The organism is Mycobacterium xenopi, assembly GCF_009936235.1.
In the GTDB taxonomy this organism is placed as follows: Bacteria; Actinomycetota; Actinomycetes; order Mycobacteriales; family Mycobacteriaceae; genus Mycobacterium; species Mycobacterium xenopi.
On the sequence record NZ_AP022314.1, the window covers coordinates 1,774,352 to 1,889,694 of the forward strand.

At 65.7% G+C, this 115,343-nt stretch carries 90 protein-coding genes, 5 tRNA genes and 2 pseudogenes (2 of these 97 running past the window's edge); 67 read left to right on the forward strand and 30 right to left on the reverse strand.

Annotated elements, in window-relative coordinates:
• Positions 1-317: the beginning of a cytochrome P450 gene (locus MYXE_RS08360; RefSeq protein ID WP_085195509.1), read on the reverse strand. It extends 922 nt beyond the left edge of the window; only the first 317 of its 1,239 coding nucleotides appear in the window; it begins with the start codon at positions 315-317; its stop codon lies beyond the left edge, outside the window.
• A 147-nt stretch (positions 318-464) separates the two neighbouring features.
• Here MYXE_RS08360 and MYXE_RS08365 point away from each other — a divergent pair, with 147 nt between their 5' ends.
• The 5 genes from MYXE_RS08365 to MYXE_RS08385 are packed head-to-tail and all read left to right on the forward strand — an operon-like array spanning position 465 to position 4,575.
• Positions 465-1,580: an aromatic ring-hydroxylating oxygenase subunit alpha gene (locus MYXE_RS08365; RefSeq protein WP_172468620.1), complete on the forward strand. Its 1,116-nt coding sequence runs from the start codon at positions 465-467 to the stop codon at positions 1,578-1,580.
• Positions 1,580-3,166, forward strand: coding sequence for an AMP-binding protein (locus tag MYXE_RS08370; protein WP_085195510.1), 1,587 nt, complete (start codon positions 1,580-1,582; stop codon positions 3,164-3,166). The genes MYXE_RS08365 and MYXE_RS08370 overlap by 1 nt, the downstream gene beginning before the upstream one ends.
• A gap of 22 nt (positions 3,167-3,188) precedes the next feature.
• On the forward strand, positions 3,189-3,617 hold the full coding sequence (locus MYXE_RS08375) for a nuclear transport factor 2 family protein (RefSeq protein ID WP_003920974.1): 429 nt from the start codon (positions 3,189-3,191) through the stop codon (positions 3,615-3,617).
• Positions 3,617-4,153, forward strand: coding sequence for an FAS1-like dehydratase domain-containing protein (locus MYXE_RS08380; RefSeq protein ID WP_003920975.1), 537 nt, complete (start codon positions 3,617-3,619; stop codon positions 4,151-4,153). The genes MYXE_RS08375 and MYXE_RS08380 overlap by 1 nt, the downstream gene beginning before the upstream one ends.
• Complete coding sequence (locus MYXE_RS08385) at positions 4,150-4,575, forward strand: MaoC/PaaZ C-terminal domain-containing protein (protein ID WP_003920976.1); 426 nt, start codon at positions 4,150-4,152, stop codon at positions 4,573-4,575. Before MYXE_RS08380 ends, MYXE_RS08385 begins: the two co-directional genes overlap by 4 nt.
• A 15-nt stretch (positions 4,576-4,590) precedes the next feature.
• Here the strand turns inward: MYXE_RS08385 and MYXE_RS08390 are convergent, their stop codons facing one another.
• Positions 4,591-6,060, reverse strand: a complete 1,470-nt coding sequence (locus MYXE_RS08390; RefSeq protein ID WP_003920977.1) for an aldehyde dehydrogenase — start codon at positions 6,058-6,060, stop codon at positions 4,591-4,593.
• A gap of 130 nt (positions 6,061-6,190) precedes the next feature.
• Between MYXE_RS08390 and MYXE_RS08395 the strand changes: the two genes are divergently transcribed.
• Entirely contained in the window at positions 6,191-7,306 is a 1,116-nt protein-coding gene (locus MYXE_RS08395) for a lipocalin-like domain-containing protein (protein WP_415624479.1), read from the forward strand.
• Here the strand turns inward: MYXE_RS08395 and MYXE_RS08400 are convergent.
• A complete protein-coding gene (locus tag MYXE_RS08400; protein WP_003920979.1) occupies positions 7,303-8,439 on the reverse strand; it encodes an aromatic ring-hydroxylating oxygenase subunit alpha in 1,137 nt (378 codons plus the stop codon). The two genes, MYXE_RS08395 and MYXE_RS08400, sit on opposite strands and share 4 nt — an antisense overlap.
• A gap of 40 nt (positions 8,440-8,479) precedes the next feature.
• On the opposite strand from MYXE_RS08400, the gene MYXE_RS08405 reads away from it, so the two are divergent.
• Both MYXE_RS08405 and MYXE_RS08410 read left to right on the forward strand, forming a co-directional pair.
• The gene (locus tag MYXE_RS08405; RefSeq protein WP_003920980.1) at positions 8,480-9,349 is read left to right on the forward strand and encodes a MerR family transcriptional regulator; all 870 of its coding nucleotides are present in this window, start codon (positions 8,480-8,482) and stop codon (positions 9,347-9,349) included.
• Positions 9,350-9,405: 56 nt separating this feature from the next.
• Positions 9,406-10,698 carry an amidohydrolase family protein gene (locus MYXE_RS08410; RefSeq protein ID WP_085195512.1) on the forward strand — a complete coding sequence of 431 codons (1,293 nt, stop codon included), beginning with the start codon at positions 9,406-9,408 and terminating at the stop codon, positions 10,696-10,698.
• An 803-nt stretch (positions 10,699-11,501) separates the two neighbouring features.
• Here the strand turns inward: MYXE_RS08410 and MYXE_RS25450 are convergent.
• Positions 11,502-12,320 (reverse strand): annotated as a pseudogene (locus tag MYXE_RS25450) (serine/threonine-protein kinase); the annotation flags it as partial.
• Positions 12,321-12,493: 173 nt separating this feature from the next.
• On the opposite strand from MYXE_RS25450, the gene MYXE_RS08420 reads away from it, so the two are divergent.
• The 4 genes from MYXE_RS08420 (at position 12,494) to MYXE_RS08435 (ending at position 24,807) form a co-directional block, all read left to right on the forward strand.
• Entirely contained in the window at positions 12,494-13,207 is a 714-nt protein-coding gene (locus tag MYXE_RS08420) for a glycoside hydrolase domain-containing protein (RefSeq protein WP_003920983.1), read from the forward strand.
• 538 nt (positions 13,208-13,745) lie between these two features.
• On the forward strand, positions 13,746-22,970 hold the full coding sequence (locus MYXE_RS08425) for a type I polyketide synthase (protein ID WP_085195514.1): 9,225 nt from the start codon (positions 13,746-13,748) through the stop codon (positions 22,968-22,970).
• Positions 22,971-22,998: 28 nt separating this feature from the next.
• Positions 22,999-23,391 carry a holo-ACP synthase AcpS gene (gene acpS / locus MYXE_RS08430; protein WP_085195515.1) on the forward strand — a complete coding sequence of 131 codons (393 nt, stop codon included), beginning with the start codon at positions 22,999-23,001 and terminating at the stop codon, positions 23,389-23,391.
• A 78-nt stretch (positions 23,392-23,469) separates the two neighbouring features.
• A complete protein-coding gene (locus MYXE_RS08435; protein WP_085195516.1) occupies positions 23,470-24,807 on the forward strand; it encodes a dipeptidase in 1,338 nt (445 codons plus the stop codon).
• A 58-nt stretch (positions 24,808-24,865) separates the two neighbouring features.
• Here the strand turns inward: MYXE_RS08435 and bcp are convergent, their stop codons facing one another.
• Entirely contained in the window at positions 24,866-25,339 is a 474-nt protein-coding gene (gene bcp, locus MYXE_RS08440) for a thioredoxin-dependent thiol peroxidase (RefSeq protein ID WP_085195517.1), read from the reverse strand.
• Positions 25,340-25,461: 122 nt separating this feature from the next.
• Between bcp and MYXE_RS08445 the strand changes: the two genes are divergently transcribed.
• Positions 25,462-25,689: a DUF3618 domain-containing protein gene (locus tag MYXE_RS08445; protein WP_003920988.1), complete on the forward strand. Its 228-nt coding sequence runs from the start codon at positions 25,462-25,464 to the stop codon at positions 25,687-25,689.
• A gap of 44 nt (positions 25,690-25,733) precedes the next feature.
• Here the strand turns inward: MYXE_RS08445 and MYXE_RS08450 are convergent.
• A tRNA-Lys gene (locus MYXE_RS08450) sits at positions 25,734-25,809 on the reverse strand.
• 228 nt (positions 25,810-26,037) lie between these two features.
• On the opposite strand from MYXE_RS08450, the gene MYXE_RS08455 reads away from it, so the two are divergent.
• Positions 26,038-27,177, forward strand: a complete 1,140-nt coding sequence (locus MYXE_RS08455) for a L,D-transpeptidase (RefSeq protein ID WP_415624480.1) — start codon at positions 26,038-26,040, stop codon at positions 27,175-27,177.
• Positions 27,178-27,193: 16 nt separating this feature from the next.
• Here the strand turns inward: MYXE_RS08455 and MYXE_RS08460 are convergent.
• Positions 27,194-27,266, reverse strand: a tRNA-His gene (locus MYXE_RS08460).
• A 47-nt stretch (positions 27,267-27,313) separates the two neighbouring features.
• Positions 27,314-27,961 (reverse strand): oligoribonuclease, encoded by a 648-nt coding sequence (gene orn, locus MYXE_RS08465; protein ID WP_085195531.1) that lies wholly within the window; start codon positions 27,959-27,961, stop codon positions 27,314-27,316.
• 109 nt (positions 27,962-28,070) lie between these two features.
• On the opposite strand from orn, the gene MYXE_RS08470 reads away from it, so the two are divergent.
• Positions 28,071-29,663 carry a helicase HerA-like domain-containing protein gene (locus tag MYXE_RS08470; protein WP_085195519.1) on the forward strand — a complete coding sequence of 531 codons (1,593 nt, stop codon included), beginning with the start codon at positions 28,071-28,073 and terminating at the stop codon, positions 29,661-29,663.
• A gap of 2 nt (positions 29,664-29,665) precedes the next feature.
• Here MYXE_RS08470 and cmrA read toward each other — a convergent pair whose 3' ends face one another.
• Complete coding sequence (gene cmrA / locus MYXE_RS08475; RefSeq protein WP_085195520.1) at positions 29,666-30,469, reverse strand: mycolate reductase; 804 nt, start codon at positions 30,467-30,469, stop codon at positions 29,666-29,668.
• Positions 30,470-30,528: 59 nt separating this feature from the next.
• Between cmrA and MYXE_RS08480 the strand changes: the two genes are divergently transcribed.
• Entirely contained in the window at positions 30,529-31,845 is a 1,317-nt protein-coding gene (locus MYXE_RS08480) for an MFS transporter (protein ID WP_085195521.1), read from the forward strand.
• A 9-nt stretch (positions 31,846-31,854) separates the two neighbouring features.
• Here the strand turns inward: MYXE_RS08480 and MYXE_RS08485 are convergent, their stop codons facing one another.
• Positions 31,855-32,604: an MmpS family transport accessory protein gene (locus MYXE_RS08485; protein WP_039890219.1), complete on the reverse strand. Its 750-nt coding sequence runs from the start codon at positions 32,602-32,604 to the stop codon at positions 31,855-31,857.
• A gap of 83 nt (positions 32,605-32,687) precedes the next feature.
• Positions 32,688-33,329, reverse strand: a complete 642-nt coding sequence (locus tag MYXE_RS08490; RefSeq protein ID WP_003920995.1) for an SACE_7040 family transcriptional regulator — start codon at positions 33,327-33,329, stop codon at positions 32,688-32,690.
• Between the two features lie 85 nt (positions 33,330-33,414).
• Here MYXE_RS08490 and MYXE_RS08495 point away from each other — a divergent pair, with 85 nt between their 5' ends.
• Genes MYXE_RS08495 through MYXE_RS08530 form a run of 8 tightly spaced genes read left to right on the forward strand, consistent with a single transcriptional unit; the run spans position 33,415 to position 42,782 of the window.
• Positions 33,415-34,989, forward strand: coding sequence for a carboxyl transferase domain-containing protein (locus tag MYXE_RS08495; protein WP_085195522.1), 1,575 nt, complete (start codon positions 33,415-33,417; stop codon positions 34,987-34,989).
• Between the two features lie 5 nt (positions 34,990-34,994).
• Positions 34,995-36,974, forward strand: coding sequence for an acetyl/propionyl/methylcrotonyl-CoA carboxylase subunit alpha (locus MYXE_RS08500; RefSeq protein ID WP_085195533.1), 1,980 nt, complete (start codon positions 34,995-34,997; stop codon positions 36,972-36,974).
• A 7-nt stretch (positions 36,975-36,981) separates the two neighbouring features.
• Positions 36,982-38,142 (forward strand): acyl-CoA dehydrogenase family protein, encoded by a 1,161-nt coding sequence (locus tag MYXE_RS08505; RefSeq protein ID WP_003920998.1) that lies wholly within the window; start codon positions 36,982-36,984, stop codon positions 38,140-38,142.
• Positions 38,040-38,624, forward strand: coding sequence for a MaoC family dehydratase (locus MYXE_RS08510; RefSeq protein ID WP_415624481.1), 585 nt, complete (start codon positions 38,040-38,042; stop codon positions 38,622-38,624). The genes MYXE_RS08505 and MYXE_RS08510 overlap by 103 nt, the downstream gene beginning before the upstream one ends.
• Positions 38,624-39,442: an HpcH/HpaI aldolase/citrate lyase family protein gene (locus MYXE_RS08515; RefSeq protein ID WP_085195523.1), complete on the forward strand. Its 819-nt coding sequence runs from the start codon at positions 38,624-38,626 to the stop codon at positions 39,440-39,442. The genes MYXE_RS08510 and MYXE_RS08515 overlap by 1 nt, the downstream gene beginning before the upstream one ends.
• Before the next feature lie 51 nt (positions 39,443-39,493).
• Positions 39,494-40,585 carry a pyruvate dehydrogenase (acetyl-transferring) E1 component subunit alpha gene (pdhA, locus tag MYXE_RS08520; RefSeq protein WP_085195524.1) on the forward strand — a complete coding sequence of 364 codons (1,092 nt, stop codon included), beginning with the start codon at positions 39,494-39,496 and terminating at the stop codon, positions 40,583-40,585.
• The gene (bkdB, locus tag MYXE_RS08525) at positions 40,585-41,610 is read left to right on the forward strand and encodes a 3-methyl-2-oxobutanoate dehydrogenase subunit beta (protein WP_003921002.1); all 1,026 of its coding nucleotides are present in this window, start codon (positions 40,585-40,587) and stop codon (positions 41,608-41,610) included. The genes pdhA and bkdB overlap by 1 nt, the downstream gene beginning before the upstream one ends.
• Positions 41,607-42,782, forward strand: a complete 1,176-nt coding sequence (locus MYXE_RS08530; protein ID WP_085195525.1) for a dihydrolipoamide acetyltransferase family protein — start codon at positions 41,607-41,609, stop codon at positions 42,780-42,782. Before bkdB ends, MYXE_RS08530 begins: the two co-directional genes overlap by 4 nt.
• Positions 42,783-42,874: 92 nt before the next feature.
• On the opposite strand, the gene MYXE_RS08535 is transcribed toward MYXE_RS08530, so the two are convergent.
• Together MYXE_RS08535 and MYXE_RS08540 are read right to left on the reverse strand one after the other, a co-directional pair.
• Positions 42,875-43,633, reverse strand: a complete 759-nt coding sequence (locus MYXE_RS08535; protein WP_003921004.1) for an enoyl-CoA hydratase — start codon at positions 43,631-43,633, stop codon at positions 42,875-42,877.
• Between the two features lie 170 nt (positions 43,634-43,803).
• A tRNA-Arg gene (locus MYXE_RS08540) sits at positions 43,804-43,877 on the reverse strand.
• Between the two features lie 185 nt (positions 43,878-44,062).
• Between MYXE_RS08540 and lipQ the strand changes: the two genes are divergently transcribed.
• The 12 genes and pseudogenes from lipQ (at position 44,063) to MYXE_RS08600 (ending at position 63,975) form a co-directional block, all read left to right on the forward strand.
• Positions 44,063-45,322 (forward strand): esterase LipQ, encoded by a 1,260-nt coding sequence (gene lipQ / locus MYXE_RS08545; RefSeq protein WP_039890170.1) that lies wholly within the window; start codon positions 44,063-44,065, stop codon positions 45,320-45,322.
• A gap of 68 nt (positions 45,323-45,390) precedes the next feature.
• Positions 45,391-46,662: pseudogene (locus MYXE_RS08550) on the forward strand (IS3 family transposase).
• 52 nt (positions 46,663-46,714) lie between these two features.
• Positions 46,715-47,710 (forward strand): ERCC4 domain-containing protein, encoded by a 996-nt coding sequence (locus tag MYXE_RS08555; RefSeq protein WP_085193081.1) that lies wholly within the window; start codon positions 46,715-46,717, stop codon positions 47,708-47,710.
• Positions 47,711-47,999: 289 nt separating this feature from the next.
• The gene (locus MYXE_RS08560; RefSeq protein ID WP_085193596.1) at positions 48,000-49,475 is read left to right on the forward strand and encodes a WS/DGAT/MGAT family O-acyltransferase; all 1,476 of its coding nucleotides are present in this window, start codon (positions 48,000-48,002) and stop codon (positions 49,473-49,475) included.
• The gene (locus MYXE_RS08565; RefSeq protein ID WP_085193570.1) at positions 49,472-51,118 is read left to right on the forward strand and encodes an HAD-IB family hydrolase/lysophospholipid acyltransferase family protein; all 1,647 of its coding nucleotides are present in this window, start codon (positions 49,472-49,474) and stop codon (positions 51,116-51,118) included. Before MYXE_RS08560 ends, MYXE_RS08565 begins: the two co-directional genes overlap by 4 nt.
• Positions 51,115-53,472 (forward strand): glycerol-3-phosphate 1-O-acyltransferase, encoded by a 2,358-nt coding sequence (locus MYXE_RS08570; protein WP_085193568.1) that lies wholly within the window; start codon positions 51,115-51,117, stop codon positions 53,470-53,472. Before MYXE_RS08565 ends, MYXE_RS08570 begins: the two co-directional genes overlap by 4 nt.
• Positions 53,473-53,504: 32 nt before the next feature.
• The gene (locus MYXE_RS08575) at positions 53,505-55,517 is read left to right on the forward strand and encodes a cytochrome c oxidase assembly protein (RefSeq protein WP_085193566.1); all 2,013 of its coding nucleotides are present in this window, start codon (positions 53,505-53,507) and stop codon (positions 55,515-55,517) included.
• A gap of 241 nt (positions 55,518-55,758) precedes the next feature.
• Positions 55,759-56,214, forward strand: coding sequence for a single-stranded DNA-binding protein (gene ssb, locus MYXE_RS08580; protein ID WP_085193564.1), 456 nt, complete (start codon positions 55,759-55,761; stop codon positions 56,212-56,214).
• A gap of 118 nt (positions 56,215-56,332) precedes the next feature.
• Entirely contained in the window at positions 56,333-58,009 is a 1,677-nt protein-coding gene (ettA, locus tag MYXE_RS08585; RefSeq protein WP_085193562.1) for an energy-dependent translational throttle protein EttA, read from the forward strand.
• A 49-nt stretch (positions 58,010-58,058) separates the two neighbouring features.
• Complete coding sequence (locus MYXE_RS08590; RefSeq protein WP_085193560.1) at positions 58,059-62,915, forward strand: NAD-glutamate dehydrogenase; 4,857 nt, start codon at positions 58,059-58,061, stop codon at positions 62,913-62,915.
• Positions 62,912-63,325: an acyl-CoA thioesterase gene (locus tag MYXE_RS08595; protein ID WP_003921013.1), complete on the forward strand. Its 414-nt coding sequence runs from the start codon at positions 62,912-62,914 to the stop codon at positions 63,323-63,325. The genes MYXE_RS08590 and MYXE_RS08595 overlap by 4 nt, the downstream gene beginning before the upstream one ends.
• Positions 63,313-63,975: a hypothetical protein gene (locus MYXE_RS08600; protein ID WP_085193558.1), complete on the forward strand. Its 663-nt coding sequence runs from the start codon at positions 63,313-63,315 to the stop codon at positions 63,973-63,975. Before MYXE_RS08595 ends, MYXE_RS08600 begins: the two co-directional genes overlap by 13 nt.
• A gap of 466 nt (positions 63,976-64,441) precedes the next feature.
• Here the strand turns inward: MYXE_RS08600 and MYXE_RS08605 are convergent, their stop codons facing one another.
• The 8 genes from MYXE_RS08605 to MYXE_RS08640 all read right to left on the reverse strand — a co-directional run bounded on the left by MYXE_RS08605 (position 64,442) and on the right by MYXE_RS08640 (position 71,131).
• Positions 64,442-64,918 carry an LppA family lipoprotein gene (locus MYXE_RS08605; protein ID WP_085193556.1) on the reverse strand — a complete coding sequence of 159 codons (477 nt, stop codon included), beginning with the start codon at positions 64,916-64,918 and terminating at the stop codon, positions 64,442-64,444.
• Between the two features lie 89 nt (positions 64,919-65,007).
• Positions 65,008-67,008: a putative alpha/beta hydrolase gene (locus MYXE_RS08610; protein WP_085193554.1), complete on the reverse strand. Its 2,001-nt coding sequence runs from the start codon at positions 67,006-67,008 to the stop codon at positions 65,008-65,010.
• Entirely contained in the window at positions 66,990-67,304 is a 315-nt protein-coding gene (locus tag MYXE_RS08615; RefSeq protein WP_085193552.1) for a DUF2563 family protein, read from the reverse strand. Before MYXE_RS08615 ends, MYXE_RS08610 begins: the two co-directional genes overlap by 19 nt.
• A 129-nt stretch (positions 67,305-67,433) precedes the next feature.
• Complete coding sequence (locus MYXE_RS08620) at positions 67,434-67,886, reverse strand: TIGR03618 family F420-dependent PPOX class oxidoreductase (protein ID WP_039890171.1); 453 nt, start codon at positions 67,884-67,886, stop codon at positions 67,434-67,436.
• Positions 67,887-67,919: 33 nt separating this feature from the next.
• Positions 67,920-68,369, reverse strand: a complete 450-nt coding sequence (locus MYXE_RS08625; protein WP_112650287.1) for a nitroreductase family deazaflavin-dependent oxidoreductase — start codon at positions 68,367-68,369, stop codon at positions 67,920-67,922.
• 12 nt (positions 68,370-68,381) lie between these two features.
• On the reverse strand, positions 68,382-69,065 hold the full coding sequence (locus tag MYXE_RS08630; RefSeq protein WP_003921020.1) for a class I SAM-dependent methyltransferase: 684 nt from the start codon (positions 69,063-69,065) through the stop codon (positions 68,382-68,384).
• 105 nt (positions 69,066-69,170) lie between these two features.
• Complete coding sequence (locus tag MYXE_RS08635; RefSeq protein ID WP_085193550.1) at positions 69,171-70,745, reverse strand: glycoside hydrolase family 13 protein; 1,575 nt, start codon at positions 70,743-70,745, stop codon at positions 69,171-69,173.
• On the reverse strand, positions 70,745-71,131 hold the full coding sequence (locus MYXE_RS08640; protein ID WP_161552161.1) for a globin: 387 nt from the start codon (positions 71,129-71,131) through the stop codon (positions 70,745-70,747). The genes MYXE_RS08635 and MYXE_RS08640 overlap by 1 nt, the downstream gene beginning before the upstream one ends.
• Positions 71,132-71,298: 167 nt before the next feature.
• On the opposite strand from MYXE_RS08640, the gene MYXE_RS08645 reads away from it, so the two are divergent.
• The 3 genes from MYXE_RS08645 (at position 71,299) to MYXE_RS08655 (ending at position 72,707) form a co-directional block, all read left to right on the forward strand.
• Positions 71,299-71,946, forward strand: a complete 648-nt coding sequence (locus tag MYXE_RS08645; protein WP_003921023.1) for an HNH endonuclease — start codon at positions 71,299-71,301, stop codon at positions 71,944-71,946.
• 82 nt (positions 71,947-72,028) lie between these two features.
• Positions 72,029-72,253: an aa3-type cytochrome oxidase subunit CtaJ gene (gene ctaJ / locus MYXE_RS08650; protein WP_039890227.1), complete on the forward strand. Its 225-nt coding sequence runs from the start codon at positions 72,029-72,031 to the stop codon at positions 72,251-72,253.
• On the forward strand, positions 72,240-72,707 hold the full coding sequence (locus MYXE_RS08655) for a DUF5130 domain-containing protein (RefSeq protein WP_085193548.1): 468 nt from the start codon (positions 72,240-72,242) through the stop codon (positions 72,705-72,707). The genes ctaJ and MYXE_RS08655 overlap by 14 nt, the downstream gene beginning before the upstream one ends.
• Before the next feature lie 35 nt (positions 72,708-72,742).
• Here the strand turns inward: MYXE_RS08655 and pepN are convergent, their stop codons facing one another.
• Positions 72,743-75,325 (reverse strand): aminopeptidase N, encoded by a 2,583-nt coding sequence (pepN, locus tag MYXE_RS08660; protein ID WP_085193546.1) that lies wholly within the window; start codon positions 75,323-75,325, stop codon positions 72,743-72,745.
• Positions 75,326-75,412: 87 nt separating this feature from the next.
• On the opposite strand from pepN, the gene MYXE_RS08665 reads away from it, so the two are divergent.
• The 3 genes from MYXE_RS08665 to MYXE_RS08675 are packed head-to-tail and all read left to right on the forward strand — an operon-like array spanning position 75,413 to position 77,356.
• Positions 75,413-76,024 carry an Rv2466c family mycothiol-dependent reductase gene (locus MYXE_RS08665; RefSeq protein WP_003921027.1) on the forward strand — a complete coding sequence of 204 codons (612 nt, stop codon included), beginning with the start codon at positions 75,413-75,415 and terminating at the stop codon, positions 76,022-76,024.
• Between the two features lie 31 nt (positions 76,025-76,055).
• On the forward strand, positions 76,056-76,547 hold the full coding sequence (locus tag MYXE_RS08670; protein WP_003921028.1) for a ribose-5-phosphate isomerase: 492 nt from the start codon (positions 76,056-76,058) through the stop codon (positions 76,545-76,547).
• Between the two features lie 2 nt (positions 76,548-76,549).
• Positions 76,550-77,356, forward strand: a complete 807-nt coding sequence (locus tag MYXE_RS08675) for an Fpg/Nei family DNA glycosylase (RefSeq protein ID WP_085193545.1) — start codon at positions 76,550-76,552, stop codon at positions 77,354-77,356.
• A 461-nt stretch (positions 77,357-77,817) separates the two neighbouring features.
• On the opposite strand, the gene MYXE_RS08680 is transcribed toward MYXE_RS08675, so the two are convergent.
• Positions 77,818-79,002: a serine hydrolase domain-containing protein gene (locus MYXE_RS08680; RefSeq protein WP_003921030.1), complete on the reverse strand. Its 1,185-nt coding sequence runs from the start codon at positions 79,000-79,002 to the stop codon at positions 77,818-77,820.
• Positions 79,003-79,053: 51 nt separating this feature from the next.
• Positions 79,054-79,124 (reverse strand) — tRNA-Gly (locus tag MYXE_RS08685).
• Between the two features lie 125 nt (positions 79,125-79,249).
• Between MYXE_RS08685 and MYXE_RS08690 the strand changes: the two genes are divergently transcribed.
• The 4 genes from MYXE_RS08690 to clpP2 all read left to right on the forward strand — a co-directional run bounded on the left by MYXE_RS08690 (position 79,250) and on the right by clpP2 (position 82,117).
• Positions 79,250-79,326 (forward strand) — tRNA-Pro (locus MYXE_RS08690).
• Positions 79,327-79,370: 44 nt separating this feature from the next.
• Complete coding sequence (gene tig, locus MYXE_RS08695) at positions 79,371-80,771, forward strand: trigger factor (protein WP_085193541.1); 1,401 nt, start codon at positions 79,371-79,373, stop codon at positions 80,769-80,771.
• A gap of 129 nt (positions 80,772-80,900) precedes the next feature.
• Complete coding sequence (locus tag MYXE_RS08700) at positions 80,901-81,485, forward strand: ATP-dependent Clp protease proteolytic subunit (RefSeq protein ID WP_003921032.1); 585 nt, start codon at positions 80,901-80,903, stop codon at positions 81,483-81,485.
• Positions 81,482-82,117, forward strand: a complete 636-nt coding sequence (clpP2, locus tag MYXE_RS08705; RefSeq protein WP_003921033.1) for an ATP-dependent CLP protease proteolytic subunit ClpP2 — start codon at positions 81,482-81,484, stop codon at positions 82,115-82,117. Before MYXE_RS08700 ends, clpP2 begins: the two co-directional genes overlap by 4 nt.
• Positions 82,118-82,165: 48 nt before the next feature.
• On the opposite strand, the gene mmuM is transcribed toward clpP2, so the two are convergent.
• Positions 82,166-83,047 carry a homocysteine S-methyltransferase gene (mmuM, locus tag MYXE_RS08710; RefSeq protein WP_172468626.1) on the reverse strand — a complete coding sequence of 294 codons (882 nt, stop codon included), beginning with the start codon at positions 83,045-83,047 and terminating at the stop codon, positions 82,166-82,168.
• Positions 83,048-83,308: 261 nt separating this feature from the next.
• Between mmuM and clpX the strand changes: the two genes are divergently transcribed.
• The 18 genes from clpX to proB all read left to right on the forward strand — a co-directional run bounded on the left by clpX (position 83,309) and on the right by proB (position 106,889).
• Complete coding sequence (gene clpX, locus MYXE_RS08715; protein WP_003921035.1) at positions 83,309-84,592, forward strand: ATP-dependent Clp protease ATP-binding subunit ClpX; 1,284 nt, start codon at positions 83,309-83,311, stop codon at positions 84,590-84,592.
• Positions 84,593-84,873: 281 nt separating this feature from the next.
• Positions 84,874-86,826, forward strand: coding sequence for a 2-oxoacid:acceptor oxidoreductase subunit alpha (locus tag MYXE_RS08720; RefSeq protein WP_003921036.1), 1,953 nt, complete (start codon positions 84,874-84,876; stop codon positions 86,824-86,826).
• The gene (locus tag MYXE_RS08725) at positions 86,823-87,914 is read left to right on the forward strand and encodes a 2-oxoacid:ferredoxin oxidoreductase subunit beta (protein ID WP_003921037.1); all 1,092 of its coding nucleotides are present in this window, start codon (positions 86,823-86,825) and stop codon (positions 87,912-87,914) included. Before MYXE_RS08720 ends, MYXE_RS08725 begins: the two co-directional genes overlap by 4 nt.
• A 70-nt stretch (positions 87,915-87,984) precedes the next feature.
• Positions 87,985-88,548, forward strand: a complete 564-nt coding sequence (gene mobA, locus MYXE_RS08730; protein WP_232061822.1) for a molybdenum cofactor guanylyltransferase — start codon at positions 87,985-87,987, stop codon at positions 88,546-88,548.
• A gap of 1,156 nt (positions 88,549-89,704) precedes the next feature.
• The gene (locus tag MYXE_RS08735) at positions 89,705-90,280 is read left to right on the forward strand and encodes a transglycosylase family protein (protein WP_003921039.1); all 576 of its coding nucleotides are present in this window, start codon (positions 89,705-89,707) and stop codon (positions 90,278-90,280) included.
• A gap of 236 nt (positions 90,281-90,516) precedes the next feature.
• Positions 90,517-92,514, forward strand: coding sequence for a S9 family peptidase (locus tag MYXE_RS08740; protein ID WP_003921040.1), 1,998 nt, complete (start codon positions 90,517-90,519; stop codon positions 92,512-92,514).
• A complete protein-coding gene (locus tag MYXE_RS08745) occupies positions 92,511-93,764 on the forward strand; it encodes a saccharopine dehydrogenase family protein (RefSeq protein ID WP_003921041.1) in 1,254 nt (417 codons plus the stop codon). The genes MYXE_RS08740 and MYXE_RS08745 overlap by 4 nt, the downstream gene beginning before the upstream one ends.
• Positions 93,765-93,862: 98 nt before the next feature.
• Positions 93,863-94,453, forward strand: a complete 591-nt coding sequence (locus MYXE_RS08750) for a DUF937 domain-containing protein (RefSeq protein WP_003921042.1) — start codon at positions 93,863-93,865, stop codon at positions 94,451-94,453.
• A gap of 173 nt (positions 94,454-94,626) precedes the next feature.
• A complete protein-coding gene (locus MYXE_RS08755) occupies positions 94,627-95,229 on the forward strand; it encodes a LysM peptidoglycan-binding domain-containing protein (RefSeq protein WP_003921043.1) in 603 nt (200 codons plus the stop codon).
• Positions 95,230-95,332: 103 nt separating this feature from the next.
• Positions 95,333-97,996 (forward strand): valine--tRNA ligase, encoded by a 2,664-nt coding sequence (locus tag MYXE_RS08760; protein ID WP_003921044.1) that lies wholly within the window; start codon positions 95,333-95,335, stop codon positions 97,994-97,996.
• Positions 97,993-99,408, forward strand: a complete 1,416-nt coding sequence (gene folC, locus MYXE_RS08765) for a bifunctional tetrahydrofolate synthase/dihydrofolate synthase (protein ID WP_003921045.1) — start codon at positions 97,993-97,995, stop codon at positions 99,406-99,408. Before MYXE_RS08760 ends, folC begins: the two co-directional genes overlap by 4 nt.
• Positions 99,405-99,812, forward strand: a complete 408-nt coding sequence (locus MYXE_RS08770) for a DUF4233 domain-containing protein (protein WP_003921046.1) — start codon at positions 99,405-99,407, stop codon at positions 99,810-99,812. Before folC ends, MYXE_RS08770 begins: the two co-directional genes overlap by 4 nt.
• A 249-nt stretch (positions 99,813-100,061) precedes the next feature.
• Complete coding sequence (gene ndk / locus MYXE_RS08775) at positions 100,062-100,460, forward strand: nucleoside-diphosphate kinase (RefSeq protein WP_039890229.1); 399 nt, start codon at positions 100,062-100,064, stop codon at positions 100,458-100,460.
• Positions 100,461-100,746: 286 nt separating this feature from the next.
• Complete coding sequence (gene rne / locus MYXE_RS08780) at positions 100,747-103,551, forward strand: ribonuclease E (RefSeq protein ID WP_085193537.1); 2,805 nt, start codon at positions 100,747-100,749, stop codon at positions 103,549-103,551.
• 134 nt (positions 103,552-103,685) lie between these two features.
• Positions 103,686-103,997 carry a 50S ribosomal protein L21 gene (gene rplU / locus MYXE_RS08785; protein WP_003921049.1) on the forward strand — a complete coding sequence of 104 codons (312 nt, stop codon included), beginning with the start codon at positions 103,686-103,688 and terminating at the stop codon, positions 103,995-103,997.
• 14 nt (positions 103,998-104,011) lie between these two features.
• Positions 104,012-104,278, forward strand: coding sequence for a 50S ribosomal protein L27 (gene rpmA, locus MYXE_RS08790; RefSeq protein ID WP_003921050.1), 267 nt, complete (start codon positions 104,012-104,014; stop codon positions 104,276-104,278).
• A gap of 65 nt (positions 104,279-104,343) precedes the next feature.
• Positions 104,344-105,786, forward strand: coding sequence for a GTPase ObgE (gene obgE, locus MYXE_RS08795; protein ID WP_085193535.1), 1,443 nt, complete (start codon positions 104,344-104,346; stop codon positions 105,784-105,786).
• Positions 105,783-106,889 carry a glutamate 5-kinase gene (gene proB, locus MYXE_RS08800; RefSeq protein WP_085193533.1) on the forward strand — a complete coding sequence of 369 codons (1,107 nt, stop codon included), beginning with the start codon at positions 105,783-105,785 and terminating at the stop codon, positions 106,887-106,889. Before obgE ends, proB begins: the two co-directional genes overlap by 4 nt.
• Positions 106,890-106,942: 53 nt before the next feature.
• Here the strand turns inward: proB and MYXE_RS08805 are convergent, their stop codons facing one another.
• Entirely contained in the window at positions 106,943-107,806 is an 864-nt protein-coding gene (locus tag MYXE_RS08805) for an NAD-dependent protein deacetylase (RefSeq protein WP_003921053.1), read from the reverse strand.
• 107 nt (positions 107,807-107,913) lie between these two features.
• Positions 107,914-108,453 (reverse strand): cysteine hydrolase family protein, encoded by a 540-nt coding sequence (locus MYXE_RS08810; RefSeq protein WP_085193531.1) that lies wholly within the window; start codon positions 108,451-108,453, stop codon positions 107,914-107,916.
• 58 nt (positions 108,454-108,511) lie between these two features.
• On the opposite strand from MYXE_RS08810, the gene MYXE_RS08815 reads away from it, so the two are divergent.
• Complete coding sequence (locus tag MYXE_RS08815; RefSeq protein ID WP_003921055.1) at positions 108,512-110,563, forward strand: NAD(+) synthase; 2,052 nt, start codon at positions 108,512-108,514, stop codon at positions 110,561-110,563.
• 76 nt (positions 110,564-110,639) lie between these two features.
• Here MYXE_RS08815 and MYXE_RS08820 read toward each other — a convergent pair whose 3' ends face one another.
• The 3 genes from MYXE_RS08820 to MYXE_RS08830 are packed head-to-tail and all read right to left on the reverse strand — an operon-like array spanning position 110,640 to position 113,376.
• Entirely contained in the window at positions 110,640-111,467 is an 828-nt protein-coding gene (locus tag MYXE_RS08820) for an enoyl-CoA hydratase/isomerase family protein (RefSeq protein WP_003921056.1), read from the reverse strand.
• A gap of 14 nt (positions 111,468-111,481) precedes the next feature.
• On the reverse strand, positions 111,482-112,333 hold the full coding sequence (locus tag MYXE_RS08825; RefSeq protein WP_085193529.1) for a ribokinase: 852 nt from the start codon (positions 112,331-112,333) through the stop codon (positions 111,482-111,484).
• Positions 112,330-113,376, reverse strand: a complete 1,047-nt coding sequence (locus MYXE_RS08830; protein WP_232061764.1) for a DinB family protein — start codon at positions 113,374-113,376, stop codon at positions 112,330-112,332. The genes MYXE_RS08825 and MYXE_RS08830 overlap by 4 nt, the downstream gene beginning before the upstream one ends.
• 411 nt (positions 113,377-113,787) lie before the next feature.
• Here MYXE_RS08830 and MYXE_RS08835 point away from each other — a divergent pair, with 411 nt between their 5' ends.
• The gene (locus MYXE_RS08835; RefSeq protein WP_003921060.1) at positions 113,788-115,035 is read left to right on the forward strand and encodes a glutamate-5-semialdehyde dehydrogenase; all 1,248 of its coding nucleotides are present in this window, start codon (positions 113,788-113,790) and stop codon (positions 115,033-115,035) included.
• An 11-nt stretch (positions 115,036-115,046) separates the two neighbouring features.
• A protein-coding gene (locus MYXE_RS08840) for an AAA family ATPase (protein WP_003921061.1) crosses the window boundary here: on the forward strand, positions 115,047-115,343 show its start. Its footprint extends 579 nt past the window's final position; 297 of the gene's 876 nt are visible here — the first part of the coding sequence; its start codon is at positions 115,047-115,049; the stop codon falls past the right edge of the window.

Sequence of the window (115,343 nt, forward strand, 5' to 3'; positions counted from 1 at the left end):
CTCGAGATGAGTTTGCGCCGCCTGTTCAACTCGGGCGGATCCATGTCGATGATCGTCGGGTAGGACAGGAACGAGTCGATGGGCTGGATTAGGGGGCCGTCCACTGCGGTGAACGAGTCGGGGTCACGGTGAAGACGCACGGCGTGCCGATGCTTGGTGGTTATCCAGAAATCACGCTGGACACCGGTCTTGGCGACGCCGGGGGTGCGGTCGTGGCGAAACAGCGGCCTGGTGCGCCGCAGCTCGGCGAACAAACCGTCGGGAAAACCGTTGCGCCACAAGTCTAAATCGGAAAGATCCACTGCCGCGGTCGTCATAAGCAACCTCGATTCGCCGGGAGCGGGGCGGGGCCCTCGCAGACCCCACCGTACCGCCATGCGTTGACGTTCAATGCCTAAAATAGTAAAAATACAGGCGAGCGAAGCGTGATCCTGCCGCTCGGCCGCGTGGGAAACGGAGAGATAGTGACTCATACGGTTTCAGACCCCGCCACGGATCCGTCGGAACGCGAGTTCGGGCCGAGCGGCATCGCGCTGTCGAAGTACCGATTCCCGACGGGGTGGTTCATCGTCGCGTTCGCCTCGGACCTAGGAGCCGGGGACGTCAAGCGGGTGCACTACTTCGGCGAGGAATTGGTGCTGTTCCGCACCGAATCCGGCCGGGTGCACGTGCTCGACGCCTACTGTCAGCACCTCGGCGCGCACCTTGGGGTCGGCGGCACGGTCGAGGGCGAAAATATCGTCTGTCCCTGGCACGGGTGGCGCTGGCGCGGCGACGGCACCAACGCGCTGATCCCGTACAGCAAGATCGGCTGCAAACAAAATGTTCGCATCCGCACCTATCCCAGCGTGGAATGGTATGGCTTCATCCTGGTCTGGCACGAGCGCCATGGTCGGTTGCCCTACTGGCAACCGCCCGTCCTACCGGAGCTGGAGACCGGGGAGTACTACCCGCTGCACCCACACAGCCGGATGCTCAACCGGGTCAAGGTGCACGCCCAGATGATCATCGAAAACGCTGCCGACCCCTACCATGTCCAGTACGTACACAAGGCCGCCAACCCGGCCACCACTGCGTCTTTCGAAGTCTCCGGTTATCACCTGCACGCCACGGTCAACGCGAACTTCGGCGGGGGCCGCGAACGCACCTGGTTGACCCCGAACGGACCGGTCGACGCCAAGATCATCTACGACAACTACTCACTTGGGCTGGGCATCGTCCGGTTCCCCAGCGAGCTGGTCGCCACCATCCAGGTCACCGGGCAAACACCGGTCGACGAGGACTACACCGACTACTTCTACACCCAGGCGTCTGTTCGCGAACCGGGCGACACCGGCGACGTGCCCACCGGACGGGCCGCGCGGTTTTTGGCGCTGCAACAAGAGGTCGTCAAACAGGACTTCTTCACCTGGGAAAACATGAAGTACCTGGAGAAGCCAAACCTTGCGCCCGAGGAAGCCCGCGACTACGCCGCCCTTCGCCGCTGGGCCCACCGCTTCTACCCGGGAGAAGACCCGTCGCCCAACGATTTCGGATACACGCCCGACGGCGAGCCTGACCCAGCGGCCGCGCAAGCCTGATGCGCGGTGTCGGTCCGGCTGATTTCGGGGTAGACCGGTTCAGCGTTCCGGCGGTACTCGATCGTCGCGCCCAGCAGTATCCGGACCGGGTGATGATGTCCATCGCCGGAACGCCGGTGACCTTCGAGCAGATGCGACAGCGGTCTCGCGCGGCCGCGAGCGTCCTGGTGGAGCTGGGCGTTGGCCGGGGCGACGGCGTCGCTTTGTATACCGCGACGTGCCCGGAATGGGTCTACTTCTGGCTGGGCGCGGCGCGAATCGGCGCGGTGACCGCTGCGGTGAACGCCGCGCACAAGGGTGATTTTCTACTGCACGCCCTGCGGCTGTCGCGGGCGAAGGTGGTCATCACCGATCCCGAGCGCCGGCCACGCCTAGACGATGTGGCCGCGCAGCTGGATACCGTGAATCACGTTATGGTGCAAGGAAACTCGCTAGACAGCCTGCTGAGCCGCGGCACTGCCCGCCCGGTCATCGACAATCCGGCAGATGTCGGGGAAGTCGGGTCGCTGTTTTTCACATCCGGTACCACTGGTCCATCGAAAGCGGTTGCCACCACGTGGCATTACCTCTTCACCGTGGCCGCGAGCGTGGCCGCCGCGTGGGAGTTCGCGCCCGGTGAGGTGCTGTGGACCGCGATGCCCCTGTTTCACCTCAGCGCGGCGCCGTCGGTGCTGGCGCCCATGCTGGTCGGCGCGACGACCGTGCTGGCAGCGGCTTTTCATCCCAGCGAGGTGTGGGACGAGATACGTGCTTGCGGCGCAGTCGGATTCGCCGGTGCCGGCGCAATGGTGTCGATGCTGTGGAATCAGCCAGCCGATCCCCGTGATGCGCAGCTGCCGCTGCGCTTCATCTCAGCGGCGCCCATCGACGCCGCAATCTACCGCGATATCGAAAAGCGCTACCGCTGCCGAATCGTCACCATGTACGGCCTGACCGAGGCTTTTCCCCTCACCGTCAAAGGTGTTGCCGAGGAAGGGGTACCAGGAACGTCGGGCCGACCCAATCCGAGTTTCGAGGTCCGCATCGTCGACACCGACGGGAATCCGCTGCCGGCAGGAAAGGCTGGCGAAATCGCCTGCCGCGCCAGGTATCCGCATGTGATGAGCGAAGGCTATGTGGCGCCCGACGCAGACCAGCCAGGCCTGCGCATCCAGCGGCATCCGCCGTGGTTTCGAACCGGGGACCTCGGTGTGCTCGACGGGAACGGCAATCTGACTTGGCTTGACCGGCTCAAAGACTCGCTGCGCAGGCGCGGCGAGAATATCTCCTCGGTCGAGGTAGAGGGCATCGTCATGCGCCACCCGGCTGTGGTCGAGGCGGCGGTAGTCGGTGTACCAAGCGAATTGGGCGAGGACGATATCCTGCTGTTCGTCACGGTGCGCCCCGAGGTCACACTGGATCACGCCGAGCTGCTCGACTTCTGCGCTGAGCGGATGCCGTACTTCTGTGTACCGCGATATGTCGAGATCGTGAACGATCTGCCAAAAACTGTCATCGGCCGGGTGCGCAAGGATATTCTTCGCGCCCGGGGTGTCGGCCCGCGGGCATGGGACCGAGAAAGCCACGGATATATCGTCAGTCGTTGACCAGGGACTAAAGAGAGCCACTATGACCATGACCTACCAGCAGGAATACCTGCTCAAGGCCGCGACCGGGCGTGCCGCGATCCTGGATCTCACCGCCAGGCACAACCGGTTTTACTCCGAGGGGGACCGCGACCGCTGGATCGCGACGTTTCGCCACTCCGGTGCCACCTTCACCCGCGACGGTGAAGTTTTCACCGATCTGCGCGCAGCATTCGACGGTGACGGTAAACAGCGGTTGGTCACCGTCGACCACGAGATCAGCGTCGACGGTGTCGACGCGACCCAGTACTGCGTTGCCCTGCTTTTCAGCATCGACAGGGCGGGCGTCACCACGCTGCGGGCCACGGGCCTGTACCGCGACCAACTTATCTACGAGCGCGGCGGCTGGTATTTCACATCGCGTGAGTTGCATTGGGATTCAGCGCCGAGCCGGCACCCGCTCATGATGTGATGGACATCGGCGACAAACTGGCCTTCGGCAGCTATGAGGATGCGCTGCGAATGGTCGGGGTGGCCACCGAACCGCGAACCGCGGGCACGGCGGTCAGCGCGGCGCGCATCCAGATGTTCGCCGCGCTGATTCGCGACGGCAATCCGTCATACTGGGACGCCGGATTTGCCACCGAGACATGGGGCGGCCTGCTGGCACCGCCGGCGCTGCTGATGGGATGGCTGATACCGCCACCGTGGCTGCCGACCGGTGAACCGCGGCGGGCGTCGATCGCACTGCGGGTGCCGCTGCCCGGCACGACATTCATCAACGCGGCCAACGACGCCGAGTTCCCGTTGCCGATCGTGGAAGGGGACCGGCTCACCGTCATCGAGCAGGTCGTGTCGGTGTCACCGGAAAAGCGGACCCGCCTGGGCGTGGGCCACTTCGTCGAGACGCTCGAGACCTACACCCGCCAGGACGGGGCCGTAGTAGCAACGAATCGAAATACCTTGTTCCGCTTCACTCCTGAATCGGTCAGGAGGAGCGGCGCATGACGGTGGATTGGCAAAAGCTCAGCGTCCCTGTCGAGCTGCCGCAGCAAGTCGACCAGATCGACTACCAACGGGTAGTGATGAATGCGGGAGCGACGTGGGACTATTTCCCCGGCCACTTCGACCCCGGCTACGCCCAAAGTCAAGGGCATCCAACCATCTTCGTCAACACCATGCACCTCGCGGGCTTCGCCGACCGCATCGCGACCAACTGGGCCGGGCCCCACAGCCGGGTAGTGCGCCGGAACATGACGCTGGCCGGCTCCATCTACGCCGGCGACACCATGGTGGGGCGAGGACACGCGGTCGCCAAGCGTTGCGACACCTCGGTCGACCCGCCGCGCTATCTCGTCGACCTGCGGATCGAGGTGACCAACCAGCGCGGCGAGCTGTGCTGCCCGGTCGAACTCACCCTGCAGCTGTAGGGTGACTGCTCGCCCTCAACCATCGAGCGGCGGCAGCGCACCGTTGCTGACCACCGCCTGCAGCTCGACATACTCGCTTAGCCCCTCCGGGCCGAACTCGCGGCCGATGCCGGACTGCTTGAAACCGCCGAACGGTATCCCGATGTCGAGCATGTACATGTTGATGCCGTACGTGCCGGTGCGCACGCCCGCGGCGATCTCGAGGCCATGGGCGACATCGGCGGTCCACACCGATCCCGCCAGCCCGTAGTCGCTGTCGTTGGCGATGCGGATCGCGTCCTGCTCGTCGCGGTAGGTCAACACTGTCAGGACCGGTCCGAAGATCTCCTCGCGCGCGATGCGCATGTCGTTGCCGGCGTCGGTGAACAGGGTCGGGCGCACATACCACCCGCGGTCACTCGGCGGATCGTCGCCGCCGAGCACCATGCGGGCACCTTCGGCCACCCCGCAGCGGATATAGTCCTGCACCCGACGTTGTTGACGTTGGGCTACCAGGGGTCCGACATCGGTTGCTTCGTCAGCGGGATCGCCGACGCGCAGGCCCGCCATCATGTCGGCGAGCGCGTCGACGACCTCGTCGTGACGGCGTTCGCTGACCAGGATGCGCGTCTGCGCCACACACGCCTGCCCGTTGTTCATCAGGCTGGCCGTCTTCAGCCCGGCGACGGTCTTGTCGATGTCGGCGTCGTCGAGAATGATCGCCGCCGACTTGCCACCCAGTTCCAGGCTCACCCGCTTGAGCTGCTCGCCGCAGATCGCGGCGATACGACGCCCGGTGGCGCTGGACCCGGTGAACGCGATCTTGTCCACACCGGGATGGCGCACCAGGCATTCCCCGACGTCGCGGCCCCCGGGCACGATCGACACCACGCCCTCCGGTAGGTCGACCTCCTCCAGCATTTCTGCCAACCACAATGCGTCCAACGGTGTTTCGGGTGCCGGTTTGACGACCACCGTGCAACCGGCGATCAGCGCCGGGATCAGTTTCGGCATGATCAGGAACTGCGGCACATTCCACGGCACGATCGCACCCACCACGCCGGCCGGCGCCTTGCGCAGGTGTACCTCACCGAGCACGCCCGGCCGCCGCTCCTCCCAGCGAAACTCGCGGCCGGTGGCCAGGGCCAGCTGCATCATGTGGGCCGCGCCGGCTGCCTGGCCCATGCGGGAGAAACTGCGCGGAGACCCCATTTCCGCGGTGATCAGGTCGGCCATCTCGTCAATGTGGCCGGCATAGATCGTGGCCAGTTTCTCGACTTTTTCCATACGCTCGCGTGGCTTTAGTCGGGGCCAGGGGCCGTCGTCGAAGGCCCGTCGCGCGGCGGTGACCGCAGCATCGACGTCCTCGGGGCCGGCCTCCGGGCACTCGCCGACCGGCTGTTCGGAATGCGGCGAGATCACCGTGAGCCGGCGGCCTGTGGCGGGTTTTCGCCAGCGTCCTCCGATGAACAGTTCGTCATACCAACGGTGGCCGGGATCGGTCATCGGCACCACCTCGAAAAGGGATTCGGCTAACAGTGCTAATATAGTAAAAAAGCGAGGCGATGTGAGCGAGCAACTACGGGTGGACATTGAGTGGTGCCGCTATCCCTTTCAGCTGGTGCCCGACGACGATATGCTGCGGTTCCCTGCCGCGGAAGGCCAACACCCAGATCACGAGTCGGACACCTGGTTTATCGCTGGTGAGCTGAACGGCACGTCCGGTCGCTCTTTCGCGTTCTTGACCATTTTCAACAAGAATCGCCCCGGCGGGTCGGTGGTGGCCGACTTCTACACGATGGCGCTATTTGATTGCGACACAGGGACATACGGCACGTACACGGACTACGACATGCCCCCGGCCAACCTTAAGCGGTCAGGTCCGCGCAAGTTGGCCGCGGCCACAGGACATCTCGACCTCAGCTACAACGGTGGGGTCGGGACAGCGGTGTGGACGACCTGCCGCGGCAGTGACGGTCAACTGCTGCCCTACACCTACCGGGTGAACTTGGTCGGCGTCGACCAAGCGGGTCAGCTGATGCAGCTCGAGCTCGATGTGACACCAACACGTGCACCAGTGCCCGTCGGTGCATCGCGATACCACGGCAAGATCGCTTGCTTCGGTCAGCCCGACACTTATTCCTATTTCCAGACCAGGATGGCGATGACGGGGACGTTGCGCTGGGGCGAGCTGCGCGAGCAAGTCAGCGGCGACGCCGGACATGTGGATCGACAGTGGTTTCCCAAATACGCCGGTGGCGGTGGCACCGGGGGAGACCCGCGGGCGCGGTCACACGAGTGGCGCACCATCAACCTGGACAACGGTATCGATCTGACCATCTGGCGGCAGTTTGACCGTACGAACAGCAATGCGCTGCAACCGTTCTCCGGTGTCACGGTCAGCTATCCAGACTCGCCCCCGGACTGCTTCGAGGATGTCGAGGTCAACGTCGACACCTATGTGCGATGGCCGGATTCGGTTCGCCCACTGATCCCGCCGCTGTCGGCGGTCCGCTACATGCCCGATCGGCACCGGCTTAGCTGCGCCGCACTGCAATTAGAACTCACCGGGGAGCCGTTGGTGGCCGCCCCGGCTCATTCGCTGCCGATCGAATATATGGAGGGTCCGTACCACTATCAAGGAACCCTGCGCGGAGAAGCGGTGGGCGGGTTCGGGTTCTACGAACGCTCGCTGGCGCTGTACCGCGAGTGGGAGCTCGATGAGGTGCGGGCACTCGACCAACGAAGCTAACCGGCGATGGCGTCGTCCCAGCTGCGGTGGCGGTGCTGCAGCCCGGGCTCGTTGCGGCCAAACAACAAGTGGTCGTGGGCGCCTGACTCCAGGTTGGCTTGCAGCTTCGCGGCCAGCCGGTAGTCCTCGTCACGCACCGTGGCATGGGCATAGTCGAAGACGGCTCGGGCACCGGCGGCCACCGATTCGTCGGACAGATCCAACGGCGTCGAGTTTTGATGCACGGTAATGGATCTGCCCGGCTTGTCGCCTGGGTAGATCCGAAACAGCTCGCCGTTGGCGATGGTCACCGACAGCACGATGTTCGGGAACAGCGCGTAGATCACCACCATGTTGTGGAACGGGTCCCACTGGTCTTCGGGAATGTTCTCCAACTCCAGGATCGAGTTGAGCGGGAAGATCAGCCGGTGATGAGCGCCGTATTCGTCGAAGACCGTGCAGTTGCTCCTAGCGATTTTGGCGAACGTCTCTCGGTGCACGGTGGCGAAATGGTAATTCTCCGAAAAGGTGTCGACCGCCAGTTTCCAGTTGATGGGAAAGTCGAGCACTTTCTCACCCAGCGGGGACCACCGTCCGATACCCCAGGAGTCGAGTTCGTCCGCCAGCGACCCCAGGTGCGCGGCGACATCCAACGTCGCACCCGAATCCAATGCGATCCAGAGGAACCCGGCGAACTCGGCGGCCGGCAGCTCGGTCAGGCCGTCTGACTTCACGGCGACCCCTGGGAAGCCTTCACGGCCGGGAACGCCGACCAGCCGCCCGGTGTTGTCGTACGTCCACGCGTGGTAAGGGCAGCTGAAGCGTTTTGCGGTGCCGCATCCACTCACCACCTGCGACTGGCGGTGCAGACAGACGTTGTTGAACGCCTTGACTGTTCCACCCGACGTCCTGGTCAGCAGGATCGACCGACCCATCACGGTCTTGGTGCAGTAGCTGCCGGGCTCCGGCAGCTCCGAGACGTAGCCGACCAGCTGGGGGCTGGCCATCAGCATTGCCCTCTCGCGTTCGTGTCGCTCAACCGAGGTGTAGTCCCGGGCGTCGACAGTCTGCTCGGTGGGCGCCAGGTCGGTCGTCTTGTCACGCGCGAGCTTTAGTGCCCGGCGCGTCAGGTCGATAAGCTGATCGCGGTCCATGTCCCCAGTACAGACCTTGCCACGGTTGTAGGGTCAAGTTGTGGCTGAGCAGTTGCTGATCGGCGACGTCACGGCCCTGACCGGAATCGCGCCGGGCCGCATCCGCCACTACGAGAAGATCGGGCTGTTGCGGGCCGATCACCTGTCCAACGGTTACCGGGTCTTCGACGTCGAGCAGGTGCTCGACTTGCTGCGCATCGACTTGCTGCGCAGCTTGGGCGTGAGCATCAAGGACATCCAGCGATTGGCCCACCAGACCGCTCTGGCCGACGTCCTCGAGGAGCACCGTGCTTCGCTAGTGGCCCAGCGCGACCGGTTGGACCGACTGATCGCTGCCATCGACGCCGCCACCGACATCGCCGACGCCGACGTCAACGAGTGCATCCTGCAGCGGCTTGCGACCTCGCATCGGCACAGCATCGGTGTCATCGGCCGGCTCAGCGCCCCGTTGTCTCCGGCGACCGCAGCGATGTACGCCGACCTATTCGACAAGTGGCAGCTGCCGGTTCCCGCGCTGTTCGGGCAGATGGTGTTGCCGCCGGCGGCCAGCACGCTGCTGGAGGAGCTCGCCGAGACGCCGGGGCGCGACGTGCTGTTCGCCCGGCTGCGCCAACTCGCTCGCGACGTCGTCGCGCTCGGCGAAAACAACGCCGCCGCAACCGAGCTCGCCCAGGCCTGGATCGAGCAGCAACTGGCCGACCCGCTGCCCGACGACGTGGTCGCTGTGCTGCGCGGCGTCCAACCGTTGCTTGAGCACGACCCCGTGATCGTCCAGGGTTTCCGCACCTGGGCCGCGTCGATCACCCCGGCGGCAGCCCGTTTCATCGACGAGATGGCCCGGGAGACCGCGCGCCGCGAGCTGGAGACCGTCAGCGTCATCGTCTTGCCACCGGCACCCGTCGAGCCTTGACGCTAACTTTATAATCTTTACAGAGACAGTGCAGCGGACTGAAGAAGGTGCAACCGATGGATATCAACGACCTGGTTCTGGTCAGTGTTGACGACCACGTCGTAGAACCACCCGATGTTTTCGAAGGCCGGCTCCCGGCGAAATACGTCGAGTTCGCCCCGAAGTTCGTCACCAACCCCGACGGCACCAACGTCTGGCAGTACAACGGCGAGACCATCAGCAACGTCGCGCTGAACGCCGTCGCCGGGCGCCCCAAGGAAGAGTACGGAATCGAGCCCACGTCGTTCTCCCAGTTGCGGCCGGGCACCTACGACCACAACGAACGCGTCAAGGACATGAGCGCCAACGGTGTGCTCGGATCGTTGTGCTTCCCGTCGTTCCCTCAGTTCTGCGGCCAGTTGTTTGCTCGTACCAAAGACAAGGATGTCGCGCTGGCGATGGTACGGGCCTACAACGACTGGCACATCGACGAATGGTGTGGCAGTCATCCCGGCCGGTTCATTCCGTGTGCCCTTCCCGCGATCTGGGATCCGGAGGTCATGGCGGCCGAGATCCGGCGGGTCGCCAAAAAGGGTTGTCATGCCATCACTTTCAGCGAGAACCCGTCCAAATTGGGCTGGCCGTCGATCCACTCCGATCACTGGGACCCGGTGTGGCGGGTGTGCAGCGAGGAAGCGGTGGTCGTGTGCATGCACATCGGTTCGTCGTCGCAGCTGAGTATCACGTCGCCCGACGCGCCGATGGACGTGTTGATCACTTTGCAGCCGATGAACATCGTGCAGGCGGCGGCCGACCTGGTGTGGTCACCGATGCTGCGCAAATTCCCGGACCTCAAAGTGGCGCTGTCCGAAGGCGGGATCGGCTGGATTCCTTACTTTCTGGAGCGGATCGACTACAACTACGACCGCCACCACGCCTGGACCGGCCAGGACTTCGGCGACAAGCTGCCCAGCGAGGTATTCAACGAGCACGTCATCACGTGCTTCATCGACGACAAATTCGGGATGGCCAGCCGCGGGGCGCTCGACATCGACATGGTCACTTGGGAATGCGACTACCCGCACTCCGACTCGAACTGGCCGCAGTCACCCGAGGTGTTCGCGCAGTCGATCGATGGGGCCAGCGACGAGGAGATCGACAAGATCACCCACCGCAATGCCATGCGGCACTTCCACTATGACCCCTTCCCGCTGTTGGGCGGCAAAGAGAACTGCACGGTCGGCGCGCTGCGCAAGTCGGTGGAGGGCCACGATGTCACGATCCGATCGCAACGCCGCGAGGGTGACCAGCGCACCGGCATGACCGCCGCCGCCGATTTGCAGAAGATGGCCTCGGCGGCCGCCGAATAGCGTTCACGCCAGCCGCGACGCCCTAGGGTCCGAACTGCCGCCGGTCATCCACCGGCGGGCTCCCAGGCGAACCCCCCAGGGGTTCCCACACAACTGACGGGTGCACCCGAATTCGAAATGGTGGTCGCGCCCGTCTGCTGGGGGCTGCAGGGCATGCCGACGGCTGGCTGGCTGTCGATGCCGGCGGCGGGGGCCGGCGACGGCGATGAGGGCATGGTCGTCGTCGGCCTCGTTGTCGCAGACGGGGTTCTCATGGTCGCTATTGGCGACGGAGTGGTGGTCGTCGGCGCAGGTGTGCCGCTGATCGGCAGTCCGGTGATCGCGGGCAGAGTGGCGGGGGCACTGGGCACTGCGATGGTGGTCACCGGCATCGGGGGTGGGGGCGCGATGCTGGTGGCTGAGCGCGGTGTTTCGACATCGGCCGGCGCGGGGTGGAAGTCAGAGCGCGAGCGCAGCGCCACGACGACGAGGAAGCCGATCAGCACGACCGCGACGGCGAGGACGACCGACGCGGCTCGCGGCGCCAGACGCCTCCCGGACGTCACTGGTCTGTCATCAGTGATCGCACTCGAGATCGCGGGCTCCGGAGACGTCACGGCATCGCCGATCTCGGCGTTGGGCTGGGGACCATGGTCGCCTGCCAGATCCACCGGAGCTGATACAGGTGGTGCGATCGCCCCTTCCCGAGCATCTGGCAGCTCGGCCAGGCCCCGTGTGTGGGCGGCCACGGTGTCGGTTTCAGGATCACCGGGGGCGGCAGGTGGCTCGGATCGGCTGAGCACTGGTTTGCTGTGGGCGGCCTTAACTGCGTTGGCGAAGTCTCGACAACGTGGGAACCTGTCGCCGGGCTCCTTGGCAAGTGCGCGAGAGATGGGCCCGTCGAAGGGCGCCAGTTGTGGCCGCACATCACCTGGCAGCGGCGGTGATTCGCTGAGATGCTTGCTAATCACCACGGCGGGGTTGCCGTGCACGAACGGTGGCGAGCCGGTCAGAAGATGAAAAGCAGTGCACGCCAAGGCATATTGGTCAGCCCGGCCGTCGACCAATCTGTCCATCAGCTGTTCCGGCGCGGCATAACTTACATTGCCTACGGTCAAGTTTGTCGTTGTCACACCGTTGACATCGTCGAGGTGGGCAATACCCAAGTCGGCCAGTACGATTCGTCGTTCGTCGGATTCAGGCTGGGTGATGAAAACATTGCCCGGCTTCACCCGCCGGTGCACTAGCCCATGGTCGTGAGCGTAGTCGAGGGCATCAGCGATCCGGGCGACAATCTCGACCACCACGTGCGGCGGCATGCCCTCCGGATAGCTGTCGCGTACCAGCTGAGCCGCGGTGGCGCCGTCGATGTAGTCCACCGAAAGCCATAGCCGTTCGTCGTACTCGCCCCGGTCGTGCAGGCCGACGATGTGGGGGTGCCACAGCGCCGCCGCCAGGTCGGACTCTTGGATGAACCGCGCGCGATACTCGGGGTCGGCCGAGACCTCCGCCGACAGAATCCTCAGCGCGTGACGGCGCGGCAACCTCGGATGCTCGGCCAGATATACCTCACCGGCTGGCCCGCTACCCAGCAGCCGAACAATTTTGAACCCGGCAGCTGTCGCACCATCGGCCAGCGGCATGGGGAGGATCGTAGCGAGCCGGGTGTGAAGTCAAAGTTCCGGTGCGCGCAACGAACTGGGAACCCATGCGTTCACCGTGGCTCGGCGCGACCGCCCGCTGCTGAGGTAATTGATCCATCTGGGGCCAGTGGCGTTGCTGTGACAGCTGATGCATTTGTCGTACGCTGTGACACGTGTCGATTTCCCGGCGTGACGTGCTCAAACTCGCGGCGGCGACGCCCGCGTTAGCGGGCCTGGGCGCGGTGCTGACCCCGGCGCCGGCGACCGCCAGCCCGCTGGGAATTTTGTTGGACTATGCGGCCGGAGTCATCCCAGCCAGCGAGATCAAAGCCGTCGGCGCGGCAGGTGCGATCCGGTATGTGTCCGATCGCAGGCCCGGCGGCGCATGGATGCTCGGCAAGCCCATTCAGCTCGACGAGGCGCGCGACCTGTACCGCAACGGGCTAAAGATCGTTTCCTGTTACCAATACGGCAAGCAAGAGACCGCTGACTGGCTGGGCGGGCAGAACGCCGGGATTTTGCACGCCAAGCGCGGCTGGCAGCTGCACCAAGCCGCCGGTGGCCCGATCGGGGCGCCGATCTATGCCTCGATCGATGACGATCCGTCCTATGAGCAGTACAAACAGCAGGTAGCGCCGTATCTGCGGGGCTGGGAGTCGGTGCTGGGCCATCAGCGGGTCGGCGTCTACGCCAACTCCAAGACAATCGACTGGGCACTACAGGATGGCTTGGGCTCCTACTTTTGGCAGCACAATTGGGGCTCCCCCAAGGGGTTCACCCATCCCGCGGCTCACCTACACCAGGTCGAGATCGACAAGCGCACCGTCGGCGGCGTCGGCGTCGACATCAACCACATCCTTAAGCCGCAGTTCGGCCAGTGGGATTAACGCGGGGCGATACGTGCTCGGGAACCGGGCGCCGCACCTGACTGACGAGTAGGGTTCCAGCAAACTTCTGGCGCGATGTCAATAGGCACGATTTACGACGACGCCCTGCGGCCGCGCCGGCGGATCCGATCCGCTGCACGCCGGACAACCAAAATTTTTAACATAACGATTGCGTAACAATACTGCCTTGATCTGCGCTGTTGTGGCTACTCGACCGTAACCACCTGCATCCAGGACGTTTGTCTCGCCGGCCTGCGACGCCCAAGTGGCGGGGTGTTACCCACGACACCGTTACCCATGCGTAGAACTCACTAGTAACCGCTCAGCACACAAAATCAGCACAGCCCCTTATGACACTCTTATTGCAACCGATGGAGTCGTCGCGACCCTCGCAGCCGACGAGCGGTCCGCCGATGACGCATCGGCCGGCCGGGATTCGGCTGGGTTCGACGGGGAATGACGACACGCTGGCCGGGCAGCGCAGGTCCTACGCCGGCGACGCGATACATACGGGACGCCACAGGGAGACAGATACACGGTGACGATCTACGAGCACGACAGGGTGTCCGCCGACCACGACGGCAACATTCCGGAGGTCGTCCGCGGCGCCCACGCTCTGGTTGATCGCCTCACCGCGGGAGAGCCGTATGCGGTCGCGTTCGGCGGGCAGGGCAGCGCCTGGTTGGAGACGCTGGAAGAGCTGGTCTCTACCGCCGGGATCGAATCCGAATTGGCGACGCTGGTCGGTGAGGTGGACCTGCTCCTCGAGCCCGTCGCGCAGGAGCTCGTGGTGGTGCGTCCGATCGGTTTCGAGCCGCTGGGCTGGGTGCGCGCGCTCGCGGCCGAAGACCCGGTTCCGACGGCCAAACAACTAACGTCGGCGGCGGTGTCGGTGCCCGGCGTGCTGCTGACCCAGATCGCGGCCGTGCGTGCCCTGGCGCGCCAAGGGATGGATTTCGCGGCGACTCCTCCGGTGGCCATCATCGGGCATTCGCAAGGTGTGCTGGCCGTCGAGTCGCTGAAGGCGGCTGGGGAACGCGACATTCAGCTGTTGGCCTTGGCGCAGCTGATCGGCGCAGCCGGCACGCTCGTGGCGCGCCGGCGCGGCATCTCGATCCTGGGTGATCGCCCGCCGATGGTGTCGGTCAGCAACGCCGATCCCGAGCGCATCTACGCCCTGCTCGAAGAGTTCGCCCAGGACGTGCGGACCGTGTTGCCGCCGGTGCTGTCCATCCGCAATGGCCGGCGTTCGGTTGTGATCACCGGAACACCCGAGCAGCTGTCGCGCTTCGAGCTGTACTGCAAGCAGATATCGCAGAAGGAAGAGGCTGACCGCAAGAACAAGGTCCGCGGCGGCGACATCTTCGCCCCCGTTTTCGAGCCGGTGCAGGTGGAAGTCGGTTTCCACAGCCCGCGGCTAGCCGACGGGATCGACATCGTCGCCGGGTGGGCCGAGAAGATCGGCGTCGACGTCGAGCTGGCCCGGGAGATGACCGAGGCCATCTTGGTGCGTCAGGTCGACTGGGTCGACGAGATCGTCGGCGTCCACGAGGCCGGGGCGCGCTGGATTCTCGACTTGGGTCCGGGCGACATCCTGACCCGGCTGACCGCGCCGGTGATTCGCGGGCTTGGGGTCGGCATCGTGCCCGCGGCCACCCGCGGCGGTCAGCGCAACCTTTTCACCGTCGGCGCCGTTCCCGAGGTGGCACGGCCCTGGTCAAGCTATGCGCCCACGGTGGTGCGCCTTCCGGACGGGCGGATCAAGCTGTCGACCAAGTTCACCCGGCTGACCGGCCGCTCACCGATCTTGCTGGCCGGCATGACGCCAACCACCGTCGACGCCAAAATCGTTGCCGCGGCCGCTAACGCGGGACACTGGGCCGAGCTGGCCGGGGGCGGGCAAGTCACCGAAGAGATTTTCCATAACCGCATCGAGGAGATGAGGGGACTCCTCGAGCCCGGCCGCACCTTCGAGTTCAACGCGCTGTTCCTCGACCCCTACCTGTGGAAGCTGCAGGTCGGCGGAAAGCGCTTGGTGCAAAAGGCCCGCCAGTCCGGAGCGCCGATCGACGGAGTGGTGGTCAGCGCCGGCATCCCGGAACTGGAGGAGGCCGTCGAGCTCATCGACGAACTGGGCGGCATCGGCATCAGTCACGTCGTGTTCAAGCCGGGCACCGTCGAGCAGATCCGCGCGGTGATCCGCATCGCCACCGAGGTGCCGACCACGCCCGTCATCATGCACATCGAAGGTGGCCGCGCCGGTGGGCATCACTCCTGGGAAGACCTCGACGACTTACTGCTGGCCACCTACTCCGAGCTGCGGTCGCGGCCCAACATCACGGTCTGTGTCGGCGGCGGCATCGGCACCCCGGAGCGGGCCGCCGAATACCTGTCCGGCCGCTGGGCCGAGCCCTACGGGTTCCCGTTGATGCCGATCGACGGCATCCTGGTCGGCACCGCGGCGATGGCCACCAAGGAGTCCACCACCTCGCCGTCGGTCAAGCGGATGCTGGTCGAAACCCAGGGCACCGACCAGTGGATCAGCGCCGGAAAAGCCCAGGGCGGCATGGCTTCTAGCCGAAGCCAGCTCGGTGCCGACATTCACGAGATCGACAATGCCGCCTCGCGATGCGGCCGGCTGCTCGACGAGGTCGCCGGTGACGCCGAGGCGGTGGCCAAGCGCCGCGACGAGATCATCGCCGCGATGGCCGGCACCGCCAAGCCGTACTTCGGCGACGTCGGCGAGATGACCTACGCCCAGTGGTTGCGGCGCTACGTCGAACTGACCATCGGTGACGGCACCTCGACCGCCGACACCGCTTCGCCGGGAAGCCCGTGGCTGGCCGACACCTGGCGCGACCGCTTCGAGCAGATGCTGCACCGGGCCGAGGCGCGGCTGCACCCCCAAGACCACGGCCGCATCGAGACCCTGTTTGCCGACAAGGAATTGCTGGAGCGGCCCGACGACGCGATCGCGGCTCTGCTGGCGCGCTATCCCGACGCCGAAACCGTGCAACTGCACCCAGCGGACGTGTCGTTCTTCGTCACGTTGTGCAAGACGCTGGGCAAGCCGGTCAACTTCGTGCCGGTTATCGACAAGGACGTGCGACGCTGGTGGCGCAGCGATTCACTGTGGCAGGCCCACGACGCGCGCTACGACGCCGACCAGGTGTGCATTATCCCCGGCCCGACATCGGTCGCCGGCATCACGCGGATGGACGAACCCGTCGGCGAACTGCTCGACCGTTTCGAGCAGGCCGCCATCGACCAGGTGCTGGCAGCCGGTGTCGAACCCAAGCCGGTTACCGCGCGGCGGGTAGGCCGCACCGACGTCACCGGCCCGCTGGCCGTCGTCCTCGACGCCCCGGACGTGCTGTGGGCCGGTCGCGCCGCGACCAACCCGGTGCACCGCATCGCCCATCCTGCCGATTGGCAGATTCACGACGGGGCCGAAAATCCGCGGGCGACACACTCGTCCACCGGGGCCAGGCTTGCCGTAGACGGCGAGCAGGTCGTCTTGAGCGTGCCGATCTCAAGCACCTGGGTCGATATCCGATTCACGTTGCCGCCCAACACCATCGACGGGGGCATGCCGGTCGTGTCGGTCGACGACGCCACCGCCGCCATGCGTCGCGTGCTGGCCATCGCCGCCGGCGCCGACGCCCCGGAAGCCTTACCGCCGGTGCATGACGGGACCGCCACCGTCACGGTGGGTTGGGACCCGGAACGCGTCGCCGACCATACCGGGGTCACCGCCACCTTCGGTGAGCCGCTAGCACCCGGCCTGAGCACCGTGCCCGACGCGCTCGTCGGCCTTTGCTGGCCCGCGGTGTTCGCGGCCATCGGCTCGGCGGTCACCGACACCGCTGTCCCAGTGATCGAGGGGCTGCTGAGCCTGGTGCACCTCGACCACGCCGCGCACCTGCTCGCCAAGCTGCCTGCCGATCGGGCCGAATTCACCGTCACGGCAACGGCTTCTGCTGCCGTCGACACCGACGTGGGCCGGGTTGTCCCGGTGTCGGTGACCGTCGCCGCAGACGACGGCACTGTACTGGCCAAGCTCGAAGAACGGTTTGCGATCCGCGGCCGCACCGGCAGGGCGGAACTGGCCGACCCGGTGCGCGCCGGTGGCGCGATCTCCGACAACGCCACCGACACTCCGCGGCGCCGGCGCCGCGACGTCACCATCACCGCACCGGTCGACATGCGCCCGTTCGCCGCTGTCTCTGGTGATCACAACCCGATCCACACCGACCGGGCGGCTGCGCTGCTCGCGGGTCTGGAATCCCCGATCGTGCACGGCATGTGGCTTTCGGCCGCCGCGCAACACGTCGTCACCGCCACCGACGGCCAGGCCCGCCCACCGGCCCGTCTTATCGGCTGGACCGCGCGTTTCCTCGGCATGGTACGGCCGGGCGACGAGATCGACGTCCGGGTCGACCGGGTCGGAATCGACCAGGGCGCCGAGGTTGTGGAGGTCGCCGCACGGATCGGCTCAGATCTGGTGATGTCGGCGACGGCCCGATTGGCCGCGCCGAAGACCGTCTACGCGTTCCCCGGTCAAGGCATCCAGCACAAGGGGATGGGCATGGAGGTGCGGGCCCGGTCGAAGGCGGCCCGCAAGGTGTGGGACGACGCGGACAAATTCACCCGCGAAACACTGGGCTTCTCCGTCCTGCATGTGGTGCGCGACAATCCGACCAGCATCATCGCGTCCGGTGTGCACTACCACCACCCCGACGGCGTGCTGTACCTGACCCAGTTCACCCAGGTGGCCATGGCCACCGTGGCGGCGGCTCAGGTCGCCGAGATGCGGGAAGCCGGCGCGTTCGTCGAAGGCGCGATCGCTTGCGGTCACTCCGTCGGTGAATACACCGCACTGGCCTGCGTGACCGGCATCTACGAGCTAGAAGCATTGCTGGAGATGGTGTTTCACCGCGGCTCGAAGATGCACGACATCGTGCCCCGCGACGAGCTGGGCCGCTCGAACTACCGGCTGGCCGCAATCCGGCCGTCGCAGATCGACCTCGACGACGCCGACGTGCCGGCGTTCGTCGCCGAGATCGCCGAGCGCACAGGAGAATTCCTGGAAATCGTCAACTACAACCTGCGCGGCTCGCAGTACGCGATCGCCGGCACGGTCCGCGGCCTGGAGGCGCTGGAAGCCGAGGTGGAGCGCCGTCGTGAAATCACCGGCGGCAAGCGGTCTTTCATCTTGGTGCCCGGCATCGACGTGCCTTTCCATTCGCGGGTACTGCGCGTCGGTGTCGCCGAATTTCGCCGTTCGCTGGACCGGGTCATGCCGCGCGACAAGGATCCCGACCTGATCATCGGGCGTTACATCCCCAACCTGGTGCCGCGGCCGTTCTCCCTTGACCGCGACTTCATCCAGGAGATCCGCGACCTGGTGCCGGCCGAGCCGCTCGACCCGATCCTCGCCGACTACGACACCTGGCTGCGGGAGCGGCGGCGGGAGATGGCGCGCACGGTGTTCATCGAGTTGCTGGCCTGGCAGTTCGCCAGCCCGGTGCGCTGGATCGAGACCCAGGATCTGCTGTTCACCGAAGAGGCGGCCGGGGGTCTGGGTGTGGAGCGGTTCGTCGAGATCGGGGTGAAGTCCTCGCCGACCGTGGCCGGTCTTGCTGCCAACACCCTCAAGCTGCCCGAATATGCCCACAGCACAGTCGAAGTGCTCAACGCCGAGCGCGACGCCGCGGTGCTGTTCGCCACCGACACCGATCCCGAGCCGGAAGACGTGGCGGAGGATGATTCCGCCACGGTGGTGGCGGAGGGTACACCCGAGCCCAATGTCGTCCCTGCCGTCGCTCCGGCTCCGGCCGGAGCTCCGTCAGGCACTCCGCGGCCCGACGACATTCCGTTCGACGCCGCCGATGCCACGCTGGCGCTGATCGCGCTGTCGGCCAAGATGCGTATCGACCAAATCGAGGAACTCGACTCCATCGAATCGATCACCGACGGCGCGTCCTCGCGACGCAATCAGCTGCTAGTCGACCTGGGCCAAGAGCTCAACATCGGCGCCATCGACGGCGCTGCCGAAGCGGACCTGGCCGGGCTGCGGTCGCAGGTCACCAAGCTGGCTCGCACCTACAAACCGTTCGGTCCCGTGCTCTCCGACGCGATCAACGACCAGCTGCGGACGGTTCTCGGGCCATCCGGCAAGCGGCCCGCCGCGATCGCCGAGCGGGTCAAAAAGACCTGGGAACTCGGCGACGGGTGGGCCAAGCACGTCACCGTCGAAGTCGCGCTGGGTACCCGGGAGGGCACAAGCGTGCGCGGCGGCGCGCTCGGGCACCTGCACGAGGGCGCGCTGACCGACGCGGCAGCGGTCGACAAGGTCGTCGACGCCGCAGTCACGTCGGTGGCCGCACGCCGCGGGATCACGGTGACGCTGCCGTCGTCCGGCGGCGGTGCAGCGACCGTCGATGCGGCGGCGCTGAGCGAATTCACCGAGCAGATCACCGGACGCGACGGTGTGCTGGCGTCGGCGGCGCGGTTGGTGCTCAACCAGCTGGGGCTCGACGACCCGGTCACCGTAGCCCCCACGGCAACCGACGCCGAACTGATCGACTTGGTCACCGCCGAGCTCGGCGCCGACTGGCCGCGGCTGGTGGCCCCGGTGTTCGACGCCAGAAAAGCCGTGGTCTTCGACGACCGCTGGGCCAGTGCCCGTGAGGATCTGGTGAAGTTGTGGTGCGCCGACGACGACGACATCGACGCCGACTGGGCGCGGCTGTCCGAACGATTCGAAGGCACCGGCCACGTGGTCGCCACGCAGGCCACCTGGTGGCAGGGCAAGGCGCTGGCCGCCGGCCGCAACATCCACGCGTCGCTATATGCCCGCATCGCCGCCGGCGCGGAAAACCCCGACAATGGCCGCTACAGCGACGAGGTCGCGGTGGTGACCGGCGCGTCGAAGGGCTCGATCGCCGCCTCGGTGGTCGCACGGCTGCTTGACGGCGGCGCCACCGTCATCGCGACGACCTCCAGGCTCGACGACGAGCGGCTGGGCTTCTACCGCTCGCTGTATCGCGATCACGCCCGCTACGGCGCGGCACTGTGGGTGGTGCCGGCCAACATGGCGTCCTACTCCGACATCGACGCCCTAATCGAATGGGTCGGCAGCGAGCAGACCGAAAGCCTTGGGCCGCAGTCGATTCACATCAAGGACGCGCAAACCCCAACACTGCTGTTCCCGTTCGCGGCGCCCCGCGTGGCCGGTGACCTCTCCGAGGCCGGTTCGCGCGCCGAAATGGAGATGAAGGTACTGCTGTGGGCCGTTCAGCGGCTGATCGGCGGGCTGTCGAAGATCGGCGCCGAACGTGACATCGCGTCGCGGTTGCACGTGGTGCTGCCCGGCTCGCCCAACCGCGGCATGTTCGGCGGTGACGGCGCCTACGGCGAAGCCAAGTCGGCGCTCGACGCGGTAGTGGCCCGCTGGCACGCCGAATCATCGTGGGCGCAGCGGGTCAGCCTGGCGCATGCGTTGATCGGCTGGACCCGCGGCACCGGGTTGATGGGCCACAACGACGCGATCGTCAGCGCCGTCGAAAAAGCCGGTGTGACAACGTATTCCACCGATGAGATGGCCAGCATGCTGCTGGAGCTCTGCGACGTGGAGTCCAAAGCCGCCGCCGCTCACGCACCGCTGAAAGTCGATTTGACCGGTGGGCTGGCCGACGCCAAGCTCGACATGGCGGACCTGGCGGCCAAAGCCCGCGAACAGGCCTCTGTAGACACAGCCTCAGCCGATCCACCAGCGGGCACCATTGCCGCGCTGCCGTCCCCGCCGCGTGGGTACACCCCGGCACCGCCGCCGCAGTGGGACGACCTCGACATCGACCCGGCCGATCTGGTGGTCATTGTCGGCGGTGCCGAGCTCGGCCCGTACGGCTCGTCGCGCACCCGCTTCGAGATGGAGGTCGACAACGAGCTGTCCGCTGCTGGTGTGCTCGAGCTGGCCTGGACCACCGGGCTGATCCGCTGGCACGACGACCCCCAGCCAGGCTGGTATGACACCGAATCCGGTGAGCTGGTCGACGAATCCGAGCTCGTCGAGCGCTACCACGACACCGTGGTGGAACGGATCGGGATCCGCGAGTGGGTCGACGACGGCTCGATCGACCCCGACCACGCCTCGCCGCTTTTGGTCAGCGTGTTTTTGGACAAGGACTTCACGTTCGTGGTGTCCAGCGAAGCCGAGGCGCGGGCGTTCGTGCAGTTCGACCCCGACCACACGCTGATCCGGCCGGTGCCCGATTCCACTGATTGGCAGGTCACCCGCAAGGCCGGCACCGAGATCCGGGTCCCACGCAAAAACAAGCTGTCCCGAACCGTCGGCGGCCAGATCCCCACCGGGTTCGACCCCACCGTCTGGGGGATTCCGCCGGACCTGGCGAGTTCGATCGACCGGCTGGCGGTGTGGAACATCGTCGCGACCGTCGATGCGTTCCTGTCCGCCGGCTTCAGCCCCGCCGAGGTGATGCGCTACGTGCACCCCACCCTGGTGGCCAACACCCAGGGCACCGGCATGGGCGGCGGGACGTCGATGCAGACCATGTATCACGGCAACCTGCTGGGCCGGAACAAACCCAACGACATCTTCCAGGAAGTCCTGCCGAATATCATTGCCGCGCACGTGGTTCAGTCCTACATCGGCAGCTACGGCGCGATGATCCACCCGGTCGGCGCGTGCGCCACCGCTGCGGTGTCGGTCGAGGAGGGCGTGGACAAGATCCGGCTGGGCAAGGCCGAACTGGTGGTGGCCGGCGGGCTGGACGACCTGACCTTAGAGGGCATCATCGGTTTCGGTGACATGGCGGCCACCGCCGATACCGAGATGATGCGGGCCAAAGGCATCAGCGACTCGAGGTTCTCCCGGCCCAACGACCGGCGCCGGCTCGGGTTCGTCGAGGCGCAGGGCGGCGGCACTGTCCTGCTGGCCCGCGGGGATCTTGCTTTGAAGATGGGCCTGCCGGTGCTGGCGGTGGTGGCCTATGCGCAGTCGTTCGGCGACGGCGTGCACACCTCGATCCCTGCGCCCGGGCTGGGCGCGTTGGGCGCGGGCCGTGGTGGCAAGCAGTCGCCGCTGGCGCGGTCGCTGGCCGAGCTGGGTGTCGGTGCCGACGACATCGCGGTGATTTCCAAACACGACACCTCGACGCTGGCCAACGACCCCAACGAAACGGAATTGCATGAACGGCTTGCCGATTCGCTTGGCCGCTCGCCGGGTGCCCCGCTGTTCATCGTGTCGCAGAAGAGCCTGACCGGGCACGCCAAGGGCGGGGCGGCGGTCTTCCAGATGATGGGCATGTGCCAGATGCTGCGCGACGGGGTCATCCCGCCCAACCGCAGCCTGGATTGCGTCGACGACGAGCTGGCCGGATCTCAGCACTTCGTGTGGGTGCGCGACACGCTGCGCCTCGGCGGGAAGTTCCCGCTGAAAGCCGGACTGATCACCAGCCTGGGATTCGGCCACGTGTCCGGGTTGATCGCGCTGGTGCACCCGCAGGCGTTCCTGGCGGCGCTGAGCCCCGAGCAGCGCGAAGACTACCAGCGGCGCGCTGACGCCCGGCTGCTGGCCGGTCAACGCCGGCTGGCCGCGGCGATCGCCGGCGGCCCGCCCATGTACGAACGGCCCGCCGACCGCCGCTTCGACCACCGGGCAGCGGAAAAGCCGCAGGAGGCGGCGATGCTACTGAACCCGGGCGCGCGGCTTGGCGACGGCGACGTCTACCTCCCGTGAACGGCGTCATCGGTTAGCGTGGCCAGCCGTGGGCATCGTCGGTGTGGGAATCGACCTGGTCTCGATCCCTGATTTTGCCGAGCAGGTCGATCGTCCCGGAACGGTGTTTTCCGAGACGTTCACACCCGGTGAACGCCGCGACGCCTCGGACAAGAGCTCGTCAGCGGCTCGACACCTTGCGGCGCGCTGGGCGGCCAAGGAGGCGGTGATCAAGGCGTGGTCGGGGTCGCGATTCGCCCAGCGGCCGGTGCTGCCGGAGGGAATTCATCGCGATATTGAGGTGGTCACCGACATGTGGGGCCGGCCCCGTGTGCGGTTGAGCGGCGCGATCGCCAAGCATCTGGCCGATGTGACGATCCACGTGTCGCTGACCCACGAAGGCGATACCGCCGCAGCGGTGGCCATTCTCGAGGCGCCCTAAGCGCGAGCGGGCGCGTCTGCCCCCGACAGGAGTTTGTGCCCGCTCGCGAAGCGGTGGGCCGCGACTAGCCTCAACCGCATGGGCGATCTCGTTGAGCGTGTCCGCGACGTGCTGCCGTCCGTGCGGCGCGATCTGGAAAACCTGATCCGCATCCAATCGGTGTGGGCCGATCCGGCCCGACGCGCTGAAGTACACCGCAGCGCTCGTGTGGTTGCAGATCTGTTGCGGCAGGCTCGTTTTCCCGATGTGCAGGTCGTCAGCGCGGGTGGTGCGCCAGCGGTCATCGGGCGCTATCCCGCACCGGCCGGTACGCCCACGGTGCTGCTGTATGCCCATCACGACGTGCAGCCCGAGGGAGATCACACGCAATGGGCCTCACCGCCGTTCGAACCGACCGAACGCGACCGCCGCCTCTACGGGCGTGGTAGTGCCGACGACAAGGCCGGTATTGCAACGCATTTGGCGGCGTTTCGGGCACACGACGGTCGACCCCCGGTGGGTGTGACGGTGTTCGTCGAGGGCGAGGAAGAATCTGGATCTCCGTCGCTGGGACGTTTGCTGGCCGCTTACCGCGACGTGCTCGCGGCCGACGTGATCGTCATCGCGGACTCGGACAACTGGAGTAGCGACGTGCCGGCGCTGACGGTGTCGCTGCGCGGGCTGGTCGACTGCGTGGTCGAGGTCGCCACCCTCGACCACGGGCTGCATTCCGGCCTGTGGGGCGGGGTCGTTCCCGACGCGGTGAGCGCCCTGGTGCGTCTGCTCGCCAGCTTGCACGACGACGACGGCAACGTGGCGATCGCTGGCCTGCACGAAAGTACCGCTGCCCCAGTCGATTACCCGGCCGAGCGGGTCCGGGCGGAGACTGGCCTGCTGGACGGGGTGACAGAAATCGGCACAGGCTCCGTGCCGCAACGGCTATGGGCCAAACCGGCGATTACCGTGACCGGCATCGATACCACATCGATTGCGGCGTCGTCGAATACGTTGATCCCGCGGGCGCGGGCCAAGATCAGCATGCGGGTAGCCCCCGGTGGTGACGCCGCCGCGCACCTTGATGCGTTACGCGCCCATCTCGAGCAGCATGCGCCGTGGGGCGCGCACGTGACGGTAACACCGGGCGACATCGGACAGCCCTACACGATCGATGCCCGTGGTCGCGTCTACGACGCCGCGCGGGCGGCGTTTCGGCAAGCTTGGGGTGTCGAACCGGTCGAGATGGGAATGGGCGGCTCGATTCCGTTCATCGCCGAGTTCGCCGCCGCCTTCCCGCAAGCGACGATCCTGGTCACCGGGGTCGAAGACCCGGCCACCCAGGCGCACAGCGTCAACGAGAGCCTGCACCTTGGCGTGCTGGAAAAAGCCGCGGCCGCCGAGGCGCTGCTATTGGCCAACCTCGGCGCGTCGACTGTGTAGTTTCTGCCGGCAAAATCTGCGAAGGCGCGCCCAGAAGCTGCACACTCGGCGATCGGATTTACACGCCGAGGTCTCGCCGCAGCTTGGCGACATGGCCGGTGGCCTTCACGTTGTATTGCGCGAGTGCGATCTTGCCCTGCTCGTCGACGACGAACGTCGAGCGGATCACGCCCTGCACGGTCTTGCCGTACATCTGCTTCGGGCCGTATGCACCCCACGCGGTCAGCACTTTGCGATCCGGATCCGAAAGCAGCGGAAACGTCAGCCCCTCGGCATCACGGAACTTGGCCAGCTTGGCCGGTGGGTCGGGGGAGATGCCCACGACGTCCAGCCCGGCCTCGCTGAGGTCGTGCAGATTGTCGCGGAAGTCGCCGGCCTCTTTGGTGCAGCCGGGTGTAGACGCCGCCGGATAGAAGTACACGATGACACGGCGCCCCCGGTAGTCGGCCAGCTTGATGATCTTGCCGTCGGCGTCGGGCAGGCTGAAGGCGGGCGCTTTGTCGCCGGGTTGCAGGCGCACAGGATCGGTCAACGAACTTCCCTTCTGGTCACCGAAGCGCCGGGATGGGCACCGGCTGCTCTAGGGTAGTGCGGCAAGACGGCAACTTCACCAACCGCGGCCGGGGCGCGGCCGGGACAGACATGGAGGGGACAGTGGCGGACCGGGATCCCGACACCATCAAGCAGGAGATCGACCAGGCCCGCGAACAGCTGGCCTCGACCGTCGATTCCCTCGCGGCCCGGGCCAATCCCCGTCGACTCGCCGAGGATGTCAAGGCACAGGTGATCAGCTTCGTCAAGAAGCCGGTCGTGACGGTATCCCTGGTCGGCATCGGGGCGCTCACCGTGGTGTTGGTGGTGCGCCGGATCAGGAATCGCTGACCGAGCCGCGTGTACACGCTTGTGATCAGGTCAAAATCCGCGGTTGGTGCGCCGTGAGAGTCTCGAACTCCCGACCCGCTGATTAAGAGTCAGCTGCTCTACCAACTGAGCTAACGGCGCTTTGGATTGTCCCAGGAACGCGACAATAACAGGCGGTTGGCCGCCTTGCGAATCTCGTGCACATCGTCACGAGCGTCACAGCGATGGCGGTCGCGTGCCCGTAAACTACTGCCTAGTTTACAAGTTTCCATCGGGTCAGATGGGGAGCACGAAGTGGCAGGTCGTTCGGTGACTGCTGCGCGTTTACGCCGATCGTGGCTGGTCGCGGTGGTGATCCCGGCTGTCGTGATGGGCCTCGGCGCCTGCGGCGGCAACAGCGGCAGCGCACCGGCGAAGGTCATCTTTGACAAAGGCACCCCGTTCAGCGATTTGCTGGTCCCCAAGCTGACCGCCTCGGTCACCGACGGCGCGGTCGGCGTCGGCGTGGACGCGCCGGTGACGGTGAGCGCCGAGGGCGGGGTGCTAGCCCAGGTCACCTTGGTCAACGAGAACGGCAAGTCGGTCAGCGGTCGACTCAGCCCGGACGGGGTGCGGTGGTCGACCACCGAGCCGCTGGGCTACAACCGCAGCTACACCCTTACCGCGAAGGCCCGGGGGCTGGGCGGCGTCGCTACCCGCCAGATGACCTTCGAGACCCAGTCGCCCGAGAACCTCACGATGCCCTACGTGGTGCCGTTGGACGGGGAAGTGGTGGGTGTCGGCCAACCGGTGGCCATCCGGTTCGATGAAGACATCACCAACCGCGCTGCGGCGGAAAAAGCCATCAAAATCACCGCCAAGCCCCCCGTCGAGGGCGCGTTCTACTGGTTGAACAATCGCGAAGTACGTTGGCGGCCAAAGGAATTCTGGAAGCCCGGCACGGCCGTCGACGTGGCGGTCAACACCTACGGCGTCGATCTGGGCGACGGGGTGTTCGGCGAAGACAACCTGCGCACCCACTTCACCATTGGTGACGAGGTCATTGCCGTCGCCGACGACGCCACCAAGACACTGACCGTGCGGGTCAACGGCGAGGTCGTCAAAACCATGCCGATCTCGATGGGCAAGGACAAGACCCCGACCGCCAACGGCACCTACCTCGTCGGAGAGCGGTTCAAGCACATCATCATGGACTCGTCGACCTATGGGGTGCCCGTCAATTCACCCGACGGGTATCGCACTGAAGTCGACTGGGCGACCCAGATTTCCTACAGCGGGGTCTTCGTGCACTCCGCACCGTGGTCGGTGGGGGCGCAGGGCCACACCAACACCAGCCACGGCTGCATCAACGTCAGCCCCAGCAATGCGATCTGGTTCTACGAGCACACCAAGCGCGGCGACGTCGTCCAGGTCATCAACACCGTCGGGCCGACACTGTCAGGCACGGATGGGCTCGGCGACTGGAACATCCCGTGGGAGCAGTGGCACGCCGGCAACGCCAAGGCGTGACCAGGCTCACGTTCGGGGTGAGTGACGGGACTCGAACCCGCGACAGCCAGGATCACAACCTGGTGCTCTACCAACTGAACTACACTCACCATCGCCGCTGAGCGGCCCCGGGGAGCCGACGGCGGCGACGTCGATATTAACCGCTTGGACGCTCGGTGGCCGAATCGATTTCCTTGGGCGCGTCCGTCACTGCCCCCAGTTCGGCGGCCACGGCAGCGATGTCGCTGGTAGATGGCCCCGGCGGGGGCACGAACGCGGTCCGGCGGTAGAACTTCAGTTCGCGGATGGACTCGTGGATGTCGGCAAGCGCACGGTGGGTCAGCCCCTTGGTCGGCTGCCCGTAATAGATGCGCGGATACCAGCGTCGGCACAGCTCTTTGATCGTGCTCACGTCGATCATCCGGTAGTGCAGAAACGAGTCCAAGGCAGGCATGTCGCGGGCGATGAACCCGCGGTCGGTGGCAACCGAATTGCCGGCGAGCGGCGCGGTTTTGGGCTGCTTGACGTGCTCGCGGATGTAGTCGAGCACCATGGTTTCGGCGGTGGCCACGTCGATTGTTGACGCCCGTACCTCGTCGACAAGGCCCGAACGGGCGTGCATGTCGGTGACGACCTCGATCATCGACGACAACGCGGCGTCGTCGGCGTGGATCACCACGTCTATTCCTTCGCCGAGAATGTTCAGCTCGCCGTCGGTGACCAGGGCGGCGATCTCGATCAGCTTGTCCGAGCGCAGGTCGAGCCCGGTCATCTCGCAGTCGATCCACACCAGTTCGTCTCGCACAGCGCTCACAGTAAGCCCACCGTAGCCGGGGTCACCGCAACCGCCCCGGCGAGGGCGGACACCAAGTAGTGTCATGCTCTGCCGGCACGAATAGGCGGGAGGACTAGTAATGGGCTCTGCGTCGCGACCCAGCGGCCCGGCGAAGAACCCCGCGCAAGCGATCGCATCGGGTTACGCCGTCGACGGACAGGCCTTGGAGCTTGGCACCGTCGTCATCGACGGGACGGCCACCCCGTCGGCGCAGGTCCGCATCCCGTTGGCCACCGTCAATCGGCACGGCCTGGTGGCCGGGGCTACCGGCACCGGCAAGACCAAGACCCTGCAGCTGATCGCCGAACAGCTGTCGGCGGCCGGCGTTCCCGTGCTGATGGCCGACGTCAAGGGCGACCTGTCCGGCCTGGCCCGGCCCGGGGAGTCCAACGACAAGATCACTGCTCGCGCGAGGGACACCGGTGACGATTGGGCGCCAACGGCTTTCCCGGTGGAGTTCCTGTCGCTGGGCACCACCGGCATCGGTGTGCCGGTGCGCGCGACCATCTCCAGTTTCGGGCCCATCCTGCTATCGAAAGTGTTGGGGCTCAACGCTACTCAGGAATCCACACTGGGGCTGATCTTCCACTGGGCCGACCAGAAGGGACTTCCGCTGCTGGACCTGAAGGACCTGCGCCAGGTGATCAGCTACCTGACCAGCGACGAGGGCAAACCCGAACTGAAAGCACTTGGCGGGGTCTCGGCATCGACGGCCGGGGTCATCCTGCGGGCGTTGGTCAACCTGGAATCCGAGGGCGCCGACACGTTCTTCGGCGAACCCGAGCTCAAGCCCGAGGACCTGCTGCGGGTCGACGACCGGGGCCGCGGCGTCATCTCACTGCTCGAGCTCGGCGACCAGGCCGCCCGGCCGGTGATGTTCTCGACGTTTTTGATGTGGGTGCTGGCCGATCTGTTCACGTTTCTGCCGGAGGTCGGCGACGTGGACAAACCCAAGCTGGTATTCGTCTTCGACGAGGCCCATCTGCTATTCACCGACGCGTCGAAAGCCTTCCTCGCACAGGTCGAGCAAACCGTCAAGCTGATCCGCTCGCGGGGCGTCGGCGTGTTCTTCTGCACCCAACTGCCGACGGATATCCCCAACGACGTGCTCTCCCAACTGGGTGCCCGCATTCAGCACGCGCTTCGCGCGTTCACTCCCGACGACCAGAAGGCGTTGACCAAGACCGTCCGCACCTACCCGAAAACCGACGTCTACGACCTGGAGTCGGCGCTGACCTCGCTGGGTATCGGTGAGGCGATTGTCACCGTGCTCTCGGAGAAGGGAGCGCCGACGCCGGTGGCGTGGACCCGGATGCGGGTGCCGCGGTCGTTGATGGCCGCGATCGGCGTCGATGCGATCCAAGCGGCGGCCCAGGCCAGCCCGCTGCAGGCCGAGTATGGCAAGACGATCGACCGCGAATCGGCCTTCGAGATGCTCACCGCCAAATCCCAGCAGGCGCAAGCAGATTCAGCGCCGGCACCTGCCGAGGGGAAGGCCGCGCCGGCGCCCGCACCCGCGCCGGAGCGGCCCAGTTGGTGGAAGCGCATGTGGCGGTGGTTCAAGGGCCTCTTCGCAAGCCCCGCCGCCAAGAGCTTCGCCCGCTCGGCGGGCACCGCGTTCGGCCGTGAAATCACCCGCGGCATGATGGGCACCCGCCAGCGCCGCCGGTAGCGCTACCCGCCGAGCTTCTTGTAGAAGCTGCCCACGACCGGGGCGACGATCGCGCGTGGCGCGTACTGGCTCGCCACTGACATCGCTTTGGACGTCAGCCCGGGAACAACGCGCATCTTGTTGCGCGCCAAGGCATCCAGTGAAACGCGAGCGGTGTGCTCGGTCGAGATCCACAGAAACTTCGGCACCAGCTTGTCGACCAGCGACGCCTCAGCCGGATCTGGTAGCTCACTGCGCACCGGGCCCGGTGCCAGCAGGGTGACGTGCACACCGGTGCGGCGCAGTTCCCCGCGCAATGACTCGCTGAAGGTGTTGACAAAAGCCTTGGTCGCCGCATAGGTGGCGTTGTAGGGGATTGGCGAATTGCCCGCCGCCGAACCAGAAATCAGGATGCCGCCGGCTCGACGCTCGACCATGCCCGGCAACACCGCCAACACCAAGTCGTGCACAGCGACGGCGTTGAGCTGCACCTGGGCCCTTTCGCCTGCCGGATCCAGTCCTGAGACCGGGCCGAAGGTTGCGGTGCCCGCATTGGCGCACAGAATCGATACGTTTCGGGTGGCCAATTCATCACACAGTTTCATCCGCTCAGCCGGGTCGGCGAGATCGGCGGGGCATACCTCGACGACGACGCCGTATTTATCGCCCAGCTGTGTGGCCAGCTCGGCGAGCACGTCCTCACGTCGCGCAGTGACGACCAGGCTGTAACCTCGCGTCGCCAGCTCGGTGGCCAGCGCTTTGCCGATGTTTTGCGACGCACCGGTGACAACAGCGCGGGTGTCGGGGCCGGGAGCGGGTATAGGCATGCGGCAAGCGTAGACAACACACCGGAGCCGACCGCGAGCGCGAGGTTAGAGTGCCGGGCATGAGCAGCCCGGCGCCAGGGTCGCGCGCAGCCGAGCGATCGGGGGTGCTGGCCTGGGCCCTGTGGGACTGCGGCGCCACCGGTCTGAGCGCGATCGTGGTGACATTCGTGTTCTCGATCTACCTGACCGGCCGTGTCGGCGAGGGAATGCCTGGTGGCACACCCCCGGCCAGTTGGCTGGGCCGCGCCCTGACCGTCGCTGGCTTCACGATCGCGCTGCTGGCGCCGGTCATCGGCGTGTGGGTGGAGGCACCGCGGCGGCGTCGCCTAGCCCTGGGCACGCTCACCGGCTTGGCGGTGACATTCACGGCGTCGATGAGCCTGATTCGCGAGCAGCCCGGCTACCTGTGGCCCGGGCTGGTGCTGCTTGCCGCGACCGCGGCATGCGGAGACCTCGCCAGCGTCCCCTACAACGCGATGCTTCGCCAACTGTCGACCACGCGGACCTCGGGCCGGATTTCCGGCTTCGGCTGGGCCGCGGGCTACGTCGGCAGCGTGGCGCTGCTGCTCATCGTCTACGCCGGGTTTATTTCCGGATCTGGCAACCGTCGCGGATTGCTGCAGCTGTCCAGCCACGACGGTTGGAACGTGCGGGCCGCCATGCTGCTGACGGCCGGCTGGCTGTTGACGTTCGCGATGCCGCTGCTGCTCGGCGCACACCGGCTGCCGGCGTCAGTGCAAGAGTCGCACCCCGCGAGCGGCTTGCTGACCGGTTACCGCAAGCTGTGGTCTGACATCACCGTGGAATGGCGCCGTGACCGCAACCTGGTCTACTTCCTGCTGGCCAGCGCGGTGTTCCGGGACGGGTTGGCGGGTGTGTTCACGTTCGGCGCCGTGCTCGGAGTCAACGTCTACGGCGTCTCGCAGGCCAACGTGCTGGTGTTCGGGGTGGCAGCGAGCGTGGTCGCCGCGTGTGGAGCGGTGCTGGGCGGGCTGGTCGACGACCGGCTCGGTTCCAAACCGGTGATCGTGGGGTCGCTGGCCGCGATTGTCGCGCTGGGGCTCACATTGATGACCCTGTCGGGTGCCTTGGCGTTCTGGGTGTGCGGGTTATCGCTGTGCCTGTTCATCGGTCCTGCGCAGTCGTCGGCCCGCACCCTGCTACTGAGGATGGCACGCGACGGCAAGGAGGGAGTGGCGTTCGGTCTGTACACCATGACTGGACGGGCAGTGTCGTTCCTGGCGCCCTGGCTGTTTTCGCTGTTTGTCGACGCGTTTCACGCCGTGCGCGCCGGTATGGCCGGATTGTGCGTGGTGCTGGCGACGGGGCTGCTGGCGATGGTGGTGGTGCGCGCCCCGCGGCCCGGCACGGCTTAGGGCGCGTCGTCAGTCGGCCGCGTTGCAGGTCGTCAAACCTACCCCGGTGCGTTGACGAACCTGGGTTCCGCCCACCGTGACCGTGCAGGTGACGTCATGGCCGATGTTGACGATGGTGACGCTGGCCGTGTTCTGCGCCGACGGCAGGCTGACTTGCTTGCTCCATGGCAGCACTACGTTGAACTCGGTCTGCCTGACGCCGCCGTCGTCGACGTAGGTGATGCTGATCGCGCGGCCCTCTCCGGTCACGCTGTAGACCACGGTCTCGGCCCCTGCGGCGCCGCTGGTTTCGGTGGACGTGTCCGTAGCCGACGTGGTGTTCGACGGCGCCGACGCGGTCGCTGACGTTCGTGTGCTCGACCCGGGCATGGCGGGCAGTGGGGCGACCGCGGTCTGTTTCTTCGCTGTGCCATTGGCGATCACCAGTGCGATGCCGAGGGCGACGACCAGCAGCACGGCTGCGCCGGCGACGATCCATAGCCAGCGCGGCGACTTGGGCCGCTCGGGCGGCGCCCCGCCGAAAGATGTCTGCCCGGCATTAGGCGGCTGGCCCTGCAGCCAATACTGCGGCAAGCGCTCTGTCGGATTGGACTCGGTCACGTTCGGGCCATGCGTGGGCCCGTATCCGGGCTCGTAGGGCGGCTGGTTTGCGCGCGCCGGGCTGGTTGGCGGCGGATAACGGTGACCCAATTGCTGCGTTGGCTCGGTCTGGCGCCGAGCCTGATTAGGAAACCACCTGGGTCGACGTGGATCGGTCATGCCCACCTCATGGGTTGCAGGGTACCTGCAGGACCCAACACCAGGGCGACGTGCTGGGTAGCGCGGCAGCGGGCCGATCCGTGCTACGAGTTGCCGGTGGAGAGCGCCGCGAGCGTCATCGCACGCATGACAGCGCGTGCCCGCGCCACCCTCGCTGGCTTGGCCCGCAAATTGTTGAGTGGCTTGAGGCTATGCGGTGTGGAGTTCAGCAGGCCGAACACGGCGTGAGCCATCAACCGCGCATCGGCCTCAGCCAGCCCCGGGTTGAGCTGACGCAGCACGCCCACCCAGACTTCGACGTATTGCCGCTGCGCCCGGCGGACTTGGCGCTCGGCGGCCGCGGGCAGATGTGCCAGATCGCGGTCCTGGATCCGGATGAGATCGGGTTCGCCCAAGGCAAAGTCGAGGTGAAAGTCGATGAGGCCATCCAGCGCCTCAGCCGGATCGGGGTGCCGCGAGGTCACGTCGCGGGCACCGGTGAGCAGGCGGGTGCTGATTCCGACCAGCAGCTCGACGAGCAGCGACTCTTTGTTGGGGAAGTGGCGGTAAATCGCCGGCCCGCTGACGCCTGCGGCGGCGCCGATGTCCTCGAGTCGCACCGCCAGGAAGCCGCGTTCGGCGAATAGCCGCTCGGCGGCCGCCAGCAGCTGCGAACGCCGGTCAGACTTCAGCTGGCTGCGACGATTCGGGGCCTCGTCGTCGCCGGCCGGGGCCGATGTTGCCATGACGGCCTCCGTCGCGTCTGGACACTTCGGTTAATCGTCACTAACATAGCACGAGTTAGTCGTCATTAACCCGAATTGGCAGCAGATGACTTCACCGGCCGCGAACCGCGAGGCGCACCGCGCCCTGGTGGCGCAACTACGCGAAAAGCTGGCTGTGGCGGCGCTGGGAGGCCCGCAGCGCGCCCGCGACCGTCATGTGGCCCGCGGCAAACTGCTGCCGCGCGACCGTGTCGACGGCTTGCTCGACCCTGGGAGCCCATTCCTGGAAGTGGCACCACTGGCCGCCGACGGCATGTACGACGACGAATGCCCGGGCGCGGGCATCATCACCGGCATCGGCCGGGTATCGGGCCGCGAATGCATGATCGTGGCCAATGACGCCACCGTCAAAGGCGGCACCTACTACCCGATCACCGTCAAAAAGCACCTGCGGGCCCAAGAGATCGCCGCGCAGAACCGGCTGCCCTGCATCTATCTCGTCGACTCCGGCGGCGCGTTTCTGCCGCGCCAAGACGAGGCGTTTCCCGACCGCGACCACTTCGGCCGCATCTTCTACAACCAGGCCAAGCTCAGCGCCGAAGGCATCCCGCAGATCGCGGCCGTGCTCGGCTCATGCACCGCCGGCGGGGCCTACGTGCCGGCGATGAGCGACGAGGCGGTGATCGTCCGCAACCAGGGCACCATCTTCCTGGGCGGACCGCCGCTGGTGAAAGCCGCCACCGGCGAGGTGGTCAGCGCTGAAGAACTCGGCGGCGGAGACTTGCATTCCAAGATCTCTGGTGTCACCGACCATCTCGCGCACGACGACCGCGACGCGCTGCGCATTGTGCGGCGCATCGTGTCCACCCTGGGTCCGCGCGAACCGCGGCCCTGGGACGTGTCGGCGACGGTCGACCCCATCGCCGACCAAACCGAGCTCTACGACGTCGTCCCGGTCGACCCGCGAATACCCTACGATGTGCACGAGGTCGTCATCCGGCTGGTCGACGGCGGCGAATTCGGCGAATTCAAGGCCGACTACGGTAGCACGCTGGTTACCGGATTCGCCCGAATCCACGGCCACCCGGTGGGCATCGTCGCCAACAACGGTGTGCTGTTTTCCGAATCCGCTTTGAAGGGTGCGCATTTCATCGAACTGTGCGACAAGCGCATGGTGCCGCTGCTGTTTTTGCAGAACATCTCTGGCTTCATGGTGGGCCGCGACTACGAGGCCGGCGGCATCGCCAAGCACGGCGCGAAGATGGTGACCGCCGTGGCCTGTGCGCGGGTGCCCAAGCTCACCGTGGTGATCGGCGGCTCCTACGGGGCGGGCAACTATTCGATGTGTGGGCGCGCGTATTCCCCGCGGTTCCTGTGGATGTGGCCCAACGCGCGGATTTCGGTGATGGGCGGCGAACAGGCCGCCTCCGTGCTGGCTACCGTCCGGGCCGAAGCCCTGGAGGCCGCGGGCACCCCCTGGTCGGAGCAGGAACAAGAGGCATTCAAGGCGCCCATCCGCGCGCAATACGAGCGCCAGGGCAATCCGTACTATTCGACGGCGCGGCTGTGGGACGACGGCGTCATCGACCCAGCAGACACCAGAACCGTTGTCGGTCTTGCGCTTTCGGTTGCCACGAACGCTCCTGTCGACCCGGTCTCCTACGGCGTGTTCCGGATGTGAGCGTGATGGGATTCGATACGGTTCTAGTCGCCAACCGCGGTGAGATCGCGGTCCGGGTGATCCGCACGCTCAAGGCGATGGGGATTCGGTCAGTGGCCGTCTACAGTGACGCCGACGCCGGCGCGCGGCACGTCGCCGAGGCCGACGTCGCGGTGCGGATCGGTCCCGCACCGGCCCGGGCCAGCTACCTCAACATCGCTGCGGTCGTGGATGCGGCGATCCGCACCGGGGCTCAGGCTGTCCATCCTGGATACGGTTTCCTTTCCGAGAACGCCGATTTCGCTGCAGCACTGTCAGCTGCGGGTGTGACGTTCATCGGGCCGCCGGTGGCCGCGCTGCAGACCATGGGCGACAAGATCGCCGCCAAGTCCACGGTGTCGGCGTTCGGTGTTCCAGTGGTTCCCGGCGTAGCGCGGCCTGGGTTGACGGATGCGGAGCTGATTGCCGCCGCCGACGAGGTCGGCTACCCGGTGCTGGTCAAGCCCTCAGCGGGCGGTGGTGGCAAGGGCATGCGCCTGGTCGAACGGGCCGCCGACCTGCCTGCGGCCCTGGCCGGTGCCCGCCGAGAATCGGCCGCCGCGTTCGGCGACGACACCCTGTTCCTTGAGCGGTTCGTGCTGCGCCCCAGGCACATTGAGGTCCAAGTGTTGGCCGATGCTTACGGCGGCGTGATCCACCTCGGCGAACGCGAGTGCAGCCTGCAGCGACGACACCAGAAGGTCATCGAAGAGGCGCCGTCACCGCTGCTGGACACCGCGACCCGGGCGCGCATCGGCGCCGCGGGTTGCGACACCGCGCGCAGCGTCGACTACACCGGCGCCGGCACGGTGGAGTTCATCGTCTCCGCCGACCGGCCCGAGGAGTTCTTCTTCATGGAGATGAACACCCGCCTGCAGGTCGAGCATCCGGTCACCGAGATGGTGACCGGGTGGGATCTGGTGGAATGGCAGATCCGGATCGCTGCGGGGGAGAAGCTGACCGCAACCCAGTCCGACATCGCGTTGCACGGCCACGCGATCGAAGCCCGGATCTACGCCGAGGACCCGGGGAACGGCTTCCTGCCCACCGGCGGCGACGTGCTCGCACTCGTCGAACCGGAAGGCCCTGGAATACGAGTCGATTCGGGGCTGTCGGCCGGTATGACGGTGGGCAGCGACTACGACCCGATGCTGGCCAAAGTCGTCGCCCACGCCGCTGACCGGCCTAATGCGCTGCGGACGCTGGACCGGGCGCTGGCCGACACCGCAGTGCTCGGTGTCGTCACCAACGTCGAATTCGCGCGGTTCCTGCTGGCCGATGCCGACGTGGCCGCCGGTCGACTCGACACCGGGCTGCTCGATCGTCGGGTCGGTGATTTCGCCGCCGCGCCGCCGTCCGACGAGCAACTTATCGCCGCGGCGGCCTACCGGTGGTTGCGGCTGTGGCCGAAGCCCGGCGGCGATCTCTGGGACGTGCCCTCTGGCTGGCGCATCGGGGCGCCCGCGCCGGTCAGCGTTAGGCTGCGCGCCGGCGACCGCACCGACCATGTGCATCTCACCGGAACGCCGGCGGCAGCCGCGGTTCGAGTCGAGGACGGCGAATCCCGTTCACTGCAGGCACATCTGGACGGCCGGCGACTCACCGTGACACTGGACGGCATGCGCACCGAATACATCGTCGCCGCTGCGGACCACCGGATCTGGTTGCACGGCAACGGCGCAACCGTGCTGCTTGAAGAGGTGCGGGAGGCGCCTGTGCGTCCCGACGACGAGCACAGCGGCGACGCCGAGTTGACCAGCCCCATGCCCGGAACCGTCGTCGCCGTGGGGGTCGACGACGGAGTGGGTGTAGCGGCGGGCACCGTGGTGGTCACGGTCGAGGCGATGAAAATGGAGCACACCCTCTCGGCCCCTGTCGACGGCGTGGTCCAGCTTCTTGTCGGCGTCGGCGACCAGGTCAAGGTGGGCCAGCCGTTGGCCCGAATCACCGCGAACACGAAAGGCTAAGGGCGAGATGTCTGACTTCATTGCAACCGGGACGCTGCCCGACGAATACCAGCAGCTGGCCAAGACGGTGCGTGACTTCGCACAAAGCGTGGTCGCACCGGTCGCCGCCCGCCACGACGCCGAGCATTCCTTTCCTTACGAGGTAGTTGCCGGGATGGCCGAAATGGGCCTCTTTGGCCTGCCGTTCCCGGAGGAATGGGGCGGAATGGGCGGGGACTACTTCGCCCTGTGCCTGGCACTGGAGGAATTGGGCAAAGTAGACCAAAGCGTGGCGATCACGCTGGAAGCCGGCGTGTCCCTAGGCGCTATGCCGGTCTACCGGTACGGCACCGAGGCGCAAAAGCGGGAATGGTTGCCGCAGTTGGCCAGTGGTCGTGCCCTGGGCGCGTTCGGGCTGACCGAGCCGGGCGGCGGCAGCGATGCCGGCGCGACCAAGACCACCGCCCGTCTCGACGACGGGCACTGGGTCATCAACGGGTCCAAACAGTTCATCACCAACTCCGGCACCGACATCACCAAACTCGTCACGGTCACGGCTGTTACCGGTGAGCTGGACGGCAAAAAGGAGATCTCGTCGATCCTCGTGCCGGTGCCCACGCCCGGGCTCACCGTCGAACCGGCCTACGACAAAGTCGGCTGGCGGGCCTCAGACACCCACCCGCTGACCTTCACCGACGTCCGGGTGCCGGAGGAGAACCTGCTCGGCGAACGCGGCCGCGGATACGCCAACTTCCTGCGCATCCTCGACGAGGGCCGGATCGCGATCGCCGCACTGTCCACCGGCGCCGCGCAGGGCTGCGTGGACGAAAGCGTCAAGTATGCGCGGCAACGAGAAGCGTTCGGCCAACCGATCGCACGACACCAGCACATCGAGTTCACCATTGCGCGGATGGAGGCCCGTGCCCACACCGCTCGCACCGCCTACTACGACGCCGCCGCGCTGATGCTGGCCGGCAAGCCGTTCAAGAAACAGGCGGCGATCGCCAAGCTGGTGGCCAGCGAAGCGGCGATGGCCAATGCTCGCGACGCCACGCAAATCCATGGCGGCTACGGGTTTATCAACGAATTTCCGGTGGCCCGTCATTACCGGGACAGCAAGATCCTGGAGATCGGCGAGGGCACCAGCGAAGTGCAGTTGATGCTGATCGCGCGGGAGGTCGGGCTGTGAGCACCGAAGAGCGCACCGTCCTGCAGCGCGGGCTGTGGTTCGAGGAATTCGAACTCGGCGTGCGCTATCTGCACCGGCCGGGCCGCACGATCACCGAGGCCGACAATGTTCTGTTCACCACGCTGACGATGAATACCCAAGCGCTGCACCTGGATGCCGCATTCGCCGACGCGCTGCCGCCGTTTCACCAGCGGCTGGTCAACTCGATGTTCACGCTGTCGACGCTCGTCGGCCTGTCGGTGGCACAGCTGACTCAGGGCACGATCGTCGCCAACCTCGGATTCTCCGATATCGCGTTTCCCAAGCCGTTGTTTCACGGCGACACGCTCTACGCCGAGACCGTGGTCACCGAAAAACGCGAATCCAAGAGCCGGCCCGGGGAGGGCATCGTGACCTTCGCGCACACTGGACGCAACCAGCACGGCGACGTCGTGGCCACCGCCACTCGTCAAACCCTGGTACGCATGAGGCCTGCGGGCTGATGGGGTTGCACAACCCCGGCCCGGCGTGGCTGTTCTGCCCGGCGGATCGGCCCGAACGCTTCGAAAAGGCCGCTGCGGCAGCCGATGTGGTCATCCTCGACCTTGAAGACGGGGTGGCGCCGGGCCATCGAGACCACGCTCGGGCCGCGCTCGTCGACGTTCAGCTCGATCCCGCACGCACCGTGGTGCGCGTCAACCCATTCGGCACCGACGACCAATCCCGCGACCTCGAGGCTTTGGCACGCACACGCTACGACACCGTGATGCTGCCCAAATGCGAAGGGGCCCAGCATGTCACCGCGTTGGCACCTCTAGAGGTAGTGGTATTAGTCGAGTCGCCGCTGGGTGCGCTCAACGTCACCGAGAGTGTCCGCGCCGACAACGCCGTCGCCGTGATGTGGGGCGCGGAGGACCTGTTCGCCGTATTGGGCGGCACCGCCAATCGCTACCCGGATGGAACCTATCGGGAAGTGGCCCGCCACGTACGTTCGTGGTCGCTGCTGGCGGCCAAGGCGTATGGTCGTCTGGCCTTGGACTCCGTCTATCTCGATATCAAGGACCTCGACGGGCTGCGCGCCGAGGTGGACGACGCCGTCGCCGTCGGCTTCGACGCCAAGGTCGCCATCCATCCCAGCCAACTGCATGTCATCCGGGCTGGCTATGCGCCCTCACCCGAGCAGGTGCAGTGGGCGCGACACGTGCTGGCCGCGGCCGCCGATGAACGCGGTGTCTTCGCATTCGAAGGCATAATGGTAGATGCGCCAGTGTTGCGGCGAGCCGAGCGCATCGTGCAGCTGGCGGCTGACACCGGTTCGTAGCACGTTTGCTCTGACCGGCCGCACACCCGCGCAGGCGTGGTTGGAGGCGGTATGGCCGAGCTCTCTCAGATGCCGATGACTGTCGACCTCGAACCGGTGCGGCTTGTCGACCCGGACGGCGCACCCACCCCAGACGACCGCTATAACCGTCATTTGCCCAGCGAGACGCTGTGCTGGCTCTACGAGATGATGGTGGTCACCCGCGACCTGGACACCGAGTTCGTCAACCTGCAGCGCCAAGGTGAGCTGGCGCTGTTCACGCCGTGCCGCGGCCAGGAGGCGGCGCAGGTTGGCGCGGTGGCCTGCCTGCGCAAAACCGACTGGCTGTTTCCGCAATACCGCGAATTGGGCGCCTTCCTGGTCCGCGGCATTCCACCCTGGCATGTGGCGGCGGCCTGGCGCGGAACCTGGCACGGCGGGTTGGAGTTCACCAGCAAGTGCTGCGCCCCGATGTCGGTCCCAGTCGGTACCCAGACGCTGCACGCGGTCGGTGCGGCCATGGCCGCCCAGCGGCTCGGCGAAGACTCGGTGACCGTGGCGTTCTGCGGCGACGGCGCCACCAGCGAGGGCGACGTGCACGAGGCGCTCAACTTCGCCGCGGTGTTTGCCGCGCCCTGTGTGTTCTACGTACAGAACAACCAGTGGGCGATCTCGGTGCCGCTGCACAAGCAGACCGCCGCACCGTCCATCGCGCACAAGGCGATCGGATACGGGATGCCCGGGATTCGCGTGGACGGCAACGACGTGTTGGCGTGCTACGCGGTGATGGCCGAGGCCGCCGCCCGAGCCAGGTCCGGCGGGGGGCCGACGCTGATCGAGGCGATCACCTATCGGCTCGGCCCGCACAGCACCTCCGACGACCCGACCCGCTACCGCAGCCAGGAGGAACTGGATCACTGGTTGGCATTGGATCCGATTCCGCGGTACCGGGCCTATCTGCAAGGCCAGGGCCTGTGGTCTGGGCGCCTTGACGAGCGGGTGTCCGCCCGCTCCGCGCGGCTGCGTTCTGAACTGCGCGACGTGGTGTTCACGACGCCCGACATCGACGTCGACGAGGTGTTCACCACGGTGTATGCCGAGATCACACCCGCGCTGGAAGCCCAACGCCGACAGCTGCGGGCGGAACTGGCCAAGGAGGGCTGATGACCCAGATCTCCGAACGTCTCACCGCAACGTTGCCGGTCGCCGCGCAACCGCTGACCATGGTCCAAGCGCTCAACCGGGCGCTGCATGACGCGATGGCCGCCGACGAGCGGGTCCTGGTCTACGGATTAGACGTCGCCGCTCAGGGCGGGGTTTTTCGGGTGACCGAGGGACTCACAGAGACCTTCGGCGAAGACCGGTGCTTCGACACGCCATTGGCGGAGTCGGCTCTGATCGGGATCTCCGTGGGACTGGCGCTGCGCGGCTTTGTGCCGGTGCCGGAGATCCAGTTCGACGGGTTCACCTACCCGGCGTTCGATCAGGTGGTCAGCCATCTGGCGAAGTATCACACCCGCACCCGCGGCGAAGTGGACATGCCGGTCACCGTGCGGATACCGTCATTCGGCGGAATCGGTGCGGCCGAACACCATTCGGAGTCGACCGAGTCCTATTGGGCGCACACCGCCGGGTTGAAGGTGGTGGTGCCGTCCACACCCGCGGATGCCTACTGGCTGTTGCGTCATGCGATTTCCTGCCGCGACCCGGTGATGTTCTTAGAGCCAAAGCGGCGCTACTGGGGTCGCGGTGTGGTCGACACGAGCCGACCCGAGCCTCCGATCGGCCAGGCAGCGGTGCGCCGGGTCGGTACCGATGTCACGGTGCTGACCTACGGCGGACTGGTTGCCACGGCGTTGTCTGCTGCGGAAACCGCTGAGCGGCAACATGGTTGGAGCTTGGAGGTCGTTGATCTGCGATCATTGGTGCCCTTGGACTTCGACACCGTCGCCGCTTCAATCCGGCGCACCGGACGGTGTGTGGTGCTACATGAAGGGCCGCGCAGCCTCGGCTACGGTGCGGGGCTGGCCGCACGCATCCAAGAGGAGATGTTCTACGAGCTCGAAGCGCCGGTGTTGCGCGCCTGCGGATTCGACACCCCGTATCCACCGGCACGGTTGGAAAAGTTGTGGCTGCCCGGCCCGGACCGACTGTTGGATTGTGTCGAACGTGCGCTGGAGTTGCCGTGACCGTCAAGCCGTTCGTCGTACCCGACCTCGGCGAGGGGCTGGAAGAAGTGACGTTGTCGTCGTGGAACGTCGCCGTCGGTGACGACGTCGCACTGAACCAACCGCTGTGCACAGTGGAGACGGCCAAGGCCGAAGTCGAAATACCGAGCCCGTATGCGGGCCGGATCGTCGAAATTCACGGCACCGAAGGTGAAGTCCTACCGGTCGGCTCGCTGCTGGTGCGCATCGACACCGCGCCCGACACGGCGGAAACCCCGTCGAACGGTGAATCAGGCACGCGTAGGCCGGTACTGGTGGGTTACGGGGCCGATGACACCCTCGACACCAGCCGGCGGACAGCGACCGCGGGACGTCCGAAAGCCAAACCCGCGGTGCGGAAACTGGCCGCCGAACTGCTGGTCGATCTGAACGACGTACCGCCCGGGCCCGACGGCATCATCACTCGCGAGGCCGTGCTGGCGGCGGCCGGGGTCGGCGTACAGCGTGCAGGTGCATCCTACGACGTGATGCCGGTGCGCGGTGTGCACGCGGAGATGGCGCGGCGAATGATTGTCTCGCGCAAGGAGATTCCGGATGCCCATGCCAGTGTGCACGTCGAGTGTACGAATCTGCAGCGGGCCTGCGATCGGCTAGGGGTGACGCCGTTCGTGCTCACCCTGCGGTTTGTGGTGATCGCGCTGACCCACCACAAGATCCTCAACTCCACCTGGGTGGACGGCGCTGACGGACCGCAAGTGCATACCCATCACGCTATACACCTAGGGTTCGCGGTCGCTGCCCCCCGTGGTCTGCTGGTACCGGTCGTCGCCGATGCGCAGCGCAAGACCACCCGGGAGCTCGCCGACTGTGTCGTCAGGCTGACCGAGCAGGCCCGCGCGGGCACTCTTCAACCGGCTGAGCTGCGGGGATCGACGTTCACGGTGTCGAACTACGGAGCGCTCGGAGTCGACGAGGGTGTGCCGGTGATCAATTACCCCGAGGCCGCAATCTTGGGCATGGGTTCGCTGCGGCCCCGGCCCATGGCCGTCGAGGACATGGTCGTCGTGCGCCCCCAGATGACATTGACGTGTGCGTTTGACCACCGCATCGCCGACGGCGCGGCGGTGGCGGGATTCCTAGGTGAGCTCCGTCGACTCATCGAGTCGCCGGAAACGGCGCTGGCCGACCTGTAGCGGCCACGGCGCCGGTGACGCCCGACGATGCGTCCGATCATGATGTGCGGAATCCATTGGTGTCCAACGCAATATGAGCAAGGCCCCGGCTGTTATTTTCGCCGTGCCGCTGCCAACCGGGCCGCGAATTCCGGCGACAGGATCGACGCAGCCTGCGGGCCCAGCTCGACGCGTTTAGCCAGCTCGTGTTGTTCGGTGTCAATCGAGCCCGGACTGGCGGTGGCCCGCATGGTGGCCTTGGTAGCCAACACCACCTCGCGTGGTGCGGCGGCTGGTCCGGCGGCCAGCTCCAGCGCGGCGGCGACCGGATCGTCGGCGACACCGAGCGCCAGCCCATGCGCCACCGCGGCCTGGGCGTCGAACGACATCCCGAACAGCAGGGCGGCGCGGGCGACCTGCGGGCCAACGGCGCGCTGCAGCATCCACGTGGCGCCGCCGCCGGGATGTAACCCCAGCTTCTGAAAGCGCGCGTCAAACACCGCGGCCGGCCCCGCAATCCGCACGTCGGCGGCCATCGCCAGGTTCAGGCCCGCCCCCACTGCTACCCCGTTGACCGCGGCGATCGTCGGAAGCGTGCAGTTGCCGACCGCCATGAAGCCGTCATAGAGCCGCAGCAGTGCCTGTTCGGCCGCCTCGCCCAACGCACCCAGGTCGGCGCCCGCGCAGAACGCTTTGCCGGCGCCGGTCACCACGACGGCATGCACTTGTTGGTCAGCCTCGGCCCGCCGCACCGCGGCACGCAGCTGGGCCGACATAGCATCGGTGACGGCGTTGCGCCGATCGGGGTCGTTGACGGTGATGAGCGCGACGCGCTTGTCGACACGGTAGAGAACAAGATCCGACCGGGCCATCTGGCTCCTCCGCGAATAGGCGTTTGCTCGTAATGTCGGCGTCGCAGTGGTAAGCCCACCGGACCCGATCATCGTTGCGGCCACGCCAGGGTAATCGGTGCCGGGTGACCGTCGACTACCACAACGTCAGCGCCACCACTTCGCCACAAGTTCCCCACCCGCCCCACTAGTGCCCCCGGCAGGAATCGAACCTGCGACCTAGGGATTAGAAGGCCCTTGCTCTATCCAACTGAGCTACGGAGGCAATGCGCAGGTCAGTCTATCGAACGGGGGGCGCGCGCCCGGCTTAGCCGCGCAACGCCGAGCCAAATGTCATGAGAGACAACGGCCATTCACTAGTGTGTGACGCACGACACATGTACGCTACCGCTGGCCGCATGCCGCGTCCGGCGGCGGTGCATGTGCCCGGCGTCAAGGAGTGGCGTTGCCATGAGCATGGCTATGGACGTGACCACGCGGTGCTCGCGGGCGGGCGCTCGGGTATTGCAGCAGGGCCGGCATCTGGCGGCAGACGCCGTCGGCACCTACCGCACCGGTGCGCTACTGCTGCGCGGTTCGCCCGTTGCTCTTGGCTGGTTTGCTGGCTGGCTTTCGGCGGAGTTTTCCCCGCAGGTGCTCACCGGGCATGCGTTGTCTCGCATCACGCCCCCGCCGGTCGGGCGGGTGGCCACGGCGTGGGCGGCGCAGCGGGCCGATCAGATCCTCACCGCCGCACTTGAGGAGTCTTTCGGACCGCACTACCGCGATCGGGTGTGCCATCCGCTCGGCGATCAGCGCGGGTCTGTGCGCCGCGATGGGCTGTGGCATTCGGTCGGGCATCGCCGGCGCTATGCGGCGCAGACGTCGGACATCGCCTATGGCCCCGGGGGTCGCGACAACCTGCTGGATATCTGGCGCCAGCCCGACCTGGCGGGCGGAGACCGTCGCCCGGTACTGGTGCAGGTGCCCGGCGGCGGGTGGACCATCAACGGCAAACGTGGGCAGGCATACCCGCTGATGGGCCGCATGGTCGAGCTCGGCTGGATCTGCGTGTCCATCGACTACCGCAAAAGCCCTCGCAGCGCGTGGCCGGCACACATCGTCGATGTGAAGAGGGCGATCGCGTGGGTACGTGACAACATCGCCGACTACGGGGGAGACCCAGGTTTCATCGCGATCACCGGTGGTTCGGCAGGGGCCCACCTGGCTGCGTTGGCGGCTCTCACCGCGAACGATCCGCGACTTCAGCCCGGGTTTGAACACGCCGACACGACCCTGCAGGCTGCGGTGCCGTATTACGGCGTCTACGACTTCACGAAAGCCGAGCACATGCACGAACTGATGCTGCCGTTCCTCGAGCATTTCGTGATGCAGACCCGGTACGCCGACGATCCAGAATTGTTCGCGTCGGCGTCGCCAATCTCGCACGCCCACAGCGCAGCTCCACCGTTTTTCGTGCTGCACGGCGAGAACGATTCGCTGATTCCGCGCACACAAGCCCGTTCTTTTTGCGCAGCGCTTCGTGAAGCGCGCGCGTCGACGGTGTGCTATGCCGAGCTCGCCAACGCTCACCACGCTTTTGACACCGTCGCCACGGTGCGCTCACGCCTGGCTGCCGATGCGGTCGCGGATTTCTTGGGCCTGATCTACGGGCGCTACGTTCACTCGGGTGTGAGTTTTTTGGCCGAGCCCGCAACTCCGGCCAGCTGAATCGCGCACAGGCCTATTGAACCGTCCCGGGTTTCGTGCACACCTTCTTTTGAGGGAAGGATGGCACGATGCCGAGCAAGTACGATGAGAACACCAAGGCCAAGGCGGTGCGGCTGGTCCGAGAGCATCGCGATGACTACGAGACCGAGTGGGCGGCGATGCGCGCGATCTCGGCGCGGTTGGGGATGAGCGCGGAGACGCTGCGCAAATGGGTGCGCCAGGCCGAGGTGGACGACGGTGAGGCTGCGGGTGTGCCGACTGAGACCGCACGCGAGCTGCGGGAGCTGCGCCGCAAAACCAAGGAACTTGAGCAAACGATCGAAATACTAAAGGCCGCAACAACTTTCTTCGCGCGGGAGTGCGACCCGCTACACCGCTGATCTGCGAGTTCATCGACGAACACAAGGACCGGTTCGGGGTCGTACCGATGTGCCGCGCCCTGGGTGTCCAGGGCGTGGCGATCGCCCCACGCACCTACTGGGCACACCGGTCGTCGGCGCCGTCAAAACGGGCCCTGTGGGACACCACGATCACCGAGATCCTCGCCGGCGTCTATGAGCCTGACGAGCACGGCAAACGCCCACCGGAGTGCCTGTACGGCAGCCTGAAGATGTGGGCGCACCTGCAGCGCCAGGGCATCCCGGTGGCGCGCTGCACGGTCGAACGGATCATGCGCAAGCACGGCTGGCGCGGGGCCACGCGCGCCCGGACGATACGCACTACCGAGCGCGATCCGGCCGCCGCGAGAGCGCCGGACCTGGTGCGGCGGCGCTTCCATGCATCGCGGCCCAACGAGCTGGACGTGGCGGACTTCACCTACGTGCCGCTCGATGGCGGCGGGTTCGGCTACACCGCATTCGTAATCGACGCCTATGCCGGGCTGATCGCGGGCTGGGAGTGCTCGTTGACGAAGAACACCGCCTTCGTCGAGCGGGCGATCCGCCAAGCCACGGCATACCGGGCGCGGCAGGGACATCCGCTCACCGGTGACACGATTCATCACAGCGATGCCGGATCACAATACACCGCAACACATTTCACTGAGACACTGATGCTGGCCGGACTCGTCCCGTCGATCGGGACTGTCGGGGACGCCCTCGATAACGCGTTGGCCGAAACCACGATCGGGCTCTACAAAACCGAGTGCGTGCGCGCGGGCTCCCCGTTCCGCACCGGACCGATCCGCACCCTCGCCGACCTGGAGAACATCACCTCGGCGTGGGTGCACTGGTATAACACCGCCAGGCTCATGCACCGCCTTGGCCGCCCGCCCGCCAGCCGAAGCCGAGGCCGAGTACTACGCCCGGCTGCAAGCCGGCGACCCCATCAGCAGTCCGTAGGCTCGGGTCGCGACGGGGGTGTCACCCAACACCGATGGCAGACTCGGGACTTGTGGCGGAGTTGTTGATCGCGGTCAACCCGGATGAAGACTCCAGGCTGCCGTTGTTGCTGAGGGTCCCGCTCGGTGGCGGTGACCTGCTGTTCCGCACGTCGGGAACCTGGCCGCGGGAAAAAGCTTTGTTCGCCTACCCGGTACCGCTGGACGAGTGGCCCGACGATCCGGTAATCGTCGAACGAGTGCGGTTGCGGTCGTGTCGTCGGCGCGGCGCAGCGATCGACGTGATCGCCGACCGGTCCCGGCACAACCGCTCCCAGCTCGTGTTCACCCAGGCTCGGGGCCGCGACGTGGTGTTTTGGCAGTCGCCGCGCACCCGCAAACAGGCACGCCCGAACGTGCGCACCCCGACCGCCCGCGCGCACGGCATCGAGGAGCTGCAGATCGTGGTCGACAGCCACGAGCAGTACGCCTACCGGTTCGCAACCCAGCAGGTCACCACGGTCAAGCGGGCGCTGCCGTGCGGGGACTACGGAATCGTCGTTGATGGTCAGCTTGTCGCCAGCGTGGAACGCAAGTCACTGGTCGATCTGGTAGCCAGCCTCACCGGCGGCAAGCTGCGCTACCAGGTCGGCGACCTAGCCGCGCTCCCGCGCGCGGCGGTGGTCATCGAGGATCGCTACTCGCAGCTGTTCAAGCTTGACCGCATCCGGCCCGCGGTGGTCGCCGACGGGCTCGCCGAGTTGCAGATCCGCTGGCCGAACGTGCCCGTCGTGTTCTGCGAGACCCGCCAGCTCGCCGAGGAATACACCTACCGGTTCCTCGCCGCCGCCAACGCCTGGGCGACCACCGAACACGCTGCCATGCAACGTATCTCACCGATCAGAGTCGACATCGCCCACCTCGACCAGGCACCCGCAGCGCCGACGCCATCCACCGCCGAAGTCCGCGCCTGGGCTCGCGGCACCGGCTTACCGGTACCCGACCGCGGCCGGCTCCGCCCCGAGATCTGGACTGCTTGGTACGACACCAACTCGTCGAACCGAACCTAGCGTCTACGGCCGCGTACTACGCTCACCACCAGATCAGGAAGCACACCGGTCACACGAAACGAGGTGTGCATCAAACCCGGGATGGTTCACTATCCAATTTGTCGGTCCAGCAGGCCATTTCGTGACTTGTCCATCGGTCGACGAGCTCGTCGCGCGGATCCGCACAATCAGCTGCCACCACCGCGTCAACCGGACTAGCGTTGTCTTGGCACAGGTTGCGGATCACGGGAGGCTTGAGTGGCGATGTCAGCACGGTCGCGTCGGGCTTTCCCGGCGGGAGGTGGCAACGGTGACTGATTCGGTCGACGCCGCCGAGCTGCCGACCGAGCTGGGACCGGTCGACTATCTGCTACATCGGGGGGAAGCCAACCCGCGGACCCGCTCGGGGATCATGGCTGTCGAAATCCTCGACGCCACGCCGGACTGGGAGCGGTTTCGGACGCGGTTCGAAAATGCCTCCCGCCGGGTGCTGCGGCTACGCCAGAAGGTGGTGGTGCCCACGCTGCCGACTGCGGCACCGCGCTGGGTGGTCGATCCCGACTTCAATCTCGACTTCCATGTGCGACGCGTGCGCATCCCCGAACCCGGCACAGTGCGGGAAGTGTTGGACTTGGCCGAGATAATTCTGCAGTCGCCGTTGGACATCGCGCGGCCACTGTGGACGGCGACACTGGTGGAGGGCCTCGCCGACAGCCGAGCCGCCATGCTTTTGCACCTCAGTCACGCGGTCACCGACGGCGTGGGCGGCGTGGAGATGTTCTCGCAGATCTACGACCTCGAGCGCGACCCACCTGCCGAGCCGCCGCCGCCGCAACCGATTCCCCAGGATTTGTCGGCCAATGATTTGATGCGGGAAGGCCTCAACCACCTGCCCGGCACCATTCTCGGCGGGGTTCGCGGCGCGCTGTCGGGCGCGGTCTCGATGCTCGGCCGAGCGGTGCTCAACCCGCCGTCGGCGGTGGCCGGCGCACTAGAGTACGCGCGTTCGGGTGTGCGGGTGATGAGCCGGGCCGCTGACCCGTCGCCGCTGCTGCGGCGGCGCAGCCTAGCCAGCCGCACAGAAGCGCTCGACATCAAGTTGTCCGACTTGCACAGGGCGGCAAAGGCCGGTGGCGGATCGATCAACGACGCCTATCTTGCCGGCCTGTGCGGGGCGTTGGGGCGCTATCACCAAGCACTCGGTGTCCCGATCGCCACACTGCCGATGGCGGTGCCGGTGAACCTGCGCGCCGAGGCCGATCCCGCCGGCGGCAACCGGTTCACCGGTGTCAACCTGGCCGCGCCGATCGGCACCGCCGACCCGGTACAGCGCATGCGCAAGATTCGCGCGCAGATAACACAGCGCCGAGAAGAGCCGGCGATGGACATCATCGGCTCGATCGCGCCCGTGCTCAGCGTCTTGCCAGCACAACTACTGGAGACGATTACCGAGGCCGTGGTCGCCTCCGACGTGCAAGCCAGCAATGTTCCTGTCTACCAAGGAGATACCTACATTGCTGGTGCGAAAGTACTGCGGCAGTACGGAATTGGCCCGTTACCGGGTGTTGCGATGATGGTGGTGTTGGTTTCCCGCGCGGGATTTTGCACGATTACCGTGCGTTACGACAGGGCCGCGGTCAGGCATGAGACATTGTTCGCGCAGTGCCTGCTCGACGGTTTCGACGAGATCCTGGCGCTGGCCGGCGAACCCGTCCCGCGCGCGGTACCCGCGTCGTTTTCCGTCGAGTCGGCGGATGCACCGTCGCGATCGGTGTCGGGCTCATGACATCCGCGGACAAGTCGACTCGTGACCTGCGGCTACCCGGTTCGGTCGCCGAAATCCTCGCCAGCCCACCGGGTCCCAACATCGGCGCGTTCTTCGACCTGGACGGAACCCTGGTGGCGGGCTTCACCGGTGTCATCCTCACCCAGGAGCAGTTCCGGCGCCGGGAGATGGGCGTAGGGGAGCTGATCACGATGATCCAGGCCGGGCTCAACCATCGACTCGGCCGCATCGAGTTCGAAGAACTCATCACCAAAGCCGCTTGGGTGCTTCGCGGACGCCCACTCAGCGACATGGAGGAGATCGGCGAACGGCTATTCGCCCAGAAGATCGAGTCCCGGATCTATCCGGAAATGCGGGAGCTGGTGCGCGCCCACCTTGCGCGCGGTCACACGGTGGTGCTCAGTTCGTCCGCGCTGACGATTCAGGTCGACCCGGTGGCCCGCTTCCTGGGGATCCCCAACACCCTTACCAACAAGTTCGAGGTCGACGAGAACGGAATCCTCACCGGACGGGTCGTCAAGCCGATCCTGTGGGGGTCGGGCAAGGCTGCGGCGGTCCAAAAGTTCGCCGCCGAGCACGACATCGACTTAAGCCGAAGTTACTTCTACGCCGACGGCGACGAAGACGTCGCGTTGATGTACCTGGTGGGAAATCCCCGGCCCACCAATCCCGAAGGCAAGATGGCGGCGGTGGCGCGACGCCGCGGTTGGCCGATCTTGCGGTTCACCAGCCGCGGCAGCGGGGGTCTCGTCGGGCAGCTGCGGACGCTGATCGGTATCGGGTCGATGGTTCCGGTCGCTTCGGTGGCGTTGGGCCTGGGCTTGCTGACCCGCGACCGGCGCCGCGGCGTGAACTTCTTCACGTCCACCTACTCGCAACTGCTGCTGGCGGCTAACGGTGTGCACCTCAACGTGATTGGCGCAGAGAATCTGACTGCGCAGCGTCCGGCGGTGTTCATCTTCAACCACCGCAACCAAGTTGACCCCGTCATCGTCGCCGCGCTGGTGCGTGACAACTGGACCGCGGTCGGCAAGAAGGAGCTGGAAAGCGACCCGATCATCGGCACCATGGGTAAATTACTCGACGCCGTCTTCATCGACCGCGACGACCCCACAGCCGCGGTGGAAACACTGCACCAGGTCGAAGAGCGTGCGAAAAACGGGCTCTCGATCGTCATTGCTCCCGAGGGCACCCGGGTCGACACCACCGAGGTCGGGCCGTTCAAGAAAGGGCCGTTTCGCATCGCGATGGCAGCCGGTATCCCGATCGTGCCGATCGTGATCCGCAACGCCGAGATCATCGCCGCCCGCAACTCCACCACGATGAACCCCGGCACGGTAGATGTCGCGGTGTTTCCGCCGATTCCGGTCGATGATTGGACGCTCGACACGCTGCCGGATCGCATCGACGAAGTGCGCCAACTGTATCTGAACACGCTGGCCAGCTGGCCGGTCGACGAGCTACCCGAGGTCCCCCTCTACAACCGCAGCAAAAAGTCGGCGCCGGTCAAAGCCAAGACGGGCAAAGCGGCGGCCAAGACGGCCAAGAAGGCCGCACAATCGACACCATCGAAGAAGCACGCGGCCAAGCCGGATTATGCGGAGACGCGCGCGCGGACAACTCGGCCGAAAGGACGACCGTGACGACATCGGCTGCCGACACGGGCACATTCAGTACGACCGACGACACGTTGGTGTTGGCGTCGGTATCGTCATCGGTCGAGGCCGAGCTGCTTAACGACTGGCTAGACCGCCAGCGCCAGCGTCATCCCGAGACCAAGATCGACGTGCTGCGGCTGCCGCCGCGCAACGCGCCGCCGGGCGCTCTGGCCCAGCTCGTCGAGCAGCTCGAGGCCGATGAGGACCGATCGATCGTGCCGGTGCGGGTGTTCTGGCTGCCGCCCGCCGAGGGTGGCCCGCTGGGTAGGGTGGTTGGGCTGCTGCCCGGTTGGGATCCGTACCATCCCAGTGAACGCCAGCAACGGCGTATCCTGCGCAGCGATCCCCGCCGCGCGCGGGTAGTGGCCGGCGAGTCGGCCAAGGTGTCAGAACTACGCCAACAATGGCGCGACACCACCGTCGGTGACAATCCGCGTGACTTCGCCCATTTCGTCACCCGTCGCGCCATCCTGGCGATGGAACGCGTCGCCTACCGGCTGCTCGGCCCGGAGTACAAGTCGCCGCGGCTGGTGAAACCAGAAATGTTGGCGTCGGCCCGTTTTCGGGCCGGTTTGGAGAAGATTCCCGGTGCCACCGTGGAAGAGGCCGGCAAGATCCTCGACGAGATGGCCACCGGGTGGAGCCGGGTGTCGGTCGATGTTGCCGTCGGGCTGAGCAGGCTGCTGATTCGCGGGTTCGACCCCCAAATCGACTACGACCAGTATCAAGTCGCGGCGATGCGCGCAGCACTTCAGACGCACCCCGCCGTGCTGCTGTGGTCACACCGGTCGAACCTGGACAGCGCGGTGCTGACGGTGGCGCTGCAGGAAAACGGGTTGCCCAGGGCTCATGTGTTCGGCGGAATCAACATGGCGTTCGGCGTGATGGGCCCGCTGCTGCGCCGTTCCGGCGTCATCTTCATCCGGCGCAACATCGGCGACGACAGGCTGTACAAGTACGTACTCAAGGAATACGTCGGCTACCTCGTCGAAAAGCGGTTCAACTTGAGCTGGTCCATCGAGGGCACCAGGTCGCGAACCGGAAAGATGTTGCCGCCCAAAATGGGCCTGATGAGCTATGTGGCCGACGCCTATCTGGAAGGGCGCAGCGAAGACATATTGCTGCAGCCGATCTCGATCAGCTTCGACCAGCTGCATGAGATCGCCGAGTATGCCGCCTACGCGCGCGGCGCGGAGAAGCGCCCGGAGGGAATGGGCTGGCTGTACAACTACATCAAGGCCCAGGGCGAGCGCAACTACGGCAAGATCTACGTCCGCTTCCCCGAAGCGGTCTCGATGCGCGAGTACCTCGGACCGCCCAACGGACCGATAGCGCAGGATCAAGCTGCCAAACGACTTGCGCTGCAAAAGATGTCATTCGAAGTAGCGTGGCGCATTCTGCGGGCGACGCCGGTCAACGCCACTGGGCTGGTGTCCGCGCTGTTGCTCGCCACCCACGGGGTGGCGTTGACGCTTGGCCAGCTGCATCGCACCCTGCAGGAATCCCTGGACTACCTGGAGCGCAAACACACACCCCTGTCGACCAGCTCGCTGCGGTTGCGGACCCCCGAAGGTGTGCGCGCGGCAGTGGACGCGCTGTCCAACGGACACCCGGTCACCCGCGTGGACGGTGGACGCGAACCCGTGTGGCGCATCGCACCCGAGCATGAGCACGCGGCGGCGTTCTACCGCAACTCGGTGATCCACGCATTCCTGGAAACCTCGATCGTCGAACTCGCGCTGGCCCACGTCAGGCATGCCGACGGCGACCGGGTAGCGGCGTTCTGGTCGCAAGCGATGCGGTTGCGTGATCTGCTGAAGTTCGACTTCTACTTCGCGGATTCAGCCACCTTCCGCGGCAACATTGCCGAAGAGATGGCGTGGCACCAGGATTGGGAAGCCCACGTCGCGGCCGGCGGCGACGAGATCGACGCGATTTTGTATGCCAAACGACCGCTGATATCTGATGCGATGCTGCGGTTGTTCTTCGAGGCCTACGAGATTGTCGCCGATGTATTGCGCGATGCGCCAGCGGATATCGGTGCCAAGGAGTTGACGCAACTGGCTCTTGGCGTGGGGCGCCAATACGTGGCCCAGGGACGAGTCCGCAGCAGCGAGCCGGTGTCCACGCTGTTGTTTGCGACCGCACGCCAAGTCGCCGCCGACCAACACCTGCTCGAACCCGGGCCGGATTTAGCCGAACGCCGCACTGCGTTCCGGCAGGAGCTGCGCGATATCCTGCGTGATTTCAACCATGTCGAGCAGATCGCCCGCAGTCGCTTCATCGCTCGCGAAATCGAGGCCCGTCAGGCGCGCCAAGTCGATAGCCAAGCTCGCTAACAGGCATTTCGCTAGCGCCATAGGCTGTATCCATGACCGACGTGCCGGCCACGGGTCGGCGGCGCGCGGTGCCGTGGCTGCTGCTAAGCGGGGTTGCGGCGCTGGCCGGATGCACCGCCGCCGGAATCGCGGCGTTGTCGCTGGCGGATGCGCTGACCGCAACCGGGTTACCGGATCCGGGCCCGTCGACCACGCTGGGGTTGCCGGTCGTGCGGGCCATCGGGGAGGTCGCGGCGGCGCTGGCGGTCGGAGCGTTCATGTTCGCGGCGTTCTTCGTGCCTCCGCAACCCAACGGTGTGCTCGACGCTCCCGGATACCGTGCGCTTCGCCTCGGCACGGTCGGCTCGGCGGTATGGGCGGTGTGTGCGGCGTTGCTGGTGCCGTTGACAATTTCCGATGTCTCGGGTCAACCCGTCGCGGCGCATCTCAACCCCGCGAAGCTGTGGTCGTTGGCGAGTCTGGTCAACACCGCGTCCGCGTGGCGCTGGACCGCACTGCTGGCGGCTGCGGTGATGCTGACGAGTCTGGCAGTGCTGCGCTGGTCGTGGACGCCGCTGCTGCTGGGCGGTTCGTTGGTGACGTTGATTCCGCTCGGCCTGACCGGTCACTCATCAGCGGGCGGCTCGCATGACCTGGCCACCAACAGTCTGTTGATCCACCTCGTCGCGGGCAGTCTGTGGGCCGGCGGCCTGCTGGCGCTGCTAGTTCACGCCATCCGCAGGGGCGAGCACACCGATGTCGCGGCGCGGCGGTTCTCTGCCGTGGCATTGTGGTGTTTCGTCGCAATGGCGCTCAGCGGCGTGGTCAACGCCCTGGTGCGGGTCCTGCCTTCTGATGTGCTGAGCACCGCATACGGCCGGTTGGTGATCGCCAAGGTCGTCGCGCTGTGCGCGCTCGGTGTGGCCGGCTGGCGGCAGCGACGCACGGGAGTTGCTGCGCTGCAGGCAGATCCGAGTTCGCGGCGCGCATTGCTGCGGTTGGCGCTGTTCGAGGCCGCGGTGTTCGGCGTGACATTCGGTGTTGCCGTGGGGCTGGGCCGCACCCCGCCGCCGCCACCGCCGATCGTCAATCCGTCGATCCCGGACGTGAAGATCGGCTACGACTTCGCCGGGCCGCCCACCGTCGCGCGGGTGCTGTTCGATTGGCGCTTCGACCTGGTCTTCGGCACGTCGGCGCTGGTGTTGGCGGGACTGTACCTGGCCGCGGTGTCGCGGTTACGTCGCCGCGGCGACCACTGGCCACGCGGCCGCAGTTCGGCGTGGCTGCTGGGCTGCGTGGTAATGCTGTTCGCGACCTCGTCGGGGGTCGGCCGCTACATGCCGGCCATGTTCAGCATGCACATGGCCGCCCACATGCTGTTGTCCATGCTGGCACCGATCCTGCTGGTCCTGGGCGCCCCGGTCACCCTTGCACTGCGCGCGCTGCCCCCCGCCGGGCGCGACGAGCCACCGGGCCTGCGCGAGTGGCTGCTGGCCGCGCTGCACAGCCGGCTGTCGCGGTTGGTGACCAACCCGGTGGTCGCGACGGTGGTGTTCGTGTCGGGTTTCTACGGGCTGTACTTCGGCGGCATATTCGACGCCGCGGCCGGCAGCCATTTCGGCCATCTGGTGATGAACGCGCATTTTCTGCTCAGCGGCTACCTCTTCTACTGGGTGGTGATCGGCGTCGACCCCACGCCGCGGCCGATCCCTGCGCTGGCCAAGGTGGCGGTGATGTTCGCGTCTTTGCCGCTGCACGCATTCTTCGGTGTGGTGCTGATGAGCACGCGAAGTGTCCTCGGTGAAACGTTCTATCGCTCACTGCATTTGGGTTGGCATGCCGACCTGCTCGGCGATCAGCGACTAGGCGGGGCGATCGCCTGGGGAGCTGGGGAGATACCGCTGGTGATTGTGATGATCGCGTTGCTTGTCCAATGGACGCGCAGCGACCAGCGGACCGCCCAGCGGTTGGACCGCGCTGCCGACCGTGACGACGACGCGGAGCTGGCCGCCTATAACGCGATGCTGGCGGAGCTGGCTCGCCGCGACGCGTCGCGGCAGCGTTAGCGCTTCCCCGGCGAAACCAGTTCGGTCTGGCCTTCGCGCTGTCCAGAGCAGTCCTCTCAGCCGAGGCGCCGAGGCCGTCGGCGGTTTAACGGGCTGGTTATCCCCAGACGCCGTTTCTTCCACAAATGCGGCCCCTCCGGCGACCGCGTGCGCTGGATTGTCGGGCGTTGCGGGCTCAATGGGAGCCGCACCGGCGGGCTCGTCACCGAAGGCTCCGCCGAAACCGGGAAAGGAATGAGCAATGTTCGAAACGCCGTTGACCGTGGTCGGAAACATCGTTAACGACCCGATACGCCGGGAGGTGGGCAACCAGGAGGTAATGAAATTCCGGGTGGCGAGCAACTCGCGCCGCCGCGGCGCCGACGGCGCATGGGAAGCCGGCAACTCGCTGTTCGTCACCGTCAACTGTTGGGGCAAGCTGGTCTCCGGCGTGGGCGCATCACTGCGCAAGGGCTCGGCAGTGATCGTGGTGGGGCACGTCTACACCAGCGACTACGAGGACCGCGACGGCAATCGGCGCTCGGCGGTGGAAATGCGCGCCACCGCTGTCGGCCCCGACCTTTCCCGCTGCATCGCGCGGGTGGAGAAGACGGTTGCCGCCGACACGGACGCAACACCGCGGGCCGAAGTCGAGGCCGTCGACGCAGATCAGGCCGACGACGGCGACGACGCGGCGGGGCTGCCATTGACGGCTTAGCGATCGCACCGGCGGAGCTGGTCGCAGCGGGTCACCACGAGATAACCGAGTGGTGCCGGGCGTTGCCTACGATGGGCGGCGGGCAACCTCCCCAAGACCGGAAAGGCAACACTGCTGCATGGCTGAATTCATCTACACGATGAGGAAGGTCCGCAAGGCGCACGGCGACAAGGTGATCCTGGACGACGTCACGCTGAACTTCCTGCCGGGAGCCAAGATCGGTGTCGTCGGACCCAATGGCGCGGGCAAGTCGAGCGTCTTGCGGATCATGGCCGGCCTGGACAAGCCGAACAATGGCGACGCCTTCCTGGCCGCGGGTGCCACGGTGGGCATCTTGCAGCAGGAGCCGCCGCTCAACGAGGAGAAGACCGTACGCGGCAACGTCGAGGAAGGCTTGGGTGACCTCAAGGTCAAACTCGACCGCTTCAACGAGGTCGCTGAGCTGATGGCCAGCGACTACTCCGACGAGCTGATGGAGGAGATGGGCAGGCTGCAAGAGGAGCTCGATCACGCCGACGCCTGGGACATCGACTCGCAACTCGAGCAGGCGATGGACGCGCTGCGCTGTCCGCCGCCTGACGAACCGGTCACCTACCTATCCGGCGGCGAGCGCCGCCGGGTGGCGTTGTGCAAGCTGCTGCTGAGCAAACCCGACTTGTTGCTGCTCGACGAGCCGACCAACCATCTCGACGCCGAAAGTGTGCAGTGGCTCGAACAGCACCTGGCTGCCTACCACGGCACAATCTTGGCCGTTACCCATGACCGTTACTTCCTCGACAACGTTGCCGAGTGGATCCTGGAGCTCGACCGTGGTCGCGCCTACCCGTATGAGGGCAACTACTCCACCTACCTGGAGAAAAAGGCCGAGCGGCTCGCGGTGCAGGGCCGCAAGGACGCCAAGCTGCAAAAACGGCTGCAAGAAGAGTTGGCTTGGGTCCGGTCCGGGGCCAAGGCCCGACAGGCCAAGAGCAAGGCCCGCTTGCAGCGCTACGAAGAGATGGCCGCCGAAGCGGAAAAAACCCGCAAGCTCGACTTCGAAGAGATTCAGATCCCGGCCGGGCCGCGGTTGGGCACACTGGTCGTCGAGGTCGACCACCTCGACAAGGGCTACCAGGGACGCACCCTGATCAAGGACCTGTCATTCAGCCTGCCGCGCAACGGCATCGTCGGTGTCATCGGCCCGAACGGGGTCGGTAAAACTACGCTGTTCAAGATGATCGTCGGGCTTGAGCAGCCCGACAGCGGCACCGTCAAGGTCGGCGAGAGCGTCAAAATCAGCTATGTCGACCAGGACCGGGCCGGCATCGACCCCAACAAGACGGTGTGGGAGGTGGTCTCCGACGGGCTTGACCACCTCGAAGTGGGTCACAACGAAATGCCTTCGCGCGCTTACGTTTCGGCGTTCGGATTCAAGGGCCCGGATCAACAGAAACCGGCCGGTGTGCTCTCCGGTGGTGAACGCAACAGGCTGAACCTGGCGCTGACCCTCAAGCAGGGCGGCAACTTGATCCTGCTCGACGAGCCGACCAACGACCTCGACGTCGAGACTCTGGGTTCGCTGGAAAATGCCCTGGTGAACTTTCCTGGCTGCGCCGTGGTCATCTCCCACGATCGCTGGTTCCTCGACCGCACCTGCACGCACATCCTGGCCTGGGAAGGCGACGCCGACAACGAGGCGAAATGGTTCTGGTTCGAGGGCAACTTCGGTGCCTACGAGGAAAACAAAATCGAACGGCTCGGCATCGAGGCCGCCCGACCGCACAGAGTCACCCACCGGCGGCTGACCCGCGACTAATGTCGGCTGCATCAGCGCTGGCATGGGTGCTGAGGCAGGAGCAGTCGGCATGAGGGTCGATCCACCGGCTACTAGCCTGCGGGGCGATGTCGACTGGACGAAGTTCACCCGTGACGAGGACATCCCGGACTGGATCAAGAAGGCCTACGCCGACAGCTACCGCGGCCCGCACAGCGACAAATCCGCCGAGGCCGACGACCAGTCGCCGGCCGCGTTGGGTCCGGCTGAGCAGCCTGCGGCGCCGGTCACAGCTGGCCTGCTAGCCGCGCACTACCGGCTTGGCCGGCACCGTCCGCCGGGTGAAAGCCGGGTCGCGGTGTACGCCGCGGACGACCCGGCCGGGTTCGGTCCGGCGCTGCAAGTGGTCACCGACCACGGAACCATGCTGATGGATTCCGTCACGGTGCTGCTGCATCGGCTCGGCGTCGCTTACCTGGCGATCATGAACCCGGTCTTCGAGGTGCGGCGCAGCCCGAGCGGAGACTTGCTGAGTGTCGAGCCGCCAACCGGCGCCGCCGAAACCGTCGAAGAGACGTGGATTCACGTGCAGCTGTCGCCGTCGGTCGACCGAAACGCCCTCGCCGAAGCCGAACGTCTGCTCCCCGGCGTCCTCGCCGATGTCCGGCAAGTCGCCGCGGACTCCGCGGCGATGATCGCCACGCTCAATGAGCTGGCCAACGACGTCGACACCAACCGCAACGGACGCTACGACGGACCAGACAGGCAAGATGTAGCGGCGCTGTTGCGTTGGTTGACCGACGGAAATTTCATGCTGCTCGGCTACCAACGCTGCCCCGTGCATGACGGACGCGTCTACGGCGACGAGTCGACCAGCAGCCTGGGTGTGCTGCGGCGGCGCAAGGGCTCCCGCCCTCGGTTGACCGACGACACCAAGCTGCTGGGCTGGGCGCAGACCACCGCCGCAAGCTACCTGCGTTTCGGCGCTTACCCCTATGTCGTCGCGGTCCGGGAAAACGCCGACGACGCCGTCTTCGAGCACCGCTTCGTCGGGCTCTTCACCGTCGCCGCGATGAACGCCGACGTGCTGGGAATCCCCATGATCTCGCGCAGGGTCCGCGACGCGCTCGCGCTGGCCGACCAAGACCCGAGCCATCCGGGGCAGCTGCTGCTCGACGTCATCCAGACCATCCCGCGTTCGGAGCTTTTCGCGCTGAGCGCCGAGCAACTGCTGTCGATCGCCAAAGCCGTGGTGGACCTTGGATCACAGCGGCGCGCGCTGCTGTTCTTGCGTGCCGACCCGCTCGGGCGTTTCGTGTCTTGCCTGGTTTACCTGCCTCGCGATCGCTACACGACGGCGGTGCGCCTGCAGATCGAGGACATCTTGGTTCGCGAATTCGGTGGCACCAGCCTCGAGTTCACCGCACGTGTCACCGAATCACCTTGGGCACTACTGCATTTCATGGTGTGGCTGGCGGAGGGCCGGCATCCGGTCGACACGTCGGAATCCAACCGGGTGCGCGTACAGGCGCTGCTGACCGAGGCCGCCCGCACCTGGTCCGACCGGCTGATCGGCGCGGTCGCGACCGGCGCCATCGGACAGCTTCAAGCCGAGCACTACGCGGCGGCGTTCCCCGAGTCCTACAAGCAAACCGTCACACCGGACGACGCTATCAACGACATCGCCGTCATCGAAGAGCTGACCGACGACTCGGTCAAGCTGGTGTTGTCCAGACACGACTATGACGACACTGCCCGGCTGACATGGTATTTGGGTGGCCGCGCGGCTTCGTTGAGTCAGCTGCTTCCAATGCTGCAATCCATGGGCGTGGTGGTGCTCGAGGAGCGGCCGTTCACCGTCACCCGGCGCGACGGACTGACGGTGTGGATCTACCAGTTCAAGATCACCCCGCAACCGACCGTACCGCTGCCGCCGCCGGGTCCCGAGCGGGAGGCGACCGCGCAGCGGTTTTCCGATGCGGTCGCCGCGATCTGGCAGGGCCGTGTCGAGATTGACCGGTTCAACGAGCTGGTGCTCCGCGCGGGGCTGACCTGGCAACAAGTCACTGTATTGCGCAGCTACGCCAAATACCTGCGGCAAGCCGGATTTCCCTACAGCCAGTCCCATATCGAATCAGTGCTCAACGAAAACCCGCACACCGCAGGCGCGCTGATCGCGCTGTTCGAAGCGCTGTTCGACCCCGATCCGTCCGGCTCGCCGAAAACCCGTGACGCGCAAGCGGCTGCCGCTGCGGTGACCGCTGATATCGATGCGCTGGTGAGCCTGGACACCGATCGTGTGCTGCGGGCATTCGCGTCGCTGATCCAGGCGACGCTGCGCACCAATTACTTTGTGACGCGAGCTGGTTCAGCCCGCAGCCAGGATGTGCTGGCGCTGAAACTCGACGCACCGCTGATCGACGAGCTGCCGGAGCCGCGACCAAAGTTTGAAATCTTCGTCTATTCGCCGCGGGTCGAAGGCGTGCATCTGAGATTCGGCCATGTGGCGCGTGGGGGATTGCGCTGGTCGGATCGTCGGGAAGATTTCCGCACCGAGATCCTCGGTCTGGTCAAGGCACAAGCAGTCAAGAACGCCGTCATCGTGCCAGTTGGCGCCAAGGGCGGCTTCGTCGTCAAACAACCCCCGCTGACCACCCGCGATGCCACCGCGGACCGCGACGCCATCCGCAACGAAGGCATTGCGTGCTACAAGCTGTTCATCTCCGGATTGCTCGACGTCACCGACAACGTCGACCACACCACCGGCAAGGTCAGCCCCCCACCAGGGGTGGTGCGACGTGACGGCGACGACGCCTACTTGGTGGTGGCGGCCGACAAGGGCACCGCCACCTTCTCCGATATCGCCAACGACGTCGCCAAGTCCTACGGGTTCTGGCTTGGCGACGCGTTCGCCTCCGGCGGTTCGATTGGCTACGACCACAAAGCGATGGGCATCACCGCCAGGGGCACTTGGGAATCGGTGAAACGACATTTCCGGGAAATGGGTGTCGACACGCAAAGCCAGGACTTCACCGTCGTCGGCATCGGCGACATGAGTGGTGATGTGTTCGGCAATGGCATGTTGCTTTCCAAGCACATTCGGCTGGTGGCCGCGTTCGATCACCGACACATCTTTGTCGATCCGAATCCCGACGCCGCCAGTTCCTGGGAGGAACGGCGGCGGCTGTTCGAGCTGCCGCGCTCCAGCTGGGACGACTATGACAGGTCGCGGATCAGCGCGGGCGGCGGGGTATACAGCCGCGAACAGAAAGCCATCCCGATCAGCGACCAGCTACGCGCCGCGCTGGGCATCGACGACGACGTCAGCGAGATGACGCCGCCGAATCTGATCCGCGCGATTCTACGGGCACCGGTCGATCTGTTGTTCAATGGCGGCATCGGCACCTATATCAAGGCGGAAACGGAAAATGACGTCGACGTCGGCGACCGTGCCAACGACACGGTGCGTGTCAACGCAAACCAGGTACGGGCCAAGGTCATTGCAGAAGGCGGCAATCTCGGTGTCACCGCCCGGGGCCGCGTCGAGTTCGACCTATGCGGCGGGCGGATCAACACCGACGCGCTGGACAACTCGGCCGGCGTGGACTGCTCGGACCACGAGGTCAACATCAAGATCCTGGTCGACTCGCTGATTACCGCGGGCAAGGTCAAGCCCGAAGACCGCACTCGATTGCTGGAGTCGATGACCGACGAAGTGGCCGAGTTGGTGCTCACCGACAACGCCGACCAAAACGACCTGATGGGCACCAGCCGGGCCAACGCTGCCAGCCTCCTCAACGTGCACGCGCGCCAGATCAAACAGCTTGTCGCCGAACGTGGTCTGAGCCGCGAACTCGAGGCGCTGCCATCGGAAAAGGAGATTCGCCGGCGTGCCGAGGCAGGGATCGGCCTCACCTCGCCCGAGCTTGCGACCTTGATGGCACACGTCAAGCTGGCGCTCAAAGACGAGGTCTTGGCCAGCGACCTGCCCGACCAGGAGGTGTTCGCCGCCCGATTGCCGCACTACTTTCCGTCGGTGCTGCGCGACCGCTTCCGCTCCGAGATCCGCTCGCATCAGCTGCGCCGCGAAATCGTAACCACGATGCTGGTCAACGAGCTGGTCGAGGCGGCCGGGATCACCTATGCCTACCGGATCACCGAAGACGTCGGGGTCAAGCCGGTTGATGCGGTACGCACTTACGTGGCCACCGATGCCATCTTCGGGATAGAGAAGCTGTGGCGGCAGATCCGCGCCGCCGATGTGCCGGTTGCCACCTCAGACCGGATGACGCTGGACACCCGGCGGCTGATCGACCGCGCCGGACGGTGGTTGCTCAACTACCGTCCGCAGCCGCTGGCCGTCGGCGCGGAGATCAACCGATTCGGGAAGAAGGTGCAAGAGCTGACACCGCGGATGTCGGAGTGGTTGCGCGGCGACGACAAGGCGATCGTGGAAAAGGAAGCCGCAGAGTTCGCGTCACAAGGCGCATCCGAGGAGTTGGCATACATGGTCGCAACCGGGCTGTATCGCTACAGCCTGCTCGACATCATCGATATCGCCGACATCGTGGACCGCGACCCCGCCGAGGTCGCCGACACCTATTTTGCGCTGATGGACCGTCTCGGGACCGACGGTCTGCTAACCGCGGTGTCGGCGCTTCCGCGGGATGACCGATGGCAGTCCTTGGCCCGCTTAGCGATTCGAGACGACATCTATGCTTCGTTGCGCGCGTTATGCTTCGATGTGCTCGAAGTGGGTGAGCCCGAGGAAAGCGGCGAGGAGAAGATCGGCGAGTGGGAACACACCAGTGCCTCCAGGGTGGAGCGCGCCCGCCGGACGCTGACCGAGATTTATGAGAGCGGTGCGAAGGACTTAGCCGCACTGTCGGTGGCGGCACGGCAGATCCGCCGCATGACACGTACCAGTGGACGAGGATCGTCTGGGTGAGCACCGGATTCGTCGCGGCCGTCCCTGTGCGTTGGTCGGACATCGACATGTATCAACACATCAACCACGCGACCATGGTGACGATCCTTGAGGAGGCGCGCGTACCGTTTTTGCGAGAACCTTTCGGCGCCAATATCACCACCGTCGGTCTGCTGATCGCGGATGTGCGGGTTACCTACAAAGGTCAGCTGCGACTGGTCGATTCGCCACTGCAGGTGACCATATGGGTGAAGCGGCTGCGGGCGGTCGACTTCACGCTCGGCTACGAGGTGCGCTCGGTCAGCGCGGCACCTGAGTCGAAACCCGCTGTGATCGCCGAGACACAGCTGGCGGCGGTTCATATCGACCAACAACGACTGGTGCGTCTTTCGCCACATCAACGGGAGTACCTGCAGCGGTGGTTGCGCTAGCAGAGCGGGGACTCTGGTTAACCGACCCCGCCCACCGCAAAGATTTGGCCACCTTCGTCGAGCGTGCGCTGCGACTCGATGACGCTGCAGTGATCCGGATTCGCACCCGACCCGGCGGCTTGCTGACGGCTTGGGTGACCACCGGGTTCGACGTCCTGGCCAGCCGGGTGGTCGCCGGTACTGTGCGGCCTGACGATTTATCCGCTGGCGCAAACCAATTGGCGCATGGGCTCGCGGCCATGGACGACTCGGGATACGTGGACCCTGGCTTTCCAATGGATTCCGCGTGGCGGGGCGGGCTACCGCCGGAGTCAGGCTTCACTCACCTCGACGACGTACCGGCTCGTGTGCTGCTGGATCTGGCGCAGCGGGGCGCGCAACTCGCCAAGGATCACGGCAGCGCCCACGGCCCGCCGGTCTCGCTGCTTGACCAGGAGGTGGTAGCGGTCACCTCGGGTGATGTGAGCGTTGGAATCCCGATGCGCTGTGTATTTGCTTTGACCGCAATGGGTTTCCTGCCGCAGTCACCCGAGGCGATCGACGCTGAGGAGATGGTGCGGGTTCGTATTCTGCCGTCCTGGCTACGTATCGACGCCCGTTTCGGATCGGTGTATCGCCGTCGAGGACACCCAGCGCTAGTCCTGCGGTGACCTGTAGGTTGCGCTCAGTAGGGCGGGACCCTGGTGCCGAGGTTGTTGCCGGCCATGAACTCGTGGACACCGTTGTGCCAGAGCTATATACATCGAGGGCGCGTTGGGTCATCGCGTTGATTTCCTTGACCGCAGTGGCGATGAGCTTGCGTTCCTGGGCTGCATCATAGGCGGTTTCCATCGCCGGCACCGCTGTCGAATCCGCTCAATCGCACGACTCGCACCCCGATTCAGGCAAAATGCTCAGCCATGCCTGGTGTTAGCGGCTTGAATCCGCCGCTTCTACCGCCTTTTCGTCGGGTAGGAGGAGGCGCCTGCTGGCAACCGGCTTGCCCTGCACACGCTTTGTCACTTCAGGGGTGATCAACGAAGCGATCGAGCAGGAAGAGTGCGGCGAGGAATAATCGTTGCGAACGTTGCTCGCTTATCCGTCGAACTTTCGCGCTATATGAGCGCAGCCTGGATCCTACCTTTTGTCTCGCGGTAAGCGGCACCCGGTGTAGCCGGAGACAACAAGGTTGCCTCTATACCCGATTTTGATGAATATTCCGGTAGGGCCGGAGAACCACACGTCATGATTCCCGGGTTGGTTCTGCATCACTTGAACGTTGGTCGCGCCAATCTTGGCCGCGGCCTCTTTCGCTGCCTGCAGGATCTGCGCCCACTGCGACTCTGAGACCGGGACGCGAACCGCAACTTCGTCAGGCAGAAAGTAAGCACGCGCATCGGCCTGCTCGTAGGGCTGCCGCTGGCAGTTTTCGGATGATCCCTCGTGAGGCGTTTCCCAAGTGATGGACGGAATTATGTTTGTCGCAGCACTCGTGATGTCGTTCATCGCGGCCTGCACTTGCTCCTTTGTGTCTTCAAACGAAGGTAAGGACTTGAGCTCTTCGAGCGCCTTCGCGGCCTCGGTCGGCGGGGTCGGTGGGTAGGGCTGGTACACGTGGCATCCTGTTGCTATTGGTGCGGTCACGGCAAATGCGACGACTATAAGTCCGTAGCGGCCGCGGTAGGGGTATCTCTTCATCGGACTCAGTTACTACGGACTGTGTTGGCGCCCAGGCCGGCGACGACGGCGGCGATGTTGTAACCAGTGGTGCGGGGCAGGTTGTTGCTGCCCTGCCGGGGATACTCGCTATGGCCGTGTGCGCCTTCCAGGTTGAGGGTGCCACCGTGGCCGTCGGGCACCGTGGCTGGGCCGGTGCCCAGGTGGGTGAAGTTAGGGTTCGTTGCCGGGTTGGGGCCGAACTGGCCAGCGCCAGTTGCTTCTGCGCCATCCAGGGCGCCTTCTGCGATCACGTTGAACGGGAACGGCAGCAAAGACGCGCCAGCATGAGCGACAGGTGGAGCGTCATACACGCGTTGTATGGGGTCGTCCGGGGTTTCCATGGCGTAGACGTGTCCGGGCTGAACGTGGAGTTGTTGAGGAGTGGAGGCTTCGATGCCGGGCGAGCCGTAAAAGAGGGCGTCGGTGACACCGTGATTCCCGGGCTCTTGCAGGGCTAGCCCGGTGGTGAGTGAACCGTAGGAGTGACCGATCGCGGTCAAATGCGCGGGAGCGCCCTGGTGGGCCGCGCCCAGACCGTCGTAGAAACGGGCCAGATCGTGCGCGCCAGCTTTAGCTAAGTCGTCGTGGCTGACGTCCCACCCGCCCGAAATTGATTTGCCCAGATCGTCCCAGCCAGGCACCTGCGGTGTGTCATAACCAATCCACGCAATAGCCGAAACGCTGTCATGTTCGTGCCCGGGCGTGAAGCTTAGTTGCCGGAGCGCCTCCATTCTGAGGTGCGTTGCCTCGTCCACCATGCCGCCGATGCTGCCATGCACCGTCGTGTTGAGGCCTGGGGTAGTTACCGAAACATGGGTGGCTTTGTCGGGGTCACCGACGGCGACGGCGGCATGTGTCTGGCGTCCGGTATGGGTGTCCAGCAGCAGTAGTTTGCGGTCAGGGTTGCCTTTTACGGTTTTGTCAACTGCCTGTAGGTCAGCCAGGTTTTTGGCGCCGTTTCGGGCGGCATCGTATCGGCGTTGCCATGCTTCATAATCGAGACGATCTTGGAAGATTGCGCCCGGCTCATTGGGTTGGGGAATGTTTTTGCCTTGCGCCCAATCCGGATGCTGGGCTTGCAACGCATCGGCTTCCGTGGCGGCGGCCTGGGCCTGCGCCAATTCCTCGCCCAACGTCAGGCGGTTGTAGCGGTCGCGGTCCACAGCCGGCAACCCGTCATGGTTGCCGAGCGAATGGTCGTGCTGGTAAAGCCAATCTCGCTCTTGCGGCGTGAGCTTCTCCCACAAGTCATGAAGCTTATCCGGGTCGTCCGGCAACGGCTTGGACAGCGCGTCCTGAATCTCTGGACGATCATCATGCGGCGGGTTCTGGTCGTCGGGTTTCGCCGGGGATTCCGGCGCGTCGAGCGCTTGGATGCTCGCCGGGTCGAATCCATCGGTTCGCAGATTGGTTTGCGATCTCTGTAAGCAGTCCGAGTAACCACTGCGGATCGACTGCAGTTGGGCGAGGGTGTCCTTGGTGTCATCGATCGCTTGGTGTTCGAGGTCCGAGATGTGCTGATCGAGGACCTGTTGGTCGTGCGCCGACAGGTGACCGCTTCGTTCGAGTGCATAGGCCTCGCCGAGTTGCCTGTCGATGTCTTCGAGTTGACGCTCCAAGCCCGAAATAAGCACGCCGCAGGTTCGTTGCGCCTGGGCCAGAGTGGCGGCGACATTCTCCAGATCGACAGCGATCTCGGGTAATTGGGCCGCCTGTACGCGCAGCGAGGAGGTAATCCGCTGTACTTCGGCGGAGTCGTTGATCGGACGCTCACCGGATTCCCGGTTCCAGGCGGCCTCAAATCGGCGCCGCGCATCGGCGAACGCATTGCTGGACTCACTGGTGCACTGGCCCGCATTGTGAAAGGCCTGCGCCAAATCTGCAATCTGCGCCGGACGGCCGGTTTGGATGCTGTTGTTGACCGCCCAAGGATCTCCACCGGCCGCGGCGATCAGCTTGCCGAGACTTATATTTTGGAGTTGCATCGCACCGCTCGCAGTGTTGCGGCGTTGTGCTTCTCCATCTCGGTGAAATCAGCTGCGACTGCGCGGGCCTTTCCGCCGATGTCGGTCAGGGTCTCCCGGTGGGCTCTCAGTCTGGCCGTGTGGTGTGCGTGCGCTTCGGTGACCGCTTCACAAAACGTATGCGCAGCATCGAAGTCGCCGAACATCCCGCTTACGGGGGACATTCCCGCCAGGTGATTGACCCCGTCGTCGGCATGCTGGCCTGCCCGGTGGGAATCGTCGGCTCCCGAGTGCAGCAATCCGGTGTTGACGTACATCGCAACCCTTTCCCGAACTGTCGGTTAAGGCTACAACGTCGCGTTGGCCAGTCAATTCACCTGCGGACCACTACGTCACAGTCGGTGGCTGCGTGCCCCTGCCGGGTACAGGAGCAGCTGAGCACGCCGTTAGCGAGCGTCCGGATTGGTATAGATGCGGTCCGGCGCGATCAGTACGGCGGCTCGACGTTCCTCAGCCATCACCCGGTCGTAGGTGTCCCAATCGTCGTGGCTGCCGCCCGCGGCTTGAAAGATGTTGCGCAACAAGATCCGGAGGGCTTCGTCATCGACATCGGGGTGCGGGTCGTCCGGACCGATGATCTCGGCGTGGCCCTCGACGGTCGCCCACTGCCAGCCGGCGCGAGCGACAACCGTCACCCGCGAATCGACGCGCAGGTTGCGTAGCTTCTGTGAGCCGCCGATAGCCACCAGCCCGACGACGTCTGCGCTCGTCAACGGGTGCGGCAAGACGCCAGCGTTGACCACCGACGCCTGAATGCTGCGGTCGCTGCGCAAGGTGGCCAAAACACACAGCCCGCGGTCTTTGGACAACAGCTCAGCAAAAGCGGAAAGATCGGTCACGACGCCAGTGTCTCCCAGCGACAGACGCAAGCATCAGTTGGCCGGGATCGGGTCGAATCGAAACACCGCGATTCGGCCCGCTAGCGCCTCGACTTCCTCCGGAGTGCCGCGGGAGACCAAGCCGGCGCGTTTCAGGAAACCCACGCCGATCGGCACTTCGGCGGGAAACGCACGCAGCACTGGACGCGACTCCTCGGCATTCAACTCAACGACCTTGACTCGGCGCGATTTTCGGCCCCTGCTCAAAGTTCCGACTCCGGCGGCGCGGGCATTGTGTACCCAGTCGGCACCCGGATATCCAGCCACGGCGAACAGGTGGCCATCGAGCGTAAAGGGGGTCATCGGGGTGCTGCGCGGCAGACCGCTCTTGCGTCCCGGCAGCGTGAGGATCATCGGGGGTCCTGTCGGAATGCCGAGTTTTTGCAGCGTGATCATGAGCTTGTTGGCCGGTTTGAGCCAGCGTGGGGGCTTCGGGTTAGCCACGGTATGCCTCGCTTAGCGTAGGTGCGCCGACAACAGCCAGCCCGCCACCGATACCCGGCCGTCGGGTTCAACGCGGAAATCAGCGCCCATCAACGCCGACAAATCCATGGCGCCTTGCGGAGCGTTGGCGTACAAGCGCGCAGGCTTGATCTCGTCGACCACCCAGTACTTGGACACCGCGTCGTGCAATTCGTCGGCGGTCACTGCATTGGCCGGGCCAGCGGGCATCGCCGCTTTGTCGAAGACCAGCACGAAATATGAGGCTCCCGGCGCGGCGGCGCGGGCAATGGATTGCTGGTACCCCTCGCGGGCCTCCACCGGTATCGAGTGAAACAGCGTGCTGTCAACGACGGTGCCGAACCGCCCGTCGTATCCGGTGAACGAACTGATGTCAGCGACCTCGAAGCTGGCGTTGGTCAGGCCACGGTTGGCCGCCTCGCGGCGAGCCAAATCGATAGCGGTCGGTGAAAGGTCAAGTCCGACAGTGGTATACCGGCGTTCGGCAAGATACAGCGAGAGGGCGGCTTCGCCGCAGCCGACGTCGAGGACGTCACCGTGAAACTTGCCGGCGTCGACCAGGGCGGCCAGCTCGGGTTGCGGTTCGCCAAGGCACCACGGCGGCCGGCTGCCAGGCCCGAATTGTGCAGACTCGCCGCGGTAGGCCGATTCAAACTCGAAATCAAGAGGTTCAGTCATCGCTTCTGTATATCAACACACCTGATATATGTCAAGCATCTTGATATAGAGCCTCGACAGAGCGCGCACTGGCAACGGAGTAATGGGTGCGGCATGGTGGCTGGACTACACCAGCCAGGCCGCCGCATTCGGCGACAATTTGCCGTCGACCAACGACGCACTGGCCAACAGAAGCTCACCGTCGGGCAGCGTCAGCGGACGGTCGCCTGCATTCAGCGCACAAATCAGTCCCGCAGGACACCGGAAGATCAGCGCGTCTCGCGGCGTGGCCAGCCATTCGATGCGGCTGCCGTCGAATTCGACACGCGTGCGGCGTAATTCGATCGCGCGCCGGAATAACGACAGCGTCGAATCGGGATCGCTAAGCTGCTTTTCGACGGTCAGCGCCGCCCATTCCGGCGGCATCGGCAGCCAGGTGTCAGAGCACCTGGAAAACCCGAACGGCGGGCCCTCGCCGCTCCACGGTATCGGCACCCGGCAGCCGTCGCGTCCGCGCTCGGTATGCCCCGAGCGCTCCCAGGTCGGATCCTGCAGCACTTCGTCGGGCAGGTCCACGTCGGGCAGGCCCAGCTCCTGACCGTTGTAGAGAAAGGCGACGCCCGGCAGGGCGAGCATCACCATCGCCATGGCCCGCGCCCGCTGCAGTCCGATCGTCCCGCCGCCGTAGCGGGTGACCTCCCGCCCGACGTCGTGGTTGGCCAGTGTCCAGGTTGGAGGAGCGCCTGCGATCGCCGCGGCGGCCAGCGTGTTGTCGATTGCGTCGCGGACCTCGTCGGCATCGAAATCGGCCTTGGCCAACCGGAAGTTGAACCCGAGATGCAGCTCGTCGGGCCGCAGGTATTCGGCCCAGCGGGCGTTGTCATCCACCCAGATCTCGCCGATGGTGACCGCGCCAGGATAGTCGTTTACGACCGCGCGGATATGGCGGTGAATCGCATGCACATTGGGATGGTTGAACCGCGGATCGTCGTCCCGGTGGCGCAGCAGTCGGTTGCCCTTCGTCTTCATGTCCGGCAGGCCGGGGGGCTTGGCCATCCCATGCGCGACGTCGATGCGGAAGCCGTCCACGCCGCGTTCCAGCCAAAACCGCAGCGTCTTCTCGAGGTCGTCGAACACCTCGGGGTTGTCCCAATTCAGGTCCGGCTGCTCGGCGTCGAACAGGTGCAGGTACCACTGGCCCGGATTGCCGTCCGGCTCGACCACCCGGGTCCAGGCCGGTCCACCGAACACCGACTCCCAGTTGTTCGGCGGCGTCGATCCGCCGGGTCCACGGCCGTCGCGAAAGATGTAGCGATCCCGCGCAGCGCTGCCCGGCCCGCCCGCCAGCGCGGCCTGAAACCACGGATGTTGCGAGCTGGTGTGGTTGGGCACCAAATCCATGGTGATCTTGATCCCGCGCCGGTGCGCCTCGCCGATCAGGCGTTCGAGCGCGGCCAGCCCGCCGAACAGCGGGTCGACGTCACGCGGATCGGCAACGTCGTAGCCGTGGTCGGCCATCGGCGAGACGGTCACCGGGTTGAGCCAGATCGCGTCGACTCCCAGTGAACTCAGGTAGTTGAGGCGAGCCACCACTCCGTCCAGGTCGCCGACGCCGTCGCCATTGCTGTCGGCGAAGGACCGGGGATACACCTGGTAGAACACCGCATGCGACCACCACGCGCGGCCATCACCTCCGCCCATCAGAACGGGGAGTTGACCAGGGAGTGGGCCGCCATTTCCAGGTAGTCGAGCAATTCCTTGCGGTGCTCGTCGTCGAGGGTCTGTGAGTCGATGGAGGCGACGGCGGTGTGCATGCACCGCAGCCAGGCGTCGCGCTCGAGCGGGGAAATCCGAAACGGCATGTGGCGCATCCGCAGCCTGGGGTGGCCACGCCGTTCGGAGTAGGTTCGCGGGCCGCCCCAGTACTGCTCGAGGAACATCCGCAATCGTTCCTCGGCGCCGGAGAGGTCCTCTTCGGGATAGACCGGGCGCAGGATCTCGTCCTCGGCGACCAGCTCGTAAAAGCGTGACACGATCGCGTGAAAGGTTTCCGCGCCGCCGACGGCGTCGTAGAAGGACTGTTGCACCGGTTCCATCGCCTCCATTGTGGTCCATCGCCGGGGAGCCGAGCGCACGCGGGCGTGTCGGCCTGATCACCCCGCGCCACCCGATGTTCACCGATTGACCAGGGCACACACTCTGAATTGACGTGCGATCGAGGGCGAATCATGGTGGACTGTTCGGCGGAGGACCTATGGCGCAGCGCAAGAAACGCCGCAGCCACCGCAGTTGTGCGGCCGCGGCAGGGCTAACCGGGCCGGCGGCCGGTTCACGCCTGCGCAGCGTCGATGCCCATCCACCCAGTCCCCACGACGGCGCCTCTTTCTGGACGCGCCGTCGTGTGCTGTTGCTGAACTCCACTTACGAGCCGCTGACCGCGTTGCCGCTGCGCCGGGCGATCATCATGCTGATCTGCGGTAAGGCCGATGTCGTCCACGACGACCCGGCCGGGCCGGTCATCCACTCGGCGACAAGGTCGATCACCGCGCCGTCGGTGATCCGGTTGCGCTCGTACGTCCGGGTGCCATACCGGGCTCGCATCCCGCTGACCAGGGCCGCGCTGATGCACCGCGATCGGTTCTGTTGCGCCTATTGCGGGTCCAAGGCCGACACCGTCGACCACGTGGTGCCGCGTAGCCGCGGCGGTGACCACTCTTGGGAGAACTGTGTGGCTTGCTGCTCCACCTGCAACCACCGCAAGGGCGACAAGCTGCTCGACGAGCTTGGCTGGACGCTGCGCCTAGCGCCGACATCGCCGAAGGGACAGCACTGGCGACTGCTGTCGACGGTCAAAGAACTCGACCCGGCGTGGGCCCGATACCTGGGCGAGGGTGCTGCCTAGCCCCGCAGCATTGCCGAGCGTGTAGCGCGACGGGTGGAGCCGGGCAACCCCACGATGGGATACGGTTTGCGTCGTGAGCATGATGGAGATTCACCTGTACTTCGTGGGAATCCCGCTGTTGCTGGTGGTGGTGCTGGCGGCGCTGATCTGGTCACGCAGGGGACCGCATCCGGCGACGTACAAGTTGTCGGAGCCGTGGACGCATCCCCCGATCCTGTGGGCCGCCACCGACGAGGACGTCGGCGACCACCACGGACACGGCAACTCGGAGTTCAGCGTGGGAGGTGGCGCCAGTGGCAGCTGGTGAAGTCGCGACGATCGAACCCACCCAGCTGCCGAACGGTTGGGTCATCACCGCCAGCGGGCGAATCTCCGGGGTCACCGAGCCGGGCGACGTCTCGGTGCATTACCCGTTTCCGATCAAAGAACTTGTCACGCTTGACGACGCGCTGACCTACGGGTCGCGGGCAGCCAAGGCGCGGCTGGCCGTCTACATCGGCGATCTGGGCAGCGACACCGCAGCGCGGGCCCGCGAGATCCTGGCGAACGTTCCGACCCCCAACAACGCGGTCCTGGTCGCCGTTTCACCTGATCAGCACGCGATCGAGGTGGTCTACGGCGCGCAGGTGCGCGGCCGCGGCGCCGAATCGGCGGCACCATCCGCCGTGGCGGCCGCTGCGTCAGCGTTCCAAGAGGGCAACCTGATCGACGGGCTGGTCAGCGCGGTCCGGGTGCTCAGCGCCGGGATCACACCGGCCTAGTTGACCGCGTGGCCGCAAGCGGCCCCGCTCGTAGATCAGGCCGGCTCCGCGGCGTCGAACCGTTGGGCGTGTAGCGCGCGCTCCACCTCGGCGCGGCCTTCTAGCACCAGTCGGCGCAACGGTGGAGGCACGTCGGGGTCGGCCAGGAATTCATCGGCGGCGGCGAGCCCGTCGTCGCTAATGTCCCAGGACGGATACAGGCCGATTACCACCGTTTGCGCGACTTCACTTGACCGCCGGGCCCAGACCCCAGGGATGGCCGCGAAGTAGCGCGGGGTGAACGGCTTGAGCAACTCGCCCTGGCCGGGTGCTGTGATCCCCGCAATGATCGATCGCCCCACGACGTTGGGCAGTGTGTCGTCCTCGATCACCTTGGTCCAGGCGTCCTCCTTGACCCGCAGTTGCGGTCGCGCAGCCGAGGCTTTAGCGGCGTTGCGCTTGCCGGCCGCCGTGGGATCGCGCTGCACCTCGGTGTCGATGAAAGGGGTTTCCGGCCCGTCGGCATCGACGACGCCCGCGGCGGCCAGCGCGGTGACGATGCGCCACCGCAGATCGGTGTCCACCGCGAGACCCTTCAGCCCCAGTTCAGCCGGGTCGGTTTCCAGCAACTGCGACAACACCGCGGTGTGCCGCTCGGAGAGCACCGACGCGCACAGCGCGTTGACGTACGCCAGCTGGCGATCCGATCCGGGCTCGGCGGCGCGGGCCAACTCCAGCAGCCGGTCGTCGAATGCCGGCCAACCGTGCTCGCGAGCCCAGTCCGGCTCGGCATAGGAGCCCAGCGCGGTCTGCGCCTGTTGCAACAGCCGCTGAGCCACCCCGATCTCGGTTTCGGCCTGAACCCCGCCCGAGACCAGCGTCACGAAATCGCGGGCTTTTAATTCGGCGTCGCGGGTCATCTCCCACGCCGCCGACCACACCAGCGTGCGGGGCAGCGGCTCGGCGATATCGGCGATGCGCTCCAGCGCCGTCTGCAACGAGTGCTGGTCGAGCCGCAGCGAGCAGTAAGTCAGGTCGTCGTCGTTGACCAGCACCAACTTTCCACGCGAAACACCTTGCAGCGCTTGCACTTCCGTCGTCGGACCAGCGACATCAAGTTCTTCGCGGCGTACCCGCACCAGTTTTCCGCTTCCGTCGTCGTCGTAAATGCCAACCGCCAGCCGATGCACCCGCGTTTCACCGCCGCCGGGCTGGGCGCCACTCTGGAGGATCGCAAATCGGGTGAACCGGCCATCGGCGTCGACGTCGAAATCTGCCCGCAGCGTGTTCAGCCCGGTGGTTTTCAGCCACTGCTGACCCCAGTCGGAAAGGTCGCGGCCGGACGCCGTCTCCAGCGCCGCCAGCAGGTCGTCGAACGTTGCGTTGCTGAAGGCGTGCGTTTTGAAGTAGTCGCGCAGCCCGGCCATGAAGTTGTCGAGCCCGACGTAGGCCACCAGCTGTTTGAGCACGCTGGCCCCCTTGGCGTAGGTGATCCCGTCGAAGTTGACCTCGACCGCGGCCAGGTCGGGGATGTCGGCCGCCACGGGATGCGTCGAGGGCAGCTGATCCTGCCGGTAGGCCCACGACTTCTCGGCGTTGGCGAATGAGGTCCAGGCCTCGGTGAATTCGGTTGCCTCACTTTGGCACAGCACCGAGGCGAAGGTGGCGAACGACTCGTTGAGCCACAGATCGTCCCACCACCGCATCGTGACCAGATCACCGAACCACATGTGCGCCATCTCGTGCAGGACGGTCTCGGCGCGACGCTCGTAAGACGCCCGGGTGACCTTGCTGCGGAACACGTAGTCCTCGATGAAGGTCACCGCACCCGCGTTTTCCATTGCACCGGCGTTGAATTCGGGCACGAACAGCTGGTCGTACTTGCCGAAAGCGTAGGGCATGCCAAAGTGCTTGTGGTAGAAGCCGAACCCCTGCTTTGTCTGGGTGAACAGCCGCTCGGCGTCCATGTACTGGGCCAGTGTGGCCCGGCAGAAGATACCGAGCGGGATCTCGCCGTGCTCGTCGATGTAGGTATCGGTCCACTTCGCGTAGGGTCCGGCGATCAGTGCGACCAGGTAGGTGCTCATCCGCGGGGTGGTGGCAAACGTGTGCACACCGTCCTCGACGCTGAGAGGCGCCGCGTTGGAGATGACCTGCCAGTGCTCGGGTGCTCGCACCGACACGTCGAAGGCGGCCTTGATGTCGGGTTGGTCGAAGCAGGCGAACATGCGCTTGGCGTCGGCGGTTTCGAACTGCGAGTACAGGTACACCTCGTTGTCGACGGGGTCGACGAAACGGTGCAGGCCCTCGCCGGTGTTGGAGTAGCGGCAGTCGGCGTCGACCACGAGCTCGTTGTGCTCGGCCAAGCCGACCAGCGTGATCCCGGTCGACTCGTCATAGCCGGAAATGTCGAGCTCGCGGCCGTTGAGGGTGGCGCGGTGAACGGTGTCTGCGGCGATGTCGATGAAGGTGTCAGCACCGGGCAGCGCATCGAACGCCACCGTCGTCGTCGAACGGAAGGTGCGTTCGCCGGGCCCACCGTTGCCGTCGGTTAGATCGAGGCTGATGCGGTACGTGTCGACGGTGATCAGGGCGGCGCGTTCGACGGCTTGGTCACGGGTCAAATTGGGAAGTGCCACGGGTCTAAACCTAGCCGCCGGGAACACAGCGCCTGCGGCTACGGTTGTGCTGGACGGCTGTCCACCCCGTCGATGAGAGGATCTTGCATGCCCGAGAAGTCAGTTGCCGATTTCTGGTTCGACCCGCTGTGCCCTTGGGCCTGGATAACCTCACGCTGGATCCTCGAAGTGGAGAAGGTCCGTGACATCGAGACGAACTTTCACGTCATGAGCCTGGCGATTCTCAACGAGGGCCGCGACGACCTGCCGGAGAAGTACAAAGAGGGAATGCAAAAGGCGTGGGGCCCGGTTCGGGTGGCAATTGCCGCGGAACAGGCCCACGGCGCCGAAGTGCTCGCCCCGCTCTACACGGCGATGGGGATCCGCATCCACAACGAGGGCAACAAGGATCTCGACGACGTCATCAAGCAGTCGCTGGCCGAGGTCGGTTTGCCTGCCGAGTTGGCGAAGGCCGCTAACACCGACGCATACGACGAGGCACTGCGCAAAAGCCACCACGCGGGCATGGACGCGGTGGGCGACGACGTCGGCACACCGACCATCCACGTCAACGGGGTCGCGTTCTTCGGGCCGGTGCTGTCGAGGATTCCGCGCGGCGAGGAGGCCGGCAAGCTGTGGGACGCCTCGGTGACCTTCGCGTCGTACCCACATTTCTGGGAGCTGAAGCGGACCCGCACCGAGCCGCCGCAATTCGACTGAGCGCGGCGAGGCTTCCGGCACAATGTCGGGCATGCGCGTCTACCTCGGCTCTGACCACGCCGGCTACGACCTCAAGCAGCACATCATCGAACATCTGAAAAAATCCGGGCACGAGCCGATCGACTGCGGCGCATTCAGCTATCAAGCCGACGACGACTACCCGCCGTTTTGCATCGCCGCCGCCACCCGCACGGTGGCCGACCCCGATAGCCTGGGCATCGTGCTGGGAGGTTCCGGCAACGGCGAGCAGATCGCCGCCAACAAGGTGCCCGGCGCGCGCTGCGCACTGGCGTGGAGCGTAGAAACCGCGACGTTGGCCCGCGAGCACAACAATGCCCAGCTCATCGGCATCGGTGGCCGGATGCACACGGTGTCCGAAGCGCTCGCGATCGTCGACGCGTTCCTGACCGCGCAGTGGTCGAAAGCCGAACGCCACCAACGTCGTATCGACATTCTCGACGAGTACGAACGCACCCATGAGGCGCCGCCGGTGCCTGGCGCGAAACCCTCGACGGCTGGTTGACCATGCCCGAAGGGCATACCTTGCACCGGCTGGCCCGGCTGCATCAACGGCGCTTCGGCGGTGCGCCGGTGGCCGTGTCCAGCCCGCAGGGCCGCTTCGCCGCAGCGGCGTCCGCCGTGGACGGGCTGGTACTACGGCGCACCAGCGTTTGGGGCAAGCACCTGTTCCACCACTACGTCGACGGTCCAACGGTGCATGTCCATCTCGGTTTGTACGGTCACTTCACGGAATGGCCCCGTCGGCCCGGACTCGCCATCCCGCCACCGGTGGGGCAGGTGCGGATGCGGATGGTGGGGGTCGAATACGGCACCGACTTGCGCGGCCCGACCGTGTGCCAACTGCTCGACGACGCCCAGGTGGCCGACGTGGTGTCGCGGCTTGGCCCCGACCCGCTGCGCCGCGATGCCGACCCGGCCTGGGCATGGACGCGGATCGCCAAGTCCCGCAGGCCTATCGGCGCACTGCTGATGGACCAAACGGTGATTGCCGGCGTCGGCAACGTGTACCGCAACGAACTACCCTTTCGCCACGGCATCAACCCGCACCGGCCCGGCCGGACGATCACCGACGCCGAATTCGACACGGCCTGGCGGGATCTGGTGACGCTGATGAAGATTGGTCTACGCCGTGGCCAGATCATCGTAGTACGTCCAGAACATGACTGCGGCGCACCGTCATACCTGCCTGACCGTCCCCGCACCTATGTGTACCGCCGTGCCGGAGAGCCATGCCGGATCTGCTCGACGACCATCGTCACCGCCGAGTTGGAGGGCCGCAATGTGTTTTGGTGTCCGACGTGTCAGCGATGAATCCGCTGGCCGCCAACTGTTAATTCCTAGCGTATTGCCAGCAAGTTGTCAGGAAGTTGTTCAGTAATATCGTGCGGCCCAATGACTTTGGTCCTACGTCACTATGGTATGAATGAAATGTGAAGAAATACATGCGTTTTACCGCAACGACAGTCATAGTCACCGCTGGCTTAGGACTGGCTGGATTGGGCGCAGCATCTGTTGCTCAGGCCCGGCCTGGACCCTTGCCGGATTATCACTGGTGCCCGGGCCAATTCTGGGATCCAGGTTGGGGTCCTAACTGGGACTGGGATGACTGCCACGACGATCACCATCGCGACATCGACGGGCCCGACCACGCCCGCGACTACTGGGGCGGGCCGGTAGACGATCGGGGACCCGATGCTCGTGGACCTGCCGACTGGCACCCTGGCCCGGGCAGACCTGACGACCACGGACCTGGCCCCGGGCGCTAGCAACTCTTAACCCCGCTTGACGCCCACCGCCGCATAGACCTCGTCACTCAACGCCACACTGCGGGGGTCGGCGTTGGCCTTGGTGGCGTCGTAGCGATTCATCACATAGGCGTAGCCGATCCGGTGCTCAAGGTCGACGAACGCGAACGACCCGCCTAGGCCGCCGTGCCCGAAAATCCCCGGGTTGGGTCCATTGAGGCAGCGCTGGTTGAGCATGTAGCCAAGACCCCACCCGTGGTCGGCGACTCGGGGACCTAGCACCAGGTCGGTCTCGAAGCCGCCCTGACATACCCGCACCAGTTCCATGTGGCGGCGGGTGAGCAGCTTCTCTTGGGCCAGCGCGTTGTAGAACGTCGCCATGCCCAACGCCGACACCTGGGCGTTGTTGGCCGGAAACTCTAGCTGTCGCCAGAGCGTGAGGTCATTCGAGCCCAGCTCGTCGTCGGGCACGAACCCCATCCCGACGGCCAGCCCAGCCTTGGGGTGCTCGGCGAGCGTCACCGGGCAGGCGGGCGCCTGCGCTGAGGCCAACATCTCGCGGATGTGTGGCTTGTCCACCAAATCCGCGCAGCGGTGATGTTCGGTGGCGGGCAAGCCGATGTGGACGTCGATACCCAGCGGTTCGGCGATCTCACTGCGCAGGTACTGGCCGATGGTGGTGCCGGTGACCCGGCGAAACACCTCGCCGAGGATGAAGCCGAAGGTGAACATGTGGTAGCCCTGCGCGGTGTTGGGTTTCCACCACGGCTCGGCGGCGGCCAGCCGGTCGCACACCAGATCCCAGTCAGCCATCTGCTGCCAGGGCACCGGCTTGCGCGGACCGATCACCCCCGAGCGGTGGTTCATCACCATCGCCACCGTGATGTCTTTCTTGCCTGCCCGGCCGAATTCCGGCCAATAGCGGGAGACAGGCGCGTGCAGGTCGATCTCACCGCGCTCGGCCAGCCGATGCACACAGGTGCTCGTCAGGCCTTTGGTCCCGGACAACACCGTGGCCAGCGTGTCCTCGCGCCACGGCCGGGTGCCGGCGGCGTCAGCCGAGCCGCCCCACAGATTGACGACCAGATCGCCGTCCACCCAGACCGCGACCGCGGCGCCGACTTCACGTCGCAACGCAAAATTCTGCTCGAACGCATCGCGCACCCGCTCGAAGGCCGGTGCGCACGTTCCCCGAATGTCGACGTCGCCCATCTGCTTGATCGACGTCCTCCTAGCTTCATCGGCTATGCAGACTCGAGTCCGAGCGGGCGACGGGAATCGAACCCGCGTCGCTAGTTTGGAAGACTAGGGCTCTACCATTGAGCTACGCCCGCAGAAAATTCTCGAGCGCGACTGTACGTCGGGGCAGACATCAATTCCAAATGAGGCCGTTCCGTGACTTCGGCGTGAGGCGACTGCCGCGACGGTGGACCCGGGCCGTAGGATCGCGAGGTCAGCGCGGGGTGTAGCGCAGCTTGGTAGCGCATCCGCTTTGGGAGCGGAAGGCCGTGGGTTCAAATCCCGCCACCCCGACCAGCGCAGCTCGCACCCACCACGAATCGACACCAAGGAGCACACCCGTGAAAAGCACCGTCGAGCAGTTGAGCCCCACTCGGGTTCGCATCAATGTGGAGGTGCCTTTCACAGAACTCGAACCAGATTTCGAACGGGCATACAAGGAGCTGGCAAAACAGGTGCGGCTCCCTGGTTTTCGTCCGGGCAAGGCACCGGCCAAGTTGCTTGAGGCGCGCATCGGCCGCGAGGCGATGCTTGACCAGGTCATCAGCGACGCGCTGCCCAGCCGCTACGGGCAGGCGGTGACCGAATCCGATGTGCGTCCGCTGGGCCAGCCCGAGATCGAGGTGACCAAGAAGGAATACGGCAAGGACCTGGTTTTTACCGCTGAAGTCGACGTGCGACCCGCGATCACGCTTCCTGACCTCAAGGCGCTGACCGTCACCGTGGACCCGGTCGAAGTCACCGACGAAGACGTCGAGAAGGAGCTGCAGGCGCTGCGAGCGCGGTTCGGCACACTGACACCGGTCGAGCGGCCCGCGGCTGAAGGCGACATTGTTTCCATTGACCTGTCCGCCAGCGTTGACGGCGAGGAAGTCGCGGACGCGGCCACCGAAGGTCTGACGCACGAAGTCGGTTCCGGTCAGCTGGTCGACGGTCTCGACGAGGCGATCGTCGGCTTGTCGGCCGGCGAATCGCGTGTGTTCACCACCACGTTGGCCAATGGGCCGCATGCGGGGCAGGAGGCTCAGGTCACCGTCACCGTCGGCTCGGTCAAGGAACGCGAGCTGCCGGAACTCGATGACGAATTCGCGCAGCTGGCAAGCGAATTCGACACCATCGACGAGCTGCGCGCCAATCTGGTCGAGCAAGTCCGCCGGGTCAAGCAGATCCAGCAGGCCGAGAAGATCCGCAATGCCACGCTGGATAGCCTGCTGGAGCAGGTGGACATCCCGCTGCCGGAGGCGATTGTGCAGGCCCACGTCGACGAAACGGTGCACAACGCCCTGCATGGCCTCGACCACGACGAGGCCAGATTCGCCGAGGCGTTGGCCAAGCAGGGGTCGTCGCGCGAGGAGTTCGACGCAAATGCCCGCGCCGCCGCTGAGAAGACGGTCAAGACCCAGCTGCTGCTGGACGCCCTGGCAGATGAGCTGGGCATCCAGGTCAGTCAGGACGACCTGACCGAACGGCTGGTGTTGATGTCGCGGCAATACGGTGTCGAGCCACAGCAGCTGTTGTCGTTTCTGCAGCAGAACAACCAGTTGTCGGCCATGTTCGCCGACGTGCGGCGGGGTCTGACAGTGGCCGCTGTGGTGGAGGCAGCAACGGTTAAAGACACGGACGGAAACGTCATCGACACCAGTGAGTTCTTCGGGAAACGCAGGGCTGACGAGGCCGATGAGGCTGAGGGGGTCGATGAGGTTCAAGCGCCCGTGGCCGATGAGGCCGCCGGCGGGGCCTAGGAAGCCATCCGGCGACATGACGCCACGCTGTGAGCGAACGCGGGCACTTCGGGGAGTGCATGACGTCTCCGGTTGGTTAATGTCGGTGCAGACGCAACTCGAGAAAGCAGGTATCCCGTCGTGACAGGCATGCGTACCAACACGCAGGGTCTCAACCTCACCGACTCGGTCTACGAGCGTTTGCTTGCGGAGCGCATCATTTTCCTGGGCTCTGAGGTAAACGACGACATCGCCAACCGGCTGTGCGCGCAGATTCTATTGCTGGCCGCCGAAGATCCCGCCAAAGACATCGCGCTGTACATCAACTCGCCGGGCGGATCGATCAGCGCCGGCATGGCCATCTACGACACCATGGTCCTGGCACCCTGCGATATCGCCACCTACGCGATGGGCCTGGCCGCCTCGATGGGGCAGTTCCTGCTCGCCGCGGGCACCAAGGGCAAGCGCTACGCGTTGCCGCATGCCCGGATCCTGATGCATCAGCCGATGGGCGGCGTGACCGGTAGCGCCGCCGACATCGCCATCCAGGCCGAGCAATTCGCGTTGATCAAGAAAGAGATGTTCCGGCTCAACGCGGAGTTCACCGGCCAGCCCGTGGAACGCATCATGGCGGACTCGGACCGCGACCGCTGGTTCACCGCACAGGAAGCGTTGGAGTACGGCTTTGTCGACCACATCATCACCAACGCCCCAGTCAACGGAGCACCATCATGAATCCCGATATCCAGCCGCAGGCCCGCTACATCCTGCCGTCCTTCATTGAGCATTCGAGTTGGGGCGTCAAAGAATCCAATCCGTACAACAAGCTGTTCGAGGAACGCATCATCTTTCTCGGCGTCCAAGTCGACGACGCATCGGCCAACGACATCATGGCGCAGCTGTTGGTGTTGGAGTCCCAGGATCCCGACCGCGACATCACCATGTACATCAATTCGCCCGGCGGCGGGTTTACCTCGCTGATGGCGATCTACGACACGATGCAGTATGTGCGCGCCGACATCCAGACTGTCTGCCTCGGGCAGGCTGCCTCGGCCGCGGCGGTGTTGCTGGCTGCCGGAACGCCGGGCAAGCGAATGGCCTTGCCCAACGCGCGGGTGCTGATCCACCAGCCCTCGCTGGCGGGCGTGATCCAGGGGCAGTTCTCCGACCTGGAAATCCAGGCCGCCGAGATCGAGCGGATGCGCACGCTGATGGAAACCACCCTGGCCCGGCATACCGGCAAAGATGCCGCGCAGATCCGCAAAGACACCGACCGCGACAAGATCCTGACCGCTGAAGAGGCCAAGGATTACGGGATCATCGACACCGTGCTGGAGTACCGGAAGCTTTCTGCTGCCACGGCTTAGGCCCCTGTCCTGCGCGACCAGACGCAAACACCCCCGAGAACGCGCTGTTCAGCGCGCTTGTGCGACTGCTCGGGCGACGGCAGCGATGTCGGCCGGACGTACCCGACAGCAGCCGCCGACGATGCGTGCTCCCGCCGACACCCACTTTGGCGCCAGCTCAGGCGAGAACCGCGACTGGCCGACCCAGGCTCGCCGTGCACTGTCCCAGCGTTCCCCGCTGTTGGGGTACACAATCACGGGTTTGCCGGTCTGGCGCGCCGCCGCGACCGCGGGCAGCACATCGTCGGGTGCACAGCAGTTGACGCCGACCGCGACGATCTCCGGTACCTCGGCGGCCACCGCGAACGCCTCGGCGAGTGGTTGTTCCGCCCTGGTACGGGTTCCGTCGATGGTGTAGCTGAGCCAGGCTGGCACCGCGAGCCGCCGCACCACGTTCACCAGCGCCTCAGCCTCGTCGATGTCGGGCACAGTCTCCAACGCCAGCACGTCCGCGCCGGCCTCGGCCAGCACCTCCAGCCGAGGTCGATGCCAGGCCTCCAGCGCGGCGACACTAAGGCCGTAGCGTCCGCGATACTCCGACCCGTCGGCGAGGGCCGCGCCGTACGGGCCGACCGAGGCGGCCACCCAGCGACAATTGGCGCCCACGCGATCGCGCGCAATAGCAGCGAGTTCGACGCTGCGCCGTAGCAGCCGGACAGCGTCGTCGCGTCCGATCCCGCGGGCGGCGAAGCCGTCAAACGATGCTTGGTAGCTCGCCGTGGTCGCGATCATGGCGCCGGCGCGAAAGTAGGCGGCATGCACCGCGGTGATTTCTTCGGGTGCGTCGATCAGCAGCCTGGCCGACCACAACGGGTCTGATAGGTCATGGCCGCGCGCCTCGAGTTCGGTGGCCAGCCCGCCATCACCGATCAAGACGGTATCGTCAGCCACGGCGAATCCCACGAACTTAACTGTAGGATCGGCAAGCTCACCGGCTCTCGGTCGAGTAACAGCCGCGACACGCCAGAGACACAGCGGCGCGTTCCGGGCTGCTACGGGACCGTCAAGGGGATATGTTCGCAGCAGACAGGCACGAATACCACCGACGCTATTCGCCGCTATCGGTCGCGTCCGGCCCAAGCAAGCGGGTAGCGTCGGGATACACGCGGCACACTGCGATCTACGGCGAAAAGGAAGTAGGCCCTCAGCACCATGGCGCGCATCGGAGACGGCGGTGACTTGCTGAAGTGCTCCTTCTGCGGCAAGAGCCAAAAACAAGTCAAGAAGCTCATTGCGGGCCCGGGGGTCTACATCTGCGATGAGTGTATCGACCTGTGCAACGAGATCATCGAAGAAGAACTCGCCGACGCCGACGACGTCAAACTCGACGAACTCCCCAAGCCCGCCGAGATCCGGGAATTTCTCGAAAGCTACGTGATCGGCCAGGACAACGCCAAACGGACCCTGGCCGTCGCGGTCTACAACCACTACAAGCGCATCCAGGCCGGCGAGAAGGGCCGCGATTCACGCTCAGGTGAGCCGGTCGAATTGACCAAGTCCAACATCTTGATGCTGGGCCCCACCGGGTGCGGCAAGACGTATCTGGCCCAGACCCTGGCCAAAATGCTGAACGTGCCGTTCGCCATCGCCGACGCCACCGCGCTCACCGAAGCCGGTTACGTCGGTGAGGACGTGGAAAACATTCTGCTCAAGCTCATCCAAGCCGCCGACTACGACGTCAAGCGCGCCGAGACCGGCATCATCTACATCGACGAGGTCGACAAGATCGCTCGCAAGAGCGAAAACCCCTCGATCACCCGCGACGTGTCCGGTGAAGGTGTGCAGCAGGCGCTGCTGAAGATCCTGGAGGGCACCCAGGCTTCGGTGCCCCCACAGGGCGGCCGCAAGCACCCGCACCAGGAATTCATCCAGATCGACACCACCAACGTGCTGTTCATTGTGGCGGGCGCCTTCGCCGGGTTGGAGAAGATCGTCGCCGACCGGGTCGGCAAACGTGGATTGGGCTTCGGAGCCGAGGTGCGCTCCAAAGCCGAGATCGACACCACCGACCACTTCGCCGAGGTGATGCCGGAAGACTTGATCAAGTACGGGCTGATCCCGGAATTCATCGGTCGGCTGCCGGTGATTGCCTCGGTGACCAACCTCGACATGGATTCATTGGTCAAGATCTTGTCCGAGCCCAAAAACGCCCTCGTCAAGCAGTACACCCGGCTCTTCGAGATGGACGGTGTGGAGCTGGAGTTCACGCAAGACGCGTTGGAGGCGATCGCCGAACAGGCGATCCACCGCGGCACCGGCGCTCGCGGTCTGCGCGCGATCATGGAGGAAGTTCTGCTGCCGGTGATGTACGACATCCCGAGCCGTGACGACGTGGCCAAGGTGGTGGTCACCAAGGAGACTGTGCAAGACAACGTGCTTCCGACGATTGTTCCGCGTAAGCCGTCGCGCACCGAACGCCGCGACAAGAGCGCCTAGCGAGCCGACCGGCCGGGTCCACCTTCTTAGAGTTGGCGCCCCAGCAAAAGTGACGAACACCACAGTTTTGCCTTGCCGGCGTGGTATCCGCGGGCGTGACCTTGGTGTTTGATTGCATACCGATAGCGTGTTTCCACGCGTCGGCGTCAACGAATGCTTAAGAGCAGTGCCATAATCGGTACTGCCGGTGACATAAAACTTGGGCGGGTCCGCTGCGACGGCAGATACTGGAGTCGTAACGCAGAGTGGCCGTACGGAGAGAAGTAACGGAAGGCGGGGACGTGGGTCCGAACGGCGACGGAGCCGGTTCAGAATCTCATAGCGCTGGTACGGCGACGCGGCAGCAGCTGGAAAACGTCGTCATCCGATTCGCCGGGGACTCCGGTGACGGGATGCAGCTCACCGGGGACCGATTCACTTCCGAGGCGGCGCTTTTCGGCAACGATCTCGCCACTCAACCGAACTATCCGGCCGAAATCCGCGCACCCGCGGGCACGCTGCCCGGGGTCTCGTCCTTCCAGATCCAAATCGCCGACTATGACATCCTGACCGCCGGCGACCGGCCCGACGTGCTGGTGGCCATGAACCCGGCTGCGCTGAAAGCCAACATCGCCGACCTCCCACGCGGCGGAATGGTGATCGTGAACTCCGACGAGTTCACCAAACGCAACTTGGCCAAAGTGGGCTACGAAACCAACCCGCTGGACAACGGCGAGCTATCCGATTACGTCGTGCACGCCGTCCCGATGACCACGCTGACCCTGGGAGCCGTCGAGGCGATCGGCGCGTCGAAGAAGGATGGCCAGCGCGCCAAAAACATGTTCGCGCTGGGCCTGCTGTCCTGGATGTACGGCCGGCCGATCGAGACCAGCGAACGATTCATCAGAGAGAAGTTCGCTCGCAAGCCCGACATCGCCGAAGCCAACGTGCTCGCGCTCAAGGCCGGGTGGAACTACGGCGAAACCACCGAAGCATTCGGCACCACCTACGACGTCTCACCGGCGAAGCTGCCCGCGGGGGAATACCGGCAGATTTCGGGCAACACCGCGCTTGCCTACGGCATCGTCACCGCCGGCCAGCTGGCAGGCATCCCAGTGGTGCTGGGCAGCTACCCGATCACCCCGGCCTCCGACATCCTGCACGAGCTGTCGAAGCACAAGAACTTCGACGTCATCACATTCCAGGCCGAGGACGAGATCGGCGGAATCTGCGCCGCGTTGGGCGCGGCCTACGGCGGCGCGCTCGGCGTCACCAGCACGTCGGGACCGGGCCTTTCGCTCAAAGCCGAAGCGATCGGCCTCGGTGTGATGACCGAGCTGCCGCTGCTCGTCATCGACGTGCAGCGCGCTGGCCCGTCGACCGGCATGCCGACCAAGACCGAACAGGCCGACCTGCTGCAGGCGATGTACGGGCGCAACGGCGAATCGCCGGTCGCGGTGCTGGCGCCGCGGTCGCCGTCGGACTGCTTCGAGACCGCCCTGGAGGCGGTGCGGATCGCGGTGTCGTATCACACTCCGGTAATCCTGTTGTCGGACGGCGCAATTGCCAACGGCTCCGAACCGTGGCTCATCCCGGACATCAGCACGCTTCCACCCATCGAGCACACCTACGCCAAGGCCGGTGAACCATTCCAGCCGTATGCTCGCGACCCGGAGACGCTCGCCCGCCAGTTCGCGATTCCCGGTACTCCTGGACTAGAACACCGCATCGGCGGGCTGGAGTGCGCAAACGGCTCCGGCGATATCTCGTACGAACCGGCCAACCATGACCTGATGGTGCGGTTGCGGCAGGCCAAGATCGACGGTATCCAGGTGCCCGATCTGGAGGTCGACGACCCCAGCGGAGACGCCGAACTGCTGCTGATCGGGTGGGGAAGCACCTACGGTCCGATCGGCGAAGCGTGTCGACGGGCGCGCCGCAAGGGCATCAAGGTCGCGCATGCCCACTTGCGTCACCTCAACCCATTCCCGGCCAACCTCGGCGACGTTTTGCGCCATTATCCGCAGGTCGTCGCGCCCGAGATGAACCTCGGCCAGCTGGCGATGCTGCTGCGTGCGAGGTATCTGGTCGACATCCAGTCGGTGACCAAGGTTCAGGGCATCGCGTTTTTGGCCGACGAGATTGGGCGCGTTATCCGCGCCGCGCTGGGCGGGACTCTGGCCGAAATCGAACAGGACAAAACCACAGTGGCCAGGTTGGCGGTGGCTACGGTTGGGGCAGGAGTTGACGCATGACAGACCTGATTGGCGATCTGACGGGCGCGGATCTTCCGGTGACGCCGGTGTTGACCAAGAACTCCGGTGTGCCCACCACCGACGAGCCACAGAAAGCCAAAGACTTCACCAGTGACCAGGAAGTCCGTTGGTGCCCGGGCTGCGGCGACTACGTCATCCTCAACACCATCCGCAACTTCCTGCCCGAACTCGGGCTGCGCCGCGAAAATATCGTCTTTGTCAGCGGCATCGGGTGCTCCAGCCGATTCCCCTACTATCTGGAGACCTACGGCCTGCATTCGATCCACGGCCGTGCCCCGGCCATCGCGACCGGTTTGGCGCTGGCCCGACCCGATCTATCGGTCTGGGTGGTCACCGGTGACGGTGATGGGCTCTCGATCGGCGGCAATCACCTGATCCACGCGCTGCGCCGCAACGTCAACCTGACGATCCTGCTGTTCAACAACCGCATCTACGGCCTGACCAAAGGTCAGTACTCTCCGACATCCGAAGTCGGCAAGGTCACCAAGTCGACCCCGATGGGATCGCTGGACCAGCCGTTCAACCCGGTATCGCTGGCGCTGGGTGCTGAGGCGACTTTCGTTGCGCGCGCGCTGGATTCAGACCGCAACGGGTTGTCGGAAGTGCTGCGCGCCGCCGCCCAGCACCGCGGCGCAGCGCTGGTCGAGATCCTGCAGGACTGCCCGATCTTCAACGACGGCTCGTTTGACGCGCTGCGCAAGGAAGGCGCCGACGAGCGGGTGATCACCGTCCGCCACGGCGAGCCGATCACATTCGGCGCCAACGGCGAATACTGCGTGGTGCGCTCCGGCTTCGGGCTCGACGTGGCCAAAACCGCCGACGTCTCCGCCGAAAGCATCGTCGTGCACGACGCGCACGCCGAGGATCCCGCGTATGCGTTCGCCCTCTCGCGGCTGTCCGATCAGAACCTCGAACACGCCGTAATGGGGATCTTCCGCCAGATCACTCGGCCGACCTACGACGACGCGGCCCGTACCCAGGTCAGCACCGCGAAAAAGTCGGCCCCCAGTGACCGCGCCGCGCTGCAGTCGCTGCTGCGCGGGCGTGACACCTGGACCGTCGCCTGACGTGCCGCAGTCCTCGACCCAGCCGATCGCATTGGCGGGGGTGGTATTGGCTGGCGGTGCATCGCGCCGAATGGGCCGAGACAAAGCGACTTGTCCGTTGCCCGCGTCGATTACGGCACCGAACGAGCGTTCCGGGGCCACCACGATGGTCGAGCATGTCGTCGGCATTGTCGGCCAGCGGTGCAAGCCGGTTTTCGTCGTCGCCGCGCCGGGTCAGCGCTTGCCTGCGCTGCAGGCTCAGGTCGTGCGCGACGAGGTGCGCGGGCTTGGTCCACTACTTGCGACCGGCCGCGGACTGCGGGCCGCCGCGGAGGCGGGCGCTACTCGCGCCTTCGTCTGCGCGGTCGACATGCCGCTCCTGACAATTGAGTTGATCGACGAGTTGGCCCACCGGGCCGCCCAGGTCGACGCCGACGTGGTTTTGCCGTGGGACGGCCGCGACCACTACCTGGCCGCCATTTATCGGACCGACCTGGCCAAACGAATCGACGCGCTAGTCGCCGCCGGCGAGCGCGCGATGCGAGCCCTGGTCGACGGCGTGGATGCCCAACGGGTCGTGGTGTCAGACTCTCGCCCCTTGGCCAACGTGAATTCGGCCGAGGATCTGCACACTCTTCTGCAGCTCATGCACTGACGGTCTGTGCCACCGTCGGCCAAGCTGAACCAGACCGACGATTCGACGCATGCGCGATATTGTTTCCTAGCAAATCATTGAGTTCTGCCATTTCTGGTAGTAATGACGTCCGATTTACTTGGGCTATCGATTAATCGCAGTTGATGATTCTATATTTGTCGAGCAATAGAATCCGATCGAACGCCAATTTGCTGAGTAATTCGATGCGTAGTCCGAACTAGACGCCAGCCTGGATTGCATTGCGGCGACGGCTTATTCGTAGTGGTGAGCGATACGCTGCGGGTGTACCTCCGCCTTTGTGCATTACCGAGAAATGCCTAGGGCAAAGCCTTTCTGGCAAATTTCTGCACCGGGCTGACAGCAGCTCGGTCATCGTCCGATGGCGCGTGGGCGGGAGCCTGGCCGCGCTAGGCTCGGAGTGGTTTCCGACGCGTCGGCAAGCGACGAAATATGTTGGCGATAAACATGATTGGCAAGATTCCTCCATCGACTGGACACGAGGAGTTGCCGAGCGGGCGACGGAGCGTTCTTTCGAGCAGTTCGGCGCTGTAATCGAAATCGCTTGGCGCACACCCTATGTTGTGCCCTCGGTCGACGCTCGGAGCAGCGGATCAAGGAATTACGCATTTCTGCTCGACCGAGCTAACGGCAAATCCGTGAGTCGACGTTGCCCGTGGCAGTCGGTGAATCTGCCCTGTGTGCCAGTGGCGGAATCTTCCAAAAATCCGTGGCGCAGCTCACAATATCCATGTGATTTGAATCACGATAACTTTGTTATTCCACAGCGCTGACGCCTTGGTCAAAGACCGTATTAACCTGCATAGACCATTGGCCCAAGCGGCCGTAACCAACTCGTTATTCAACAGATATATGACGTGGGCCCGAGATGACGAAATCAATCGAGTCTCGTACGGTCCTTCTCGGCCCGAGATGGGCAAACGAAAATCGAATCCACGGACCCCGCGTGTGAGTGGGGCTGCGGACGGCGACAACCGCCTCCCAGCCGCCGGGAAAGAGACCCGTCGGGCAGGTCATGCCCCCGCTGTCGTGCCGGAACGACACGGCACGTCTCGAAGCACCAACGCCGCCTGAGCCAGGCACCCGGCCCACATCCGTGGGCTTGCTTCGGCGCGCGCGCACCGCGAAAGGAACGATATTGAAGACCGTCCACAAGACGCTCGTCATCGCCGGCATCGCAGGGGCGCTCGTCGCGTCGCCGACGGCGCCGTTCATCGCCAGCGCCTACGCGGAAGGTGAGGCCTGGGACGTGAACGCAGCCCTCGGCACCGCTCCCGACGCTCCCGCTCCGGAGGAGCTTGCAGCCGCTCACGAGGCAGCTGAAGCTCCCGCACCGGAGGCAACTGAGGCGCCGGCCCCCGAGGCGGCAGAGCCTGGTCCTGAGGCGCCGGCCCCAGCTGCAGAGGAACCTGCTCCCGCGCCGGAAGCCGAGGCGGCGCCCGCGCCGGCTCCTGAGGCGCCGGCTCCCGCCCCCAAGCGTGCGTACAGCGTCAACTGGGACGCGATCGCGGCTTGCGAGTCCGGTGGCAACTGGTCGATCAATACCGGCAACGGTTTCGCCGGCGGCCTGCAATTCACCCAGAGCACCTGGCGGGCCAACGGCGGTTCGGGCTCCCCGGCCAACGCCAGCCGCGAGGAGCAGATCCGGGTGGCCGAGAACGTCCTGCGCACGCAGGGCCTAGGCGCCTGGCCGGTGTGCGGTCGGCGCGGCTGACCTGACTGCTGCGAGTGGTGCCGGACCTGCGGGTCCGGCACCACCGTCTGTCTAGGGGGCTATGCGGGCCGCCGGGAGGTTGTCGCAGGCAGTACAAGGGCCGACCGCGCCGCCACCGAGGCCACCGCGCTTGCCAAGCCTGCGATGCCCGCGCCGACCACCACGATGCGCTGGGCCACGGATACCCAACCTATCGCGGCCACCTGATTGCGGTCGCCGTGTGCTACGCAAGGTGCATGAGCGCAACGGCATTCGATGATCTCGACGACTACCTGGCGCTGCCGCGGGTATCCGCCCTGGCGGTCGCAGCAGACGGGTCGCGGGTGGTCACGACGGTGGCCGAACTCAACGACAACCGCAGCGAATATGTCAGCGCGGTCTGGGAACTCGACCCGGCCGGGCGAACACCCGCACGGCGGTTGACTCGCTCCGCCAACGGCGAGTCGTCGCCCGCGTTCACCGCGGACGGCGATCTGCTGTTCGTCTCGGCGCGGGCCAAAGCTGAGAAGGCGGACGACGAAAAACCGCCGGCGTCGCTGTGGCGGCTGCCAGCCGACGGCGGTGAAGCCGTCGAGGTGCTGGCCATGCCCGGCGGCGTGTCGGTGGTGCAAAGCGCTCGCAGCGCCGAAGTGACGGTGGTTGGCGCGCCGTTGCTGCCGGCGGCGCAAACTGTCGTGGACGATCGACGGTTGCGCGATCTACGCAAAGACAGCAAAGTAACCGCGATCCTGTACACGAAATATCCAGTCCGCCACTGGGACAAGGATCTTGGGCCCGACGAAGTCCACCTATTCGATGCGAGCGGTCCGCGTGACCTGACTCCGCGGCCGGGTGCAGCCTTGCGCGAGGACGGATTCGACATCAGTGCTGATGGCCGATTCCTCGTTACGACCTGGCGTGTCAGTGGACCCGGGCCCATGCAGCGCTCGGTGTTGCTGCGGGTTGACATCGAATCCGGGCACCGCATCGTCATCGTCGATGACCCGGATGCGGATCTGGAGCGCCCGGCCATCTCCCCGGACTGCAAGGCCGTGGCGTTCACGCGGGAAACAATCGCCAACCCTGGTCGCGCGCCGCGAAGGACGCTGCATTGCTTGCGGTTTGGCGAGGAACCGGCAATCGTCGCCCCAGATTGGGACCGCTGGCCGGCGTCGGTGACCTGGTCGAGCGACGGCACCTCACTGATCGTCACCGCCGACCAGGCTGGCCGCACGCCGGTGTTCGTGATCGATTTATCCACGTCGGCCATCACTCAACTCACAACCGACGACTTTGCCTACACCGACGTCACACCCGCGCCCGGCGGCGTGCTGTACGCACTTCGCAGTTCTCTTACGGCGCCCCCACACCCGGTGCGAATCGACCCCGACGGCAGCATCACAGGATTGCCTTGCATTGAATTGCCGACGCTGCCAGGGACTTTGGAAGACATCACCGCGAATGCACCGGACGGAGAGTCGGTGCGTTCGTGGCTGGTGCTTCCTGAAGACCTCACGCCCGCGCCGCTGCTGCTCTGGATTCACGGGGGTCCGGTGGCCAGCTGGAACAGCTGGTCGTGGCGGTGGAATCCGTGGCTGATGGCCGCCAAAGGGTACGCGGTGCTGTTGCCCGACCCCGCGCTGTCCACCGGCTACGGGCAAGACTTCATCCAGCGTGGCTGGGGAGCTTGGGGCGCAGCGCCATTCGCGGATCTGATGACCGCCACCGACGCTGCCTGCGCACACCCGCGCATCGACGCCACCCGAATCGCGGCAATGGGCGGATCATTCGGCGGATACATGGCCAACTGGATAGCCGGCCACACCGATCGGTTCGCCGCGATCGTCACACATGCCAGCTTGTGGGCCCTGGATCAATTCGGTTCCACCACTGACCTTGCCTACTACTGGTGTCGCGAAATGACACCGGAGATGACGGCAAGCCACTCCCCACACCGGTTCGTCGACCGAATCACCACTCCGATGCTGGTCATTCACGGCGACAAGGACTATCGCGTACCGATCGGTGAAGCCCTTCGACTGTGGTACGACCTGTTGGCTGGATCAGGCTTACCCGCCGGCGCCGACGGCACCAGCCCCCACCGGTTTTTGTACTTCCCATCCGAACACCACTGGGTGCTGGCGCCACAGCACACGAAAATCTGGTACCAGGTCGTTATTGCGTTCCTCGCCGAACACGTGCTCGGAAAATCCGGCGAATTGCCCGAACTGCTCGGAGTAGCGTCAGCCCCGTGACTGATACGCAACGCGAATTCGACATCGTCTTGTACGGGGCGACTGGCTTCGTCGGAAGGCTGACTGCGGAATATCTGGCCCGCGCCGGCGCGAAGGCCCGCATCGCATTGGCGGGCCGCTCGATCGACCGCTTGCGCACGGTGCGCGAAAACCTCGGCGAATCCGCGCAGTCCTGGCCACTGATCCACGCCAATGCCTCTACGCCCTCGACGCTGGACGCAATGGCGAAACGCACCCAGGTGGTCGTCACCACCGTCGGCCCCTACACCCGCTACGGGTTGCCGCTGGTTGCCGCATGTGCTGCGGCGGGGACCGATTACGCCGACCTCACCGGGGAGGCGATGTTTGTGCGCAACAGCATTGACCAGTGCCACAAGCAGGCCATCGACACCGGTGCACGCGTTGTGCATGCGTGCGGATTCGATTCCATCCCTTCAGATTTGAGTGTCTATTCACTCTACCTGGCGGCCAGCCGAGACGGTGCCGGCGAACTCGCAGACACCGACTTTGTGTTGCGCGGGTTCTCCGGGGGGCTATCCGGTGGAACTATCGCGTCGATGATCGAAGTGCTGCACACCGCATCCACCGACTCGGAGGCACGGCGCCTGCTCAGCGACCCGTACACGCTGAGCACCGACCGTGCCGCTGAACCGGAGCTGGGTCGGCAGCCGGATCTACCGTTGCGTCGTGGTCGCGACATTGCTCCGGAACTGGCCGGAATTTGGACGGCCGGGTTCATGATGGCTCCCTACAACACCCGAATCGTGCGGCGCAGCAACGCGTTACTGGATTGGGCCTACGGCAGGCGGTTCCGTTACAGCGAGCACATGAGCCTGGGATCGTCGTTCGTCGCTCCGGTGGCCTCAGTCATGGTCAGTGGGGCGGGTAACGCGATGTTCGGGTTGGGCGCCCGGTATTTCCGGCTGCTGCCGCGCCGGCTGGTGCAGTGGCTGGCGCCCAAGCCCGGTACCGGCCCCAGCGAAGCTGCTCGTGAGCGCGGCTACTATCAGGCCGAGACCTACACCACCACGACCACCGGTGCCCGTTATGTGGCGAGCATCGCGCAGCAGGGCGATCCGGGTTACAAAGCGACCTCCGTGCTGCTGGGGGAGAGCGGCCTGGCACTGGCCTTGGACCGTGACAAGCTCTCCGACCTGCGTGGTGTGCTCACCCCGGCGACCGCAATGGGCGACGCGCTGCTGGCCCGGTTCCCGGCCGCCGGCGTGTCGTTGCAGACCAAACGGCTGTAATCGCGCCGTGGAACCCCGGAACGGCTGTCAGCCGGGCTGGCTTGGTCTAGTGTCGTAACCGTTTTCGACAAAACCACAGCGACGAAAGTGACACAAAGATGGCCGGTCTTGATGATCTCTTCGCTCAGATCCCCACGCGTGAAATCGCAAACAAGTTAGGCGCTGACGAAGCGGACGTGAATAGCGCCATCCAAACACTGGTGCCAGTGCTTGTTGGCGGGCTACACCAGAACGCGCAAAACCCCGAGCAAGCCTCAGAGATCGAGGCCGCGGTCAGCCAACATGCGGCTCGGGGGCTGCTGGACACGGGTGTCAGCGTGGGCCAAGTCGACGAATCCGACGGTCAGAAGGCGATCGCGAAGATCTTCGGCGGCAACGACACCAGCCAGGTCGCCGCTGCGCTTTCGGGTGCCGGCGCTGGCAATAACGAGTTGTTCCAGAAGCTCTTGCCGATCTTGGCGCCGATCGTGCTGGCCTACGTCGGCAAGCAACTAGGCGAAAAGAAAGGTTCAGAGCCCGCGCATCAGCAGTCGTCTGGAGGTGTCCTGGGCGACGTACTCGGCAGCATCCTCGGCGGAGCATCCGGCGGCGGTGGCAACAAGTCGTTGGGCGCCATGTTGGGCAATGCGTTGGGGAGCAAAGCGGGCGACATTCTTGGCGGACTCCTAGGTGGCAAGAATAAGAAATGACGAACTGGCCCTGCGGGATTGATTCTTAATCGGCAATTCCCCAGCCGTTTTGGTTCCAGTGCGCTGAACCGGCTCCAGAAAAGTCCGACAGCAGTAAGCTCCCCCTCGTCGTGCGTCGAGCACGGCGGCAGGGCAGATTAATTGCTCGATGGTGCCGACGAGAAAGGACTGACATGGGTGACACACTGACTGCAGGACAGAAGCTGGTAAGGGGAGAGTCGCTCACCTCAAACAACGGCGCCTACACCTTGACGTTGCAAGACGACGGCAACTTGGTACTGGCGGTGCGCGGCAAGGCTATTTGGGCCACCGGTACCAACGGCCAAGATGTGGTGCGCGCGGAAGTACAGCCAGACGGCAACTTCGTCCTCTACACCGCGGACAAACCAGTGTGGGCCACTAACACTAAGGGCAAGAAGAATCCCAGACTCGTCCTGCAGGACGACCGCAACCTGGTGCTCTACGCCGACGGCGGGGCAGCATGGTCGACCAAGACCGAAACCGATGCGCCGCCACCACCGGCCCCCGAAGAGCCGACCGCCGCGGCCGCACCCGCTGCTGAAGAACCCGCCCCCGAACCGGAAGCAGCCCCCGCAGAGCCGCCACCGGCGCCGGAACCCGCCGCACGGACGTACACCGTCGAATCCGGCGACACGTTGTGGGCCATCGCCGAGCGCTTCTACGGCGACGGCAGCAAATATCAGGTCATCGCCGACGCCAGCGGCATCTCGAACCCTGACCTGATTCACCCCGGGCAGGTGCTGACGATCCCCTGATCACTGCACGTTTTGGCGATGTGGCGGCGCAGATCGACAAGACTGGGCCGCCACAGCGGAACTGCTTGGCCGTTCGGGTAGGGCCGCTTCCTAGAATTGTGCGGTGACCCCCAACCCGAAGCCCGCCGTCAGCCCTGCGGCTGAAGCTTTGCCCAAAACGTGGGATCCGGGCGCGGTCGAAAGCGCGATCTATCAGGGCTGGGTGGATGCTGGATATTTCACCGCCGACCCGGCCAGCGCCAAGCCGGGGTATTCGATCGTGTTGCCGCCGCCCAATGTGACCGGCAGCCTGCACATGGGTCACGCGCTCGAGCACACGTTGATGGATGCCCTGACTCGGCGCAAGCGCATGCAGGGGTATGAGGTGCTGTGGTTGCCCGGCACCGACCACGCCGGTATTGCTACCCAGAGCGTGGTGGAGAACCAGCTTGCGCTGGAGGGCAAAACCAAAGAAGAGCTGGGCCGCGAGCGGTTCATTGAGACGGTGTGGCAGTGGAAGCGGGAATCCGGCGGCGCGATCGGGGCTCAGATGCGCCGCCTCGGCGACGGGGTGGACTGGAGCCGCGACCGGTTTACCCTCGACGAGGGCTTGTCCCGGGCAGTGCGCACGATGTTCAAACGCCTCTATGACGCCGGCCTGATCTACCAGGCCGAACGGCTGGTGAACTGGTCACCGGTGCTGGAAACCGCCATTTCCGACCTCGAGGTCAACTACGAAGACGTCGAAGGCGAACTGGTGTCGTTCCGGTATGGCTCGCTTGACGACTCGGAGCCGCACATCGTTGTCGCCACTACCCGCGTCGAGACAATGCTCGGCGACACCGCGATTGCGGTGCATCCTGACGACGAACGCTACCGCCATTTGGTTGGCACCAGCCTGCCGCACCCTTTCGTCAGCCGGATGCTCGTCGTCGTCGCCGACCAGCATGTCGACCCCGAATTCGGAACGGGCGCCGTCAAAGTCACCCCCGCGCACGACCCCAACGACTTCGAGATCGGCCTGCGGCATCAATTGCCGATGCCCAATATCATGGATACCAAGGGCCGAATTGCCGGTACCGGAACACAATTCGACGGCATGGACCGTTTCCAGGCCCGCGTAGCTGTGCGGGAGGCACTCGCGGCGCAGGGGCGCATCGTCGAAGAGAAGCGCCCATACCTGCATAGCGTCGGGCATTCTGAGCGTACCGGCGAGCCGATTGAGCCGCGGCTTTCGCTGCAGTGGTGGGTGCGGGTGGAATCTCTGGCTAAGGCCGCTGGTGACGCTGTCCGCAACGGACACACGGTGATTCACCCTGCCAGCATGGAGCCCCGGTGGTTCGGCTGGGTTGACGACATGCATGACTGGTGCATTTCACGTCAGCTCTGGTGGGGCCACCGTATTCCGATCTGGTATGGGCCCAACGGGGAGAAGGTGTGTGTCGGGCCCGACGAGACTCCGCCCGAGGACTGGAAACAAGATCCCGACGTGCTGGATACCTGGTTCTCGTCGGCGTTGTGGCCGTTTTCGACGATGGGTTGGCCAGAGCGCACGCCTGAATTGGAAAAGTTCTATCCCACAAGCGTGTTGGTCACCGGCTACGACATCTTGTTCTTCTGGGTGGCTCGCATGATGATGTTCGGCACCTTCGTCGGTGGCGACGACGCCATCACGCTCGATGGTCGTCGTGGACCTCAGGTGCCGTTCACCAACGTGTTCTTGCACGGGCTGATCCGCGATGAGTTCGGCCGCAAGATGAGCAAGTCCAAGGGCAACATCATCGATCCGCTGGACTGGTTGGACCAATTCGGTGCCGACGCGTTGCGGTTCGCGCTGGCCCGGGGCGCCAGCCCGGGCGGTGACTTGACCATCAGCACGGACCATGTGCGGGCGTCGCGCAACTTCGGCACCAAGCTGTTCAACGCCACCCGGTTCGCTTTGCTCAACGGTGCCCGGCTAGCGCCGTTGCCCGACCTTGCCGACATGACCGACGCCGACCGTTGGATTCTGGGACGGTTGGAAGAGGTTCGCGCCGAGGTGGATTCGGCCTTCGACGGCTACGAGTTCAGCCGCGCCTGCGAGGCGTTGTACCACTTCACCTGGGACGAGTTCTGCGACTGGTACGTCGAGCTTGCCAAGACACAACTCGCCGACGGCGTCACACATACCACCGCTGTGCTGGCCGCCGTACTCGACACCCTGCTGCGGCTGCTGCACCCGGTGATCCCGTTCATCACCGAGGCGCTGTGGCGGACCCTGACCGGTCAGGAGTCGCTGGTGATCGCCGACTGGCCGAAGCCGTCTGGGTTTGACTTGGATCATGTTGCCGCGCAACGGATCATCGATATGCAAAAGCTGGTAACCGAGGTTCGCCGGTTCCGCAGCGATCAGGGGCTGGGCGATCGGCAGAAAGTGCCGGCCCGCCTCTCGGGTATCGACGAGGCCGATCTGTCCGGCCAAGTGCCTGCGGTGATGTCGCTGGCGTGGTTGACGGCGCCTGGACCCCAGTTCAATGCGTCGGTGTCGCTGGAGGTGCGGTTGAGCGGCGGCACTGTCGTCGTCGAACTCGACACGTCCGGTGTCGTCGACGTTGCTGCTGAACGCCGCCGCCTGGAAAAGGATTTGGCCGCAGCACAAAAAGAACTCGAGTCGACGACCGCCAAACTGGCAAACCACGACTTCCTGGCCAAGGCACCTCCGGCCGTCGTCGAAAAGATCCGGGCCCGCCAGCAACTGGCCCGCGACGAAGCCGACCGGATCGCGGCCAGGCTGGCCGCACTGCAATGACGTCCGAGCCGCTCGGTCGGCGCTCGCCGGATCCCGCACCCGACGAGATCGCGGCGCTGTTACAGGTCGAGCACCTGCTCGATCAGCGCTGGCCGGAAACTCGCATCGAGCCGAGCCTGACTCGCATCAGCGCGCTGATGGATCTGCTCGGCTCACCCCAACGCGGCTACCCGTCGATCCACATCGCCGGCACCAACGGCAAAACCTCGGTGGCGCGGATGGTCGACGCACTGCTGCGAGCGCTCCACCGGCGGACCGGCCGCACCACCAGCCCGCACCTTCAGTCCGCGGTGGAGCGCATCGCAATCGACGGCAAACCGATCAGCCCCGCTGACTACGTCGCCACCTACCGCGACATCGAGCCCTACGTGCAGATGATCGACCAGCAGTCGCAGTCCAGCGGCGGTCCGGCGATGAGCAAGTTCGAAGTGCTCACCGCGATGGCGTTCGCCGCGTTCGCTGATGCGCCGGTCGACGTCGCGGTGGTGGAGGTCGGTCTGGGTGGGCGGTGGGATGCCACCAACGTGGTCAACGCGCCGGTGGCCGTCATCACTCCGATCAGCATCGACCATGTCGACTATCTCGGCGACGACATCGGCGGCATCGCCGCGGAGAAAGCAGGGATTATCCGCAAAGCCGAAGGCCCAGTGGACACCGTCGCCGTCATTGCCCGCCAGGTGCCCGAAGTTATGGATGTGCTGTTGGCGCAAGCGGCGCGGGCCGACGCGCAGGTAGCGCGCGAGGACTCCGAGTTCGCGGTGCGCGACCGCCGCGTGGCTGTCGGCGGCCAGCTGCTGGATCTGCAGGGCCTAGGCGGGGCGTACTCCGATATCTATCTGCCGCTGCACGGCGAACACCAGGCGCACAACGCGGCTGTCGCGCTGGCGGCGGTCGAGGCGTTCTTCGGCGCGGGCGCACAGCGCCAGCTCGACGTCGACGCGGTTCGCGCCGGATTCGCGGCCGTGACCAGCCCTGGTCGGCTGGAGCGCATGCGCAGCACGCCGACGGTGTTCATCGACGCCGCGCATAACCCGGCGGGAGCGGCGGCGCTTGCGAAGGCCTTGGCCGATGAGTTCGACTTCCGATTTCTAGTCGGTGTGGTCAGTGTGCTGGCCGACAAGGACGTCGGCGGCATCCTCGCTGCGCTCGAGCCCGTCTTGGACCGGGTCGTCGTTACCCACAACCGGTCGCCGCGGGCGCTGGACGTCGAGTCGCTGGCCTTGGCGGCCGAGCAGCGGTTCGGCCCGGACCGGGTCGTCACCGCGGACAGCCTGCGCGACGCCGTCGACACCGCGACGGCGCTGGTCGACGACGCCGCGGGTGGGGACGCGTCCGGCACCGGCATAGTCATCACCGGCTCGGTGGTCACCGCCGGCGCCGCGCGCACGTTGTTTGGTCGCGACCCGGAATGACCGCGCAGCCCGATGGCGAGGCGCCACCACCGCCACCCGACCCCTGGAAGGCCTTTCGTGGGGTGATGGCCGGCACGCTGATCTTGGAAGCCGTGGTGGTATTGCTGGCGGTGCCGGTGGTCGGCGCGGTCGGCGGGGGACTGACCGCAGTGTCGCTTGGGTATTTGCTCGGTTTGGCGGCGGCCTTAGTCCTGCTGGTCGGGCTGCAGGGCCGGTCCTGGGCGATATGGGTCGACCTGGCCGCGCAGCTCGTGCCGATTGCCGGATTTGCGCTGTATCCGGGCGTGGGTTTCGTCGGCGTGCTGTTTGCCCTGGTGTGGATGCTGATCGCCTATTTACGCGCGGAGGTGCGGTGGCGCCAGCGGCGGGGCCTGTTGCCGGGTCAGCAGCGCCCGCCGGACTGAGCTGGCGGAGCGGCCGACGGTACGCTGTGCGCCGTGACACGCGCCGACGACGATGCAGAGCGAAGCGATGAGGAGGAGCGGCGCCATGGTCCTGCCGCCGACGACGATGCAGAGCGAAGCGATGAGGAGGAGCGGCGCCATGGTCCTGCCGCCGACGACGATGCAGAGCGAAGCGATGAGGAGGAGCGGCGCCATGGTCCTGCCGCCGACGACGATGCAGAGCGAAGCGATGAGGAGGAGCGGCGCACCCTGCTGTTGGTCAAGCCGGACGCCGTCGCTCGTGGGCTGATCGGTGAGATCATCAGCCGCATCGAACGCAAAGGCCTCACCTTCGCAGCACTTGAGCTGAGAAAGGTGAGCGACGAACTGGCCCGCCAGCACTACGCCGAGCACGAGGGCAAAGCGTTCTTCACCCCGTTGCTTGAGTTCATCACCTCTGGAGCGGTGGTGGCAGCAATCGTGGAGGGCCCGCGAGCGGTGGCGGCCGTGCGCCAGATTGCCGGGGCCACCGACCCGGTGGAGAAGGCGGCCCCGGGCACGATCCGAGGCGACTTCGCGCTAGAAACGCAATTCAACCTGGTCCACGGTTCGGATTCGGCGGAATCTGCCCGGCGGGAGATCGCGCTGTGGTTTCCCGACTACCGTTAGCGAGCGCAGTGGTCGGTCTGAGGCCGGTCGTGTGGGATACTGGGTATCGGGTGAACGTCGCCAGACCGGTGTCCGAAGCCCGAATGAAGACCTAGACAAGCGCGACCACCGCCGTCGGCGGTGCGGCGCCGACTGTCGAGCCATCATTCAGCCGGGCGCCGAGCGGGTTCTACTCGAGCCGCTCGGCGCGAGACGATTACAAGCCCGGGAGAAGCTACCCGGGCACATAGTGAAGCCCTCGCGTGGCCGCGTCGTCATGACGCGCCCGGGGGCTTGAGGAGACTACGTGGTAGACCGTGCGCAACCTTCAGACCTATCAGGAAATCCGACACAGCACGAGGATCTGCCGGACCGGCTAAGGGTCCATTCGCTGGCACGTGCGCTGGGAACCACCAGCAGACGGATCCTCGACGCGCTGACCGAACTTGACGGGCGGGTGCGCAGCGCGCATTCAACGGTGGACCGGGTCGATGCCGTCCGGGTGCGCGACTTGCTGGCCTCCGCGTCGGGCGATCCCGCGGACTGTGAGCCGACACAGGCCGACGAGCCCGAGTCCCGGTTGATGCCTGAGACCGCGGTCGAACGTCGGGAGTACATGCCGCTATTTGTGGCGCCGCAACCGATCGAGGCGGACTCGGACTTCTCCGACAGCGCCGACGACTCCGATGACTTCGACGACGCTGAGCTCGACGAAGAACAGGCCGAGCGTCCCGCTGGCCGTCGGCGCCGCCGCGGCCGACGGGGACGTGGCCGCGGGCGCGGCGAGCCGGGTGGAGCCGACAGCCGCGGCCAAACCGACGGCGATGAAGACGCCGCCGACGCCGAGACGACCGACTCCGAGGACACCGACAACGACACCGACGAAACCGCCTCATCGGAGATCGGCACCCGCCGCCGCCGCCGGCGTCGCCGACGCAGGTCCGGTTCGGGAGACGACGGCGACAACGGGCCCGCGCCTGACGACCCACCCAACACCGTGGTCCACGAGCGGGAGCCGCGCACACTCGACAAGGCCGAAACCGGCGACGACGCTCCAGCGGCCATCGAAATCCAGGGCATCGACGGCTCGACCCGGCTCGAGGCCAAGCGGCAGCGCCGCCGTGACGGTCGCGACGCCGGCCGGCGTCGCCCGCCGGTGCTGAGCGAAGCCGAGTTCTTGGCCCGCCGCGAAGCGGTTGAGCGGGTGATGGTGGTGCGCGACAAGATCCGCACCGAGCCCCCAAACCCGGGCAGCCGCTACACCCAAATCGCGGTGCTTGAGGACGGCATCGTCGTCGAGCACTTCGTCACCTCGGCCGCGTCGGCTTCGCTGGTCGGCAACATCTACTTGGGCATCGTGCAAAATGTGCTGCCCTCGATGGAGGCGGCGTTCGTCGACATTGGCCGCGGCCGCAACGGTGTGCTCTACGCCGGGGAAGTGAACTGGGAGGCTGCCGGTTTGGGCGGGACCAACCGCAAGATCGAGCAGGCCCTCAAACCCGGCGACTATGTCGTCGTGCAGGTCAGCAAGGACCCGGTCGGCCACAAGGGCGCCCGGCTGACTACCCAGGTGTCGTTGGCCGGGCGCTACCTGGTTTATGTGCCGGGGGCGTCGTCGACCGGGATCAGCCGCAAGTTGCCCGACACCGAACGCCAACGGCTCAAGGAAATCCTGCGCCAGGTGGTGCCGCCCGATGCGGGGGTGATCATCCGCACCGCGTCGGAGGGCGTCAAGGAAGAGGACATCCGCGCCGACGTCAACCGGCTGCAGGAGCGGTGGGCACAGATCGAGGCGAAGGCCGCAGAGATCAAGGAAAAAGCCGCCGGTGCCGCGGTGGCCCTCTACGAAGAACCCGACGTGCTGGTCAAGGTCATCCGCGACCTGTTCAACGAGGACTTCGCGGAGCTGATCGTCTCCGGCGACGAAGCCTGGAACACGATCACTGAATACGTGAATTCGGTTGCACCCGAACTACTTCCGAAGCTGACGAAGTACGAGCCCCCAGGTAATGACGGGCCGGACGTGTTCGCGGTGCACCGCATCGACGAGCAACTGGCCAAGGCGATGGACCGCAAGGTGTGGCTGCCGTCTGGTGGCACGCTGGTGATCGACCGAACCGAGGCGATGACGGTCATCGACGTCAACACCGGCAAGTTCACCGGATCGGGCGGCAACCTCGAGCAGACCGTCACCAAGAACAACCTCGAAGCGGCCGAGGAGATCGTGCGTCAGCTAAGGCTGCGCGACATCGGCGGCATCGTGGTGATCGACTTCATTGACATGGTGTTGGAGTCCAACCGCGACCTGGTGTTGCGGCGGCTGACCGAAGCCTTGGCCCGCGACCGCACTCGCCACCAAGTCTCAGAAGTGACTTCGCTGGGACTGGTGCAGCTGACCCGCAAGCGGCTGGGTACCGGTCTGATCGAGGCGTTCTCCACGCCATGCCCCAATTGCGGTGGCCGGGGCCTGGTGCTGCACACAGACCCCGTCGACTCGACACAGGCCGCCGGGCGCAAATCCGAGGCGGGCGGTCGCCGCGGCAGGCGGTCCCGCAAGAGTCGCGCCGACGAATCGCTGGTCACCAAGCTGCCTGACCACGCACCGGGCGAGCATCCGATGTTCAAGGCGATGGCCGCCGCCAACGGCCGCCAGGATGGCGAACCCAGCGAGTCCCGCGAGGAGCTTGGACCTGCCGGGGTGGACGGTGGTCCCGGAGACGAATCGCGGCAGGACGCCGACGAACAGGTTGCCGGTGAGGTAGCTGAGGACGACCTGCTCGACACCGACGACGAGGACTTCGAAGACACCGACGAAGAGGACGAGGTCGACCTTGACGAAGAGGAAGACCTCGGCGAAGAGGACGACCTCGACCTCGACGACGACGACCTCGATGTCGTCGACCGGTCCGAGGAGGACGACGACTCGGAGGAAGCCCGCGGCGGGGATGTCGGTGACTCCGGTGGTGATGACTCTGGCGGTGATACCCAGCGGGCCCCGGATCGTCGCGCCGGTGACCCCGCGGTCCCGCCCATCAGCTTCACAGCGTCAGCGGGCCCGCGCCGGCGTCGCGCTGCGGTCCGGCCGGCCGGCCCACCGATCCACGGGGGCTAACTGGGCAGTTTGATCCTGTAGTCGCTGGTCACGTACACTAGATCGGTTGCCGCCAGGGCCTGCCTGGCGCTCCCCAGACCCGCTTCGCGCAGCCCTTGCTAGCGCGCGCCCCGAAGAAGAGGTAGAGACCAACGATGGCGACCTACGCAATCGTCAAGACCGGCGGCAAGCAATACAAGGTCGCCGAGGGAGACGTGCTCAAGGTTGAAAAACTCGACTTTGAGCCGGGCGCCAAGGTGACGCTGCCCGTCGCGCTGGTGGTCGACGGCGCGAAAGTGACCACCGATGCCGCCGCGCTGGCCAAGAGGGCGGTAACGGGCGAGGTGCTCGAGCACACCAAGGGCCCGAAGATCCGTATCCACAAGTTCAAGAACAAGACCGGCTACCACAAGCGCCAGGGCCACCGGCAACAGCTGACGGTGCTGCGGGTCACCGGAATCAAGTAACGGAGGCGACAGACATGGCACACAAGAAGGGTGCGTCCAGCTCGCGCAACGGCCGTGATTCTGCTGCCCAGCGGCTAGGTGTCAAGCGGTTCGGCGGCCAAGTAGTCAAGGCCGGTGAAATCCTGGTGCGCCAGCGTGGCACCAAATTCCACCCCGGGAATAACGTCGGCCGCGGCGGCGACGACACGCTGTTCGCCAAGGCGGCGGGGGCGGTGCAGTTCGGTGTCAAGCGGGGGCGCAAAACCGTCAGCGTGGTGCCCGTCGGCCCGACGGCCGGCTGAGCCGCGCGAATGTAACGCGGCGGGCCGCTTGCGCCCTGGCGTTGCGTTCGAAGGAGTGATCCCTGATGCCCCGGTTTGTCGACCGCGTCGCCATCCACGTGCGGGCGGGCTCCGGCGGTAATGGCTGCGCCTCGGTTCGGCGGGAGAAATTCAAGCCGCTCGGCGGGCCCGACGGCGGCAACGGCGGTCGTGGGGGCAGCGTGATCCTGGTGGTCGATCCGCAAGTACATACCCTGCTGGACTTTCACTTTCGCCCGCATTTGGTCGCGCCGTCAGGTAAGCAGGGCATGGGCGGCAATCGTGACGGGGCCGCCGGCACCGACTTGGAGGTCAGGGTTCCCGACGGCACCGTGGTACTCGACGAAAGTGGAAGGCTGCTGGCCGACTTGGTGGGTGCTGGCACGCGATTCGTCGCCGCGGCGGGCGGTCGCGGCGGATTGGGCAATGCCGCGCTCGCGTCGCGCGCGCGCAAGGCGCCGGGGTTCGCGCTGCTGGGCGAAAAAGGCGAGGCCCGCGATCTCATCCTCGAACTCAAGACGGTCGCCGACGTCGGGTTGATCGGGTTTCCTTCGGCGGGGAAATCCTCTCTGGTGTCGGCGATTTCGGCAGCGAAACCGAAGATCGCGGACTACCCGTTCACCACGCTGGTGCCCAATCTGGGCGTGGTCTCGGCGGGCGAGAACACCTTTACCGTCGCCGACGTGCCCGGCCTGATCCCGGGCGCATCACAGGGCCGCGGCCTCGGCCTGGATTTCCTGCGGCATGTCGAGCGGTGCGCGGTGCTGGTCCACGTCGTCGACTGCGCCACCGCCGAGCCGGGCCGGGACCCGGTCTCCGATATCGACGCGCTGGAAACCGAGCTGGCCGCGTATACCCCCACGCTGCGCGGCGATGGCGCGCTGGCCGACCTTGCCGAGCGGCCCCGAGCGGTGGTGCTCAACAAGATCGACGTGCCAGAAGGCCGCGAGTTGGCCGCCTTCGTCCGTGACGACATCGCCGAGCGTGGCTGGCCGGTGTTCGCCGTGTCCACTGTTACCCGAGAAGGCTTGCAGCCGTTGATATTTGCACTTGCCGACATGGTCTCGGCCTATCATGCCGCGCATCCCGAGCCGGCACCGCGACGGCCGGTGATCCGCCCGGTGCCGGTTGACGACAGCGGCTTCACCGTGGAACCAGACGGCCATGGGGGATTCGTGGTACACGGCGCACGGCCCGAACGCTGGATCGCCCAGACCGACTTCGACAACGACGAAGCGGTGGGCTATCTGGGCGACCGGTTGGCGCGCCTGGGTGTCGAAGAGGAACTGATGCGGATGGGTGCCGAACCGGGCTGCGCGGTCACCATCGGGGACGTGACCTTCGACTGGGAGCCGCAGACACCCGCCGGTGTCCCCGTGCCGATGTCCGGTCGGGGCACCGACGCACGCGTGGAACACACCGAGCGGGTCAGCGCCGCTGAACGCAAGGAGGCCCGCCGCCGGCGCCGCGAACACCGCGGGGAGCCATGACCAGCCCGCACCGGAAAGCCATCCGCACCGCGCGGCGCGTCGTCGTCAAGGTCGGCACCACCGCGCTGACCACACCGTCCGGCATGTTCGACGCCGGCAGGCTGGCGGGGCTCGCCGATGCCATCGAGGCGCGGATGAAAGCGGGCTCCGACGTCGTCGTCGTGTCGTCAGGGGCTATCGCTGCCGGCATCGAACCGCTCGGATTATCAAGGCGGCCAGCGGATCTGGCGACCAAGCAAGCCGCGGCAAGTGTTGGGCAGGTCGCGTTGGTGAATTCGTGGAGCGCGGCGTTCGCCCGCTACGGGCGCACCGTCGCGCAGGTACTGCTGACCGCACACGACATTTCGATGCGCGTGTCACACACCAACGCCCAGCGCACCCTGGACCGGCTGCGCGCTCTGCACGCGGTGCCGATCGTCAACGAAAACGACACCGTGGCCACCAACGAGATTCGGTTCGGCGACAACGACCGGCTTTCGGCGCTGGTGGCGCACCTGGTCGGTGCCGACGCGCTGGTGCTGCTCTCCGACATCGACGGCCTCTACGACACCGACCCGCGCAAATCGCCGCAGGCACGCTTTATCGCCGAGGTGTCTGCTCGGAGCGATCTCGACGGTGTGGTCGCCGGCCGGGGCGGCCATCTGGGCACGGGCGGCATGGCGTCCAAGGTGTCCTCCGCGCTGCTGGCCGCCGACGCCGGGGTGCCGGTGTTGCTGGCTGCGGCCGCCGACGCCGCCCCCGCCCTGACCGACGCATCGGTGGGCACCGTGTTCGCGGCCCGGCCCGAGCGGATGTCGGCCCGCCGGTTCTGGGTGCGCTACGCGGCAGAGTCGGCCGGCTCGCTCACCCTCGACGAGGGCGCGGTGCGGGCGGTGCTGCGGCAACGCCGCTCGCTGCTGCCCGCGGGAATCACCGCGCTGTCGGGCCGGTTCTGCGGGGGCGACGTCGTTGAACTGCGCGGTCCCGACGCCGCGGTGGTGGCCCGCGGCGTGGTCGCCTACGACGCGACGGAACTGGCCACGATGATGGGTCGCTCGACATCGGAACTGCCCGCGGAACTGCGGCGGCCCGCCGTGCACGCCGATGACCTCGTCGCCGTATAGCACGGTGAGCCGCCAGACTCGGCCAGTTGGTGCACTTGTGCGTGCAACGCCGATCACCACTCGCCGGCTGCCGTGACAGGCGCACAGCCGAGTTCGTCGGCCAGCAGCGTCAATACCTCCGAGCAGCCGCCGTCCACCTTGACCGCGGCCAGGTCGTCGCCGCGGGTGCGACCGCGGTTGACGATGGCGACCGGTATGCGCGTCGCGGCCGCGTGGCGCACAAACCGGTAGCCGGAGAACACCGTCAGCGACGATCCCGCCACCAGCAGCGCATCAGCACTATTGACCAATGAGTACGCCTGGGCGACACGGTCTTTGGGAACATTCTCGCCGAAATAGACAATGTCGGGTTTGAGCATGCCGCCACAGCACGGGCAGTCCAGGTAGCGGAACGAGGCGGTGTCGCTGACGGCGGCATCGGCGTCCGGAGCGACAGCCAGCCCGCCCACGGCTTCGGATCGTTCCATGAATCCGGGGTTTAACGCCTCCAGTTGTTCGGCCAGCGCCGCGCGGCTGGTCATATAGTCACAGTTCAGACAGGCCACCTGCGCGTAGCTGCCGTGCAGATTGACCACCGTGCGGCTGCCGGCCTTGGTGTGCAGCAGGTCGACGTTCTGGGTGATGATCCCGCTCACCACACCGCAGCGCTCGAGGTGCGCCAACGCCCGATGCCCCGCATTGGGCACCGTGGTGTCCATGTGCCGCCAGCCGACGTGGTTGCGCGCCCAGTACCGCTGCCGGAACACCGGATCGGAGGTGAACTGGCGGATCGTCATCGGGTTGCTGGGCGGTGAATCGGGTCCCCGATAGTCGGGAATACCGGAGTCGGTGGAGATTCCTGCGCCCGTCAGCACCACCACACGACGCCCGGCCAGCAGGGCGACCAGCTGCGGCACGGCAACGTCGGCGATCTGCACGCGATCGAGGGTAGACGCCACTGCGCGAGCGGGCCCGCCTGTACGCCGACACGCCGGGACAAGCGGTATTTTCGCCCGCTCGCCCCAGAAGGGCGCGGCACTGCGATTCAGTCCAGGCAGTGCGCCGCTTTCGTCAGCTCGGCGTCCATGTTGCGTTGCATCATCGTCAGCGCCGCCGCACCCAGCTCGGCATCGATGTGTGCGACGGCATCCGTGGGGACCACGACCGGAAAGTGGCGCACATAGGCGTCAAGCGCGCTGTAGAGAATGCACTGCTCGGTGACTTGTCCGGTGAGGATCAACCGTTTGGTGCCGAGACGCCCGAGCAGATATCCCATTGGCGTGGAATAGAACACGCTGTGGCGGACTTTGGTGACCCTGAGGCTGTCCGCAGCCGGCACGATCGGCTCCACCAGGTCTGGCCGGGCACCCTCGAGTGCCGAACGGACGATGTCGGAGAACTCGGCGGTAAAATCGCCGTGGTTGTCGTTGACGTATATCAGGTCGACGTCGTCGCGAGTATGCGCGCGACGCACCACATCGGTTAGCGGCTCGATGATTTCTGCGACATGGGAGATCAATAGTTCGGCGTCGGGATGCCGATAGGTATTCAGCATGTCGACAACCAGCACAGCGGTATCACTCATGGACTGTGCATACCCGGTTGCCACGCAATGGCAGCGGCCAGGCGAGAATGTACTGGAGATGGACTTCTACTGCGCTTATAGCCACGGATTCGTGCGCGTCGCCGCATGCACGCACCGGACGACGATCGGTGACCCTGCGAGCAACGCCCAGTCGGTGCTGCGGTTGGCCCGCGAATGCCACGACGACGCCGTCGCGCTGGCGGTGTTTCCCGAGCTGACGCTGTCCGGCTACTCCATCGAGGACATCTTGCTGCAGGACACCCTGCTCGACGCGGTCGAAGACGCTTTGCTCGACGTCGTCGCGGCCTCCGCCAACCTGCTGCCGGTGCTGGTAGTCGGCGCGCCGCTGCGCTACCGGCACCGCATCTACAACACCGCGGTCGTCATTCACCGCGGCGTCGTGCTCGGCGTCGCGCCCAAGTCGTATTTGCCCACGTACCGAGAGTTCTACGAGCAGCGCCAACTCGCGGCCGGAGACGACGAACACGGCACGATCCGTATCGGCGGAGCCCAGGTGCCGTTCGGCCCGGATCTGCTGTTCGCCGCCGCGGATCTGCCGGGTTTCGTCCTGCACGTCGAAATCTGCGAGGACATGTTCGTGCCGCTTCCGCCGAGCGCGGAGGCGGCACTAGCCGGTGCGACGGTGCTGGCCAACCTGTCCGGCAGCCCAATCACGATCGGGCGCGCCGAAGACCGCTGCCTGCTGGCGCGTTCAGCGTCAGCGCGGTGTCTGGCCGCCTACGTCTACGCTGCCGCAGGCGAGGGTGAGTCGACGACCGATCTGGCGTGGGACGGTCAGACCATGATCTGGGAGAACGGGATACTGCTCGCCCAATCGGAACGTTTTCCCAAAGGGGAACGCCGTTCGGTCGCCGACGTTGACACCGAATTGCTACGGTCGGAGCGGTTGCGAATGGGCACCTTCGACGACAACCGGCGTCATCACCGGGTGGTGGCAGAGTCGTTCCGGCGCATCGAGTTTCGGCTCGACCCCCCGACCGACGATATCGGGCTGCGACGCGAGGTGGAGCGGTTTCCGTTCGTGCCGGCCGATCCGTCGCGGTTGGAGCAGGACTGCTACGAGGCCTACAACATTCAGGTCGCCGGGCTCGAGCAGCGGCTGCGAGCGCTGAACTACCCGAAAATCGTGATCGGTATTTCCGGCGGGCTGGACTCCACGCACGCACTGATCGTCGCGGCCCGCGCCATGGACCGGGAAAACCGGCCGCGGAGCGACATTTTGGCGTTCACACTGCCCGGCTTCGCCACCGGGGAGCGCACGAAGGGCAACGCGATTCGGCTGGCACACGCGCTGGGAGTTACCTTCGAGGAAATCGACATCCGCGACACCGCCCAGCTGATGCTCACCACCATCGATCACCCGTTTGCCCGCGGCGAGAAGGTCTACGACGTCACCTTCGAAAATGTCCAGGCCGGCTTGCGCACCGACTACCTGTTCCGGCTGGCCAACCAGCGGGGCGGCATCGTGCTCGGCACCGGTGACCTGTCCGAGCTGGCGCTGGGCTGGTCGACATACGGTGTCGGAGACCATATGTCGCACTACAACATCAATGGTGGCGTACCGAAAACGCTGATCCAGCACCTGATCCGCTGGGTGATCTCCTCCGGCCAGTTCGACGACGAGGTCTGTGCCACACTGCAGTCCGTCCTCGACACCGAGATAACCCCTGAACTGGTGCCCACCGGCGAGGAAGAGGAGATCCAAAGCAGCGAAGCAAAGGTCGGCCCATATGTGCTGCAAGACTTTTCGTTGTTCCATGTCTTGCGTTACGGGTTTCGCCCGTCGAAGATCGCTTTTCTGGCCTACCACGCCTGGAGCGACCCCGACCGCGGCACGTGGCCGCCCGGCTTTCCCGAAGACAAGCGGCCGTCGTACTCGCTGCATGACATCCGGCACTGGCTGAAGGTTTTCGTGGAGAGGTTCTACTCGTTCAGCCAATTCAAGCGTTCGGCCCTGCCGAACGGGCCCAAGGTGTCGCATGGGGGAGCGTTGTCTCCGCGCGGCGACTGGCGCGCGCCATCGGACATGTCGGCTCGGGCCTGGCTCGACGAAATCGAGCGCGAGATACCTGACTCAGCGTCGGCGTAGGCGTGTGCACGGGTGGCAACCGGGGCGCAGGCTGCCGTCGGATGGGGTTTCCGTGGCTGGCTTCAGTGCCTGCGCACTACAAGCGGCCGTCCACCCGCAGTTCGGGGTGCACCCAGTTCGGGGATCGCCGTTCGGCGAAGGCCCGGAATCCTTCGACGGCTTCGGCGCTTTCGATGCTGGCCTCCATCCCGATCCGGTCGTAGAGGCCCAGGTAGTTGTCCAAGCTGGCCTTCACGATGCGGCGAGCTCCGGGCGCTGTCCGGCAACACTGGGCCAGCACCTCGCGCGCGGCATCCATCAACTGGTCGTGCGGCACCACCCGCGCCACCATGCCCCACTCGACCGCCTCGCCGGCCGTCAGCGTCCGGCCGGTGAACATCAGATCGCGGGTGCGGACCGGGCCGATGATGCGGGCCAGCATCTGGCTGTAATAGGTGTCGGCGATGCCGCGGTACAACTCGGGAACACGAAATGTTGCGCGGTCGCTGACCACCGCGACGTCGCTGCACATCGCGATCTGCAGCCCGCCGCCCTGGCACAGGCCGTTGACCGCACAAACCACCGGTTTGGCCGACTTTCGCAACGTGTCGAACGGCGTCACATCCATCGATAGCGCCGAGCCGAACTGCATCCAGTTGTCGTCGCCGCCGCCGCCAAGATCACCGCCCGGGGCGAACACGTCACCGGTTCCGGTGATCAGCAGCCCTGCCAGACCCGGGTCGGAGTTGACCCGGGTGACCGCGTACCGGATGCCGAAGTACATCGCCGGTGTCATGGCGTTGCGCGCGTGCGGCCGGTCCAGCGTCACGACCGCGAACGGACCTTCCCGGGTAAATCGCAGGTACTTGGTTCCTAACCAGTCGCCCTCGGGCGGGCGCGGGCTGCTGTCGTCGGGAGTCGGCATGGGGAGACGTTAACTCAGCCCGGGACGACGGCGTCGTCGATGGCCCGGCTCAGCGGTGCGCAGTCACCGGCCCCGGGAACGAGTGTCGCCAAGGCTCCGGCCGCGCAGGCGCGACGCAGGGCGCGGTCGATGTCACCGCACCAGTCGGCGGCCAGCACCCCGGCGAACACATCACCGGCGCCCGAGGTGTCCACCGGCTCGACTGCCGGTGCGGCCACGCCGAATTCGGTATGCGCGCCCACGTAGGATGCCCCGTGTGCTCCGCGAGTGATCACCAAATGTGGGACCGGCCAATGCCACTGCGCCGCCTCGGATTCGTTGACCACGACGACGTCGGTCAGCCCGGCAAGCTCGGCCAGATCCGTGGCCGGCGGCGAGGCGTTCAGCATGACGACGGCCCCGGCCGCATGAGCCACTCTGGCCGCCGCGACCGCCGTGGTCACCGGAATCTCCAACTGCAGCAACAACACATCGCAGTCGGCGACGACGGCGCGTGCGCCGGAGGAGTCCAGCGTGAGTCGGCCGTTGGCACCCGGTGCAACGACGATCGTGTTCTCACCCGTGGAATCGACCAAGATCACCGCGTGACCACTTGGTCCGGCGATCACGATCAGCCCCGTAGTGCCCACGCCGTTGGAGACGAGGTTTTCGCGCAGCCGGGCGCCCACCGGGTCGTCGCCTACTGCGCCGACGAACTGCACCCGGGCGCCCGCCCGGGCCGCGGCCACCGCCTGGTTGGCGCCCTTGCCGCCGGGTTCGGATCGCATCGACGCGGCCAACACCGTTTCGCCGGGCCGCGGTAGCGCCTCTACGTCGAACACGGTGTCCAGATTGACGCTGCCTACCACGCATACCCGTGTCGTCATGGCGCTAACGGTAAGGCAGTCGGCTGCCCTTTCGTATCGGCAAACGTGACTCCACCAGGTACCGCAATGGTTGCGCGCCCTCTGTTGGTGGCTGGGGAATCAGTAGCATGACTTATTCTCGGGGTTGAGCGCCCACGGGTCGGATTTCCTCGATGAGCAATCGCAGGTCTTCTTGTTGCACAGCAGGATTCAGCAAGCAGATACGCAGTGACGGGTGTCCACGTAGCGTGGTGCCAGTGAGGAAGACGTTTCCGCGCCGCTTCAGCAACGTCGGTAAATCGCGGTTGACTCGGTCGACGTCGTGCTTGGTGGCACCGGTACCGGTGAACCGGAATGCCACTACCGAGGTGGTCGCTCGGATTCAACGCGGCCGCCAACGGTTCGACCGCTATCCAGCCGCGGACGGTTGTGAGTTGAGCCATCCGAAAAATAAAAAATCGCCGGTGACCGTTGCCCATCGGATAATGCAGGACACGGGTCTTGACATCGCGGAGAAGGTCTGGCAGAGGCTGTGATTGCTCCGGCAACGGCTGGTTGACGAGCCACTCACGGTCACGAGGATCGATCGGTCGCCACACCGGACTGGAATCAACCTGCTGCAGATGTGCGACGGCCATTGCCATCGCTTCCGCGGCCACCCGAGGAGTCAACCCGCCCATCTGCCGCACTCCGGCGCACTCCCCGGTATCGGGACCGCCGGTGACTTTCATACTGACTCTGCGAATATCGGCGAGATGGTGGACACCTTCGTGCATCGCTTGGCGAAAAAGCCAACGGGCGGTGCGCTGTTCGCCGGGCGAACGAGTCACGAGCCGATCCCACTCATGTTGGCGGGTACGGGCAATTTCCTCACAAAACCCCGCTGTCATCAAGGCCAGTTCGTCGAGCATTGCCGTCAAGTCGCGATCGTTGTAGCGGAACCGGCGCGCCCGCAGGTCATTGAGCGTCGGCTCCAGCGTTGGCCGTTCCTCGGTACGGGCGCGATGCAAACGAATGGTGTAGGTGAGGTAGACGTCGCGCAGATGACAGACGTACTCGATCACTGACCAAGCGTTCGGGTCGGGACGTTCGCGAAGCGCATCGGGGGGAGGCTTGAGACCACTTGACCGACCGCAGCCGGAAGGCCGCAATTACCTCCACCGCCTGTTCGACGGTGATCTCCGGGTACGTCAAGACGCAATCCGCGCAGACGTGATCTTCCGCAGCCAGCGCTGCTAGCTGCTTGCCGCCGTCGTGGTTGGCGTCTCGGGGAACGGTCATGTTCAACATCGTCCACCACGGCACTGCCATAGGCGGCACGTTGAACCCGATGTACAGGCGCGACGTGCTCACTCGGGCTGGAAGCGTCTGGTAAGACATGGCTAGCATTGGCCAACGCTGCCTCGGCCGCCATTTAAAGCCCGCCCGGCTCGGGGTGTCGCCGCCGACCATCGGCGGACCGATACGCTGAGGTAATGAGTCTGCACGCTCCGTCGCGTCCCGACTTGCGGCAAGAAGTCCACGACGCCGCCCGCCGCGCCCGCGTGGCCGCACGCGCGTTGGCTTCGCTGCCCACTGCGGTGAAGAACCGGGCGCTGCACGCAGCCGCCGACGCCATGCTGGTCCACGTCGACAAGATCTTGGCCGCCAACGCCGAAGACCTCAACGCCGCCCGCGACACGGGCACACCGACGGCCATGCTCGACCGGCTGGCCCTCAACCCGCAACGCATCGACGGCATCGCCGCCGGCCTGCGCCAGGTCGCAGGTCTGCCCGATCCGGTCGGCGAGGTGCTGCGCGGCTACACCTTGCCCAACGGGCTGCGATTGCGTCAGCAGCGGGTTCCGCTCGGCGTGGTCGGCATGGTCTACGAGGGCCGGCCCAACGTCACGGTCGACGCGTTCGGGCTGGCGCTGAAGTCGGGTAACGCGGCGCTGCTGCGCGGCAGCTCGTCGGCCGCCCGGTCCAACCGGGCCCTGGTCGAGGTGCTGCGCGGCGCACTGGTCAACGAAGACCTGCCCGTCGACGCGGTGCAGCTGCTGGACAGCTCGGACCACGCGACCGTCACCCACCTGATCCAGGCGCGTGGGCTGGTCGACGTGGTGATCCCGCGCGGAGGAGCCGGCCTCATCGACGCGGTGGTGCGCGACGCACAGGTGCCGACCATCGAAACCGGCGTCGGCAACTGCCACGTCTACGTGCACGAAGCCGCCGACCTCGACGTCGCCGAACGGGTGCTGCTGAACTCCAAGACCCGCCGGCCGAGCGTGTGCAACGCCGCCGAAACCTTGCTGGTCGACACTGCGATCGCCGGTCAGGTCGTGCCGCGCCTGGTGGGCGCATTGCAGGACGCCGGGGTGACCGTGCACCTCGACCCGGACGAGGCCGAGCTGCGTCGTGAGTTTCTGTCGATGGACATCGCGGTGGCGGTGGTCGACGGTGTCGAGGCCGCGATCGCCCACATCAACGAATACGGCACCGGACACACCGAAGCCATCGTGACCACGAATTTGGCTGCGGCCCAACGATTTACCGAAGGGGTTGATGCGGCTGCGGTGATGGTCAACGCGTCGACGGCGTTCACCGACGGCGAGCAGTTCGGGTTCGGCGCCGAGATCGGCATCTCCACCCAGAAGCTGCATGCTCGCGGCCCGATGGGGCTGCCGGAATTGACCTCAACCAAGTGGATCGTCTGGGGAGACGGTCACACCCGTCCCGCCTAGGAGAATTGCCAGTGACCGTTCCCGCGCGTCCCATTCCGCTGTTCGCCGATATCGACGACGTCGCACGCCGGCTGGCCGAAACGGGCTACCTGCCCGACACCGCCACCGCGACCGCGGTTTTCCTCGCCGACCGGCTCGGAAAGCCTTTGCTGGTCGAAGGGCCCGCTGGGGTCGGCAAGACCGAGCTGGCTCGCGCCGTCGCGCAGGCCACCGGGTCCGGGCTGGTGCGCCTGCAGTGCTATGAGGGCGTCGACGAGGCACGCGCCCTTTACGAGTGGAACCACGCCAAGCAGATTCTGCGCATCCAG

What these genes read in the sequence shown, in the direction of transcription:
- MYXE_RS08370 (WP_085195510.1), top strand. Translation starts at nt 1,580, where the DNA reads ATGCGCGGTGTCGGTCCGGCTGATTTCGGGGTAGACCGGTTCAGCGTT.
- MYXE_RS08375 (WP_003920974.1), top strand. Translation starts at nt 3,189, where the DNA reads ATGACCATGACCTACCAGCAGGAATACCTGCTCAAGGCCGCGACCGGG.
- MYXE_RS08380 (WP_003920975.1), top strand. Translation starts at nt 3,617, where the DNA reads ATGGACATCGGCGACAAACTGGCCTTCGGCAGCTATGAGGATGCGCTG.
- MYXE_RS08385 (WP_003920976.1), top strand. Translation starts at nt 4,150, where the DNA reads ATGACGGTGGATTGGCAAAAGCTCAGCGTCCCTGTCGAGCTGCCGCAG.
- MYXE_RS08390 (WP_003920977.1), bottom strand. Translation starts at nt 6,060, where the DNA reads ATGACCGATCCCGGCCACCGTTGGTATGACGAACTGTTCATCGGAGGA.
- MYXE_RS08395 (WP_415624479.1), top strand. Translation starts at nt 6,191, where the DNA reads ATGCTGCGGTTCCCTGCCGCGGAAGGCCAACACCCAGATCACGAGTCG.
- MYXE_RS08400 (WP_003920979.1), bottom strand. Translation starts at nt 8,439, where the DNA reads ATGGACCGCGATCAGCTTATCGACCTGACGCGCCGGGCACTAAAGCTC.
- MYXE_RS08410 (WP_085195512.1), top strand. Translation starts at nt 9,406, where the DNA reads ATGGATATCAACGACCTGGTTCTGGTCAGTGTTGACGACCACGTCGTA.
- MYXE_RS08435 (WP_085195516.1), top strand. Translation starts at nt 23,470, where the DNA reads ATGGGCGATCTCGTTGAGCGTGTCCGCGACGTGCTGCCGTCCGTGCGG.
- MYXE_RS08455 (WP_415624480.1), top strand. Translation starts at nt 26,038, where the DNA reads ATGGGCCTCGGCGCCTGCGGCGGCAACAGCGGCAGCGCACCGGCGAAG.
- MYXE_RS08470 (WP_085195519.1), top strand. Translation starts at nt 28,071, where the DNA reads ATGGGCTCTGCGTCGCGACCCAGCGGCCCGGCGAAGAACCCCGCGCAA.
- cmrA (WP_085195520.1), bottom strand. Translation starts at nt 30,469, where the DNA reads ATGCCTATACCCGCTCCCGGCCCCGACACCCGCGCTGTTGTCACCGGT.
- MYXE_RS08480 (WP_085195521.1), top strand. Translation starts at nt 30,529, where the DNA reads ATGAGCAGCCCGGCGCCAGGGTCGCGCGCAGCCGAGCGATCGGGGGTG.
- MYXE_RS08485 (WP_039890219.1), bottom strand. Translation starts at nt 32,604, where the DNA reads ATGACCGATCCACGTCGACCCAGGTGGTTTCCTAATCAGGCTCGGCGC.
- MYXE_RS08490 (WP_003920995.1), bottom strand. Translation starts at nt 33,329, where the DNA reads ATGGCAACATCGGCCCCGGCCGGCGACGACGAGGCCCCGAATCGTCGC.
- MYXE_RS08495 (WP_085195522.1), top strand. Translation starts at nt 33,415, where the DNA reads ATGACTTCACCGGCCGCGAACCGCGAGGCGCACCGCGCCCTGGTGGCG.
- MYXE_RS08500 (WP_085195533.1), top strand. Translation starts at nt 34,995, where the DNA reads ATGGGATTCGATACGGTTCTAGTCGCCAACCGCGGTGAGATCGCGGTC.
- MYXE_RS08505 (WP_003920998.1), top strand. Translation starts at nt 36,982, where the DNA reads ATGTCTGACTTCATTGCAACCGGGACGCTGCCCGACGAATACCAGCAG.
- MYXE_RS08515 (WP_085195523.1), top strand. Translation starts at nt 38,624, where the DNA reads ATGGGGTTGCACAACCCCGGCCCGGCGTGGCTGTTCTGCCCGGCGGAT.
- pdhA (WP_085195524.1), top strand. Translation starts at nt 39,494, where the DNA reads ATGGCCGAGCTCTCTCAGATGCCGATGACTGTCGACCTCGAACCGGTG.
- bkdB (WP_003921002.1), top strand. Translation starts at nt 40,585, where the DNA reads ATGACCCAGATCTCCGAACGTCTCACCGCAACGTTGCCGGTCGCCGCG.
- MYXE_RS08535 (WP_003921004.1), bottom strand. Translation starts at nt 43,633, where the DNA reads ATGGCCCGGTCGGATCTTGTTCTCTACCGTGTCGACAAGCGCGTCGCG.
- lipQ (WP_039890170.1), top strand. Translation starts at nt 44,063, where the DNA reads ATGAGCATGGCTATGGACGTGACCACGCGGTGCTCGCGGGCGGGCGCT.
- MYXE_RS08565 (WP_085193570.1), top strand. Translation starts at nt 49,472, where the DNA reads ATGACATCCGCGGACAAGTCGACTCGTGACCTGCGGCTACCCGGTTCG.
- MYXE_RS08575 (WP_085193566.1), top strand. Translation starts at nt 53,505, where the DNA reads ATGACCGACGTGCCGGCCACGGGTCGGCGGCGCGCGGTGCCGTGGCTG.
- ssb (WP_085193564.1), top strand. Translation starts at nt 55,759, where the DNA reads ATGTTCGAAACGCCGTTGACCGTGGTCGGAAACATCGTTAACGACCCG.
- ettA (WP_085193562.1), top strand. Translation starts at nt 56,333, where the DNA reads ATGGCTGAATTCATCTACACGATGAGGAAGGTCCGCAAGGCGCACGGC.
- MYXE_RS08590 (WP_085193560.1), top strand. Translation starts at nt 58,059, where the DNA reads ATGAGGGTCGATCCACCGGCTACTAGCCTGCGGGGCGATGTCGACTGG.
- MYXE_RS08610 (WP_085193554.1), bottom strand. Translation starts at nt 67,008, where the DNA reads ATGCAACTCCAAAATATAAGTCTCGGCAAGCTGATCGCCGCGGCCGGT.
- MYXE_RS08615 (WP_085193552.1), bottom strand. Translation starts at nt 67,304, where the DNA reads ATGTACGTCAACACCGGATTGCTGCACTCGGGAGCCGACGATTCCCAC.
- MYXE_RS08630 (WP_003921020.1), bottom strand. Translation starts at nt 69,065, where the DNA reads ATGACTGAACCTCTTGATTTCGAGTTTGAATCGGCCTACCGCGGCGAG.
- MYXE_RS08635 (WP_085193550.1), bottom strand. Translation starts at nt 70,745, where the DNA reads ATGGGCGGAGGTGATGGCCGCGCGTGGTGGTCGCATGCGGTGTTCTAC.
- MYXE_RS08645 (WP_003921023.1), top strand. Translation starts at nt 71,299, where the DNA reads ATGGCGCAGCGCAAGAAACGCCGCAGCCACCGCAGTTGTGCGGCCGCG.
- ctaJ (WP_039890227.1), top strand. Translation starts at nt 72,029, where the DNA reads ATGGAGATTCACCTGTACTTCGTGGGAATCCCGCTGTTGCTGGTGGTG.
- MYXE_RS08665 (WP_003921027.1), top strand. Translation starts at nt 75,413, where the DNA reads ATGCCCGAGAAGTCAGTTGCCGATTTCTGGTTCGACCCGCTGTGCCCT.
- MYXE_RS08670 (WP_003921028.1), top strand. Translation starts at nt 76,056, where the DNA reads ATGCGCGTCTACCTCGGCTCTGACCACGCCGGCTACGACCTCAAGCAG.
- MYXE_RS08675 (WP_085193545.1), top strand. Translation starts at nt 76,550, where the DNA reads ATGCCCGAAGGGCATACCTTGCACCGGCTGGCCCGGCTGCATCAACGG.
- MYXE_RS08680 (WP_003921030.1), bottom strand. Translation starts at nt 79,002, where the DNA reads ATGGGCGACGTCGACATTCGGGGAACGTGCGCACCGGCCTTCGAGCGG.
- MYXE_RS08700 (WP_003921032.1), top strand. Translation starts at nt 80,901, where the DNA reads ATGCGTACCAACACGCAGGGTCTCAACCTCACCGACTCGGTCTACGAG.
- clpP2 (WP_003921033.1), top strand. Translation starts at nt 81,482, where the DNA reads ATGAATCCCGATATCCAGCCGCAGGCCCGCTACATCCTGCCGTCCTTC.
- clpX (WP_003921035.1), top strand. Translation starts at nt 83,309, where the DNA reads ATGGCGCGCATCGGAGACGGCGGTGACTTGCTGAAGTGCTCCTTCTGC.
- MYXE_RS08725 (WP_003921037.1), top strand. Translation starts at nt 86,823, where the DNA reads ATGACAGACCTGATTGGCGATCTGACGGGCGCGGATCTTCCGGTGACG.
- mobA (WP_232061822.1), top strand. Translation starts at nt 87,985, where the DNA reads ATGGGCCGAGACAAAGCGACTTGTCCGTTGCCCGCGTCGATTACGGCA.
- MYXE_RS08740 (WP_003921040.1), top strand. Translation starts at nt 90,517, where the DNA reads ATGAGCGCAACGGCATTCGATGATCTCGACGACTACCTGGCGCTGCCG.
- MYXE_RS08750 (WP_003921042.1), top strand. Translation starts at nt 93,863, where the DNA reads ATGGCCGGTCTTGATGATCTCTTCGCTCAGATCCCCACGCGTGAAATC.
- MYXE_RS08755 (WP_003921043.1), top strand. Translation starts at nt 94,627, where the DNA reads ATGGGTGACACACTGACTGCAGGACAGAAGCTGGTAAGGGGAGAGTCG.
- folC (WP_003921045.1), top strand. Translation starts at nt 97,993, where the DNA reads ATGACGTCCGAGCCGCTCGGTCGGCGCTCGCCGGATCCCGCACCCGAC.
- MYXE_RS08770 (WP_003921046.1), top strand. Translation starts at nt 99,405, where the DNA reads ATGACCGCGCAGCCCGATGGCGAGGCGCCACCACCGCCACCCGACCCC.
- rplU (WP_003921049.1), top strand. Translation starts at nt 103,686, where the DNA reads ATGGCGACCTACGCAATCGTCAAGACCGGCGGCAAGCAATACAAGGTC.
- rpmA (WP_003921050.1), top strand. Translation starts at nt 104,012, where the DNA reads ATGGCACACAAGAAGGGTGCGTCCAGCTCGCGCAACGGCCGTGATTCT.
- obgE (WP_085193535.1), top strand. Translation starts at nt 104,344, where the DNA reads ATGCCCCGGTTTGTCGACCGCGTCGCCATCCACGTGCGGGCGGGCTCC.
- proB (WP_085193533.1), top strand. Translation starts at nt 105,783, where the DNA reads ATGACCAGCCCGCACCGGAAAGCCATCCGCACCGCGCGGCGCGTCGTC.
- MYXE_RS08810 (WP_085193531.1), bottom strand. Translation starts at nt 108,453, where the DNA reads ATGAGTGATACCGCTGTGCTGGTTGTCGACATGCTGAATACCTATCGG.
- MYXE_RS08815 (WP_003921055.1), top strand. Translation starts at nt 108,512, where the DNA reads ATGGACTTCTACTGCGCTTATAGCCACGGATTCGTGCGCGTCGCCGCA.
- MYXE_RS08820 (WP_003921056.1), bottom strand. Translation starts at nt 111,467, where the DNA reads ATGCCGACTCCCGACGACAGCAGCCCGCGCCCGCCCGAGGGCGACTGG.
- MYXE_RS08825 (WP_085193529.1), bottom strand. Translation starts at nt 112,333, where the DNA reads ATGACGACACGGGTATGCGTGGTAGGCAGCGTCAATCTGGACACCGTG.
- MYXE_RS08835 (WP_003921060.1), top strand. Translation starts at nt 113,788, where the DNA reads ATGAGTCTGCACGCTCCGTCGCGTCCCGACTTGCGGCAAGAAGTCCAC.